This window comes from Massilia alkalitolerans DSM 17462 (genome assembly GCF_000427785.1).
GTDB lineage: Bacteria > Pseudomonadota > Gammaproteobacteria > Burkholderiales > Burkholderiaceae_D > Telluria > Telluria alkalitolerans.
Genome location: NZ_ATYR01000002.1, coordinates 227,737 through 343,079, shown reverse-complemented (window position 1 = coordinate 343,079; position 115,343 = coordinate 227,737). Strand labels below are relative to the sequence as shown.

Here is a 115,343-nt window from a genome sequence, read left to right as displayed (position 1 = left end):
ACCGCGCCGGCCTCGAACATCGTGTTGCCGAGCTTGGCGATGCTGGTGCGCAGTGCGCTTTCCGCCTGCGCCGCCTGCTGGGCCGGCTGCAGCGCGATCACGGCGCTGGTCGCAGTCTCGATGCCGTCCTCGTCGCGCAGGCTCAAGCGCAGGCCATCGGGCTGCTCGGCCAGCAGCAGGTCGACGCGGACCTTGCGCTCGGAGGACTTCTTGGAGAGCGCCGATTCCCAGTGATGGTCGCGGTTGCGGTGCACGATGGTGCCGACCTTCAGGCCGGCCAGGCTCTTGACCACTTCGTTCGGGAACACGCGCCAGTTCTGGCCATCCGCGTCCTCGCCCAGCTTCTGGGCCGTATTGGCCTGGATGCCGACCGTCTCGCGCTTGTTCATGTAGTTCAGGCCGTCGCCGTTGGCCATCGGCGCATTGGTGGCCAGGTCGATGAAATCCGGGCCGATGCGGGTGACCGTGCCCAGTTCCACGCCGATGTACTTGGGCGAATCGAAGGCGCCGATGTCGTCCTGGCGGCCGAGCGCGAAGTAGTCGGTGTGGCCGCGGTGGAAGTTCTTGTCGACGTCCGGGGTGAACAGCACGCGAGTGTTGCCGCTGGAAGCACGCGCGTATTCCGGACGGCGCTCGAGCAGCTCGTCGAGCAGCAGGCGGTAGTGGGCCGTGATGTTCTTCACGTAGCCCATGTCCTTGTAGCGGCCCTCGATCTTGAACGAGCGGATGCCGGCGTCGACCAGGGCTTCCAGGTTGCGGCTCTGGTCGTTGTCCTTCATCGACAGCAGGTGCTTTTCGTAGGCGACCACGCGGCCCTGGCCGTCGCTCAGGGTATACGGCAGGCGGCAGGCCTGCGAGCAGTCGCCGCGGTTGGCGCTGCGGCCGGTGTCGGCGTGCGAGATGTAGCACTGGCCCGAGAAGGCCACGCACAGGGCGCCGTGCACGAAGTATTCGAGCGGGGTATCCACTTGCGCCTTGATCTTGCGGATTTGCTCGACGGTCAGTTCGCGCGCCAGCACCAGCTGCGAAAAGCCGACGTCGCCGAGAAAACGCGCCTTTTCCACGGTACGGATGTCGCACTGGGTCGATGCGTGCAGCTGGATCGGCGGCAGGTCCATCTCCAGCAGGCCCATGTCCTGGATGATCAGGGCGTCGACGCCGGCCTCGTACAACTGCCAGATCTGCTGGCGGGCCAGCTCGAGTTCGCTGTCGTGCATGATCGTGTTCATGGTCACGAAGATGCGCGCGCGGTAGCGGTGGGCGAATTCGACCAGGGCGGCGATGTCCTCCAGCGGATTGCTGGCATTGTGACGCGCGCCGAAGGCGGGGCCGCCAATGTACACCGCGTCGGCGCCGTGGAGAATCGCCTCGCGGCCGATTTCGGCGGTTTTGGCGGGCGACAGCAGTTCAAGCTGGTGATCAAACAGTGACATGGCGGCAATCCTTGAGGCGAAGGGCGAAATTATAGCCAAATCAAGGCGTTAAGTCATTCGCGATCGCAGCTGGGGCGCTACTCAGGCAGGCTCCATGTACTCGATCCCGGGATCCGCGCCCAGCCGGTAGCGGAAACGCAACTGCTGGCCGCCTTCGAAGGCGGGCTTGCCGTCGAGGAAGCGCGGGGTGTTCAGGCTGCAGTCGCCCTGGCGCAGCACGATGTCGTCGAAGACGGTGATTTCGGTCAAGAGGCGCAGCGTGTTGTGCGGGGCCAGTACCGGCGGCAGGGTGATGACCGCTGCCGGCAGGCTGCCGTCGGGGGCGGCGTCCCAGGTCTGCACCGCCGCCGCATTCAGCGCGAACACCTGGCCCAGGGCCGTGGATTCGTGCCATGCGGTGTGCGCGTCGGGCCGCTCGCATAGCACGCCATCGACCCGCACCTCGGCCGGCACCATCAGCGCCCCTGGCGCCTGGCCGAGCAGGTTGCGGGTGATCGCCACCTGCGGTTCGCGCTTGAGCGCCGCGCTCATGGTTTCGCTCACGATCACGTCGGGCAGCGCCTCCGGGTCGAGCCGCCAGGTCGCGGCGTCGGCCTGCACCCAGGCCGCCACGCCCGCTTCCAGGCCCAGGGCCGCCACCAGCCGGCGCGCCGGGGCCAGCGCCTCGGCATGGATGTCGAGCAGGGTGAAGCGGGCCCGGTCGGCCGGCCACAGGGCCAGCAGGGGCAGCAGCAGGAAGGCGAACGGGCCGCAGCCGGCGTACAGCACCCGCACCGGGCGGCCTCCGGCACGCGCCGCGGCCGCGTCCATCGCCCGGGCGGCGCCCTGGATGAAGGCGGCGCTGCGCAGGAATTCGCGCGCGCACAGCGCGGCGGTCACGGGCGAGACCGCCAGACCCGAATCCAGCCAGCTCTGGCCGTCCCCGATGTTCAGGTGCACCGACATGTCCATCCGGGACAGGCGTTCGGCCAGCAGGCGCAGGTCCTGGATCGGGACGATGGCCTCGTGCAGGTCCGGGCCCGCGGCCAGGATGGCGCGGGCGAGCGCGCGCAGCTGCTCCAGGTCGCTCAGCGCAGCCTGGCCTGCGTCGTCGGTGTTGCTGTTGTCGTGCGGTTGTGTCAGATCCATTCGGTGAGCTCGTCGCCGGATTCCGGCAGGTAGGTGAGGTATTGCACCAGCCGCGGCAAGTCGCCGCGGTTGGGCGTGGCGCAGTGCGGCAGGGCCTGGTGCCAGAGGATGAAGTCGCCGGCCCGGCCGGGCACCGGCTCCGGGCGCAGGTCGGTCAAGGCCCAGTCGCGCGGGTGGACGCCGGCCGGCACCGTGGACAGCCATTCCGGCAGTCGCCGGTGAAAGCCGGGGACGCAGTGGAAGGCGCCGTCCTGCGGACCGCAGTCGCCCAGGTAGAGCAGGCCCTGCAGCCGGAACGGCACCGGCAGGCTCAGGCTCGCGTCCCAATGCAGGGGACTGCCCTGGAAGCGCCAGCCGCCAGTTTCCGGCGGATTGAAGCTGACCTTGTCGATGGTCGGGTAGATGTCGGCCGAGCCGTACAAGGCTTCGCAGGCGCGCCGCACGGCCGGCAGGGCGCGGTTGGCCGCCAGCGCCGGATGGTCGGAAAAGTCCAGCATCATGCCGCGCCTGGCAGGGTGTTCCCGGTACCAGCTGGCCGGATTCTCCGGGCTGGCGCCGAGGCATTCCCAGATGGCCCGGCGCGCCGCCTCGCATTGCGCGCTCGATGCGGCGCCGGGCAGCACCAGGTAGCCGTGGCGCTCCCAGAACTCCTGCTGCGCGGCGGACAGCGCGGCTTCGCCCGCGGCAGGCGCCCCTGCCGGCGCGGCCAGCGGCGCACGGGTGCGCTCCAGCAGCCAGGCCTGGAAGGCTTCGCGGCTTGGGCGCTCGCCGTACAGGTAGCGCAGGGCGCTCTCGAGGGAGATGCCGCGCCGGTACAGCGCCCGCAGCTGGCGCTGCCACGGCACCGCCTCGCCGTCCGGATTTCCCCTGCCCTGGCTGGCGCTGCGTTCCCACAACGCGGCCAGCGCCGCTGCGTCCCCTGCGCCGCCGTCCGAGGCTGCGCTCAGACCAGCCACAAGCCCTGGCCGGCGAACTGTGCGCCGGCCATATCGCCGGACTGCAGCCAGCTGCCGATCAACTCGGCGCGGGTGTGCGTGCGCAGGTAGTTTTCCCAGTGCGCGACACCGCCCGCGGCGCCGGCGTCCAGGCCGGAGTTGTCGAACAGCGCCTTGACGAAGGCAGCGTCGCTGGCGCCGTCGTAGCGCGCCTTGAATTCGGTCGTCTGGGTGAAGCCCTGCACCAGCTGGGCGCCGTCCATGCCGGTGGAGAGCCACCACTGGAAGCCGCCGAGGTCGCCCGCACGGTCGAGTACCGCCTGGTACAGCAGGCCCAGCTGGGTCAGCGTGGACAGCTTCCCTTGCAGGAAGCCCAGGTCCACGGTGCCGTCGCTGAACGCGCCTTTCTCGATGCCGAACAGCTGGTCGACGTCGGCGTTGGCCCGGTTGGCCACCTTCAGGTGGCCGGCGCTGTCGATGATGAAGCGGTAATCGAGCATCTTGCCGGCGTACACGGCCGTATCGATGCCGTCGCCGCCCACCAGCACGTTGCTGCCGGCACCGCCCTCGAGACGGTCGTCGCCACTGCCGGCGATCCAATCGTTTTCGCGGGCCACGCTGCCCGCGCCGATCAGGTAGCCATCGACGGTGTTCCAGGCCAGCTTGTGTTCGCTGCTCTGCGAGAGCGCCAGCATCATGTCGACCCGGCTCATGGCCGGCGCACCGGCGGCGCCAGCCAGTTTCCCGAGCCAGAAGGCCAGCCCGCCGCTGTCGGCCTGGCGGCCGAAGGCGTTCTGGTACAGCGCCTGGACGAAGGCGCTGTCGGAGAGCGCGCCGCCGGCGCCGTCCTGCCATTCGGCGGACTGCAGGAACAGCTTGGCCACGGCGCCGATGTCGGTGCCGGCGCGGGCCCAGTATTCCAGTCCGGTCAGGTCCGGCGCGCGGCCGAAAGCGGCATGGTAGAGCAGGGACAGCGAGGACAGCATTGCCTTGTCGGCCGCGAGGAAGGACAGGCCTTCGGCTGCGCCGTTCAGCTCGCCCAGCGCCAGGGTTTCCTTCTGGCCCGGGGCGAACAGCGCGGTCTCGTGCTGTGCCTTGAGGGTGCCGGCGGCGTCCAGGTAGAACTGCCAGCCGCCCTGGCTGCTGCGGCCGCCCTGCAGGACGTCGTCGCCTGCGCCGCCGATCAGGCGGTCGTTGCCGATGCCGCCGACGACGATGTCGGCGCCGTCGCCGCCGTCGAGCAGGTCGTCGCCGCCGGCGCTACCGATGATGTCGTCGCCGCCGCCACCCGCGAGCACGTCGTCGTCCGCGCCCAGGAAAATATTCTGGCGAGCGTCGTCGCCGGTCACGTAGTTGCGGCCGTCGCCGCCGCGCAGGGTGGCCGCGCCGATGATGGCCGCGAAGTCGACGTTGTTCAGTTGCAGTACGCTGCCGCTCGGCAGCGCCGTGGCATCGAGCACCAGGCCGATCGCGGTGGCATTGCTGCCGCCGTTGGCCGGCGTGGTGGAACTGCCGTTGATCAGGATGGTCTGTGGCGTGGCCGACCCCGCCGTGAGCACCACCGTCTTGCTCTCCAACAGGGTGTTCGGCGCGAGGCTGGACAGGAAGCTGCCGCCCTGGCCGGTCATGTCGGCCTGGACGCTCGAGCCGGCCTCGGTCTTGTTCTCGATCCGGCGGATCAGGTCGAGCAGCGCCTGGGCGTTGCTCAGCAGGCTGGCGGGACCTTCGACCTGCATGCCGGTGCCGGTCGGCAGGCTGACCAGCAGTTCGGTGCGCGGGCCGTTCGCCTGGCCCAGGCCCAGCGGGATGTCGGCCAGGTTGCCGTGGGCGGAGTTCGGGTCGTCCGAACGCGTGGCTTCGATCACCGGGATCGTCAAGCTCGCGGTCGCGACACCGGTGGCCGGGTCGACCGGCCCGACTTGGGTGAAGATCGGCACGCCGTCGACCAGGCCGGTCGCCGGCGGCGGCGCCGACGCGGTCCTGACCACATACGACGGCGACACCGCGCTGCCGGTGGCGGGGTTGCCGGCGGCATCGAGGACGCCTGCCAGGTTGACCGAAATGACGTTGGCCATAGCCGACGTCTCGGCGGCCGGGGTGAAGGTCGCGCTCCAGCTACGCCCGCCGTCGGTGCTGGCGAAGTCGCCCAGGCTGCCGTTGGCGGCGCTGACCGCAGCGTCGCTGAAACCGGTGACGGCTTCGCTGAAGCTCACCGTCACCTGCGCGGTCTCGCCGGCGCGCAGGTCGGTGTCGGACATGGTCACCGTTGCCGTCGGCGCGCGCGTGTCGACCGCATAGGAGCCGCTGTCGGCGCTGCCGCTGCCGGCGTTGCCGGCGACGCTGGCGATGCCGCTCAAGTCCAGGGTCAGGAAGTTGGCGGCGCTGCTGGCGTCGGCGGCGGGCAGCAGGGTCGCGGTCCAGGTGCTCCCGCCGTCGCTGCTGGCCAGGTTGGACAGGCTGCCGCTCGGCACGGTGACGTCGTCGACCGTGAAGCCGGTGACGGCTTCGGTGAATACGAAGGTGACGGTGGCGCTGTCGCCGATCTTGAGCGCGCTGTCGGAGATCGTGATGGGCGAGGCCAGCTTCGGCGCCGTCGTCTGGACGGCATAGTTGGTGCTGGCGACGGTGCCGCTGCCGGCATTGCCGGCCAGGTCGGTGACGCCGGCGTAGTCCAGGGTCAGCACGTTGCCGGCGGCGCTGGTTCCGGCCGCGGGCGCCAGGGACGCGGTCCAGGTGATGCCGCCGTCGCTTGACGCCAGGCCCGACAGGGTGCCGTTGGGGACGCTCACGTCGTCCCTGGTGAAACCGCTCACGGCTTCGGTGAAGGTGAAGGTAACGGTGGCGCTGTCGCCGGTCTTCAGGGCGGTGTCGGAGATGAGGATGCCGGAAGCCAGCGTCGGGCGCACCGTATCGACGGCGTAGCTGCCGCTGGCGGCGCTGCCGGTGCCGGCGTTTCCGGCCAGGTCGGCGATGCCGGCGTAGTCCAGGGTCAGCACGTTGGCGGCGGCCGTGGTGTCGGCCGAAGGGGTCAGGGTCGCGGTCCAGGTGATGCCGCCGTCGCTCGAGCTCAGGCCGGACAGGGCGCCGTTGGCGACACTCACGTCGGCGGCGGTGAAGCCGCTCACCGCCTCGGTGAAGGTGAAGGTCACCGTGGCGCTGCCGCCAAGGGCGAGTGCCGCGTTCGAGATCGCGATGCTGGACGCCAGCGTCGGGCGCACGGTGTCGACCGCGTAGTTGGCGCTGTCGGCGCTGCCGCTGCCGGCGTTGCCGGCCAGGTTAGCGATGCCACCGAGGTCCAGGGTCAGGACGTTGCTCGCATCGCTGGCGCCGGCAACCGGACTCAAGGTCGCGGTCCAGGTGGTGCCGCCGTCGCTGGTGGCGAGGTTGGACAGGCTGCCGTTCGGCACGGTGACGTCGGCTGCCGTGAAGCCGGTGACCGCCTGGTTGAACACGAAGGTGACGGTGGCGCTGTCGCCGATCTTGAGCGCGGTGCCGGAAACCGCGATCGGCGCCGCCAGCACCGGCGCCGTCGTGTCGACCGCGTAGTTGCCGCTGCTGACAGTACCGCTGCCGGCATTGCCGGCCAGGTCGGTGATGCCCGCGTAGTTCAGGGTCAGCACGTTGCTGGCGCTGCTTGCGCCGGCTGCAGGCGTCAGGGTTGCAGTCCAGGTGATGCCGCCGTCGTTCGACGCCAGGTTCGACAGGGTGCCGTTGGGGGCGGTGACGTCGCCGGTGGTAAAACCGCTCACGGCTTCGGTGAACGTAAAGGTGACGCTGGTGCTGTCGCCGGTCTTCAGGGCGGTGTCGGAGATGACGATGCTGGAGGCCAGCGTCGGGCGCACGGTATCGACCGCGTAGTTGCCGCTGTCGGCGCTGCCGCTGCCGGCGTTGCCCGCCAGGTCCGCGATGCCCGCATAGTTCAGGGTCAGGACGTTGCTGGTGGCGCTGGCGTTGGCCGCAGGCGTCAGTGTCGCGGTCCAGGTAATGCCGCCGTCGCTCGAGCTCAGGCCGGACAGGCTGCCGTTGGCCACGCTGACGTCGGCGGCGGTGAAGCCGGTCACCGCCTCGGTGAAGGCGAAGCTCACGGTCGCGCTGCCGCCGATGGCGAGTGCCGCGTTCGAGATCGCGATGCTGGACGCCAGCGTCGGGCGCACGGTGTCGACGGCGTAGTTGCCGCTGCCGGCAGTTCCGCTGCCGGCGTTGCCGGCCAGGTTGGCGATGCCGCTGTAGTCCAGGGTCAGCACGTTGCTCGCGTCGCTGGCGTTGGCATCCGGGCTCAAGGTCGCGGTCCAGGTCGTGCCGCCGTCGCTGGTGGCGAGGTTGGACAGGCTACCGTTCGGCACGGCGATGTCCGCGGTGGTGAAGCCGGTCACCGGCGCGTTGAAGACGAAGGTGACGGTGGCGCTGTCGCCGATCTTGAGCGCGCTGTCGGAAATCGTGATCGGCGAAGCCAGCACCGGCGCCGTTGTCTCGACCACATAATTGCCGCTGTTGACAGTGCCGCTGCCGGCATTGCCGGCCAGGTCGGCGATGCCCGCGTAGTTCAGCGTGAGCACGTTGCTGGCGGCGACGACGCCGGTGTCCGGGCTCAGGGTCGCGGTCCAGGTGATGCCGCCGTCGTTTGAGGCCAGGTTCGACAGGGTGCCGTTCGGCACGGTCACGTCGGACGTGGTGAAGCCGGTGACGGCTTCGCTGAAGCTGAAGGTGACGGTGGCCGTGTCGCCGCTCTTGAGCGCGGTATCGGAGATGAGGATGCTCGTCGCCAGGCTCGGGCGGACGGTGTCGACCGTGTAGTTGGCGCTGTCGGCGCTGCCGCTTCCCGCATTGCCGGCCAGGTTGGCGATGCCGGCATAGTTCAGGGTCAGGACATTGCTGGCGTCGGTGCTGCCGGCGGCGGGGGTCAGTGTCGCGGTCCAGGTGACGCCGCCGTCGCTGCTGGACAGGTTGGACAGGCTGCCGTTCGGCACGGTAACGTCGGCGACCGTGAAGCCGGTGACCGCCTCGCTGAAGGCGAAGGTGACGGTGGCGCTGTCGCCGATCGTGAGCGCGGTGTCGGAGATGGCGATGGGCGAAGCCAGTACCGGCACCGTGGTCCGGACGGCGTAGTTGGGGCTGGCGACGGTGCCGCTGCCGGCATTGCCGGCCAGGTCGGTGATGCCGGCATAGTTCAGGGTCAGCAGGTTGCTGGTGTCGTTGACGCCGGCCGCAGGCGTCAGGGTCGCGGTCCAGGTGATGCCGCCGTCGTTTGACGCCAGGTTCGACAGGCTGCCGTTGGGGACCGTGACGTCGTCCGCGGTGAAGCCGGTGACAGCTTCGGTGAACGTGAAGGTGACGGTGGCGTTGTCGCCGGCCGACAAGGCGGTGTCGGAGATCGTGATGCCGGCGGCCAGGCTTGGACGAACGGTGTCGACGCGATAATTGCCGCTGTCGACGGTGCCGCTGCCGGCGTTGCCGGCCAGGTCGGCGATGCCGGGATAGTTCAGGGTCAGGACGTTGGTGGCGTCGCTGGTTCCGGCGGCGGGCATCAGGGTCGCGGTCCAGGTGAGGCCGCCGTCGCTCGAGGCCAGGCTCGAAAGCGTGCCGTTGGCGACGCTGACGTCGGCGGCGGTGAAGCCGGTCACCGCCTCGGTGAAGGTGAAGGTCACGGTGGCGCTGCCGCCGATGGCGAGCACCGTGTCGGAGATCGCGATGCTGGAGGCCAGGCTCGGGCGCACAGTGTCGACGGCGAAGTTGCCGCTCTGGGCCGTGCCGCTGCCGGCGTTGCCGGCCAGGTCGGCGATGCCGCCGTAGTTCAGGGTCAGCACGTTGGCCGCGCTGCTGGCGCCGGCGCTCGGCAGCAGGGTGGCGGTCCAGGTGCGGCCGCCGTCGCCCGAGCTCAGGTTGGTGAGCGTACCTCCCGGCACGGTGACGTCGCCGGCCGTGAAGCCGGTCACGGCCTCGGTGAAGGCGAATGTGACGGTGGCGCTGTCGCCGATCTTGAGGGCCGTGTCGGAGATCGAGATCGCAGCGGCGAGCAGCGGGGCGGTCTGGTCGATCGTGTACGACTGGCCGGCCGTAAAGCCGCCGGACACGCCCTGGCTGCTGGCGTTGGCGATACCGGTGCCGCTGGCATTCAGGTCCAGGCGCAGCGGGCCGTCGCCACTGATGTTGTCGACGGTGACGGTATACGTGCTGCCGCTGCCGCTGACGCCGGCGATCGTGCCGCTCACGCCGCTGCCCGTCAGGGTGAAGTCGCTCGCGTCGACGCCGGTGACGCTTTCCGAGAAGGTGACGGTGTAGTCGACGCTGGTGGCCTTGGTGAGCGCCTGGCCGACCCGCTCGATGGCGCTGACGGTCGGCGCCAGCGCCGCAACCAGCACGCCGGAAGTCGAGCCGACACCGTTGAGTGCCGTTGCGACGTTGTTGCCCACTGCGTCCCTGATGGTGGCGCCGCCCAGCGCGATGCTGGCGCCGAGGGCGACACCGTTGTTGTCCGCCTGGCCGCTCGAGACGGTATAGCGGAAGCTCAGCGCGCTGCTGCCCGAGCCACCCACGTAGAAGGCCTGTACGGTCCCGCCAGTGTCGAGCGTGAGCGCGAGGGACGGCGTCCCGCCAGTCGTGTCGACCACTACGGTCTCGTTGAAGTTGACCGTGAAGTCCAGGTTCTGGCCGGTCCGGTAGGTGGCCGATGCCGGTACCGCCACCGAATTGACCGCCGGGGCAGTATGGTCGAAGGTGTAAACTTGGCCGCCGGTATACCCGCCCGCGGCATTGCCGGCCGTGTCGGCGATGCCGGTGGCGCTGCTCTTCAGGTCGAGCCTCATGGTGCCGTCACCGGTGATCCCGTTGACCGTGACGGTGTAGGTGCTGCCGCTGCCGCTGACCGCGGCGATGCTGCCGGCCGCGTTTCCGGTGGTCGTCAGCTGGAAATCGCCGGCGTCGACGCCGGTAACGGTGCTGTCGAAGGTGACGGTGTACTGCACCGAGGTGGCGCTGCTCGGCGTGGCGTTGGCGCGGACGATCGAGCTGACTGCCGGCGCCAGAGTGTCGAAACTGATCGACGGCGTGTTGCCGGCGCCGCCGCCATTACCGGCCGTGTCGGCGTAACTGCCGGGGGCCACGCTGATGCTGGCCGTGCCGCCGTTGACGCCGTTGGTGGGCGTGAAGGTGGCGGTGCGGGTCAGGCCGCTGCCCGAGATGGCGCCCAGCGTGCCGCCGCTGACGGTCACGTCGCCGCTGCTGCCGTTCCAGGTGAAGGTGGTGCCGGGGTCTTCGTTGAAGGTGAAGGTGATGGTGGTGGTCTCGCCGGCCTTGAGGGTGCTCTTGTTGCTGGTGATTGCCAGCGTGGGTCCGGTACGGTCGATGGTGACCGCCAGCGCGCTGCCGGTGGCGCTGGTCTGGGTGCCGTCGCTTGATGTGACCTGGGCATAGGCATGGTAGGCGCCGTCGGCCAGGCCGGATACGTTGATGCCGTTCACCGTCCAGAGGCCGTTCACGACCGTGCTGGTGCCGGTCAGGTCGGTGCCGACGTCGTAGCTGCCGTTGCCGTTCCTGTCGACGAAGACGCGGACCGTGCTGCTGGAGTCCGCGTTGGCGCTGGTGCCGCTGAAGGACAGGGTAGTGGCGTTGGTGATGTTATCGGTGTCCAGGGTGCCGCTGTCGCTGCCTGGCGCCAGGTCGGGCGCGCCCGGCGCGGCCGGGGCGACGTTGACGGTGATGGTGCGGGTGCTGGTGCCGGTAGCATCGCTGACCTGCACAGTGAAGCTGTCGGTGCCGGCGTAGCCGGCGACCGGCGTGTAGCTCAGGGTGCCGCCCGGTGCGATGCTGGCGCCGCCGCTGGTGGCCGTGGTGCCGATGAAGGACAGGGTGCCGTGGGTGGGTGCGCTCGACTGTGACCAGGTCAGGGGTTGATCCGGATCGGCATCGGTGACGCGCACCAGGCTCTTGACGTCGACCGCGCCGCCATTCTGGGCCGCCGACAGGGTGGTGCCGCCTGCGGCGAACACCGGCGCGTCATTCATCGAGCGCGCTACGACCGTGGTCGTGCTGTTGGTCGCGGTCGGGCCGATGCCGTCGTTGATGCTGACCGTGAAGGTCGTCGTTTCCGTTTGGCCTGGCGTCACGCGGTTCGCGGTCGGCTGGTAGACCAGCGCGCGCACGGCGGCCTGCATGGCCGCCGGGGATGCCGCCGCATGGGTGTAGGTCAGCCCCCCGTCGCTGGTGGAAAAGCCCGAGGCGGCCAGCGAGGCCGCCGTGAACGCGCCCTTGGCGGCGGAATCGAGCCTGATGGTGACGGTTTCCATGGCGCCGGCATCGGGATCGGTGAAGATGATGTTGGCAAACGGCATCAGGGTGGCGTTGTCGTTGACCGCTTGCCCTGCCACCGCGCCGCTGATGGTCGGATCGGTATTCTCGATGACCGGCGAGGTCGATCCGGCAGTGAAGCTGAAGTTCAGGAAGCTGAACCCGGTTGGCTGGTCGTTGTTATCGCCGGTAAAGTAGATCCTGAACGAATCGATCATCTTGCCGGCGTTGGCGCCCAGACTGATGGCGTACTGCGCATCGAAGCCCGGACTACTGGTTGCAGCAGTGGTATAGACTATCTTGCCGTTTGCCCAGCCTTGCACATAGATGTCGCTAAAACTGTTGTACTCGTTGGCGCTGTTGTCGAAGTCACCGGCGTTGATCCCGGTCAGCTTGAAGCTGCCAGGCGGCGTGGCCAGGCTGACCTCGATGTACGAGGTGAAGACGCTGCCTCCTGCAAGAGTGGGGCCCTGGTCGAAATATGCACCCAGCTCGTCGCCCATGATCTGCCAGTTGTGCCCGGTTCCGTCCGACCCCGTTACCCTGAAAAGGCCATCCTGGGTGATCTTGGTGGTATTGTTGAAGCCGGCGAAGGTTTGCGTGCCGGCGGGGAAAGTCGCCAACAGCCCGGCGAAATCGGCCGTCGTGGCCGCGCTGAACAGCGGCGCCGCCTCGATGTCGCCGGAAGCCGCTTCCAGCGTCCAGTTTCCGCCCAGGCTCGCCGCCCCGGTCGCGTCGGTCGATGCGGCGACATCGGCCCCGGTGGCCTGCGCCAGCGCCTCGACGAAGCTGGCGCCGTTGCTGCCGGCGCCGACGTCGCAGCCATACAGCAGGATGTCCGCGTCCGGCGACAGCGCGGCGCCGATGGCCGCCAGCTCGGCGGCGCGCGCCGGCAGCGTGTTGGCACTCAGCTGCAGCGCACCGAGCGATACCGATCCTTCCTTGCCGTGGGAAATGATGTGCAGCGCGTCGATCCCGCTGCGCCCCTCCAATACCTGCGCCATGCGCGCCAGGCCGTCCTGCCCGGCATCGAGGACGTGGACTTCGGTGTCCGGCGGCAGTGTGGCCAGCAGGGTTTGATAGTCGTGAACGTCAGCCTCGACAAATACGACCGCTCGCGGCGCGGTACTCTGCGGCGGAACTTGCGATTCGGCGGGGAGGGTGGTGGGCGAGAGTGGCTCGGTCATGGCGGGGACGGGGAAGAAGGTAGATGAGGATCATCCCCGGCGGCAATGGCGCCGCGGGGAGCTGGTGCGTACGACGCTCAAGGCCTGCTGGGGAACACGCCTTCGAGGGAAATGATGAAGCGCAGCGGCACGTAGGGCTGCATGTTGTTGTGCGGCTGGCCGCTGCCCGCCAGCCCCAGCGCCTGCGCGTTCATGGCCGTGTCGGGCGTCGGATCGAATCCCGCCGTGTCGGCTTTCGTGCGGATGTTCTTCGGCGTCTTGGCCCAGACGGCGGCGGTCGGGTCGGTGGTCGACCCCTGGTTGTCGAGCGCCTGCGGCAGGTGGACGTGGGCAGGCATCTGGGTCTGGTCCAGGGTGACGGCAGCGCTGCCGCCCACCTGGCCGACGACACGCTGCGTCAAGCCGCTGCCGGTTCCCTGGTGCAGCGGCACGCGGCCGTTCAGGTTCGGCAGGGCGAAGGTCGTGCGGCCGTCACCACCGTAGATGGCGCCGATGACCGCGAACAGCGTCGAGTACTGCTGAATGCTCAGCAACTGTCCGTTGCAATCTGCCCAGCCGTTCGGCGCGTACTGGCCCGTGAAAATGCGTACTTCTCCGATGTATGAATCCATGCTCCGGCTCTCCTTCTTATTGTCGTGGCGGGAAAATACCCGAGATGGCAATGCACAGATTGATTGCCAGGTAAGGCTGCATATTGTTGTGCGGCTGGCTGCCGCCCGCGGTGCCTAGTGCCTGCGGGGCCATCTGGACGTTGGTCGTTGCCGCGTATTCGCCGGCCAGCGCGGCCCATGTGTTGCCGGAAGGCGAAGGTTGGGAAGCCGGCTGGGCGGAGGCAAGGGCCTGGTGGGTGTGCGTCGGTATTTCCTTGTCGATCAGCGCGTGCGTGGCGCTGCCGCCGGCCGCGCCCTGCGGATAGCCCGGACCGAAGCACAGGGGCGCCTGGCCGCGCAGGTCAGGAAGATTGAAGGTAGTACGGCCGTCGCCGCCATACATCGTTCCGATGATGGCGAACAGCGCCTGGTTCTGATTGACCTGCAAGGTCTGGCCCTGGCACGGCATCCAGCCGCGCGGGACCTGGCCGAATGCGAATGCGCGGATTTCACCCAAAAAGAAATCGGACATGGATAATTCTCCTCTCGTGCGCTGCTTAATTGAAGGACGGGAAGATCCCGTTCGTCGCGATAATGAAGGTCAGCGCCATGAAGGGCATCATGTTCTCGTGCGGCTGATTGCCGCCGGCAACGCTGATGGCGTTCGGCTTCATTGCCACCAGGGCGGCGGTTCCAGGCTTTTCATAAGCGGTCACGGTCGGTCCGGCCCAGAATCTGTTCTCGGCGTTGGCGTCGGTGCCGGGGGCCGAATTCGCATTCACGGCATGGGTATGGACGCCCATTTCGGCAGTCGTCAGGGTCACGGTTTCGGTGCCGCCGGCCTGGCCGAGGTTGTAGTTGATGCCTTGTTTGCTCACGCCCGTGCTGACGGGTACCCTGCCGCGCAGGTCGGGCAGGCCGAAAGTCGTCTGACCGTCTCCGCCATAGGTGGTGCCGATCAGCGTATACAGCGCCTCGTATCCCGAAATGGGAAGAAGTTGCCCATTACACATCTCCCATCCTTCGGGAGCGTACGTTCCGGCGAACATGCGGATTTCCCCCACATAGCAATCGGCCATTTCTTTTCCTTTTTATGAAAGTAACGAATGCAAGGCTTGTGAATCGATTCAGTCATCAATCGCCTCGGCTGTTGCGAACAAAATTTAAACAGATTTGTATGCAGAATGAAATGCAAATTGGCAATATGTGGCGTCGCTGCACGGAATATTGCAGATATGTGTGAATTACGGAGGGTGCGCATTTTACAAACATCCACTGGCCTCTTCCATTAGACAGAGATCAATGGTGAAACAGCCCGAAACGCGCTATCGGGATTGGCTCAGTCGAGATGTTCGTGGTGGTCGGCCACGCCTTGCTTCCAGTATGCGGAGACGCGCATGGCGTCTTTCGCGATCCCCTTTTCCTCGAGCAGAACGCTGCGAACCTGCCTGGCAGTCGCGGCTTCGCCGGCAAACCAGGCAAAACCGTCGCCCTTGGGCAGGGACAGGGCGCGCAGGGCAGCCACCAGGTCCGCGTCGCTGTCGACCCAGCACACCTCGACCTGCGCCTGCGAGACCGGCGGCATGCGGTCGGCGCCGTCGGCCGCGATCACGGCCAGCACCCGGCTGCCGGCAGGCAGCTCGGCCAGGCGGCGCCGGATCGCGGGCAGGGCGCTGCTGTCGCCCGCCAGCAAGTGCCAGTCGAGGTCTTCCGGGATGATCATCGAGCCTCGAGGTCCCGCAATGACGGCCGGCTGGCCGACGGCGGCGGCGCGTGCCCAGTCGCTCGCCGCGCCGCCGCCATGCAGCGCGAACTCCAGACTGACTTCACGCGCGTCGGCGTCATAGTCCAGCGGAGTAAAGTCGCGCCGGACCTCGGCGCCGTCATCGCCGGCGAAGATGAACTTGACGTGGTCGTCGAACGAGGCCGACACGAACCGGGCAAGACCATCGCCGCGGAAACGGATGCGTATGAAGGAGTCGCCGAGCGCTTCAATGCGGGAAACGGTGACATCACGGATGTGCAGTTCATGGCGCACGCGTCGTACGCCCTTGCGGTTTGGCTGTTCCATGCTGATCCAAATTGGTTGATAATATCATCTATTATCGATAATTTAGTTGATGAGGTCAACCATCGTATGAGCCAGCTTCCCCCTCGCCCCGGCAGCGACGTCTTCGAAGCGATCCACGAGATCATGCATCTCTATCGCGCCCAGCAATACCGTGCGCTGCGCGCCGGTGCCCACGAACTCACCCACATGGAGAACCGGGCGCTCGGCCATATCGCGCGTCATCCGGGAGCGACCGGCCGCGACCTGGTGCAGCGCTCGGGCCGCGACAAGGCGCAGGTGACGCGCCTGGTGCAAGGCTTGCGCGAGAAAGGCTTGGTGGAGGCACGCGCCGACGAGGCCGACCGCCGCAGCACCCGCCTGTACCTGAGCGCCAGCGGCCAGGCCGTGCACGCCGAATTGCGGCAGGCCGGCCTGGTGCTGGCGGCCCAGGCACTTGCCGGGCTGGACGAGGGCGAGTTGGGCCAGCTCGAGACCCTGCTGGACCGGGTGCAGGAAGGGCTGCGCGCTCAGGCCGGGAGCAGCCGGGTGAACAGCGAAGGGTAGTGCCGCACCAGGCCGTCGGCATCCAGTTCCAGTTCGGCCTGGAAGTCGCCGATCGGCCACTCGTACAGGTAGCGGCCATCGGCCAGCCGGGTATACGCCTGCTCCATGCGGCGCGCCGCCAGCGCGGGCACGGGAATGTAGACGACCGCGATCCTGGTGCGCGCTTGCAGGACGGCGCCGAGCCGCCGTACCGGCAGGGTGTTGGTGAAGGGCGTGGCGGCGATGTCGACGTCGGTGCAGCCGCCGAGCTGGGGCTGGACCGCGCCGTCGCCGTCGCGCCAGTGGCCGCTACCGTCGCTGGTAAGCACCAGGGAGGCGCCGCCGGCCGCGTGCACCTCGACCGAGCGTACCCGCCAGGCGGTATCGCAGCAGATCCGGTAGCTGCAGCCGAAGGGGCCGTCGCCGCAATCGCCGACCACGACGCCGTCGGCAACGATCACGTCGTCCCGGTAATCAAGATTCAGGTGTTCCAGCCCGATGCCGTCGAGCGGCTGCCAGCGGTATGGATGTCCCATGATCGGCCCTCCGGATCGCGCTGCCACGGTAGCACGGCGCACGGACGCTTGCAGGGTTCGGGTCGGCGGAAGCTTCAGTCGTTGCGGGGATAGCGGCGCCGTTCGCCCTTGCGGCGGCGCTCGGGCTGGTCGATGGCGCGCAGCAGGATGTCGCGCGGGATATGGCAATTGTCGAGGTAGTCGAGGGCGAAACGCAGGCCCCGGGTTTCCGCCAGAAAGAAGGCGTACTCGGCAGTTACAGCGGTGTTGTCGTCTCGTCTTCGTTGCGGCATGGTGTGCTCTCCGCGGGAACGGCGGCATGCTTGCCGCGCGAACCCGCTTTGTCCTGTCGGCGGAGAAAGTGTTCCCCGCCTGGCCGGTACCCCCGATAAGCTACCGACTTGTTGTCAATAATACATTCTCCGCCGCTGCGCACGATGTCGAATGTGTTAATGTTTGTTACATCACAACGAATGTGATGCGTGTCGGGTTGACTGCCGTGAAAAAAACCTGAGTTGGCGGGACTTACTGGCGCAGGAGGCGCCGGATCGTCGCCGCCAGCTCCTCGGCCGAGAACTTGGCCACGTAGGCGTCGGCCTGCACGTTCTTGACATGCTCTTCGTTCGTGGTGCCGGACAGCGAGGAATGGATGATCACCGGCAGGCTGGCGAAGCGGCCGCTCTTCTTGATGGTCCGGGTGAGCGTGAAGCCGTCCATTTCGGGCATCTCGAGGTCGGTCAGCACCAGGGCGACCTTGTCGTGCACGCTCTTGCCTTCGGCTTCGGCGGCGCTCGCGATGCTGTTGAGCTGCTCCCAGGCTTCCTTGCCGCTCTTGACCATGATGAAGGGCAGGCCCATGGCGTCCAGGCCCTGTTCGATGAGGGCGCGCGCCACCACCGAATCGTCCGCGGCCAGCACGACCGAACCCGGCTTGATCTGGATCCTGGCGCCGACCGTCTGCTGGTTGATCTCGGGACCCGAATCCGGGTTCATGTTGCGCAGGATGGTTTCGACGTCGAGCACCTGCGCCAGGCGGCTCGGCTGGCCATTTTCTTCCGGCAGGCGGGCGATGCTGGTGACCATGCCGCTCCCTGCGGCGTGCTCGGCCGACATCACCTGGTTCCAGTCCAGGCGCACGATTTCCTCGACGCTCTCGACGGCGAAGGCCTGGGTGGTGCGGGCGAATTCCGTCACCAGCATGATGTTCAGGCCGGTCTTCGGCTTGACCCCGGCGATCGCAGGCAGGTCCAGCACCTGGATGATCTGGCCGCGCAGGTTCACCACCCCCAGCACGTGGGGCATCGAGCCGGCCACGGCGGTGATCTCCGGCATCGCGACGATCTCACGGATCTTGAACACGTTGATGCCGAAGAGTTCGCTGCGCTCGCCGTTCTCGTCGCCGCCGAGGCGGAACAGGAGGAGCTCGAATTTATTGGTGCCGGTGAGATTGCTGCGTTCGTCGACTTCTTGTTGAACCGATTTCATATTCCGCCATGAGAAAAATAGTGCCGATAGGCAAGCATTTTACGTGGGAAACATCCCGAGCCGTAAAGACTGCCGCAAATCTCGCCCATTTTTCTGTGTGAGTACGGTCGGAAAACAACAAACTGCGATTCAACGAACGGGTTCGGGCATGGCGCTGCGGGGCGCGGCATTGCGGTCCGGCGCCACGAAGGCCAGCCCCTCCTCGAACGAGCGCAGGATCATGTCGACATATGCTTCGACCAGTGCCCGTTTCGGCAGCTGCTCGTCGTAGGGCAGCAGGACAGTGACCATCAGCGCTTCCGGCAGGTCGCTGCGCAGTTCGGCCACCGCCGCGCGCCAGGCCTCGAAGTTGTCCTGGCGCGGGTAGGTGATGAACACGGTCGACACCAGCTCGGGCGCGCTGCCTTCCGGACGCTCTACCGGCGCGCCGACCACCAGGCTGCGGGCATCGACGTCGCCCTCGCGCAGCGCGCGCACCAGCAGTTCGGTGAGGAACTCGTCGCGTTCCGACGCCAGCCCGGCGCACAGCACGATCGAGCCGGCCGGCACGTCGAGCGAGCCCTGCCAACGGCCGAAACGCGCTTCGCGCATCTGGCGCAGGTGGGCGCCGATGTTCGCATCCAGCAGCGGCACCGGTTTGCGGCGTCCGCGCGCGCCGCTCTCCGACGCCGAGGCCACGGTGTCGGCGATGTTGGCGATGACGGCGCGCATGCGCGTTTCCTGCGCCTTGTCGATGGTGCCGGCGCCGAGGTCGGACACCGCCATGCGCAGGCCGGGCAGCAGCACGTGGTCGCAATAGCGCGCGAAGCTGTAGCGGCGCACGTAGGCGCGTGCATCCTTGGTCAGCTCGTCGGCTTCGCCGGCCAGCACGCGCTGGTGGAAGCGCTCGGCGTCCGACATGTTGGGCGCGTCGCCCAGCAGGATGGTGATCGGCGCCAGCGCCCGCACGTGGCGGCCGGCCACCACCAGGCACAGGGTCAGCGGGGTCGACAGCAGGAGGCCGACCGGCCCCCACAGCGCGCCCCAGAACAGGGCCGAGACGATCACCGCCAGCGGCGACAGGCCGGAACTGTGGCCGTACACCTTCGGCTCGATGAAATTGGCCAGCACCAGCTCGAAGGCCAGGAAGATCGCCATGCAGGTGAGCGCCAGCGACCAGCCCGGGTCGATGGCGGCGACGAACACCGCGATGATCGTCCCCGCCAGCAGCACGCCCAGGTAGGGCACGAAGCGCAGCACCCCGCTCAGCACGCCCCACAGGATCGCGTGCGGGATCCCGGCCAGCCAGAGCGACACGCCGATCACCACGCCGAAGGTGAAGTTCACGATGAATTGCGAGAAGAAGAAGCGCGACACCCCCTGGGCGGCGTCGCCCAGCGTGCGGATGGTACGGCTGACCTCGGCCTGGCCGGCCAGGCGCACCAGCCGGTCGCGCAGCGAGCTTTGCTCGAGCAGGATGAAGACGAGCAGGATCAGCACCACGCCGGCCTCGCCGATCGGGCCCCAGACCAGGTTGATGACCCGCCCCAGCGTGTCCTTCATGGTGCGCGGGGTGCGCACTTCCACCGGCAGCGGCTGGTTGGGGGTGACCACCAGGTTGCCGCGCCGCACCCGCGCGGCCTCGGCGGCGGGCACCGGCGCCACCGCGCTCAGCTCGGCCTCGATGCGGCTGATCGGGCGCTCGACCAGCTCGCGCACATTGGCCACCTTGGTCTTGATCGCCTTGCGGTACTGCGGCAGGTCGCGCGTGATCGTCACCAGCTGGTCGAACAGGACCGCGCCGATGGCGCCCACGCCGGTAGCGACCAGGGCCACCGACAGCAGCACGGCCGGCATGCGCGCCAGCCCGACCCGGGTCATGCTGCGCACCAGCGGCGCCAGCACCAGGCTGAGGATCAGGGCCAGGGCCAGCGGCTCGAGCACTTCACGGCCAAAATACAGGAGGGCGACGACGCAGGTGGCGCTGACGACGGTGCCCGCCGTCAGGCGCAGGGTGGGTGGCAGGACATTCATGCGGGTCGTCGTCGGCTCATGAGAATGGAAACCGGGTATGTATAAAGGAAAATCACGGGTTCGCCAAGTGCCGGGGCGGCGGTTGCGATGCTGAACCGCTTTCGAACGGTATGCGCGGTGTCATTCGCGACGAATCCGCTCGTCCACCGTCGGAAGTTCGATTATCATCGTGGCAACTATTTCCTGTCCAGGGTTTTTCGATGCATGAACGGCGTTTCACATGAGGTCGGCTGCGGATTTCGACTACGAGGCAGCGCTTGCCGCCTGTGCCCGTGGCGAGCAGGCGGCGCTGCGCGGGATCTACGATCGCGACGGCCGCAAGCTGCTCGGAGTCGCCCTGCGCATTGTGCGCCACCGCCAGATCGCCGAGGATGTCCTGCACGACGCCTTCCTGAATATCTGGACCCGGGCCGCCAGCTTCGATCCGGGCCGCGGCGCCGGACGCGGCTGGATCTACAGCGTGGTACGCAACCAGGCCTTGAGCCTGGTGCGCGGCGGCGAGCGCGAGCTGGCGGTCGCCGATGAGGAACTCGACGCCCTTGGCGCCACCACGGCGCAGGAGCACGGGATGATCGACGCCATCGCCCTGCGTCAGGACATCGGGCGCCTGCACGATTGCCTGGTCGGGCTGGACGCCGCAAAGCGCAACAGCATCCTGTACGCGTACATCGACGGCTGCTCGCACAGCGAGATCGCGCAGCGCCTCGGGTCGCCCCTGGGGACGGTCAAGGCATGGATCAAGCGCGGTTTGACAGCGCTGCGGGAGTGCATGGGATGAGCGCCGCGAACAAGGATGATCCGCAGGACCTGGCCGGCCAGTACGTGATCGGCACCCTGCCTGCCGCTGCGCGCCGCGAACTGGAAGCGGCGTTGCCGCACGATCCGGCGCTGCGCGCCGCGCTGGCCGCATGGGAAGCGCGGCTGCTGCCGCTGACTGAGCTGGTCGACCCGGTCGAGCCGTCCGCTCAGCTGTGGCCGCGCATCGCGCGTTCGCTGGCCCGGCAGGACGGCGCACGGCAGGCGCCGCGCGCCGCCTGGTGGGACCGCCTGAACCTGTGGCGCGGCCTGGCCGCTGCCGGCTTCGCGGCCGCCATCGCGATGGCCGTGGTCACGCTGCAGCCGCCGCAACCGGCGGCGCCACGCTATATGGTGGTGCTGGCCGCGCCGCAGGACATGGCGCCGGGCTGGGTGCTGCAGTCCAGCGACGAGGGCAGCCTGCGCCTGGTCCCCTTGCGACCGACCGAGGTGCCGCCGTCGCGTGCGCTGCAGTTATGGACCAAGGCGGACGGCTGGGCCGGGCCAGTTTCGCTGGGCCTGGTCGAGCCAGGCAAGGCGGTCGAGGTCCCGCTCGGCAAGCTGCCGCCCCTGCAGCCGAACCAGCTGTTCGAGATCACCCTCGAACCGCCGGCCGGCTCGCCGATCGGCCGCCCGACCGGGCCGATCCTGTTCATCGGCCGGGCCGTCAGGATGATATGAAGCGTCGCCTTACTTGAGGGAGATCGCGATGTCGCGCAGGCCCAGGCCCTGGCCGGGTCCCGCTACCGACAGCGCCGGGTTCGAGACGCCGGCCGCCGGCGTGGCGGCGCCGGTCGCAAGGTCCACGCGATACAGCGACGACGGACCGCCGGCGACGGTGCGCAGCACAGCCAGCGCGATGCCGTTGGCGCCGCCCGCGATGTCGAAGCCGGCATCTCCGACGGCCGCCACGCCGAGCGGCCCGACGTTGACCAAGGTCCCGTCGTTCGGCGGATTCTGCAGCGCCAGGTTGCCGCTGCCGATGTCGATGTCGAACAACTGGGTCGTCGCCGCATTCGGAATGCTGTTGGTATAGGCCGCTGCCGTGACCATCGGCGTCGCACCCAGTCGGTTGACTGCGCCGTCGGTAGTGGTAGCGCCGGTGTCGACATTGATGCGCAGGCTCTGGCCGCGGTCGCTGATCACGCGCAGGCGGTCGGCCACCGGGTTGAAGTCGACCGCGAACATCGTGCCCACCATGCCGGCATACGGCTGGGTGGTGTCGGCCGGGTCCGCCGCCAGGCTTGCCTTGACCGTGGTCGTGCCGGTAGCGGCGTCGATGGTCACGATGCGCGCCGCCGAGGTGATGCCGTAGAGCAGGCCATCGCGCGGACGGAAGTCGATCCCGACCACGGTCTCGTTCGCATTCAGGCCGGCCAGCCCGACGTCGAGGGTGAGCGTGTTCGGGGTGGCGGGACGGAAGGCCACGATGCGGCCATTATCCGTCAGGCCGAGCACCACCGGCGCCTGCGCCGCCCGCAGCGCCAGGCCGCGCACGTCTTCCGTCAGGGCCAGCGTCCCCACCGGCGCCGCCGCGTTCGCCGTTGCCGACAGGTTGATGGTGTACAGGGTGCGGGTCCCGGCCACCGTCATCACCGCGTAGCCCATGTTGGTGCGGGCGTCGATATCGAAACCGTTGACGGCGCCGCCATCGACGCCGAGCGAGACCGGCGTGGCCAGGGTGCCGTCGTTGGGCGGATTCTGCGCATACAAGGTGTCGGTCGCGCTGTCGAGCGCGTACAGGGTGGTGCTGGCCGTGCCCGCGAACGAATTGGTATAGGCCGAGCCGGTGACCGCCGTGTTCGTGGCCCCGCCGTTGATGTTGCCGTCGGTCGTCGTCGCGCCGGTATCGACGTTGATGCGCAGGCTCTGCCCGGTATTGCCGACCACGCGCAGTCGGTCGGCGACAGGGTTGAAGTCGACGCCGAAATCGGTCCCGGCCAAGGCGGAGAAGGGTGCGCTCGTGTCGGTGCTGTCGGCAGCAAGGGTCGACTTGAGGGTGGCGGCGCCGGTCTCGGGATTGAGCGTATAGATCCGCCCGCTGCTGCCGACCCCGTAGAGCAGGCCGTCGGCTGGGCGGTAATCGATGCCGACCAGGTTTTCGCCTGCCTGCAGGCCGGCAATACTCACGGTGGTGCGCGCCGTGCCCGGGGTGTCGCGGTTGAACGAGACCAGACGGTTGCCGGTCGTCAGGACTACCACGTCGCCCGCGGTGGCGGCGGCCGGCGGTGGCGTGGTGACCGGGGCGCCGGCCATCTTGTTGTCATCGTCGCTGCCGCCGCAGCCGGCCAGCGCTGCGGCGATGCTGGAGGCAAGGATGAGTTTTACAAGGGTATTCTTGTTCATGTCGCGTCCTGTCGTAGAAGTTGGAGAGGTTGATTGCCGGTTTCCACCGTGCCGGCCGAAGGTCGGCGCAATGCGGATACAGGCTCTACGCCGGACGCAGCGATTTGGATGCACTTTCGTCAAAAAATATTTTGCGCACGCGCCTGCTTGACATCCGTGCGGCGATTCATGAATCTAGCTTGATTGCTGCCCCGGCCCGTGGGCACGGACGCCGGGCGGCCACGTTTGTCGACGAACGGGAGCACGATCATGAACATCACACGGGACGCTTCGCGCCGTTTGACGGCTGTCCTGGCGGCGCTGGCCCTGGCCGGCTGCGCCGCATCGCACGGCGGCCCATCCACCGCTGCCACCAGCGCCCCGCCTTCCGGTCCATTCTACGGGCTGGAAACGGCAACGGGCGGGGGCGCGACCGGCAGTGCGACGCAACACTCCAACGACGGAACGATGTGCGCCATGCACCGGGAGATGCAAGCTGCGCCGAACGAGGAAGCGCGGCGGGCGATCGCAGAGCGTCAGATGCAAAGCATGTCGCCCGAGCAGCGCGACCAGCACATGGAAATGATGCGCCAGCATTGCAAGTGAAGGACCGGCGCAGCACGGACTTCGGCGCCGCCATGTCGACGCATGGCGGCGGCTCGCCGCTGTTGCCTCAGGCCCTGGACCGCCCGGCTGTGCGGCGGCGCATTGCCGTCAAGCCGGCCAGCGCCGCGCCCACCAGCCAGATCGACCCGGGTTCCGGCACTTGCGCCGGGGCCGGCAGGCTCACGTTCAGCAGGTCGAAGGCCCAGGAACCGTTGCGCTTGATGTCCATTTCATCGACAAAGCCGTTGCGGAAGTTCCGGTACGCGGCGTCCTGGTAGTAGAAGCCGTCCGCCAGGTTGCTGCTGACGCTGTAATTGTTGTATTGCTGGAGCGATGCGGTATAGGTGCCCGGCGCCAGCTCGATGCTGTAGTTGATGTCCCAGCACTGGCGGGTGAGCGCGTCGGCGGCGACCTTGCGGCAGCCGCCGTCGTCCTGCTCGCCGATCAGCTGGCCAGCCGAGTCGAACAGCGCCACGATCGGGTCGAAGCCGCCACGGGCAATCGTCTCGCCCGCCGCGTTGATGCCGCCGGCATACGACCAGGTGCGCAGACCGACCGTCGACAGGGTCTCGACGGTGAACTGGAACAGCTTGACGTCGTTATCGTAGGCGAACTCTCCGGTGTACGAGATGTTGGCTGCGCTGGCCGACGAGACGCAGGCGCACAGGGCCAGGAGAAGGGCGATCGGTTTGATAGTCAGTTTCATGGGTTCTGCTCGTTCAGGATGGGGTAAAGGGATATCCGCTGCGACGGCCGCCGTGGCCGTCGCAGCGGCAAGCGTGCTTGAAGCGCCTCAGTTCAGGCCACCGCCGACGACCGTGAGCTTGCTGAAGCTCGCGGACTGTCCGACCGTGTTGCTGCCCGAGGAGACGGCCATGCCGACATACAGGGTCGGCGCCGTGACGTTGACGCTGGTCGCCTCGGTCCAGGTGAGGCCGTCGCGCGACGCCGCCGAGTACAAGGCATTGCCGCGGCGTTCGATGCGCACCCACACCGGCAGGGTCGTCGTCGAATAGCCGGACAGGACCGACTTGTTGTCGCCGTTGATGGCGCGCCGGATCTCACCGGTGCTGGCATAGCGCGCCGTCCACGCATAGGTGCCCTGGCCCGTCACCGAGTCGGTCGCCAGCAGGCCGGCACGGGCTCCGCTCGCGCTGCCGCCCTGGGTCAGCATCTTCGCCGTCATCGTGAAGTTGCCGGTCAGGGGCATGTACTTGAAGAAGAAGTTGTAGCTGGTCGAGGTCGAGATGTTGCCGCCGCCGGCGATGGTGTACACGCCATTGAGCAGCGAGCTTCCCACCGGCGCCGTCACTGCGGTATTCATCACGCCTTGTCCGACCCCGGAGCTGCAGTTGAACAGGGCCGTGCAGGTGGGTGCGATGACCGGCGGCTGCGGATCGGTCGGGGTCGGATCGGTCGGGGTCGGATCGGTTGGCGTCGGATCGGTCGGGTTGGTCGGCGGCGTGGTGGTGCTGGCCGCGGTGCAGGTGGCGTCGGTGCCCGGATTGTTGACGCGTCCGGCGCCCGCATTGTTCTTCACGAACACGCAGGCCTGGTCGGCCGGCATGGCGCTGTAGTTGTACGGGGGCGTCCACCTGTCGAGGCGCGGCAGGCCGGTTGCCGCCATCAGGGCGCTCGAGATGTCGATCGCCCCACCGACCCAGGGCTTGGTGTCGTCGCCCTTGTCGTTGATGAACAGTTCGCCCGAGGCGCGGTAGCTGATCGCGTCCTTGCCGCTGGAGACCTTGCCGCCTACCTGGGAAGGCTTCAGGTTCTTGAACAAGTAATAGTTATGTTCGGACAGGACGTCGGACTGGTAGCGCACGTCCAGGCCGCCCGCGAACTTCATGTCCGGATCGGCCGGAGCGGTGTCGCCTTCGAGCAGGTTGTTGAAGGTGTGCAGCTGGCCGAAGCGGATCAGCGGCAAGCGGCTCGCGGTTCCTTGCCAGTGCAGGCCGGTAAAGGTGACGTGCAGGCGTCCGGCGTCGCTCCAGGCGCGGCCGCTGTCGCCGTTGCCGACCAGGGTGGTCTTGCCATGCTTGAAGAACTTGCTGTTCGACAGCGTCACGTAGTCGGAACCGCGCACGATGTCGAGCGCGCCGTCGTGGCGGGTGTCGCTGGCCAGCCGGTCGGGCGTATCGCCGTCGCTGATGGTGACGTGGTCGACCCAGATGTTCTGCGAGCGCGAAATCGTCACCCCGTCCGCATAGGCATTCGCCGAATCCTCCGGGTTGACGTCCCAGGGAGTGTCGAGGGCGATGTTGCGGATGATGACGTTGCGGGTCCAGGTGGGGAACAGGTCGCCGTCCTTGCCGGACGCGATCCAGGACTTGAAGTCGGCTTCCGCATCGCCGCCCTGGCTTGCCGCCAGCTCGCCGCCGACCAGCAGCGTGGTGCCGGTGATGCGGGCGGCGCGGCCCTGGGCGTCGTTGATGCCGACCAGGGTGGTGTTCGACGGGATGCTGATCGAGCCGCCGTATTTCTGGTCGGTGTAGCTTTCGTATTCCTTGAAGACGGTGTTGTTGGCGCTCATCCGCAGGTCGATGTGGCCGACGATCCGGACGATCTTCGGCGCCAGTCCTGCTTCGTTCAGCGCGGCGACCAGCTGCTGGCCGTTGTAAACCGTGTAGATGTGCTGGGGCGCCGCATTGCGCCCGCCGGTGACGACCACTTTCTCGTGCGCGCTGCCGCTGCGCTTGTAGCTGTGCCACCCGGCGTCCGGCGCCGCGTCGCATTCGAAAGTCAGGACGCCACCCGTCGGGTCGGAGGTGGCGAACTGCCAGTTCGGCAGGACTGGCGCAGTGCGGTAGTTGGCGGGGGAGTGCTTGCCGCCCACCAGGACCGGGGCTCCAGGCCTGCGGGTGCCGTAGGTGCCCAGCTGGAGCGGTGTGGAAGCGCCGGTGAGGGTCTGGGCGTCGACACCGTTCAGGGTCAGCGCCGGGCAGCCGGTACTGGCCGTGGCGCTGGACGCGACGAGGGAAGAGGTTCTCGACATCGACATCGCCGTCGCCGTCTCGGGTTCGCCACCGCCACAGGCGCTGAGGAGCACGCCGACGGCGGCCGCAAGGCTGGTACGTTGCAAGCTTTGAATCATGTTTTGGTCTCCAAAGTGTTATTTTTGACTACAAAACTGCTCAGGCCAATTTTGTATTGCACGTACCACTAGAGAGATTGGTCTGACCAATTAATTAAATGGTATAGGCACTTTGCGAGCTCGTCCATAACTTTCGTATTGACGAACAGCCATCGATGAAGGCGCCTTGCGGGGCGTGTGGCGGGGAGGAAGGAGGGACGCGCCGGCGGGATGCGGAGATGGGTGAAGGGGCGCCCGGCGCCGGAAGCGCCGGGGCGGTTGGCTTACTTTGCCTTGCGCGACGACCAGTGCACGTGCACGATCGCCCAGCCGTCACCCTCTTTTTCGAGCACCATCGTGCCGGTGCCGAAAGCATGCACCGGCTTGCCGCGCGCGGTGCCGGTGGTCTCGGTTTCCTCCCAGACAATGGCAGTATTGCCGTCGATGCGCTCGCTCTGCTTGAGCAGCTTGCGGGTCGTGGTTCGCGCAAACTCCATGTCGCCGCCCAGGTGATGCTGGGCGTACTCGTCGCGCGAGCGTTCGACGTAGCCGGCCTCGTAGATGGCGACCGTGGGCGACAGGAAGGCGAGCGCCCGGTCCTTGTCGCCGTTTGTCAGCGCTTCGTGGAACGCCGCGACGGTTTCTTTCGGCGTGGCCGCGAGGGCGGCCGAATGGACGCCTGCGAACGCGAGGGCGAGGATGCATGCTGCGAGTGGCTGCTTGATCATGTGTGCTCCATGGTGTGGGTATTACTGCGCCTTCTGCATCTGGACGATGGTAATGGCGCCGTTCAGGCGCTCGGCCGCGAACTGCACCTTGTCGCCCACCTCCACCTGATCGAGCATCGCCGGGTCCTGCACGCGCAGGACCATCGTCATCGCGGCCATGTTGAGATTCCGGATTTCGCCATGGCGCAGCGTGATCTTGCCCGCCTCCTTGTCGATTTTCCTGACTTCGCCTTCGGTGAGCGTAGCCGCGGCGTTCGGCGCGCTCGCTTCATGGGCGCCGTTGCCGGCGTGCTGGTGGTCCTGGGCCGTTGCCAGCGCGGCCGCGCCGGCCATCAGGATCGCGAGGGAATGCTGCAGGAATGCTTTCATGGTGTGTCTCTCCTTGTTTGTTGATTGCTTATTGCTTGTGTCGGAAAACGCTCAGTGGTGACCCTGGTGCCCCTTGGGCTTGCGCACCGTGACTTCGACCTCGGGCGAGTTACTGGCCGCAGGCATGGCCTGGCCGCCGGCCGACTGGCTGCGTACGGCGGCGGGCGCTTCGCCCTTCCACTCGTAGGCGACGGTGCCGGGCGGATGCCGGTACCAGCCCGGGTCCTTGTAGTCGCCGGCTTTCTGGTCCTTGCGCACCTTCAGCACCGTGAACATGCCGCCCATCTCGACGCCGCCGAAGGGGCCCTGGCCGGTCATCATCGGCAGGGTGTTGTCGGGCAGCGCCATCTCCATGTCACCCATCGAGCCGCCCTTGTCGCCCATCACCATGTAGTCGGGAACCAGCTTGCTGATCTTCTCGGCCACGCCGCGGTGGTCGACGCCGATCAGGGTCGGCACGTCGTGTCCCATGGCGTTCATGGTGTGGTGCGACTTGTGGCAATGGAAGGCCCAGTCGCCCGGCTCGTCGGCGATGAACTCGATGGCGCGCATCTGGCCGACGCCGACGTCGGTCGTCACTTCCGGCCAGCGGGATTCGGGCCGGGTCCAGCCGCCATCGGTGCCCGTCACCTCGAACTCGTGCCCGTGCAGGTGGATCGGGTGGTTGGTCATGGTCAGGTTGCCGACGCGGATGCGTACCCGGTCGTTCAGGCGCACGTTCATTGTGTCGATGCCCGGGAAGGCGCGGCTGTTGAAGGTCCACAGGTTAAAGTCCAGCATCTCGTTGACGCGCGGCGTATAGCTGCCCGGCTCGATGTCGTAGGCGTTCAGCAGGAACACGAAGTCGCGGTCGACCCGGTGCCGGGACGGGTTCTTCGGGTGCGTGACCCAGAAACCCATCATGCCCATCGCCATCTGTACCATCTCGTCCGCATGCGGGTGGTACATGAAGGTGCCCGGGCGCCGTGCCACGAACTCGTACACGAAGGTCTTGCCCGGCTGGATGCCCGGCTGGGTCAGCCCGGTGACGCCGTCCATGCCGTTCGGCAGGCGCTGCCCGTGCCAGTGGATGCTGGTGTGCTCCGGCAGGCGGTTGGTGACGAAGATGCGCACCCGGTCGCCCTCGACCACTTCGATCGTGGGTCCCGGGCTCTGGCCGTTGTAGCCCCAAAGGTTGGCCTTCATGCCGGGCGCGATCTCGCGCACCACCGGCTCGGCGACCAGGTGGAACTCCTTGACGCCGTTGTTCATGCGCCAGGGCAGCGACCAGCCGTTCAGGGTCACCACCGGGTTGTACGGGCGGCCGTTGGGCGGCGGCGGCGGCGGTTGCGTGGCTGCCGTGTTCATCACGGGTGCTTCCGGCAGGGTGGCGGCGCCGGCGCGGCTCACCAGTCCGGCGCCGACCAGGGCCGCGGCGCCGGTGAAAAAATCTCGTCGAGAACTCATGTTGGTTTCCTTGCTTAGTGCGCCGCGGCAGCGGCGTCGGTACCGGCACTTGGGCCAGCCATGTTCACGCTCGCGCCGCCGCTGCCGCTGATGGCGGCCTGCAGATCGGTATCGGCGATCCAGAAATCGCGCTGGGCCTCGATCGCGGCGTTCACGGCGCCGATCGAGGCGCGGGTGTCGGCCAGCAGCTCGAACACGCTCATCAGCATGCCGTTGTAGCGCAGCAGGGTCTCTTCCGAGATCTTCTTGCGCAGCGGGACGATCTCGTCGCGGTAGTGGCGAGCCAGGTCATGGCTGGTGCGGTAGGCGGAATAGGCTTCGCGCACCTGCGAGCGGGCCTGGATGGCGGTATCGGCGGTGCGGTGCACCGTCTGCATGTAGAGCGCCTCGGCTTTTGCCGTGCGCGCACCGCCCCAGTCGAACAGGGGCAGCGCGAGCTCGATCTCGTAGCCGTTTTCGCGCGGCGCGCCGCTCTTGCTGGCATTCGCATAGCCGGCATGCAGCACGTTGACGAAGCCGGTGGCCTTCGACAGCCCGAGTGCGCGCGCAGTCGCCTCGGCCTCCAGCTTCGCCAGGCGCAGGTCGAGACGCTGCTGCATCGCCAGGGTCTCGATGTTGGCGGGCTCGCGCGGCGCTGCCGGCAGCTCGGGTAGCCGGTCCGGTAATTGGAAGGCGGTATGCGCACCCCACACGCCCATCAGCCTGGTAAGCTGCTCGCGGGTGGCGCTGGCATTGTGGCGGGCACGGGCCAGCTGGGCGGCAGCCTCGGCGGAAAAGGCCTGCTCGCGGGCGCTGTCGAGGGCGCTCAGGTTGCCGACCCTGGCCATACGCTGGGCCAGCTCGGCGCCGGCCTGTGCCGCTTCGTGCACCTGTTCGGCGTAGCGCGCCGATTCGTTGGCGGCGACGGCGCGGAACCAGGCCTTGCGGGTGTCAAGCGCGTGGCGCACTGCCGCGCTGGCGGCCACCAGCTTGGCGCTTTCGAAGCGGCGCGCCTCGATGTCGCGGCGCAGCGGCATGGTCAAGAGGCCCACCAGGTCGAACATGACACTGCGTTCGATCTCGGTTTCGCCATGGCCCGACATGCGGCCGAAGCCCAGGCTCGGGTTGGCAAGCCGCCCGGCCTGGACCAGGTCGGCTTCGGCCACGCCCAGCTGGGCCAGCGAGGCGCGCAGGCCGCGGTTGCCCAGCAAGGCCACGCGCACCGCACCGTCGGCTGACAGCGGCTGCTTCAGCAGTGCATCCAGCTCGGCATGGGCGGGGACGTCGCCGGCGCGCGGCAGGCGCAGGTCCTGGCCGGTGCGCTCGGCAGTCATGGCCGAGACGCCCTCGAGGCCGCCATCGCGTGAAAAGCTGGCGCAGCCGCCGAGCGTGAGGGCGATGGCGCCGATCGCCAGCGCGCGCAGCGCCGGGGGAAATTCTCTGTTAGTCATCGGTCGGCTCCGCTCAGTGGTGCTGGTGCTGCTTGTGCTGCGCGTGCGCCGGCGCCGTGCTTCCCGGTCCCGGCTCGGACGGCGCCGATTCCTTGCGCGGTTCCGCAGCCGGCGCATGGTGCCCGGCATGGCCTGGCTGGCCAGCAACTGTCGCGTTGGCGGCGCGCCAGGCCTTGTCCGGCGGCGGCGCTGCCTTGTCGGTCGATGTGTAGCCGGCCAGGGCTGACTGGTAGATGATGGCGGGCACGGCCGCGGCCGGGTCGGCCGGGTCAGGCGTGCGGGATGGCTGTCCAGCATGCGCGTGAAACGCTGCGGCCAGCAGGGTGCCGAAGGCAACCCATCGATGGAGATGCATGGTCAATCCTCGAAATCGGGAACAGCGGTGCGCAGGTGCGCACCAGGGCTCGGCACGCAGCAGCGGCTGATAGCCTCAGGCTGCGCGTGCGCGGTCGATTGCGTGGATCAGCGCCGGGGAGGTCGCTGCAGGCCGTCCGGAATGAAGCCGGTACCGAAGTCGGCGGGAGCGATGACGACGACGTCGGAACCGTCGAAGCTCGGCAGGGGAAGTGAAGCGGAAGGGGGCGCGACTGCGCCGACACAGAAGGCCGAGCATGCGCTGCAGGACGCGTGCGACAACATCGACCCGGACCCGGATCCAGCTGCGTTGTCGGCCGCGGCTGCTTCTGCGGCATGCTCGCCGTGGCCGCCATGGTGGGCGTGTTCGTCGACATCTGCAGCGGCATGGTCCGCATGCGGATGCGCGGCAGCGGCGTGTCGTTGCTGCGAGTGCGCGCACGACAGCTCCATGGTAGCGGCCACCGCATGCAGCGGAAGCGCGGCCATCAGGAGCCAGACCAGCAATGTCGTGAGCAGACGGTTCATAGGTGCGGCGAGTATAGCACGGGCATTTTGGCGCCGGAACAGGCCGGAAGCGGTGGCTGCGAAGCCGCAAGCTCCGCGCGCAAATCGGCTTGACCTTGCCATTGTGGGAAGGACTAGAGTGATCGGAAGCCTGCGGCAGGTCGGCAGGGCCAGGTCTGCCGTCCGCTGCACGAACTTTGTCTGCGAAGGAGCCATGTCATGCATCCCGAACTGAAACGGGCCTATCGGGCCGAAATGATGGCAGCGCGCCGTTCATACCGCAGACGCGAGGATGGAAGTGCGATGCGCCATCTGGAAATCGCCCACGTCATGGCGCAGCAGTACGTCGCGCCGCACGTGGCAACGCATTACTGGATGCTCAAGATCGGCTTGCGGCGCCGTTCGCCGTTGCAGGTGTGGGGGCAGTTGCTGCGGATTGTGCTGGGCGCGATCGGATCGGCCGTGGGCACCGTGCCGGTCGGGAACACCGGCGGGACGAACATCAGCATGTTCCGGCGGCTGCCGGTCGATCCGGCCATCCAGCGCCTGCTCGAGAAATGAAGGCGAAAAGACGACCGTCGATTCGGGTGCGATAGTGATTGGTGACCCGGCAGCGCTCCGGGCCATTGTTTACTTCTCGGGATCCGGTTTGATGCGCGCGTACTGGTAGTCCGCAGCGGAGCGCTCGAGCGCCAGGCCGAGCGTGTCCTTGAGCTCGTCCGGTGTGGCGCCTTCGGCCAGCTTCTGCTGGGCGAAGGTGTTGCGCAAGGTGCGCCCACCCGCCCGGGACAGCTCGATGCCGGCACGCTCGAACGTGGCCCGGACCTGCATGTAGACGGTTTTCTTGATCATCTTCCGCCCCTCGGTATTCGCAGGGAAGACGAAATCGCCCGGAATACCCATCTCGGCGCGTTCCCACAGCCAGGCTTGCAACTCGGCAGCACCTTCCCGTGGAAGGAGCGTGACGTGCTCGTGACTCGTCTCGTGCTTCTGGCTCGGGGTAATGGAGAGTTCGATGGCGCCGTCGATATCAATTTGTTGTGCGACCTCGCCCAGCAGCAGTCCGATCGCCTCGGACACCTTGAGCCCGGCCAGCGCGATGGTCACCTGCATGGCGCGGTCGCGCCGGCGCTTCCAGCCGTCGAAGGGCGTGACGCGGCGCAGCCGTGCCGGCGCCGAGGGGAGGGCGTCGAAAAAGCGGCGCAACTGGTCCTCCGACAGGGCTCGCGTGGGCTCGTCCTTCATGTACTCGGCCTGGCTCGTGGCCAGGATTGCCTCGCGTGCCGGGTTCGGCTCGGCTTCCAGGTACTGATAGCAGCGCTCGAGCAGGCGCAGGTAACGGTGGGCGATCTTGCTGTTGATGGCGCGCCCGTGTTCGTCGGCGCGGTTGATGAAACGCTTCAGGTCGTCCTTGTCGACGGTGGAGAAGCGTTTCCCTTGTTCCGCCATCCAGTTGCAGAAGTTCCCGAACATGTAGGTGTAGATCGCGACGGACTGTTTCGAGACGGTCTTGAACTTGCCGTCGGCCGGGAGGCGCTTGGCGGTCTCGGCGAAATCGAGGCTGATGATGAAGGCAGAGAAGGCCTTGATGGGATTGTCGTCCCAGGATGAAAGCTTGGACATGATGGACACGGAGACGGGATTAAAAAGACTATAGCACTAAAAATGTAACTAACCAACGAGTTATCACATGACCCTAAAAACCCGGCCGCCAGCGGCGCCGGCGGGGAGCGAGTCACATCAGGGGAAGGAGACAGTGGCCACAGAGGCGATCGGACCCTGGTCAGGAGGCGAGAACCACGACAGCCGGGACGCGAGAGTAGGGCAGCAATAGTCATCCCCGGCTGCCGCCAGGCATGCCCGCACGTCTACCCCTCACGCCCTGTCAGACATTCGCAATTACCTGATCGGGACGGGGGACAGAATACTGTCCAGATGTTCACGAACGTCCTTTGACGGCAGAGTCTGCATCCGCGTGGTGTTAGGGCTGGAATGCTCGAGCGTGCGCTTGAGGTCCGTGCAATCTCCTCTTTACTGGCCGACGGCTGGGAACCACTCGGTATTGGGGCGGGGTTGGTAACTGGTCGGTAAGCTTGCCGGGACGATGGCTTTACACTAAACGAGCATGTGGAACATGCCGCCGGCGACCACAACCCTGAAACACTTCGCCAGGAGGGCGGCTTGAGAGAATTCCTGACGTTCGCGGTCATTGGACTGGTCGCCTTCGCGATTATCCTTAGTTTTGCTGCACCGTTTTTCAACCGGTCCGAGGGCGCGCCGTCAAATGCCGTCGACGACGACGATAACGAGCTCAAATTCGTGCAGGTGAATCCTGCTACTTGCTTGCCAATGGACGACGACGGGATCATGGACGTTGGCGGCAACACGTTTGGTTCGGGTTCCTCTTCGGACTCGGACTCGTTCTTCGACTCGACATCGAACTCCGACGACTGAACAACTCGTCTGCTACACCGCTATGCGCATCTACACTTGACCTGATCGGCTAATTTGTAGCCGCGGTGATTGTTAGTCTTCGACTTCAGGCAGCCTGTTCCTGGCGCCGTTCACGGCCAACTGCGGCTGGTGCCCGGTTGCCAAGTGCAGAGTGCGGGCGCTCATTGTTATAGAAGTGACGCCATTTCTCAATGATCAGCTTGGCCTCCTGCCGGCTGACAAACCACTCCCGGTTCAGGCATTCATCGCGCAGCTTGCCGTTGAAGCTCTCGACGAAGCCGTTCTGCCATGGGCTGCCCGGCTTGATGTAAGCCGGCCCGATGTTCTGGTCACGCAGCCATTTCATGACGGCCGTAGCAGTGAATTCGGCACCTTTGTCGGAGCGAATAAAAGCCGGCTTTCCATAGATGCGCATCAGCCTGGACAACGTCAGGATGCCGTCCTGAGTGCGCAGCGACTTGCCCACTTCGATCGCCAGACATTCGCGGGTGCTCTCGTCAAGGACGCAAAGCATCTTGAGCGCCCCCCCGTTGGCCAGCTGGTCGTGCACGAAGTCATATGTCCACACGCCGTTGGGCGCAGTCGAGCCGGGAATACGGATGTCGCCGCCACAGCGACGTTTCCTGGGCCGGGGCTTCGGCAGATTCAATCCCAGCCTGCTCCAAAGGCGCCATACACGGCTCAGCTTCGTGTCCGTCATCCCGGCGATGCGTCGATAGCCAAAACGCGGATAGCGACTTGACGCCTCGATCAGTTGGGCTCCCAGGGCCTGAGCCTTGACTGGCTGTTTGAGCTCGTAATTCGCTATGCGCCGACTTACCCCGGCAAATCGGCAGGCAGCGCGTTCGGATAAGCCTTTACTCTTCAGGATCTCAAGCGCTTGCCTCCTAGCTGCCGGGGTTACCATTTTTCTCCGGCGATCTCCTTCAGTCCTTCGATCGCCAGCAACTGCTCGGCCAGGAGCTTCTTCAACTTGGCGTTCTCGGCTTCCAGGTCCTTAAGCCGACGTGCCTCAGGCACCGTCATCCCGTTGTACTTGTTCCGCCACCGGAAAAAGTCTGTTCGGTGATGTTGTGCTTCCTGCAGAGATCCCGGATGACTACGCCGTCGGCCTCGGCCTGGCGCAGGATCCCAATGATCTGCTCTTCGGTAAAACGTTTCTTCATCTAGCCTCCATGTACAAAAGTAACATGAAGACTAACTCTCCCGCTGGCTACAAGATTCCGATCAGGTCACCCCCTTCAAAGAGGCGATGTCCGTAAATGTGATCGGCAGGGAGACATGGCTGTCCTTCACGGAGTTGTCAAAAACAGCACTATTGACTCAACGTTGAATTGATACTGTTTGCCATGGGCGATGCGAGTCCGATGAGGTAGGCGCGCCAGTTTTAAAACCGCGCTAATCGAAATAGTAGGCGTGTAAGACTTTTACTCAACTTGCTGACTGAAGCACGCTGGCCGCTGCAAATTGCCTGTTCCGTGTACTAATATATTACTTAAGTTGTCCTTTTGACGAGCACAGTCGACCGCTCTCGCACTGCCCACTCTCTCCACCTTACGAGCCTGGCTTCCGGAAGAGGTGCCACATCAACCCTACAGCAGGTGAGCGGTTGCATGGTGCAGTAGGTACGAGCGGCAAGACCATCTTTAGCGGTCTGAAATTTGTACGACACACGAATCTTTAGCATATTTCACTACAATATCCAGGAGACCAGATGAGTTTGTCATCCACGCGATGCCGCCTGCAGCGAACCGCTATCTCTCATGCATCCGCGCTGTTTGCCGCCAGCATGTTTGCAGCCCCGACCATGGCAGAGAACCAACCCCGGGATACCGCTGAAGTGACCGCCTAGGGTCTGCAGGTTGTCACCGTTACTGCACAAAAACGTCCGCAGGCTTTGCAGGACGTGCCAGTCGCGGTCAGCACCGTGGATGAGCGTGCCATTGAGAACCAGCAAATCGTCGGATTTTCAGACCTGACGCGCGTGGCGCCTGCTCTGACTATCAACGAGAATCCGAACAACAACAATATCGCGCTGCGCGGTATCGGCACGTTCGCGTTCAGTATCGGTATCGAATCGGCGGTCTCCGTGATCATCGATGACGTGCCCGTAATCCAGCAACTGCAGGCGTTCTCGAGCCTGAGTGATATCGCGCGCATTGAAGTGCTGCGCGGTCCGCAGGGTACGCTGTTTGGAAAAAACTCGTCGGCCGGCGTCATCAATATTGTCACCAAGGAATCGAGCGAGGAGCGCGAAGGCCATGCCCAGGTGACCGTGACCAGCGACGGTGAGCGACGTCTCGAAACCGGTATTTCCGGCCCTGTCAACGATAAGCTAGGCTATCGCCTGAATGCCTATACCGGCAACCGGGAAGGCGACATCACGAATCTGGAGTCGGGAGCCAGGCTCAATGGTGAGCGCAGCAAGGGCGTGCGCCTGCGCCTGGACGTCAAGCCCACACCCACACTCGATGGTCGCCTAATCGCCGACTACAACAAGCGTCGCATCGAAGGCCCTGTAACGACCTTCCTGGCGGTGCCGCCGGGTGCTCGCTTGCGCGGCGTGGCGCCGATCGGACCGGCCGTGGTCGGCATCACCCCCGGTCCGGACAACCGCGCTGTACGCATGGACAACCCGGGCTTTGCCGAACACGAGTCGCGCAGCCTTTCGGGCGCCGTGAACTGGAGGTTCGACAGCCATACGGTGACCTCTGTCACCACCTGGCAGGACTGGCAGTTCGATTTCCTGAACGATTTCGATGGTACGAATTTGGACCAACTCGGTGCGCAGACCAACGGCGTATTCCGTGGCGGGATTACCGCCGGCGGCCCATATCGCTCGCGCATGTCCACTCAGGAGCTGCGCTTGAGCTCTGCTGGCGACGGTGCGCTGAGCTATCTCGGCGGCCTGTATTACGCGGATTCGCGCACCGAACGCAGCTTTGTGCGCGGACCTGTCTCGAACCTGGCTAACTGGGACGCTCGTTCCGGCAACCAGACCGCCGCAGCTTTTGCCCAGGCCGAATACCGGATCACCCCGGCCACGCGCGTTAGCGCCGGTCTGCGCTTTAACCGCGAGACGATCGAGGTCGATTTCACCAACCGCTTGCCGGCGGTGCCAGTCAGTTTCGACGGACGCAGCCGCGACGATGCAAGCACCGGCAAGCTGGCCCTGCAGCACGACCTGGCCAAAGACGTGATGGTGTACGGCTCGTTTGCCACTGGTTACAAAGGGGCAGGCTATGATATCTCCACCGGCTTCAATTCCGCCCGCGTGCGGCTTCCGGTTGCGCCCGAAACCTCAGAGGCGTGGGAGCTGGGCATGAAGAGCCGTTTCCTGCGGAATCGCCTGCAAGTTAATGCCACGGTGTTCCATACCGATTACAAGGATTTTCAGGCCCAGTCGCGCCGCCTGGATCCGCTCACCCAGACCTACGAAAACGCAGTCACCAACGTCGGCGAACTCCGCACCCGTGGCGTGGAGCTGGAAGTCCAGGGCAAGCCGATTAACACCCTCTTGTTGGAAGCCTCGCTCGCCTGGGTTGATGCGATCATAAAGAAGTTCCCGAATACGACCTGCTACCCGGGCCAGACGCTGGCCGCTGGCTGCGTACCGGTCAATAATGTGCCGTTGCAGGACTTGTCGGGCAAGCGCTTGTCAAACGCGCCGCGTACCAAACTCAATGTCGGCGCGACCTACAATTTCGCGATTGGCGAGTCCGGCTACAGTGGGATCGCCAACCTTAATGCCCAGTACCAGTCTAGCGTGAACTACGATCTCGCTGCCAATCCTTTGGCCGTACAGAAGGGCTACGGTATCGTCAACGGTAGTGTTGCGTTCTTCAATCCGGCGCAGAACGTGAAGCTGACTTTTTACGTCAACAACCTGTTCGACAAGAGTTATGCCAGCTTCGTCGGCGATAACTACAGCGTGTTTGGGAATGTGCCCGTGCTAACGCAGACGCTTCCGCGCAACTCGGACCGTTACTTCGGCGTGCGCTTGAGGTACGAATTCTGATCTTTTCCTGTAACGCACGCGCAGCTTTCGGGCGCGTGCTCAACCAATCTTGCTGCGACTTCATGTATAAACTCTCTATCGCGTTGTGGGCTTTTATCGGGGCGATTCTGTGCCAGGACGTTGTGGCGCACGAAGCCAGGTCCGATTCCCTGCGGCCCGCTTTTCTCCTGGCCGGCGCGCTGCACCGCGACGGCCAGGACCTGTCGGGCCAGTGGACCTATTCGAAGGACCTGTACCGCACCGGCCTCACCGACATCAACGGCTGGGTGGCCAAGTCGCGCATGCAGCGCTACCGCGACATCGACGTCGCCGCCGTCGAGGCCAAGGGTGGCGTCGATTTCTTCGAGTTCGACCTCGACCGCGGCCCGCTCATCAACCTGCCGGGCGCTTGGAACGCCGCCATCCCCGAGCTGCGCTACTACGATGGGCTGATCTGGTTCCAACGCAAGTTCAATGCGCAGCCGGCCGCGGGAAAGCGCGCCTTCCTGCGCTTCGAGGCGGTCAACTACCGCGCCTATGTCTACCTGAACGGCAAGGAGGTGGGACGCCACGAAGGCGGCTTCACGCCCTTCGTGCTGGAAGTGACCGATGCGCTGCGCGCCGGCGACAACCGCTTGGTAGTGGGCGTCGATTCGACCCACGACGCCCAGTCGATCCCGACCTTCATCACCGACTGGGACCTGTACGGCGGCATCACCCGCCCGGTACGCCTGATTACCACCCCGGCCACCTTCATCGACGACGCCATGGTCCAGCTGCGCCCGGACGGGCGCATCGCCGGCGAAGTGCGCCTGCAGGGACCGCAGGCCGCCAACCAGGCCGTGACGGTGGCGATCGGTGCGCTCGCCACCGCCCGCGCCGTCACCGACGCCGGCGGCCGCGCCGTGTTCGACCTGCCGGCCCCGAAAGGCCTCGAACGCTGGTCGCCCGAGAAGCCGATGCTGTACGACGTGCGCTTCAGCGCATCGGGCGACACGGTTCGCGACCGCGTCGGCTTCCGCACCATCGCGGTGAAGGGCAATCAGATCCTCCTGAACGGCAAGCCGGTCTGGCTGCGCGGCATCTCGCTGCACGAAGAAGAGTTCGGCCCCAACCCGGCGCGCAACATGACCGAACAGGCTTCGCGCGCGCTGCTGCACGAGATCAAGCATGGCCTGAACGGGAACTACGTGCGCCTGTCGCACTACCCGCACTCGGAAACCACGGTGCGCCTGGCCGACGAGATGGGCCTCTTGGTGTGGAGCGAGATCCCGGTCTACTGGACGGTCGACTGGGACAACCCGGCCGTGCTGCGCAAGGCCCTGGCGATGCAGGCCGAGACCATCTACCGCGACCGCAACCGCGCTTCGGTGATCATGTGGAGCGTCGGTAACGAAACCCCGGTGGCGGACGCGCGTACGCGCTTCCATGTGGCGATGGCGGACAACGTGCGCCAGCTGGATCCTTCGCGCCTGGTGAGCGCGGCGCTGCTGGTCAAGCACGACGGCAACGCGCTGGCGATCGACGATCCGCTGGCCGACAAGCTCGACGTGCTGGCGGTGAACACCTATGCCGGCTGGTACGGCTCCGACAAGCTCGACGCCGTCGCCAGGCTGAAGTGGAGGGTGCCGGCGGACCGTCCGCTGATCCTGTCCGAGTTCGGCGCCGACGCGCTGGCCGGTTACAAGAACGACGGTATGAAGAAATTCACCGAGGAGTATCAGGCCGAGTACTACCGCCAGACCCTGGCGATGGCCGAGCGTATTCCGACCCTGCGCGGCATGTCGCCGTGGATCCTGAAGGACTTTAAGTCGCCGCGCCGCGAGCACCCGGTGTTCCAGAACGGCTGGAACCGCAAGGGCATCGTGTCTGAAACCGGTGTGCGCAAGCAGGCCTTCGGCGTGCTGGCCGACTATTACCGTAGCAAGCAATAAATAACATTTGAATTCTTTGGAGTCATCGATGAATACCCCCGTCTCAGGCGCCCCCGTCATCACCGCGATGCGGGTCGTCCCCGTCGCCGGCCTGGACAGCATGCTCATGAACCTGAGCGGTGCCCACGGCCCCTGGTTCACCCGCAACGTCGTGGTGCTGACGGACAGCGCCGGCAACATGGGTCTCGGCGAAGTGCCGGGCGGCGAGTCGATCCGCCAGACCCTGGAAGACGCGCGCCCGCTCGTCCTCGGCAAGTCGCTGGGCGAATACAACGCGGTACTGAACGCCATCCGGACCAGCTTCGCCAATCGCGACGCCGGCGGACGCGGCCTGCAGACTTTCGATCTGCGCACCACCATCCACGCGGTCACCGCGGTCGAATCCGCCTTCCTCGACCTGCTCGGCCAGTTCATGAACGTGCCGGTGGCGGCCCTGCTGGGCGAGGGCCAGCAGCGCGCCGCGGTGCCGATGCTGGGTTACCTGTTCTACATCGGCGACCGCGGGCGCACCCGGCTGCCGTACCGCGCCGAAACGGATGTGGGCGACGCCTGGTTCAGGCTGCGCAACGAGGAGGCGATGACTCCTGAAGCGGTGGTGGCCCTGGCCGAAGCCGCGCAGGCGCGCTATGGCTTCCAGGACTTCAAGCTCAAGGGCGGGGTGCTGTCGGGCGACGAGGAAATGGAAGCTGTGATTGCCCTGCACGAGCGCTTTCCCGAGGCGCGCGTCACGCTCGACCCGAACGGCGCCTGGTCACTGGCGGAAGCGGTGCGCCTCTGCCGCGACAAGCACGGCGTGCTGGCCTATGCCGAAGACCCCTGCGGCGCCGAGAACGGCTTCTCGGGCCGCGAAGTGATGGCCGAGTTCCGCCGCGCCACCGGCCTGCTCACCGCCACCAACATGATCGCCACCGACTGGCGCCAGATGGCGCATTCGATCCAGCTGCAGTCGGTCGACATCCCGCTGGCCGACCCGCACTTCTGGAGCATGCAGGGTTCGGTGCGCGTGGCCCAGCTGTGCGACATGTTCGGCCTGACCTGGGGCTCGCACTCGAACAACCACTTCGACATCTCGCTGGCCATGTTCACCCACGTCGGCGCCGCCGCGCCGGGTAGAATCACCGCAATCGACACCCACTGGATCTGGCAGGACGGCCAGCGCCTGACCAGGGAGCCGTTGACGATCGAGGGCGGCCAGGTGAAGGTGCCGGCGCGGCCGGGCCTAGGCATCGAGCTCGATGTCGATGCATTGGAAGCGGCGCACCAGGCGTATAAAAACATGGGCCTGGGCGCGCGCGACGATGCGGTGGCGATGCAGTTCCTGATCCCGAACTGGAAGTTCGATAGCAAGCGGCCGTGCATGGTGCGTTGAGTGTCAACCAGGCGTTGAGCCAAGCGGCTCGTGGCGCGAATGGGATCCATTCGCGCTCCAGGTTCAGTGCCGACTTGCCATCCACCCTCACCATGGAAACTTGGCATTGGCGAGGGGCGCTAACCGGCATGACCCTCCATCGGGAGCGACTGATGGCACAGCCATTTGCGAATGGCGGTGCCGTTCCGATACTTTCCATAGGATGCCACGGAGCGAATACTCGTACGTGGGACGCTTGCTGCCCCGCGTCGGTCACGATGTCCGGAGAGTCCGATGTGCACCGCTGTCACCGCAGAGGCCGCGCCCCTTGTCGTGATGAGCAGCTGGTCGCCAGCGAGATCGACGGTGTCGATTTCGCCACCCCTCAGCGCGATGCCGAGATTGTCCGGCGCGGCAAGGTCCGTCAGATGTTCCACCTGCGCCGCTTCGCTCAATGTGATTGCGATCCGGTTCGAATGCATCCGTCGGGCCGCTGTCGCACGCAGTACGTCCCAGCGCCCCTGGCGCAGCAAGGCCTGAAAGGCTACTGCGTACAACTCGCCGCGCATGTCATGGCCTTGGCTTGAATGGTGCAGATAGTCGCGCGCAAAAGGAAAGTTGTAGCTGGGTCCAAGGCAGAAGAACGCGCCCCCATGTTCAATGGTACGTACATGCTCGTCGAGAATGGAACGCACGCCTTCCGAACTCTCCTGGAAGCTCGACGGCTGTACCGACAACATCCACACAGGATCGCGCTGCCCGGTTATCGCTTGCACGGATGACTCGATCTCGGCACGCACCTGTTCCTGCAAGGCCCCAAGGCGTCCCTCTCCGGCATCACTCTCGCCTTGTGCGGTCAGGATCGCCTTGACAACGTAGCCCTTGCCCTCACGCTTGAGCGCCGCATGCACAGCTGTCGTGGCCCGTTGCAGGTTGCGAAAGCCATGATACTTCGGCGCCGCGTTCAGTCCAAGGTTCCGGATTTTCTGTCCGCCTTCAGCGACGTTAAACAGCACGACCTCCGAAAAAGGCAGGTCCGCCGCCCGCCCCCCATCGTCGACCAGACGTAGCACCATGCTTTCGCCAGCAGTCGAACCATGCGAGCTGCTTCCCATGGCGCCGTGCAGGGGTGCCAGGCCTGTGATTCCATCGGGTGCAAGCTCGAGCGATCGTCCGCCGGTGGTGGCCATGCCCAGCCAGATGTTGTTAGCCGCAGTGCGAGGCATGCGCAACTGCCGCGGATAATCCGTTCGCAGTAGCGCAGCGCGATCTACGGCCTGACCTTCCGAATTGGACTGTCCGTACTCGATTACACCCAGCACCGCAGGCTGCTGCTCGCGCGTGCGAGGGATAAGGCCGCAAGCGGTACAGGTAGAGATGATGGACAGGATGAAAGTGCGTCGGTTTAAAGTGATCGGCATGGCGCAAGCACGTATGTAGTAACAGCGGTGGTGTCCTGAGGGCGAATTCGAAGCGTGTCGAGCAGCATGAAGGCAAATCCTGCACAGCTAGCGCTGTAAAACTGGCAGTGTGATCTCGTGCTCGTCGCGCAATGCTGCGTCCTTTGCCACATCGGCACCCCCCCATACTTGCTGCGCCGTCCAGGGGACGGGAGGAGCGCTCCAGAAGCCGTGAGCCGGCGGAAGTCCGAGCGGTAGTAGTGCGTTCGCAGCGATGTAAAGGCTCCCGGTGGACACGTATTCTTCGCCGAGCCTGGGCTGGTGGCCCGCCAGGCCGATGCGCAGCCAGCCATTGGAATCGAAGGTGCCCGCCGGCTCCATCGTGCGGCCAATGACGGCGCCCAGGGCTTCGCGGACTTGAGCAGCTTGCAGCGGCTTGGGCAGCCTGTCCATGAGCGCCATTTGCGCCAGCGTCTGAAACGCACCGCAACGATAGGGAAGGGAACGCCCCAGGGGAGGAAAGCTGCCGTCAGGCGCTATCATGCGTTCTTGGATGGCCGCGTGGCGGATCGAGCGGGCCAGTACCTTTTCATATGCGGGTACGAAGCGGCGGTCGCGTTGTTGCAGATATTCGAGGCAATCGACCAGCATCGGCTGAATGACGTAGCCGTTGTAGTAGTCCGCGTGATAGCTCTTCCCGTCGCCATACGTGCCGTCTCCAACGTACCAATTGAGCATGACCTGAATATTGTTTTCGAAGCGTTTGAACTCCGTGGAACGTCCGGCCATCATCAGGAAGCATTCGATCGTCGCGGCAAACATGACCCAGTTATTCCGGATCGGATTGGCGAGTTTGCGCGTGGATTCAAGCGCCGCGATCACGTGGCCTTTCTCCTCGCTGGACAGGGGCTCCCACAATGCCCGCGGCGCGCGCAACATCGCAAGTGCCACATACGAGGCATCCACCAATGGCTGGCGCTGGCGGTTGAAGTTCATGAAGTCAGGCGAAGCAGGATTGGTGGCGCGCTCGAGTGATGCCCGGGCCCATCCAATATAGAGGGCCTGCAACGTCTTCTCGTTGCCACTTGCCCCGGTCAGCTCCAGCCAGGGAGCGATGCCGCTCAACAGCCGGCCGAACGCTTCCAGGTGAGAGAAATTCTCACGGCCCTTGCCGGCTTGCTGTTCGACCGGCATGCTGGCCTTCAGCGTTCCCCTTGACAGGTTCTCGAGCACCGGACGGCCCAATTTGTCGGCGATCTTCAGCCAGTAATCGCGTGTTCCGGTAAGTGCGCGGCCTGGTCCTGCCGCGCCGGCCGTCGGCATGGCGAATGCAAGGCCTGTCGCTGCCGAGACGTGCAAGAAACTGCGTCGTGAAGTATTCATTGATTTCCTTGTTTGCGCGTGAGTTCAGCACGCCGTTTGTCAAGCCAGGTGCGGAACTCGGGAAGCGACCTGATGCCTTGAAGGTCCTGGGTCCATGCGATACCGAATGCGTAGTCAATCGCGGCCGCATCCTTGAACGCGACAAACAGGGTGTTACCGTCGTTTGCCGGCGCGCTCGTCACGCTGTCCGGGCGGTAGAAAACGGCGATGCCGAGCTCATCCTTTGCCAGGCTTTGCCGTCCCCAGGTAGCGAAATAAGCCCAACCGCTCTGATCGGCACCGTCGGCGACGACTGTGGTGCCAGGGTGGACGACCATTCCGGTGACAAATGGGTCGCCGCCTGGCGCGCCCGCCCGCGCCGAGACACGCGTCAACGCCGAACCCGAGCGGATCGACAAGCGTGTCGACAGATCAGTCTTGCCTTCGTCGAGGCCGGCGTTATGCACCTCGGCCGACGCCGACCGGGCATCGGTGTTATCCAGCAAGACACTGATGGTGGACTTGCCGAGCGAGACGACCTTGCCGTCGCGCAGGCGGCCTATTCCGCCAATCCCTACGCTTGTGCCTACCTTGAAGATGTCCATACCCCAAGGCGCCATCGCGTAGTAGCTGTCGCCGCCTACGCCTACGGTGTGCAACATGTTGTCAGGCGTCTTCTTCCCAAAAATGTCGACCGCCATGCGCTCATCGAGATATAGCCTGTAGGCGGCAAGGTCAGACTCCCATCCCAGTCCTTCAAACGCGATCAGGTCGTCACCGATGGTGTGATCCGGTGGAAGCGTGTAACGGCTTTTGAGCGCATAATTTTTCCCTTCCGTGCGGACGTTCAACACCATTTGCGGGTACGGCGGGGCGTGAACGGTCGGGTCTTTGCCGGGTGAGAGCTTCAGATCGGCGACTGCCGATGCCGCCAGCAGGAAGGCGCCTCCACCATAAAACTGCGTTTCGCCATAGCTGACGTTGTCCGGCCGGTCCCCCACCGGCTGGACATAGCCAAGAAGACCGTTCGGATGGACCGCACGGACAAGGGCAGCCCACCCTTTGCGTACCGACGGCTCAAACGTCGCTCGATCGAGCAGGCGGGCCTTGATGCCCCAGGCAAGTGCGTAGGTGAAAAACCCGGTGCCGCTGGTCTCCGGACGCGTGCTTGCGGGATCGGCCAGCAATGACGGGGACCAGTATCCGTCCGCTTTCTGCAGCGTGACGAGCCTGGCCGACATCTGTCTGAAGATGGTCTCCATCCGCTGGCGGGCCGGATCGTTGGCTGGAAGCATGGGTATGAGGCGCGCAAGGCCCGCCAGAACCCACCCGTTGCCACGGCTCCAAAATACTTTTTCGCCATTCGGTCCACGCCGATCGAAAAAGCGCGAGTCGCGGTAGAACAGCTGTTCGTTTTGATCGTACAGATAGGCCGTAACAGCGAGGAACTCACGCTTGGCGTACTCCGCGTAGCGCTGATCACCAGTCAGCCTGGAAAGCTCGACCCAGGCCGGTGGCGCCATGAACAGGGCGTCGGACCAGCACCACCGTTTCCTGCAATCGGCGATCGTCGGGTCGCCACGCTCACCGTGCTGAAGTCCGACGCCTACCGGCGGGGCCGCAAGGATCTGGTCAAAACGCGCCCGCAGTGGTGCGATGGCCTCCATTCCTGCACCATTGCTTGCCGCCCAAAGATAGGCTTGGCCGATGACGTGATCGTCCGCATGATATGGGCGGGATGCCAGTTTCCACTGATTGAACTGGCCCCGCGCCAGAATCGCTGCCTTGTATTTCGGGTTATTCGAACGATCGGCGAGCTCGCGCAAGCCCACGAAGAATGCGCCCTGGACCCAACCGGTCTCCTTGAACGATTCCATAGGCAAGCCAGCTTTTGCACGGCCATCGGCGTATCGCTGCAATTGATGGTCCGCGACCCGTTCCGCGAGTCTGAGCGCCTCGGCCGGCGCGTAGGGAATGTGCACTGTACTGGCGGCCGGTGTTGGCGCGGCATTGGCGTCTTGCGCCTCACCTGCAACAATACTGAGTAAGGTGGCAGCCATGATGAAATTCGCTCGAAATGCGAGCGCAGTGATGTTCATAGGAAGGTTCTCCTTTTTCTAGCTTTAACCATGTGCCTGCTATGTAACTGGGGGAATAAAGCACCGGTCAAGCCAAGTCGGGTGGGCATGGCTGAAGGAAAGACCGGCATTGCTGATGTCGATCACCTTGACGAGCAACCGGGACGGAGCTGGGCGGCACAAGTAGGCGATGGGGTCCGAGTCGACAGATTGCCGTGCTCGCTTTCGAGATTGCATGCTCATCAGGAACGCTGCTGGGGAAGATTGAGCGGTGTCATAACGTGCAAAAAAAGCCGAGGGTACCCCTTGTACCCTCGGCAAAGATCCATGGAGGAGACAACACCATGGTCGACAGAAACGGGGCGTGCCGTGGCCGCGCCGCAGCGCGGCCGTGGCCATAAATCGGATCCGCACATCAAATGCTGCAGATCCGTATCGCCTCTGCGTTTCCCTAAATCGACAACAAGCGGAGGCGATATCCCAGATCGAAAAGGTCAGTATTTGTAGCGGAGGCTCACGTAATAGCGACGACCGGACCAGCTATAGTCGATCGGCAAGGACGCATTACCAGCCGTGCTCAGCGTGCGTTCGTCAGTCAGGTTCTTCGCTTCCACGGAGAAGGTGAGCTGCTTGCTGAGGCGGTACTGAATCTTGGCGTCGAGGAAACCGGTCTTTTCGAAGAACACCGGCGTATTGCCCGAAATCGATCCCGAGTAGTAGCCATCCCGGGCGTTGTACGCCACGCGGGCATTGATCGGACCCTGGTCGTACCACAGACCCAGATTGTACGAATTCTTCGACATGCCAGGGAAGGGCAGTTCCGTGCCGTCCAGCGGGTTGACGAGCTCGTCGCCGGGGGCATAGTCATAGCGCATGCGCGTGTAGTTGACGTCGACACCGAACCCGGACAGGAAGCCCGGCAGGAAGGTCAGCGCCGTGCGGCCCGCGATTTCAAACCCTTCTGTCGTCGCGCCTTCATAATTGACGGGCGCGGTCACGTCGAAGAGACGTCCATCGCCGAACAGATCGCGGCGCTCGACGACTCCGTTAATGATCCCGGTATTGATGTCCTTGCGGAAGTAAGCAAGGCTCATCTGACTGCCGCGGTTCGGATACCATTCGAGCGACAGGTCCTTGTTGGTGGCGCGGTAGGGTTTCAGGTTAGGGTTGCCAGCGGAGCAGTTGTCAAAGCCGTCGCCACCGAACTGGACGGCACCGCCATTGATCACGCAATTGAACTTGGGGTTAAGGTGTTCAAGATTCGGTCGCGCCATGACCTTTGCCAGCCCCACGCGCACCACCATCGCATCCGGCATCACCCAGGTGGCAGCGTTGAAACTCGGCAGCCAGTCGTCGTACTTGGTCTCGCGTTCAACGACGGTATCGCTGATGGTCACGTTAGTCCCGGAAGAACTGCCCGGCGAATTCTCGAAGCGCTGCTGCAGGCGCTGGCGGCCTGCAGCAGTGGTCTTGGTACCCGAATAGCGCATGCCAAAATTGCCCTCTACCGTGTAGCCGAGCACCTCCTGGTCGAAGTCCAGGCGCAGGTAGCCGGAGCGGATACGTTCGCGGACGTTATAGCTCGGCGCCTGCGCATACAGCTTGCCGTCGCTGCCCAGCGCCTGGCGCACCCGATCGCGGTTCAGGTAAGTGCTGTCGAAGAACGGCGCTGCCGCGGCAAGGTCCGGCGTAGGCCAGTTGGCAGGGAAACCGCTCAGGTCACCGGGTTTGAAGTTTGGTCCCGCGCGAAGAATCGCTTCGGCCATCTGACGCATCTGTTCAGCAGACACATAGCTTTCGCGATAGGTCGACTCGGTATAGGGTTGCTCTTGCGGGCCACGGATGGGCCGGCTGGTATTCAAGGGGTCGTAGGTAAAGCTCTGCCGCACCTGCGAGGTGAGGAGGGTCACGTCGTCATCTGTGCTGCTCAGGTCGCTGCCGGGATCGACCACGCCGCCGCCTTCGGTAAACCGCAGCGAGCCGTTCTTGCGTCCCTGGAAGCCAACCGAAACCTTGTGAATGAACGGCAGGCCAGTGCGGTAACGCAGGTCGAGCTTGAGCTGGTCCTCGAAACTCTCTTGTTCCACAGGGGTGTAGTTGTACGACGCGCTGGTGAAGGCGGTCGGGTTGGAGAGGCTGACTGCCGTCGACGGGTCGATGAAGCGCGGCAGGCCGTTTTCGTCGAGCGAGACCTTCAGCCCGGGGGCATTTATCGTCATGCCGATGAAATTGGTGTCGTTCTCGTACTTGGCTTTGGAACGGACCACCTGGCCTTCCACGTCGAGCCGGCCCTTGCGGTAATTGAAGCCGGCGGTACGGTATTGCTGTTTGGATTCCTGCCCGAAGTCGCGCAGTTCCGAGCGGAGGGCATTCGCGCCGCCCCTGCCCGACACTGCCAGGCAGTTGCCAACGACGTACTCGGATACGCGATGGTCCGTCACCACGACGCCGGCCGGCTGGGAGGTGGTCGGCGCTGCGGTACAGCTGCCGCCGCTGGGTACGCCTGCCGCATTGTAGGTTGGCAGTCGATTCGGGGATGCCAGTACATTAACGTTGAAGCTCTGGATCACGGTCCGATCAACGAGGCGCGAGTCCTGCCCGGAATCGGTCAAGGAGGCGTATGCGCTCAGTTCCTTGGTGAACTGGTATTGCGCAGTGAGTTCCGCGCTCTTGCGTTTGTGGTCGCGGGTCAGGAGGCTGTGGCGCGGATTGGTCGGGCTGTAGTCGAACCACTGGCGGTCGCAATCGGTCCGCTCGGCGCCGGTCAAGGCCGTGCAGCCGGTTTTGGCGCCGATCGCGGCAGCGGCCGGATTGAGCGAGGTCACTGTTTTTTCAGGGGAGAAATCCCAATCTCGCAGGAGGCTCCAACCGGAGTTACGCACGCGGTCGGCCCTGGTCAACACCTTGTCATACACGATGTTGGCCATCAGGCCCAGTTTGCCGTCCAACATCCGGTCCGCGATCAACAGGCTGGCGCGCGGCTGGGTACCGCCGCGCAGGCTGTTTCGTTCGGCAGAGACGGTAGAGGCGAACGTGAATTTCTTGAAATCGAGCGGCTTGTTGGTCTTGACGCTCACCGTGCCACCGAGACCGCCTTCGGTCAGGTCGGCGGTCACGCCCTTATACACGTCGATCGATTTGATCAGTTCGGATGGAAGTTCGCGAAGTTCGGGTGCGCGGTCACCGTTCGGCGACTCGCTGGTCGACAACACCGACATGCCGTTGATCTCGATCCGGTTCAGTTCTGGCGCGACACCGCGGATCGACACCTGGTTGCCCTCTCCGAAGTCGCTCTGGATCTGCACGCCGGTGATACGCGACAGCGCCTCGCCGACGTTCTTGTCGGGGAACTGGCCGATGTCTTCCGCCACGATGGAATCGACGATGGTGGAGGCGTTCTTCTTGTTCTCGATCGCCGAGATCACGGATTGACGAGTGCCGCTGATCACCACGACATTTTCTGGCTGCGCTGCAGGTTCCGGCGCCGGCGCCTGCTGGGCCCATGCGCCTGGCGTACTCAGGGCCGATACAACGGCAGCGACAGCCGCAGCGCAGCGCGTGCGTCGAAGAGTGTAATAACGCGAATTGCTTTGATTCATAACTAAGTCTCCAAAGGGGCACATTCGGACCGGCCCTCTATTTAACGGGATATTGCAAATTCCGGGTAATTCACTACTTGGTAAATATTATCCGGCGCAGTTACTCGATATCAGTATTGCCGCGTTATTCAAGTAAGACAAGGCAAACTCCGCCCGTCTCGAAAACTGCTCAGTTTATTGATTAAACCCGAGATTTTGTGTAACTTTGCCGAGCAATTCAAGGCGATTTGACGCCAGCAATCACTGCGCTTTTCGGATTAAAGAAAGTGGGCGTGCACGGGGAATCCGGCAGCCGCTCCGGTTTCCTCTCTTCGGATTGCAAAATATGAATCTCCACCAATTGCAGAGATGTCAATCACGATATTTACCTTATCGCAGAGGGCAGTAAATCCATTCAAGGCAAATATGGATCTCCGATAGGATTATTATTATTCGATCAAATCGCCGTACTGTCGCTAGGTTATCCGCTGCCCAAGCCAAAATACCCCGATAGTCGCCACCATCAGCGATAGGGCTGGCTGGCCATAGCGTAAAAAGCCTGTATGACGCCGCGCCAGTTGCAGTACAGCGATAACTGGTAACGCAACAAGCAACTGACCCGCTTCAACTCCCATGTTGAACATCACCAGGGGAACGAAGAATGTCCTGTCTCCGTTCCCAAGTTCATCTTGCAAGGCCCCCGCAAAACCAAAGCCATGGATGAGGCCAAATCCGGCGGCCATCCAATACCGCGATGCGGCGCCGTCGTCATCGCGCAGGTTCTGTATGCATGCAAGGACGATTGACAGAGCGATCAACGGTTCGATGATGGCGCTTGCCGGCCTGACCACGCCGAGCGCGGCCAGTGCCAGGGTCAGTGAATGTGCCAGCGTAAAGGACGTCAATACATACAGGATCGGACGCAGGCGTCGCAGTCCGAGCAGCAGGGCACCCAGGAATAACAGATGGTCGAAGCCTTCGAGGATGTGCTGGACGCCCAGCCTGAACATGTCGGCCCCGCCGCTTGCCGGCGTGCTTGAGCTGTCGGCAGCCAGATTCAGCTTGGCCATCGGGGCGTGAACGGAGAGGACCGCGCGCGACAGTACTCTTCCATTGGCGCCCGCGCTCACGATCGTCATCGGGCGCATGGCCTCGATGTAGCCGAATGTCGCGGCAGTTACGTGTACTGAATCGGTGGATGGACGTGGATAGATCAGGAGATAAGTCGTTTCCATATCGCCGAACGCGACGTGCGCAGCGCTCGGCGTCATTGCCACTCCGCCCGCGGCGGACACGTCGAGGATCGCCGCAGCAGCGGTCAGCGGCAAGCGTGCGCTTCCCGTCTCCGATCGCGCCGCTTCGCTCTTCAGGGTAGAAACTGCTCCCGGCGTCATGCCTGCACGGACCAGACTGGCGCGCGCCGCGTCGAATCCCAAGGTCATCTTGATCTCAAGTTTGCGGTCGAATACCAGCAGCTCGACGTTGCCTTCGAACGGATCGTGGGCATGCGCCGGCATCAGTACCGCCAGCCAAAGCAGGCACATGCAGGTAAAGCGGCGCAAGCATTGTAGCGAAAGAATGTTGTCGAATGGCATGAGACGATCTTGAACCTTGCGTACCGGCCACTGCGCGGAGCAGCCGGTACGCGGCAGGAGAGTCAACGAGAATTACTGGACCGTGATTTCATCGATGATGCCAAGGCTTTGACCGGTAGACTCGAAGCGCACGACGTTTGCAAAGCCGGGCTGCAGCACGACCGGAACCTGGATCGTGGCCCATGCGCTGAAACTGCCGGTAGGCTTGAAGATGATCGACCGGGCTACACCGTTGATCTTCAGGATGCCCGTACGAGGAGTCGGGTTGCCATTGGCATAGCGAACGGTCAGCAGCTTGCTTTCGCCGGCGCCGCCGTGGATGTTGCTCAGCTCCGCACTGCCGCCGGTTGCCGGAAAACTCAGGAAGCCGGTGCCGCGATATCCGCTGCGATCCGTATTCACCGTGGTTCCGCCGGCCAGTCGCGCCGACTCTGCCTGGAAGGTGCCGGTGCCGACGTAGCGGATATTCGGTTGCGGCGGTGCTTCCATGTCGGCTCCAATGTAGTAGTCCGGCAGGTGAGCCTGCATGTAGCCCTTGATGGTCATGCCGTTACGGTAGGCTGGGTTGTGCGCCATCGTGTACAACCTGGTCGAGGTCGGCACGTTGGTCGTGAAGATGACCAACTCGTTCTCTGCCTGGTTCATCAGGACGATTTCAGAGCGCCAATCCCCCATGATGTCGCCGAAGAAGTAGGGATTCTTGTTGGCCAGTTTCGGGGTGCCGTAAGCGCTGCTGTTCACCGAAACCAAGCGCTTCAGGCCCGTCGAGACGGTCGGCGCCAAATGATTCCATTTTTCCAGCTTGTGGTCGTTCAGGCTTTCGGCCAGCAGATCGCCGTCCCACCAGATCGTATGCGACGGCCATGGGCGCAGGTTGGTATTGGGTTCGGTAAGGGTATTGGTCAGGCCGTTGAATACCCCATAGAAGGACCAGACTTCGAGACCACTGACCCGTGGATCGATGTCGCCCACCTGGCCTCGTCCGACGTCGACCAGTTCGCCGGCGGTGCTATGTCCCCATTCGACGACACCCGTACTGGCATCGTAGAAGTACTCCAGCAATCCGCTCGGGTTGTGTTGCTGCACGCCATAGCCCTTCAGAGCGGTCTGGGTGGGGCCGAAACGGGTAATGTGGAAGCGATCGCCGTGGGACACGCCGTCCAGCACATAGCGTTGGCTTCCATTGCTGTTGATCATGAAATTACCTGTGGCAACTTCGTCCTTGCCATCGCCATCGATGTCGATAATCCGCATCTGGTGCGATGGCCGGTGCGGATTGCCAACTTCGGTGAACGGGAATACCCAGTTCTGGGTGATCGTCGAGCCTCCGTTCCAGGTCCAGGAAGCGAACACATTATTGAAGGTGCCGCCCTTGTCGGTGTTGCGATTGCGGCCCCAGTAATAAATCGATGGATTGACGCCATCCGCGTAGCCGATGCCCAACTGGGTTCCGAATGGCCCTGCCTGGGTGTAGAAGTCGCTCGGGAACGGATGGGTCGCCAAGGGTACGCCAGTCTGGCCGTCAATGACCGCGACGAACTGCTTGCTCGGGTCGGCGTTGGTGAAGGTGGTGCCGTTGCCGAACGTCACGCCATTGGCAATCTTGAGGATCACTTCGGCCTTGCCATCGCCGTTCAGGTCATAGACGGTGACGCCATCGTACATCCCGACACTGAGTGTCGCCGGACCAGGCTTGACGTTATAGGTATTGAGACTGCCGGGACCCATGCCGATGCGCCACAAGCGGGTACCATCACGCTTGAATGCCTCCAGGAACTGCTGGCCGACACCCAAGTCTTCGTTACTACCTTCCACGTAGGGCGCCAAACGGTCCAGCACGTAGTCATATTCGCCGTCTCCGTCCAGGTCGCCGACCCAGACGAACTTGCTCGCGTAGCCGGCCTCAGGTCCGTTCGCGAGGGGGATGCGTACGATCGGTTCAACCGGGCCGTTTGCTTTCAGCGCGAAGGCAGCACTAGCGGGTTGTTCCACACCCGCAATTACCGGTCGAACTGAATAACTGTAGGAGGAAGCAGTTGCAGCGGCACCATCAACGTAGTTGGTGCCCTGCGTCAGCGGGGTGGCATTGAGCTTGATGGCAGGGCCGCCGTTGGTGGAACGGTAGACGTTGAACGCAACACCTTCAGGATCCAGCCCCAGCAGGCGCCAGCTGACAAACACGGCGTTTGCGCTGGTGCGCACGGCGACGACGCCACGCCCGAGGTTTTCCATCAACCGGGCATCCACAGCAGCGGATGAAACGACCGTCGACAGTTGTCGCGCAGCGTGCGCGCTGCTTTGTGTCATTGTGCCGGTCTCTGGCACGGTACCTGCGCCGCAAGCGCTCAGCAGCGCTGCAACAGGAAGGAGTATGCCGAGCTGTTGCAGGCGTGTCCGTACATGGCGGGTGTAGTTTATGTCTTGCATAAGGTCTCCGGTATTTTCCAGTTATGCGTCCAATGTCGTACTCACAATCACTAAAACTTTAGAGTAGTAGTGTTCGGATAGTAGTTCTGGGCGACCAGTACGTGTCACTGGAGCATGAAACGCGCGAGAGATTGAGTAAAACTGGAATTCGTGTGTCGTTTATACGCACGCGATGCGCCGCCTGCCCGCCACAATCGCGAAGTCAGTCACCGATCAGTCGACGGCGTGAGCGCCTCATAGAACTCGGCTTCCACGATCGACAGAACATCCTTGCCAGCGCGTCCGACGCCTGTGTCCACGTTCTTCTGGTTGGCGACTTCAGTAAGGACGTTCATATTCGCTTCGTCGGCACTTCCAGCCAGTTCGATGCGGACCAGGCTCCCGTGACGCGCCTGAAGTGGGAGCGTGACGTACCCCAGGCTCTTGGGTGTCTTGCCCTCATACACAGCTTCGCCGTCGACCAGAATGCGCAAAGGGTAGCTGCGTTCGCGCCAGCCGGTCAGCCGGAGCGTGATCTCACTGAGAGTGGCCGCGCGTGCAAGCCGATAAGTGATCGCAGCCCGTCCCGCGCCGGACTCGCTCGTCCAGGAAGTGGTCTCGTCGTCGTCGGTCGACGCTCCGGCAGCGAGCGCGTTGCTCCCAGCCTCGACACTGGCCACCGGTACTGCGATACGGGTACGCGTGTAGGATGACCCGGCCGGGGTCGGGCCGCGGCCCAGGTAGGAGCCCAGACCGGCGCCAGGGAGCACCTTTCCCAGTCCACCGATGACCTCATATGCTTCCGACCGCAGCGTACGCGTCGTACCAGCAAGTCCGTCCGCGCTGGCCTTGAGAACAATCCTGCCGGCCTGCGTCGAACTCCTGATAAGGACGCGGTTGATGCCACCTTCGACCGGCAATTCCTTGTTCAGGATATGGTTGTTCGGTCCCTGGGCAATACCGCCGCGCCACTCGGCAGGGCCCGCCAGCTCGAAGCGTACGGTGTTCAGTGCGACAGGATTGCGGCGGCCCTGCTTGTCCACGACTTCCACCTGGACCAGGGCCAGGTCGTGTCCATCGGCCTGCAGACCATTGGGAGAAATGATCGGCGTTAGCTTCAGCGCCGCCGGCTCTCCCGCAGTGACCAGGCTTGCTTCGCAAATGCGCTTCCCGGTGCGGTCATAGCCAATCGCTTTGAGCGTACCAGGCCGGAATGCGACCTGGTCGAAGGTGAAGATGAAGCCATCGCTCTTGAGCCCGTACCCCAAGGATTTTCCATTAAGGAACAATTCGACCATATCGGCGCTCGACACGACGACGACGGGTTTGACTGTGTCCGGCGCATGGTTCCAATGACCGATAATGTGTGCGCGGGGACGTTCGATGTCCACCCAACCGTCCCAGATCACCTGGTGCGCGAAGAAGCCATCCTTGGGAATCCGCATGGCATCCACTTCGCCGCTGCGGCGGAAATTTTCGGCGCCGCGGTGATGCGTGTTGCTATCCGAAAAGATGATGTTGACGCCACCGGATGATACCCGGGTTCCTGTGCCTGGCCGTTCACGGTAGTAGTCGAACCAACGTTTGACGTTCTCGATGGCGTGAGAATCCATGTTGCGGTTGTACGCCGCGGCGCTCTGGCCTCGGTGCAGGGGGCCGTCCCCGTCCCGATGGAACGGTGGCGAATTCTCGCCCCAGAACTTGCGCGCGCCTTCGTCACGGGCGTACTCCATGGCCCAGACAGGCATGTCGGCGCTCTTATTTATATAGAGCATCTCGCCGCCATATTCGGATATTTCCTTCAGGCGGCTCGAGAGCATCTCGCGGCTGCCGGCCGCTCGTCCTCCGTGAGGATCGTATTTGTCGCGCAGCGCTTTCATCTCGCGCATGTGGATGTCGCTGATCCCGGCGTTGCCAGCCTCGTAAAACAGGATGCTAGGGCTATTGCGGTTATAGATGATGGCATCGCGCATCGCCTCGACACGCTGGCCCCACCATCGACCGACTGCGTCTTTTTCGGCGTCGCCGGCGGGCATCGCCTGGATCAGGCCGATGCGATCGAAGGATTCGACATCCTGCTTCCAGGGTGCGACATGCATCCAGCGCACCACGTTCGCGTTCGAGGCCAGCATCTGGCCGTTGCTGTAGTCGGACAGCCAGGGCGGCACGCTGATGCCGATGGCCGGCCACTCGTTCGACGTCCGTTGGGCGTACCCTTTCAGTTGCAGCGCACGGCCGTTCAAGCGTACCTCGCCGCCCACAAACGCGGTCTGCCTGAATCCGGTACGCGTGACGACGCTGTCGACAGGCTTGCCATCGATCTTCAGTGTGGTGACGACGTCGTACAGGTAACCATAGCCCCAGCTCCAGAAGTTGAGCCTGGAGATGCGGGCGCTGGCCCTGACCACGCGGGTCTCGCCTGGTCCAATGGTCTGACCGGGCGTGCCGAAACTCGCCACCCGACGCCCATCCTTGTCCTTGACGGTGACTTCATAGCTGAATGTGCGTGGCTCGAGGTACTCATTGCGCACTTCGGATTCGGCGTGCACCGTCGCGCGGCGGCCAGCCAGATCGAACTCGCGCGCATACACATAGACGCCCGTGGTGGCAAGGTTGCTGTACAGGGGGAGGGTCTGGTACAGCTTGTCCGTGACATGCAGGCGTACATTCTTCGGCAGGCCGCCGTAGTTCGCATTGAAGTTCTTGTCGGCCCACTGATAACGGCTGCCGGTGGATTTTTCCTTGTAGTCCCAGCGGTTATCGGTGCGAACCGCTATCACGTTCTCTCCGCGATGAAGATGCGGCGTGAGATCGAAGCCGAATGCGGTGACGCCGTTCTCGTGCAGGCCGACCGCCGTGCCGTTGACATACACCTCCGCTGCCTGGCGTGCTCCTTCGAATTCGATGAATACCTTCTGACCGACAGGCGATCCCGGCAGCGTGAAACGCTTGCGATACCACGCGATCCCGGTCGCATGGTCGACGATGTCACGGGAGAATGCGTCATCCTCGTTCCAGGCGCGCGGAAGGGTAACGGCCTTCCAGGACGCGTCGTCGAAGCCGGGAGCGGATGCGCTCTCGGGATCGCCCACGGTCAGCTTCCAGCCAGGGTTGAAGTTATATACCGCACGCTGTGCTTGGGCCGGGACACAGGCCGGGGCAAGCACCAATAGCGCGAAGGAAAGCAGAAATCGGTTCAACACGGCTCCCGGATGAATAGCGCGATGCGATGATGCGGAACCTCGGACAGCGCTTGCTCTGGGCCGAATCCAGTAAAACCAGTTGCAATGTAGTTCGCCGAAGGTCGCGGGAGTGCGGTTACCGCATCACCAAGGATCTAAAAGTCTAGCATCCGCATTTAATGCGTGCTACGGCGGATTTATTTCATTTTTCCTCATCCCGACACACTTCGACATAAAGATTGTTCTGTCGAACAGTCCGCACCGAATGGTGCACGCCGGCTGTACCACCCTCGAATATTTCACAATATGTCAAATCATTTTTAAATATTTCGCTGCATGTATCGATGAAAAACTTCTACATAAACGGACTTTAAAAACTACAAAATTCCAGGGGTTTCCAGCGCGTCTTGATCGCATAATTGCTTTGCTAAATTCGTCAAGCCAAAAGCGGGCAACACAGGATTTAGTCGCCGATCGGATCTATCCGGTTCATGTACTTAGATAATTATTAACGCTGGAGCTTTCAATGTTTCCACCCTCTCTAAGAAATGAGCTGATCAATTCGCTCTCTGGTGAGCCGATAGGTCGCCACTGTGCATTATGCGGGACCCACTTGACGTCATACCTCGACGAGGTGCCTTGCCCGCACTGGTTCATTACTACCGGACATCGGGCTTTCAATGAGCGGCACTTGCGGAGCATTTTCGATGTCTATCGTGTGCCGTTCGTGATCGAGTATCTCAAGCTGGTCTGCAAATACGACCGGGTAGGGCAGAGGGAAGTAGCCGCTACTCCATCCGGCTGGTCACTCGGATGGCGCGGCCGGCGCTGGATCTTCGAGGAGTTGAGTGGACGAAACTCCGGATTTCAGCTGTCGCTGTTCAATGAAGGTCGCAGTGCCGGCTCCTTGACGATTGCCGAACGAGTGGATTGAACGACACACTCGCCTCGAAGGAAATCATGCAGTTCATTCGATACGCACTGGGAGCGTGCGTGCTGGTGGCGTCCGGCACGAACGCATCGCAGCCGGCCCCCCTGGTCGGAAAACAGATCGAACGCCTGGACCGCGGCGCCGTTGCGATGAAAACCCCGGCCGGAGCGCAGTTTATCGGATGGCGCGCGCTGGCCACGGATCCGGCTGGCACTAGATTCAATGTCTACCGTAACAACAAAAAGCTCAATGCCGCGCCCCTCGATGTGACCAACTTCACCGATAGCACAGGCACGGGCCAGGACCGTTACTACGTGCGCGCTGTCGTCAATGGACGCGAGCAAAAAGCAGAAGGCGGGATATCGCCGGCAGCCGTCCAGTGGAAGCTCATACCGCTGCAGAAGCCTGAAGGCGGCACCACATCGGCAGGCTTGGAATTCACGTATGAAGTCGGCGACGGCGCACCAGTAGACCTGGATGGCGATGGCAGCTACGAAATCGTGTTCCGCTGGCAGCCGACCAACTGGAAGGATCCCTCGCAGTCAGGCTACACCGGGAATACCTACCTCGATGCCTATCGGCTCGACGGGACGCGTCTCTGGCGCATCGATCTGGGCAAGAACATCCGTTCCAACTCCCACTACGTCCCGTTCGTCGCCTACGACCTGGATGGCGACGGGCGCGGCGAGGTCATGATGCGCACAGCCGATGGAACCCGGGATGGCCTGGGCCGGGTCATCGGCTCGGAGACGGCTGACCATCGCAACGCAGACGGCCGCATCCTGGCCGGGCCGGAATACCTGACGGTTTTCGATGGCCTTACCGGCGCGGCGATGCAGAGCGTGGACTTCATTCCCGTGCGCGGGGATGTTTCTTCCTGGGGCGACAGCTATGGAAACCGGGTCGATCGCTTCCTGGCTGGCGTGGCCAACCTTGATGGACACCGCCCCAGCGCCGTATTTTCGCGCGGCTACTACACACGCGCCGTCATTGCAGCCTGGGACTGGCGCGAAGGCCGCCTGACCCGGCGCTGGGTATTCGACACGCAGGTCGCCGGCAAGGCGGCCGAACACCAGGGCGCACACTCGTTTGCCGTCGCCGACGTGGACAACGACGGGAAAGACGACATCGTGTACGGGGCTGCCACGATCGCCAGCGACGGCACCCTGATGTACAGCACAGGCCTGTGCCACGGCGACGCACTTCACGTCGGCAGGTTCGATCCAGGCCGGCGGGGGCAACAGGTGTATATGGTGCACGAAACGCCCGCATGTTACGGCAACAAGGGAGCCGAGATGCACGATGCCGCTACCGGTGCCATCTTTTGGAGCGTGGATGGCATGGGCAAGGACGTCGGGCGCGGCACTTGCATGGATGTCGATCCTTCTCACGCCGGGGCTGAATGCTGGGCCACCGCAGGGGGCCTGCGCAGCGCAACCGGCATGCAGATCTCGGCCATCAGGCCGCAGCGAGTGAATTTCGGCGTGTGGTGGGATGGCGATCTTCTGCGCGAATCCCTCGATGCTGACAAGGTTGAAAAATGGAGCCCAGCCAGGAATGCGCTTGACCGGCTATTGACCGGCGCGACGTATGGCGCTTATGGCATCAATGGCACCAAGGCCACCCCGGTCGTCTCGGCCGACCTGTACGGGGACTGGCGCGAAGAGATCGTCTGGCGCAGCCTGAATCACGACGCGCTGATGATCTTCAGCACGACTGATCCGACCGATGTACGCATGCCGACCCTGATGCACGACCCCCAATATCGTGCCCAAGTGGCCGGTCAGAACATGGGCTACAACCAGCCGCCGCACCCGAGCTTCTATCTTGGATATGGCATGTCGCCGGTCGTGCAGGCGCCGGTGCACGTGCCCGCCCGCGCGGCAACTCGGGACTAGGTTTTACAACGAGAGAGGAGCAAATGCAATGAAGAGATGTTTACTGATGCTTGGACTGGTGATCGGTATGCTGGGGAACTCCGTGTTCGCCGCGCCGATCGGTTGGTATGAACTGAACGCGGCGTGGAGGGATGGCAATTTCGAGGGCAAGTTTTTTTACGATAGCAGCGCAGCGACACCCATTATCCAAATTGAAGGCCTGCTGACGGATATCGCTCAGACTACCGCGATCACAACGGTCTGGACCGGGGGAGTCGAGCCACCTCAAACCGGCATCTTTGTGAGCAATACTCCCGGCGCCGATGGCATGCATGACGCGGGTTTCTATTTGAATCTGCTGGATCTTGACGCAACGCTTTCACTGGATCTCAGCGCCGACAACGGTCTGTACGATTTCTCACAGGATTACGCGTACTATACGCCGGAGCAGTTGGCGGGCTCGCCGCTGCTTGCATTCACTATCACGGCCGTGCAAGACGTACCGGAACCGGGCGTGCTGTCGCTGATGGCGATCGGCGCATGCGCACTGGTTAGGCGGCGGCGTTCGTCATAACGACGACAGGGTAGTGCCGGTCGAGAGGGTTTTCCGACCGGTACTTTTATATTATTCTGCGAGCGACGAGCCCAGCAGGGTTCTATTTCGATCCGTCACCTCGAAGGGGTGACGTAGTGCATTCCAAGACAAGGCTTTGCCGCTACTAATTGATAATGGATTCCGTTCCCACCATTCTTGTCGTTGATGACGACCCAGATATCTGCAAGTTGCTGGTCGACTACCTGAACGACAATGGCTACCACACCCTGCACGCGGAGGATGGGCGCGCGATGTGGCGTGTGCTTGATCAGAACCACATCGACCTGGTGGTGCTGGACCTGAATCTGCCGGGCGAGGATGGCCTCAGCCTGTGTCGAAAACTGCGCAGTCAATCCGTCATTCCGGTCGTGATGCTGACCGCGAAGGGCGAGGCGCTCGACCGCATCCTGGGCTTGGAAATGGGCGCGGACGACTATTTGCCCAAGCCGTGCGAACCGCGCGAACTGCTGGCGCGAATCCGCAGTGTGTTGCGCAGGAGTTCGTTGCAGACCGAGCGCAGTCCAATCGAAAAGGCCCAGCGCATACTTTTTCTAGGCTGGACCTTCGACCTGATTGCTCGCCACCTCGTTCGACCGGACGGGATGCTGGTAATGCTGTCGGCCGCGGAATTCCGCTTGCTACGGGTCTTCCTCGAGCATGCGAACGAGGTGCTCAACCGCGACCAGCTGATCAACCTTGCGCACGGACGCGGCGCCGACACGCTCGACCGTTCGGTTGACCTCCAGATCAGCCGCCTGCGCACCAAGCTGGGCGAAGAAACCCGCGCGCCGAAGATCATTAAGACGGTACGCAACGGCGGGTATGTGCTCGCCGCGAACGTGCAGATCGAAGTTGGCTGATGGGATTCACGTTCGATACGATGGTCGGCCGCGTCACGGCTTTGCTGGTGGCCGGCGTCGTCGCCTCAGCAACCGTGACTCAGGTGATCGCCGAGGCCGAACGGCTCCGCGCCGCTGAGGAAGCCCGCAACGTACTGGTGCTTAATCGCTCGGTCCAGGTGCTGAACGAGGTGAAGGATATCCCGCCGGATCAGCGCGAGGCCTTCCTTGCCGCGACCAACAAGCAGGGCGCCAGGCTCAGCCTCGAGAAAGTCAGCGAACCGCCAGTCGAGCCGACAGCTTACGCGCGCACGTTGCAGGCGCGCATGGGGGAGGGCTTCAAGGTACGTGCGCTGGCGTCGCGGGCGCCGGAGTGTGACCGGAAGTTGCTGCAGCCGACCATCTTCGGCCGCTACAACTTGCGCTGGGAGGGCATATGCGAAAACCTCAGTGTCATCATGCCGGATGGAGACCGCATCCGCATATCCGTCGTGCCGCCGGGGATGCCGCGCCCAGAGAACGCCAACTACCTGCTTGGAATCCTGCTGTTCCTGATATCCACCGTGGTGCTCGCGTACTGGATCGCCAGAATGACCGTGCGTCCGCTCGACGATCTCGCCAATGCGGCGCTACGGCTCGGGAAGGATATCAACCAGGCACCGCTGCCGCTCAACGGTGCGGCCGAGATACGCAAGGCCAGCGGTGCTTTGAATACCATGCAGGCCATGATTCGTGAGTACATCCGCCAGCGCACGGTCATGCTAGCGGCGATCACCCACGACCTGCAGACACCGTTGACGCGCATGCGCTTCCGCCTGGAGAAGGTCGAGAACGAAGAGCTGAAGGAACAGCTGCTCGGTGACCTCGCGGCTGTCTTGAGCATGGTGCGTGAAGGACTCGACCTGGCACGAAGCACAGATTCCGTCGAGCCCACACAGGCGATGGATCTCGATTCGCTGTTGCACAGCGTTTGCCACGATGCCAGCGAGTCTGGGCAGCCAGTGACAGTTCAGGGGCATTCTTACAGTGCCTTGATCGGTCGTCCGCAGGCTTTGCGGCGCTGCTTGAACAACTTGATCGATAACGCCGTCAAATACGGGCAAGAAGCCGTAGTATCGATTGAGCGTAGCGGTAATCAAGTGTTCGTGCGCATTCGTGATTGTGGGCCAGGAATCGATGAGGCCGAACTGGAGCGCGTATTCGATCCGTTCTATCGGGTCGAGTCTTCCCGCTCGCGTAAATCGGGCGGCACCGGCCTAGGACTTACCATCGCCCGAAACATAGCCGCCCAGCATAACGGCAACGTCACGCTGGCGAACCTGCCAGGCGGCGGAATGGAAGCAACCCTGATACTTCCAGCCAGTGGCAGCAGCGGCTGGCAGTAGTACCTTGCCGCGCAACGCACGCTATTACTGATCGACTCCAGGTGTGGCTTGCGCTGCGTGCGGAGGCCGCATATTCACGCGTGTAATCACTTGTCTCCGGCCCTGCCGATTACCGCTTTTTTTTCATGCGCGCCAATGCATTCACGCCCAGACCAGTCAAGAGGAACACATTTATCCACGTCGCGGCGGTGTCTTGCGCTACCGAGAACCCGGCTATACGCACGATGTTGATCGTTGGGGGCTGCTACCTATCGCACTGCGAACTCATCTTGTAATGTGGTTGGTGCATGTGATGCAGGTCGTATCGGGGCGCACGCCACCACCTTGTGCGCATGCGAATCGTTCGTCCCCGCCGGGGGCGACCTCGTCTTTTGGGAATATCACGGTATATGGTCAAGCAATTATTCTCCCATTCGGTCGGCGCGATGTTGGCGATGCAGTTGTGCGTCGCTTGCTCAAGCCTGCTGTTCTCTGGTACAGCCTCGGCACTGAACGCATCGGTCAGCACAAGCACGCAAGCGAACGTGGTGTCGCTCAATGGCACCTGGCAGTTTGCTCACGCGCCGACCGAAGCGGCCGCGCAGGCGCTCGCCGATTTTCACCAGCCCGGCTTTGATGCCAAAGCTTTTCAGCCACTGCCGGTTCCGTCCAATTGGGCGCTGCATGGTTTCGAGCAGCCGACATACAAGAAATTCGCCGGCAAGCAGGGCGCGCAAGGTTTCTACCTGAAGCGGTTCAGGATGCCGGCGGGATGGAACGATGCCCGCGTTCTGTTGCGCTTCGGGGGTGTGTGGGCAGCGGCCGAAGTCTGGCTGAACGGGAAGCATGTCGGCAATCACGACAGCGGATTTACTGAATTCGCATTCGACATTACCCCGCACATCAAGAAGGGAGCTGAAAACGTGCTGGCGGTAAGGGTACGTCAGGTGTATGCCGATTATGAGTTCGATACCAACGACGACTGGTCGCTCGGGGGAATATATCGTGACGTAACGCTGGAATCCAGTCCCAAGCAGCGCTGGCTCGATAGTATTGGCGTGCAAACGGTGTTTGACGCCCAGTTTCGTGATGCTGAACTGAAGGTCCGCGTGATGGTGCCCGATGTGCGTAAGACCACTGTGCCAGGCAATTACGTTGGCCCTGGCAACCCGTACAGTGTGCGTCTGACGCTCCTCGATCAGGCGGGCCGTACTGTGCTAAGTCATGAGGTCGAGCACCAGGGGCATGCCGGCACCAGTCGCGAGACAAGCGCGACGCTCCACGTGCAGCGGCCGCTGCACTGGACCGCCGAGACCCCTAATCTTTATAATCTTCGGGTGCAGCTGATCGAGGGGGGCAAGGTCACCCATGAAAAGCATGAGAGGGTCGGTTTCCGTCAAATTTCATGGGAGGGCGGCGTATTCCGCATCAACGGGCAAGCCGTCAAACTGCGCGGGGTGAACCGCCACGAAGAGCATCCCGACGTCGGCCGCGCCACCACCCGCGAACACTGGATCGAAGACATCCGGCTGATGAAGGAAGCTAACATCAACTTCATCCGCCTGGCCCACTATCCGTCTGCAAAGGGATTTATCGAGCTGTGCGACGAGATGGGGATGTATGTCGGTAATGAGATCGCCATGGGCTACGGGGGAGGGGCGGCGCACAATCCGGCCTACACGTCCGCCGTACTGTTGCGCAGCTACGCGACGGTGGCACGCGACGTCAACCGTCCATCCGTGATTTTCTGGGCGGTGGGGAACGAAGATCCGCTGACGTCACTGCATATGGGTTCGGTACAGGCGGTCAAGGGCTGGGACCCGACGCGCCCGGTCCTGCTGCCTTGGCGCGCGGAATCGTGGCTGCCGGCAGAGATCGACATCATGGCGCCTCATTACTGGACTGCCAGCGAATACGATGAGTTCGCCGCCCGCTCGACCCGTCCGGTGATCACCACGGAGTTCACCCATGCCTACGCCAATGATGGCTTCGGCGGCCTCGCGGAGCGTTGGCGAGCGCTGACGCGCCACCCGGCCGGCGCCGGGGGGGCAATCTGGATGTGGGCCGACCAGGGACTTCGCTTCCAGGACCGCAAGGCCGATGGCTCACTGGAGAAAACGCTGAAGGTCTTGCCCGATGGGTGGGATGGGATTGTCGATTCGTATCGCAAGCCCACCCGTGACTACTGGGAGACCAAGGCGGTCTACGCGCCGGTTTATCCGACCATCTCTCAGGCAGGCTTCACGCCGGGGCAGGACAGCGTGGTGCTGCCGATCCAGAACGATTTCGACTTTACCGACCTTAAGAATATCAAGATCGAGTGGAGCGTGATGGAGGATGCGCGCAGCCTGGCTGCTGGCAACGCCACGCTCGCTGGAGAACCGCATGCCACTGCATCACTCGCGCTGCCGCTGCGCGCGATCACATCGGTTCGACCGGGCGCTACGTACTCCGTCCAGCTGCGCTTCGTGCGCGCCGATGGCAGCGAGCTCACACGCCGTAGCGTCGAATTGCTGCCTGCAACCGCACCGGTTTCCGTCAAGCGCCCCCCGGTGGCGCTAAGGGTCGAGCAAGGCACTGAGGTCCGTGTGCATGCGGGACCAACCAGCTTCGTATTCGACCCGAAGTCGGGGCACCTGGCCTCCATCACGCATGCCGGAAAAAGGGTGCTGAGCGACTTCAGGCCGACCCTGTGGCGCAAACTGAACGATAACGAGACCATGCTGGCAAAGCCGGGCGTGCTGGCGGCCTTGCCAGACCTGAATACGTGGCGCGCCGTAGCAAAGACATGGAGTGTGACGTCTGGCGAGGACGGCGTGCTGCTGCGTGCCAAAGTCGACTACCTAGTTGACGCGGCCAACCGCTTCGCCGCGGAGTACACGTACCGGATAGCACCCGACGGCGTCCTGCAGGTGCGTTATGTCATTGCGCCAGCAGTTGCAGCCCCCTGGCTGCCGCATGTCGGCATCGATATGGCTCCTGCTCCGGGACTAGACCGGCTGCGCTGGCTCGGACTAGGACCTCTCGATGCTTATCCGAACGAGTCCACCGCCGCGATCCTTGGCGTATGGGAGGGGGCATTGGGTACGTCGCAGACCACTGGCGTAAAGAGCACGAGATGGGTGGAGCTGGCCGGCGCGCCCGGCATGGTCAGAATTGCCCACCATGGATACCTCGATACAGCCAGCGGTACCGCGGGCACCGTGCGGCTGCTCTCGAACGTGGCCGGACGCGGTACCAAGCATTGGGCGCCTGAGGCACCGGCGCCGATGCTTCCTACCGTAGCAGGAAAGACGTATGTCGGAGAGTTCAGCGTGACGGTTGCGCCATAACCGCATTGATGCGCCGAAGCCATGCAGCTGCTCGTGCCCGATGGCGCGAGCAGCAAATCCTGATGTCATCATATTTGATAGTTCATCCACATGCTCCATGTGGATTCTTATAGAAGCATACTCATGTCCATTTCCTCGCCTACCCGCCGCCGGCTCATTCAGGGCGCGTTTGCCTTGACCACGCTGCCGGCAATGCCCTTCCTCGCACAGGCGGCTACCGCCAATCGCGGCGGCCGCGCCATTCCGGTGTCCGAAACCGCTCTGCAGTGGCTGGACGGTGCGCCGCCCGCCCGTTTTGAAGGTGCGACCGTCGGGGTGCCATGGCCGCGTGGGACCGTCAAGGCCGATACGGCGTTTCAACTACTGGACGGCGAACGAGCAGTGCCGGTACAGTCCTGGCCTACTGCCTACTGGCCCGATGGCTCGCTGAAGTGGAGCGCCCATGCGGTGCCGGCAGGGGTGAGCGCAAAAATGCTGCGTCTGCGCCCAGGGCGACCGGCGACGCCTGCCCATCCGGTCGTACTTCAGGAGACGACTGAGCGCATCATTATCCGATCAGGCGACCTCGAATGGATCGTGCCCCGTACTGGTTCCAACCTCATCGAGTCGGCGGCACGCACAGGACGCGTCACAATGCGTGAACTGCGCTTGGCAGGGGAGACACAGGACCAGCCGGATTTGGACGCTACCGGAGGGCTGCGCCGCCAGCGCTTCACCAGCAAGCTCAATAAGGTCACTGTAGAGCAACGTGGTCCAGTGCGTGCCGTCCTCAAGCTGGAAGGGATGCACAGCGGGGAGGGGCGCGAGTGGCTGCCGTTCAGCGTGCGCCTGTATTTCCATACTGGTGCAGAAAGCGTGCGCATCGTGCATAGTTTCGTGTTCGACGGTGATCCAAGCAAGGATTTCATCCGCGCACTGGGAGTAACGGCGAAGGTGCCACTCACCGACGCTGCCTATGACCGCCATGTCCGGCTGTCGGGAGAAGATGTCGGTGTCTGGGCCGAGGCGGTGCTTCCGGTGACAGGACTACGGCGTGACCCTGGCAAACCCTATCGGGAAGCACAGATTGCGGGTCGCGCCTTGCCGCCGCTGGAAGGCATGGCCAAAGCGGTACGTGAGGGACTGAAGTGGGTGCCGCAATGGGGCGATGTCTCGCTTTCGCAAGCTAATGCCGACGGCTTCACGATCCGGAAGCGCGTGGGTGCCGGTCATCCATGGATTGATTCGAATTCGGGTCACCGTACCAAAGGACTCGCCTACGTTGGCGGCGCAGCGGGTGGCGTCGCGGTAGGCCTGAAGGACTTCTGGCAGCGCACGCCCACTGGGCTTGACATTCGCGGTGCGCACACGGCCGAGGCCGAGCTCACGGCTTGGCTATGGTCGCCCGCCGGCGGCCCCATGGACCTGCGTCCCTACCGGGACGCCACGGGCCTGGAAACGGTCGAGCACCAGATGGAAAACCTCAACATCACCTATGAGGACTATGAGCCCGGATGGGATACTCCGGTCGGTATCGCCAGCACCTCCGAGCTTACGCTATGGGTGCTCGGCAGCACACCAACCAATCAGGTGTTCTCGGACATGGCGACCCAGGTTGCCGCACCTGCGCGGCCGGTTCTGGCGCCGGAACGGATCCACCAGGCTGGCGTGTTCGGTGACTGGGACGTGGCTGATTCGTCGACGCCAGGGCGCAAGCTGCTTGAGACCCGCCTCACTTATCAGCTCGAGCAGTACATGCGTGAAGTAGAGCAGCGGCGCTGGTACGGTTTCTGGAACTTCGGCGACATCATGCATGACTACGATGCCGACCGACACATGTGGCGCTACGATATCGGCGGATTCGCGTGGGACAATTCAGAACTGGCGACTGACCTGTGGCTGTGGTATTCCTACCTCCGTACCGGCCGCGCAGATGTGTTCCGCTTTGCCGAGGCAATGACGCGCCACACCGGCGAGGTCGACGTCTATCACCTTGGCCGCTTCAAGGGATTTGGCACGCGCCATGGAGTGACGCACTGGTCCGACTCGTCCAAGCAGCCGCGTGTATCGAACGCCGCCTATCGCCGGATCTATTACTTCCTGACAGCCGATGAACGGGCAGGCGATTTGATGCGCGACTTGCTGCATGTGGACCATGACCTGGCCCGCATCAATATTTCCCGCAAGTTAAAGAAGGATCCCGACGGGAACACGCCGGCCGGCATGGTCGACACCGAGTTTGGCATGGTATGGGGTTCGATCGCCCCTGCCTGGCTGACCGAATGGGAGCGCACCGGCGACCGTCGCTGGCGGGACCGCTTATTGGCCGGGATGGACAGTATCGCCGCGTTACCGCACCGCTGGTTTGCCGCCTCGGCGCCCTACGATCCGAAGACCGGCCGGTTCACAGATGGCGGACGCGGCATGCGCTTCTCCTCGCTGAACGGCGCGTTCGGCATCGGTGAGCTCAATTCCGAACTGCTGACGCTGATCGATGCGCCCAAATACCGGAAGGCGTGGCTGGAGTACAGTCGCTACTACAATGCGCCCGCAGCCGAGCTGGTGAAACATCTAGGAACGGAGCCCAAAGGGCGCTCGTTGGTGGGCTCACACTCTAGGATTACCGCATATGCGGCGTACCATGAGGCCGACCGCAAGCTTGCCCTGCGCGCGTGGTCAGAGTTCTTTAGTGAACAGCGCTACGGAGGCGTGATGCGGACCCCAACCCATATCGCTGGGCCGTCGGTACTGCGGCCGATCATCGAGGAAACTGGTTACTCGACCAATGGCGCAGTAACGTGGGGCCTGGCGGCGATACAGAATATGGCTTTGATTGGGGACACCTTGGACGAGGCTGCACGTACCGCTGGCCTCCTGCGTTAAACAGTACCGCGCGTCCCGCGCGGTACTGTTCAGACGAAATCAAACAGACAGGTTTGCCGACAGTGGAATTGACGTCGCTGGCTTTGCATCTCACTTCACCAAAACGGCCAGTTTGTTTCTGGCCTAATGGATCATCTGGCGGTTCTTGCGAGTACAGAAGAAGGGAATCGCGGATGCACCTCATCTTTCGCGTCGCTGTGGCGGCGCCATAGCATCTGAAAAGGTGCGCGGTGCCCGTGCGAGGCTTCAACGGTTCATGCATTACGAACGACTGCCTACCGTACGTCTCCCGGCACTGGTCACTTTACCGGCTTCATGAGGTTAGCCAGCACGGCTTCGCACATTTCCAATTGCGCGCGCAACGATGGCGGAAGAATAGCGAGCGTGAGATGTACCTGTGGTAACAGCAGCGCTAACGCCGTTCCCCCAACGCAGCCAAGTCTAGCAAAGTTGATACCGCGTTCTCGCTGAGCCGATCAGGTCAGCGATGGGCGCTAGCTTTCTCGTGCTGATCGAGTGCAAGCACGAGCAACGCAAAGTGAAGCGTCAGGCTGTGCAGGTGCAGCATGCAAAAATGATGTCGACCGGCGCACAAAAGGGAATGCTGTTTTCCGGTGCATGTTTTCAGTCGGGTGCTGTCGATTACGCGACAGTGCACGGCATTGCATTGATTCAAATGGCCGATGGGAACTCCACGTGGTTCACCAGGCGCTTTGGACCCTCTACGCCGCCGCCAGTTTCGATCGACTATCCGCGATACGTCGGGTGGTGGTGCCGCGGTAACGAATTCAGTGTCGTGTCCGCCGATGAAGGAAGGTATACCTGTCGTGCGCTTGGCATTTGCAATGATCCAACCTGAAGTGGTTTCAGGATCGTGATTGCTTCGTCGGGCCAGATCGACTTCACCATCGACGGTTGAAAACTGCGTAGCTTGAACGGCGCAGGACCATGGCATACAGGCCTGCCTGCGATAGAAGTAAATGTGTCAGATTGATGCAGTTGGCGCATCTGAGAAATTTACTTCCGAAGATCTGAGCGTTTTACTTCCAAGAGCTGGCTTCTACGTGCGCTATGATGAAGTTTCAGGCAATGTGCTTTGTCAGTCCCGTACTACGCATAATCTATATTATGTTAAATGCGCTTTGTGCACGAGGATCTGTGTGTCCTTTAGCAGAGCCATCCACGGCCGAAAGCGCTCTCACCCACTGAAGGCCGCCACCAGCGCATTGACGAAAAAAAGCCGCGGACTCGCGCCCGCGGCTTTCATCACACAAGCGATCTGGAACTTAGAACTTGTGGTTGTACTCGACCGTGAAGCGCGCATAACGCGGCGTCTGGGTCGACAGGACGCGGCCGTAGCTGTCCAGCAGCGTCTGGGTCGAGCCGTTGTTCAGCATTTCCGAGACCGACTGCACGGTCTGGCGGTTGGCGACGTTGAACACGTCGACCTTTGCCGTCAGGCCCGGCAGGAAGGCCGGCATGTAGGCCAGGTTCACGTCCAGGCGCGTGGTCCATGGCAGACGGCCTTCCGAGCCGCGCGGCGCCGGGCGGCCGAAGCACGTCGCGTAGTATGAGCCGTAGCTGTGGGCGGCCGGCACGCTCGGGTCGGCGCCCAGGCAGTTCTTCGGACGGCCCGACTGCGCCAGCAGGTTGCCGCCGACCATCCACTCAGGCGTGACCTGGTAGAAGCCGAAGGCCTTCAGCTGGTGCCGGCGGTCGTTCGGCAGCGGGCCGTACTTGCCGCGCATCAGCTCAGGCTTGTCCCAGCTGATGGTATGCGACACGTCCAGCTGGCCGATGTCCGACTGGGTCTGGCCTTCGGTATTGCCCTCGTTCTTCGACCAGGTGTAGTTCACGCGGCCGTACCAGCCATTGCGGAACGGATGCTCGAGGAACAGGTCGATCGCCTTGTAGGTGCGCTTGGCGTCGTCGAAGCCCAGGTCCGCCTTGCTCAGCTTCACCTCGGTCAGGTTGGTGCCCGTATTGGCGAAGTCGACCAGGAAGGTGTTGTCCTCGCCCGGGTTGAAGGCTGCGCAGCCGAAACCGGTCCACTTGCTGGTGTTGACGGACGGGTTGCGCGCCAGCCAGGCCTTGAACGGACGGTCGTCGCACATGTCGTCGATGGTCGAGCGCAGCGTGCGGTAGGTCGCGCGGGCGCCGAAGGTCATGTCACGCGACAGCGCGCGCTCGAAACCGAGCGTGATCTCGTCCTGGTAGGTCGGCTCCAGGCTGGTGGCGGCAACGGTATTCGGGTGCTTGAACTGGAAGTACTCGTTGTTGGTCGAGAACGGCGCCGGCGCCAGCGGCACCAGGCCCTGCGGAGCGCCGGTGACCGGGTCGACACCGGTGTAGGTGAAGGACTGCGTGGTGAACAGCGAACGCGAGGCGCCGCGCACCGAGATGTTGGTCGGCACCTGCACGAAGTAGCGGCCAGCGGTACCGAACACCTTGAACGAGGAGTCGCCGTTCACGTCCCAGGACGCAGCGAAGCGCGGCGCGATCTGGTCCTTGATGTCCATGAACTTCTGCTTGTCGCCGTTGCGGTTCTCGAACTGCTCGTTACGCACGCCGACGGTCACCAGCAGGTCCTTGGTGACCTGCCAGCGGTCCTCGAGGTACTGGGCCGACTGGTCCGAGTAGGCGTCGGTGATCGAGGTGAACTTGGTCTCGGTCACGTAGTAGCCCTGCAGGCCGTAACCTCCCCCGCTGGCCGGCGCCACCGTCACGTTCTGCAGCGTGATCGGGGTGGTCGGCGACTGCGCGCTGCGCGAGTAGGTCCACAAGCCGCCGCCGGCGCGGAACACACCGGCGTCTTCGGAGCTCAGCCTGTTTTCGTCGATACCCGCGCGCAGCGTGTGGTTGCCGAGACGGTACTCGATGTCCAGGCGTGCGGATTCGACCGTGTCGCGGCCGCCGGTGACCGGCACGTTGCCGCTGACCGGGTTCGGGTTCGGATACGACAAGCCAGGCACGCGGGCCGCCGGCGTGGACGACACCTGGTAAACATTCGGATTAACGCCCGGATAGGTGCCGTAGGTGTTCTCGTGCTTGGTGGTCGACTTGCCGTACAGGGCCAGCACCGTCAGGTTGTCGGTGATGTTGCCGGTGTACTTGGCGATGTTGACGATACCGCCGACCGGGGTTTCGCCCGAGAAGTTCTTGTAGTGTTCGCTCGCACCGATGACGCCGTTGCGTGCGCCGCTGGCGTAATCGTAGCCGGACAGGTACTTGTCCTTCTTCGAGGTGTCGCCGAAGCCGGTGTACTCGAGGCGGTGGTTGTCGTTGATGTTCCAGTCGAGCTTGACCAGGTAACGGGTGGTCTTGGTTTCCGACTCTTCCCAGCCGCGGCCGGCGGCCGAGGTACTGGTGCGCAAGCCGGTAACGGCATTGGTACCCGAAAAATCGGTACGGGACTGCTCCAGCGAGCCGAAGAAGAACAGCTTGTCCTGGATCAGCGGACCACCGACGTTCACGCCCACCAGCTTGCGGTCAGTCTCGTTGGTCGAGCGGCGGCGGTACAGGGTGCCGTCCGTGGCGGCGGTATTGCTCGCACCGAGGACCGGGTAGTAAATATCGTCCTGGCTGGCGGACAGGTTCTTCGGATCCCACTGGACGATGCCGCCCACTTCCCAGCGGTTGGTACCGCTCTTGGTAGTGATGTTGGCGACGCCGCCGACCGAGCGGCCGAATTCCGCGCCGAAGCCGCCGGTGAGGATCTGCGCCTGGCCGATTGCGCCGTACGGCAGTTCCATGTAGCCCAGCTGGGTCAGCGGGTTGGTGACCGGGAAGCCGTTGACGTAGTACGAGTTTTCCGACACCGCGCCGCCGCCGAAGCTGTTGGCGCCGTTCGGATAGCGGCTGTCGCCCTGGGTAGTGTTCGGCGCGATCAGGATGATCGACTCGACGTTACGCGCGATAGGCAGCTTTTCCAGCTGGCTGGCAGTAAAGATAGCGCCGTTGTTGGTATTGGTCACGTCGATCGCGCGGCGGCGGCCGACGATCTGCACCTGCTGGGTCGAGAACACGGCTTCGGCGCCCTGGCCGATCAGCACTTCGACTTCGCGGCTTTCGACCACGCTACCGTTGCGCACCAGCTGGACCGAGTAGCGGCCCGGCGGCAGCGAGGTCGCCAGGAAGCGGCCATTGCCTTCGACCGAGACGCTACGGCGCAGCTTGGTGTCGAGGTTCTCCACTACGACGGTCGCGCCGGCCGGGCTTTCCACCGCGCCGTACACATTACCGGTCGTGTTCGATTGGGCCAGTACCGTCGAACTCATGCCCAGCGTCAGTGCGGTCGCTCCGAATGCGAGAGCGAGCGAACGAGCCAGTTTCGTTTTTACTGCCATGAACTTTCTCCTATCGTTTGTGAACCTGCCGCCGAGTCAGAGACAGGCTGGACTCCTCCTTCAGCCAGTCGCAGCCGGTAGGTCTGCTTGGACTAAGAAAGATTTAACGATTGTATTTAGTAAATACTTGACGGCGACGTATGTCCTTGGAAAATAGATTTTCCAATTCATGCATACCTGGAAGGACGATTCAGGCAAGGTTTGGCAGATGGATGGAAGATATGCGCGCGTTCGATGCTTTTCCGTACACGTTGAGCAATGGTGTTCTTATTAACTTTTTGGTCAGATATGTAAAGATGTTGTATGGCCACAACTAAACTGGCTCCCGCGAGCGGAGCGGGTGCGCCGCCTCTTACCAATGGCAGAGGCGCGGAAGCTGCCCAGGCCGGTCAAGCAGCCGACAAGGCTGCAGCGCAGGCCCGGATGCGGCGTGCTCAAGCGCGCGGACGATCGCTGCGCCAGAGGATCGCGGATGCATCGTCCGCCTGTTTCACCACCGCCGGCCCCGTCGCCCGCGTGGCGGCTTCGTGGTCGCGCAATTGCGCGAGCGCGGCCTGCAAGCCGTGCTCCATGCACAGGCGGAACAGGCTTTCCGGCGTGTGCAGCGCGTAGGTGTCCACCAGGCGGTAGAGGCCGTCGGTCATGACCAGGATGGCCGACCCGGCCGGCACGTCGTACGTGGAGGTGCGTGCGCCGAAGGCGCCGTTTGGCCGCAGGCACAGCGAATTGGTGTTGGCCAAGGAATTCTGGAACGCGCGCCGGGCGCGCAGCATTGGTGTCAAGCGGGCCTGCCTGGCCGCGACGTCATGCACGCCTTCGCGCCTGAGTTTCTCGATCTCGGCGCGCAGGATGGCTTCCTGTGGATTGACGAAGGGATCCAGGTCCAGCACCTCGCCACCAGGCCGGCGCAGCAAGATCTTGCAGTCGCCCAGGCAGAACAGCTCCAGCCGGTGGCGATCGCGATGTTCGTGTGCGCGCACCCAGCTCAGCGCCGCGATCGGCCAGGCGTACAGCGGCACTTCCTTGCCGGCGCAGCGTGCAAGGAACTCCCGGTAGACCTGCTCGACGGCGGCGTGCGCGGCTTCATGCTGCCCGAGCCCGGCATCGATGGCCGGACCGAGCGCCGCCGCGAACCGGGTGACGAACCAGACCACGTCGCCTTCGCCCGGCGCGACGTAGTCGCGGTCGGCGACCGAGGTGCCGCCGTCGATGACGACGAGTTCGGTCCTTGCCGGCGTACGAAAGCTGCCGGCCCAGTCCTCGTTGTGGTCTGGCTTTGCGCCGTCGGAGATCGAATCGATGTGCATGAACATGGTGTGAAACTGCTTGAAGTGGCCATTCGGACCGAACTCGACATTATATATGCTAATGTCGAGTGAGATTTGGCATGAACATTCCACATGTATGGCTTGCATGAGATGGTTTTGCTATGCGTCAAGCTACTTGCAGTCTGCAGGCAATGGCCCGGCCTGCGCACGACTGGCGTGTGGCCGTTTGCACCCCTGCCCCACGTGGGTAAAAATGCAGTTATGCGAACTGATCACTCGAAAGGACGGGCATGGGCATCACCGTGAAGAATACGACGCCGGATACGGCCAAGGTCACCCTGGTCGGCGAAATGATGGATGGGAGCTTCGACGCCAAGGTCATGGCGGAGACCGATGTGCCCTACACCAAGTACTGGGATAACGAGCTCGAGCAGCGTATCGTCTACCTGCACCCCGACCCGGAGCAGCTGAAGGCGATCGTCGCCGCCCTGAACGAGGGCCGCCTGTCGCTTGACGCCCTGCAGGATTTCGGCAGCTCCGCCGGCGGAGAATCCGAACTGCCGATCTAAGGCCGCCCTCCCCGGCCGCGGCTCAGGGGACCAGCTTGGCGCCCGAACCGATGATCTCGTCGTGGCGTTCGTGGTCGCGCTTGTGCAGGTAGGCGGCGGTGGTCGCGATGTTGGCATGGCCGGCCGTGTCCTGCAGCGTCTTGAGCTGCACGCCGCTGTTGGCGTGGTTGGTCAGCATGCTGTGGCGCAGCCAGTGGGTCGAGGCCTGGCGCAGCGTGGCCGCGCTGTCGGCGTCGCCCTGCGCCAGGGCGCGGTCGGCGGCTGCCGCGAACACGGCTTTCAGTGCTTCGGAGGCCGCTTCGTCGGTGATGCGCACCGCTTCTTCCCTGCGGCTGGACAGCACCAGCGGCGTGCGGTCGGCGCGACTCGCCTGCGGCAGCAGGCCAAAGGCCTGGCGGTAGTCGCGGTAGGCGGCCAGCATTGCCGGCGGCACCGGCAGGCGGCGCGGCTTGGCGCCCTTCCCCATCACGTCCAGCCACCAGCGCCCGTCGCCCTCGCTGTAGATGGCGCCCATGTGGGCGCCGACGATCTCGTTCAGGCGCGCCCCGGTCTGGGCAAAGGCGACCAGCAGGAAGCGGTCGCGTTCGCGCTGACGCAGGCTGGCCGGCGTGTCGGCCACGCGCGCTGCGACGGCATCCAGCGCATGCGCGATCGCCTGCGGCGTCAGGTAGCGGGTGATGCGGCTGCCGTGGGCGGCGCGCACGTTGCGCACCAGCCGGGCCGGATTGCGCCGCAGGTAGCCGGTCTGCTCGGCATAGCCCAGCAGGCCTTTCACGGCGATCATGGCCTGGCGACGGCTGGCATCCGACAGCGGGCCGGAGAACGGCCGGTAGCGCGGATCGTTGCGCGGCCACTTGGTAGTGGAGATCCATTCCGGCGGCGGGTTGCGGATGAATTCCTTGTAGGCGTTCAGGTCGGCCACCGTCAGCTGCCGGAAGGTCTTGCGCGCCTCTTCCCTGCACCAGGTGAGGAAGCGGTACAGCTCCTTCTGGGTGTTGGCGATGGATTTCGGGCTCAGCTCTCCCTGGCCGATGTATTCGCGCGCCAGCTCGGCATCGCTGCGCGCATCCGTCACCGGCTCGTCGCCGACGCCGCGGAACACGGCGCCACGCGCGCTGGCCGCCAGCCGCAGGGGCGAGTCTTCGGGAAGCGGGTCGAGGTCGATCGGGAGGAAGCTGGGCATGTTGAATTGATACTGTGTTTTTATACAGTATAGCATCCGGCGGCCGGGCCACCAAGCGTGCGGCTGGGGCATAATGCGGGTTTGTTCCCCTCGATCCTGGAGTCACCATGTTCCTGCGTTTCATTCGCCAAACCGGCGCCGCCACCCTCCTCGCCCTGCCGCTCGTCGCCAGTGCCGCGCAACCCGTGATCGAGGTGTACAAGACCGAGTACTGCGGCTGCTGCAAGGAGTGGATCAAGCACCTCGAAGCGAACGGCTTCCAGGTCAAGGCCCAGAACGTCGCCAATCCGTCCGACTACCGCGAGAAGTTCGGCATCCCGGCCGAATACGGCTCCTGCCACACCGGCCGCGTGGGCGGCTATGCGGTGGAGGGCCACGTGCCGGCGGCCGACATCAAGCGCATGCTGGCGGAAAAGCCCAAGGCGCGCGGCCTGGCGGTGCCAGGCATGCCGATGGGGTCACCTGGCATGGAAGGCGCGCGCAAGGATCCCTACGAGGTGCTGCTGGTGAAGGATGGCGGCAAGACCAGCGTCTACAAGCGCTACGAGTAACGTAGCCCGCGCCGGCCCTGCGGCGTCATTGGCATAATGGGTTTCCAGCATCGAGGAGCCCGATATGAGCAAGCAACCGCAGAACGACCCGTCGACGACACTCGGCGTCGGCGGCACGACCAGCGGCCAGCAAGGCGCGACGCCCAGCCACGAGACCCAGCAGGAAACCGGCGGCAGCGGCGGCGACGGCTTGAGCCGCAACCAGTCCGGCGAGACCGCCAATGCGCCGGGCGGCGCCCCGGCCGCAAGCCGGCACGCCGAGGCCGAAGGCAGTGCCATGACCAACATCGGCCGGGGTCCGCAGGACACCCGCCCGAACCAGGCCAGCCCCACCGGCACCGGCCTCGGGACGCCGGAAACCGGCGGCAACCAGAGCGAGGCCGACCTGCCGCCCGCGCGCTAGGCTGTTTCCCTTGCCAGCACCATCGCCGCCGCCGCATCGCGCGCGGCGAGCTTGCGCCACCAGATCCAGGACACGATCGCATTGACCCAGAAACCGGCGTACAGCAGCGCCGTCAGGTGCAATCCCCGGGTGGCGTAGAGCGGCACGGCGATGGTGTTCACCAGCAGCCAGACCGGCCAGTTCTCGATGCGCCGCCCCATCATGAGGAGCTGCGCGATGACGCTGAACACCAGCACGGCGGAATCGACGAAAGGCGCATAGGCGTTCGTATAGTGGTGCAGCAGCGCGCCGTAGGCGACGGTGGCGGCGACACCCGTCGGCGCCATCCACAGCAGCGTGCGGATGCCCGCATGGGTCACCGGCAGTGGCGCCCCCTGGCGGCCGCGCAGCCAGCGCCACCAGCCGAGCAGGCTGGTCCCCACAAAAAACACCTGCAGCACCACGTCGGCGTACAGCCTGTGCTGCGCAAACAGGACACCGAACAGCGTGCAGCCGATGATCCCGGTCCACCAGGTATGCACGCTGTTGCGTCCGGCGAGCACGATCGCCAGCGCGGTGAAGGCATTTGCCCCTATCTCGAGCGGGCTCAACGCCCCGCCCCATACTGCGCCTGTCTCTGCATGCTCGGCTCCCGGGAAATGCAGAGCACTGTAAGCGAGCCGGCCGCGGCCGGCAAGGGTCCTTACATCCGGATGGTCCCGTGGTCGGCGTCGACGTCCGGCGTAGTGCCGGTCACGGCCGCCTTGGCCATGGCGAACATGCGCACCATCTTGCTGTCGTTCGCATCCCAGTATTCGGCGGCGTGCGGCAGCACCCGCACCAGCACGACGTGCTCGTCCTCGGGTCCGGCCGGAAACCAGGCCTGCACCATGGCATTCCACAGGGCGTGGATCTGCGTGCGGTCGACCACGCGCTCGGCGTGGCCGCTGACCGAGACCCAGGTGCTGTTGTCGGGATCGGCGAAGCTGACGTTCACCTCCGGCTCGTGGGCGATGTTGTCCCACAGCTCGGTCGTAGTGCGGGTGTAGAACCACAGGGCGCCTTCGCCGTCGACCTGCTGGTTGGTCATCGGCTGGCTGACCAGGTGGCCGTTCTGGTCACGGGTCGTGAACATGGCAAAGCGCATCGAGCCGATCTTCTCGGACAGCGCGGCCGCGCGCGCCTGGGCGTGTTGAGCTGACATGGCAATCCTTTCAGTAGGTGGAATGGCGATCCTAACGCCGCTTCAAAGGCCCATCCGTGCGTGCGCGTACAGTGTCCCGCCCTTGACCCAGCGGTCCCACCCTGACGCGAGCTGGCCAAATCGACTATAGTGATGCCTCTGTACAAACCTGACATCACCATGAAATTTGACGTCGCTATTGTCGGCAGCGGTCTGGCCGGCCTGTCGGTGGCCCTGCACCTGGCGCAAACGCGCAAGGTTGCGATCATCTCCAAACGCGCCCTCCTCGACGGCGCCAGCAACTGGGCCCAGGGCGGCATCGCCGCGGTGCTCGATTCCAGCGACAGCCACGACCAGCACATCGCCGATACCCTGATCGCAGGCGCCGGCCTGTGCGAGGAAGCGGCGACCCGCTACATCGTCGAGAACGGCCGCGCGGCGATCGAATGGCTGATCGAGCAAGGCGTGCCCTTCACCCGCGACGAATCGGCGGAACTCGGTTTCCACCTGACCCGCGAGGGCGGGCACAGCCAGCGCCGCATCATCCATGCGGCCGACGCCACCGGCCATGCGGTGCAGGTGACGCTGGAGCAGAAAGTGCGCGCGCATCCGAACATCGCCTTGTTCGAGCACCACTGCGCAATCGACGTCATCACCTCGGACAAGCTGACCGGCAAGGGCGTTCACGGGGGCGCCCCGCACCTGGTGGGCCAGCCGCGCTGCTACGGCCTGTACGTGCAGGACGAGCAAAGCGGCAAGGTGCTCACCTTCGAAGCCGAGCACACGGTGCTGGCCACCGGCGGCGCCGGCAAGGTCTACCTGTACACGACGAATCCCGACACCGCCACCGGCGACGGCATCGCCATGGCCTGGCGCGCCGGCTGCCGGGTGTCGAACATGGAATTCATCCAGTTCCACCCGACCTGCCTGTACCACCCGTATGCGAAATCCTTCCTGATCACGGAAGCGATCCGCGGCGAAGGCGGCCTGCTCAAGCTGCCGCCCGAAGCCGGCGCCGCGGCCGGGACCCGCTTCATGCCGGCCCACGACGAGCGCGGCGAGCTGGCCCCGCGCGACGTGGTGGCGCGCGCGATCGACTTCGAAATGAAAAAGCGCGGCCTGGACTACGTCCACCTCGACATCAGCCACCAGGACCCGGAGTTCCTGAAGGAGCACTTCCCGACCATTTACGCGCGCTGCCTGGAGCTGGGCATCGACATCACCAAGGAGCCGATCCCGGTGGTGCCGGCGGTGCACTTCACCTGCGGCGGCATCGTCACCGACCTGGCCGGCCGCACCGACATCCCCGGCCTGTACGCGGTGGGCGAGACCGCCTGCACCGGCCTGCACGGCGCGAACCGCCTGGCCAGCAACTCGCTGCTGGAGTGCGTGGTGGTCGGGCGCGCCTGCGCGCACCAGATCGCGGCGGCGCCGAAGATCGAGAACCCGGTGCTACCGCCCTGGGACGAGTCGCGCGTGACCAACGCCGACGAAGAGGTGGTGATCGCCCACAACTGGGACGAGCTGCGCCGCTTCATGTGGAACTACGTCGGTATCGTGCGCACCACCAAGCGCCTCGAGCGCGCCCAGCACCGCATCAAGCTGCTCAAGGAAGAGATCGACGAGTACTACCGCAACTTCCGCATCACGCACGACCTGCTGGAGCTGCGCAACCTGGTCGAGGTGGCCTCGCTGATCGTCAACAGCGCACTGTCGCGTCACGAAAGCCGCGGCCTGCATTATTCGCGCGACTTCCCGGACACCCTGCCGAAGGCCCTGCCGAGCGTGCTGACGCCGGAACGCCGCTGATTTCCCCGGCCGGCCACGGATTTCCCATGTCCCGCCCCGCCCTCACGCCCTCCACCATCCTGCTCCTGACCGTGCCCCCGGTGCTGTGGGCGGGTAATGCCATCGTCGGCCGCCTGGTGCGCGACGCGGTGCCGCCGATGTCGCTCAACCTGATCCGCTGGACGATCGCGCTGGTGGTGCTGGTGCCGCTCGGACGGGCGGCGCTCAGGCACGGGAGCGGCCTGCTGGCCAACTGGCGCCGCTACGCCATGCTCGGCCTGCTGGGCGTGGGCCTGTACAACTCGCTGCAATACCTGGCCCTGCAGAGTTCCACGCCGATCAACGTGACCCTGGTGGCGTCCGGCGTGCCGGTCTGGATGCTGCTGGTCGGTCGCCTGTTCTACGGTGTGCCGGTCAAGCGCAAGCAGATCGTCGGCGCGATCCTGTCGATCGCAGGCGTGCTGGTAGTGCTGTGCCGCGGCGACATCCACGGCCTGCTGCAGCTGCGGCTCGTGATCGGCGACCTGTACATGATCCTGGCCACCATCGCCTGGTCCTTCTACAGCTGGATGCTGATGCAGCAGAAGGACGTGCCCGGCCTGCGCGCCGACTGGGCGGCATTTCTTCTTGCCCAGGTCGGCTACGGCGTGCTGTGGTCGGCCGCCCTGGCCGGCGGCGAATGGGCGCTGCGCGACGTCGCCATTAGTTGGAGCTGGTCCTTGGGGGCGGCCCTGCTGTACGTGGCGATCGGCCCGGCGATCCTGGCGATGCGCTGCTGGGGTGCAGGCGTGCAGCGTGCCGGGCCGAGTATCGGCGCATTCTTCATCAACCTGACGCCGCTGTTCACGGCCCTGCTGTCCTCGGCATTTCTCGGCGAGCCGCCGCACCTCTACCACGTGCTGGCTTTCGGCATGATCGTGGGCGGCATCGCGGTCTCCGCACGCTAGGCTGCGCTATTGCGAAACCGGGGTGGCGCATCCATCTCGGCTTCATTGTTTAGCCAGGGTATCGTGTTTCTGTTCGCGCAAGCCGGATGCTACGATCCCAGCCAATGGAGGATCACGCAACATGGCAGCAGTTTTTACCGTTCAAGACCAGGCTGAGGCGCTGGCGGAATTCCTGGAACGGTATCCGCGCGCGCTGGTGCTGACCGGCGCCGGCCTGTCCACCGCCTCGGGCATTCCCGATTACCGCGACCGCGACGGCACCCGCCGCGGCCGCCAACCGATCCAGGGACCGGAATTCCGGCGTTCGGTCGATATCCAGCGCCGCTACTGGGCGCGCAGCATGGTCGGCTGGCCGATCATGTCGAAAGCCCGGCCGAACGAGGGGCATCGCGCGCTGTCGCGCCTGGAAAAGCACGGAAGCTTCGGCTACCTGCTGACGCAGAACGTCGACGGCCTGCACCAGCAGGCGGGCAGCCACGCCGTGCTCGAACTGCACGGCAATGTGCACAGCGTGGTGTGCATGCATTGCAAGGCGCAGTTCCCGCGCGCCTTCGTGCAGACCCTGCTGAACGAGGCCAATCCCGAGCTGGCGAACGTGCTCGCCACGCCCCTGCCGGACGGCGACGCCGCGATCGAGCCGGACGCCCTCGAGGACTTCCACTTGCCCTTCTGCCTCCATTGTGGCGGCGCGCTGGCGCCGGATGTCGTATTCTTTGGCGACGGCATCCCGCCACCGCGTACCGCCTGCGCCCTGGCGCAGATGGAGGCTGCCGACGCCTTGCTGGTGGTCGGCTCGTCGCTGATGGTGTATTCGGGTTTCCGCTTCTGCCGCATGGCCCAGGAGAGCGGCAAGCCGATCGCGGCGGTGAACCTGGGGCGTACCCGGGCGGACCACCTGATCGCACTCAAAATAGAAGAGTCGGCCGAGCGGCTGTTGCCGCGCGTCGCCGACCTGCTCCACGCGGAGGAGCCGGAGGAGTCACATTCACTAGTCGACCACAGGGGGATTTTGTGACCAAGAGCTACCGCACGACAACAACGAGCACCACGGCTTCGAGTGGCCTGCGCACGGGCGCCTTCCTGGCCACCATCGGCCTGGCCGCCTCCTTCTTCTATGTCCGCGCCAAGACCAGCCAGGCCGAGCGCGACAATCCACCGCAAGGCAAGTTCGTCGAGGTCGACGGGGTGCGCCTGCATTACGTGGAACGCGGTTCCGGGCCTACCCTCGTGCTGCTACACGGAAACGGCGTCTATTCGAAAGATTTCGAAATGAGCGGCCTGCTCCGGCGGGCAGCCGAGCATTACCGTGTGATCGCCATCGACCGGCCCGGTTTCGGCTACAGCGAGCGTCCGCGCAGCACGCTATGGACCCCCGACAAGCAGGCGACCCTGCTGCACCGGGCGCTCGAGCAGATCGGCGTGGAATCGGCCATCGTGCTCGGCCACTCCTGGGGCACGATGGTGGCGCTGGCGATGGGCTTGCAGCAGCCCGACTTCGTGCGCGGGCTGGTGCTGCTGTCGGGCTACTACTACCCGAGCATACGCCTGGACGTGGCCACGCTGACCCAGCCGGCCATACCGGTCATCGGTGACGTCTTGCGCTATACGGTGTTGCCGCTGGTCGCGCGGGCAATGTGGCCCGGCATGGCCAAGCGTACCTTCTCGCCCAAGTCGGTCGATGCGCGCTTCGACGCCTTCCCGGTCTGGATGGCCCTGCGGCCGAAGCAGCTGCGCGCCGCCGCGGCCGAGACCGCGGTCATGATCCCCGCGGCGGCCTCGTTGTCGAAGCGCTATGCCGAACTGAAGGTCCCATCGGTGATCGTGGCCGGCACCCAGGACAAGATCGTCGATGCGGGTCACAATTCCGAGCGCCTGAGCGAGCGCCTGGCCCTGAGCCGGCTCGAGCTGGAGCCTGGCGTGGGGCACATGACGCACTATGCGAACCTTGACAAGGTGATGGCGGCGATCGACACGATCGCGACGCAGGTGGGCGAAGCGCCGCACCTGCGCTCGCCCGAGGCGGAAGCCCTGGCGCGGGCGAGCGAGAGTGGGGTTTAAGGAGCAGTTCTCCCGCCAGGCAAACGGGTTTTTAGCCTGCGGCCTTCAATCCGTCATTCCCGCGTAGGCGGGAATCCAAGTTTTCTCGCGGACCGGCTACGCGTGATTTGACGCGTGGTTAGCGAAAACTGGATCCCGGCCTGCGCCGGGATGACGAATCATAGTGTGGTGGTCGAAAGCGGTTACGCTTTGAGCACGTACTTGATGATAATCCCGGCCATGAGCGCGGCGAAGATCACCAGCGAGAGGCCGCCGTGCAGCGCCGGCGAGCCGATCGATAGCTGCGAGGTGCGCGGGTCCATCTCCATGCGCACGGCCTTGCCGAACATGACCGGGCGCAGGAAGCCGCGCACGCCCACCAGCACCATGCCGATGCCGAAGCACAGGTCGGCGGTGCTATTGGCGTTCAGGCCATTGGACAGCGTCGGCAAGCCCAGCACCAGGCCGAAGACCAACCACAGGATGCGCGCACCCGTCGAGATGCGCAGACGGCTCCAGTCCATCATGCCGCCACCTCCTTGATTGCGCCGACGATCCGCAGCGAATAGTCGGTCGCGCGCACGTCCTTGGTCAGGCTGCCGACCGAGATGCGGTCGACGCCGGTGTCGGCGATCGCCCGTACGGTGTCCATGTTGATGCCGCCGGAGGCTTCCAGCAGCGCACGGCCGGCGTTCACCCGCACCGCTTCCCGCATCATGTCGAGGTCGAAGTTGTCCAGCAGGACCGACTTGACGCCGGTAGCCAGCGCTTCTTCCAGCTGGGCGATGGTCTCGACCTCGATCTGCACGGGCGCGCCCGAGTTCAGCGCCTCGGCCGCCTGCAGGGCGCGGGTTACGCCGCCCGCCGCAGCGATGTGGTTTTCCTTGATCAGGATGCCGTCGTACAGCGCCATGCGCTGGTTCTTGCCGCCGCCGACACGCACCGCGTACTTCTGCGCCAGGCGCAGGCCCGGCAAGGTCTTGCGGGTGTCGAGGATGGCCGCTTTGGTGCCGGCAATTACGTCGACATACTTGCGGGTGGCGCTCGCCACGCCCGAGAGCAGCTGCATGAAGTTCAGCGCCGCACGCTCGGCGGTGAGCAGCGAGCGCGGGCAGCCTTCGATGGTGCAGACGACCGAGTCCTTGGCCATCAGGTCGCCCTCGGCATATTTCCAGTCGATGTCGATGTCCTGGTCGACGGCCAGCATCACGCCCTCGAACCAGGGCGCACCGCACAGCACGGCCGCTTCGCGCACGATCACGCGTGCCTGCACGCGCGGCTCGCTGGGCACCAGCATGCCGGTCAGGTCGCCGGTGCCGACGTCTTCCAGCAGGGCTGCCAGGATGTTGGCTTCGAAGCTGGACTGCAGCTTCTCGTCGAATTGGGCGTCAGGAATATAAGGATTACGCAGGGTCGTCATGCGGGGCCGACTCCGTTGAACAGTTTGGTGTTCTGCTCGAGCGCACCGCTCGGCAGGGCCTGTGCCTTCTTGGCGGCGGCGAAATCGAGCATGCGGTCGATCGCGCGCTTGGCCTGGCGCCCGATTTCCGGGTCGACGTGGACTTCGTTGGCGCCGGTTTCCAGTGCGTCCGCCAGGTTTTTCAGGCCGTTCATGGCCATCCACGGGCAGTGGGCGCAGCTCTTGCAGGTGGCGCTGTTGCCGGCGGTGGGCGCTTCGATGAAGTGCTTGCCCGGGGCCGCGGCGCGCATCTTGTGCAGGATGCCGTTGTCGGTGGCGACGATGAAGGTCGTCGCCGGCAGGTTCACGGCGGCGTTGATCAGCTGGGTGGTCGAGCCGACCACGTCGGCCTGGGCCACCACCGAGGCGGGCGACTCCGGGTGCACCAGCACTTTCGCATCCGGGTATTCAAGCTTGAGCAGATCGAGTTCGACACCCTTGAACTCGTCGTGCACCAGGCAGGAGCCCTGCCACAGCAGCATGTCGGCGCCGGTCTGCTTCTGGATATACGAGCCCAGGTGACGGTCGGGCGCCCACAGGATCTTCTTGCCCTGCTCGTGCAGGTGCTTGACGATGTCCAGGCCGATCGACGAGGTCACCATCCAGTCGGCGCGCGCCTTCACGGCGGCGCTGGTGTTGGCGTACACCACCACGGTGCGGTCCGGATGCTGGTCGCAGAAGGCCGCGAATTCGTCGGCCGGGCAGCCCAGGTCGAGCGAGCAAGTCGCGTCCAGGTCCGGCATCAGGATGGTCTTTTCCGGGCTCAGGATCTTGGCCGACTCGCCCATGAAGCGCACGCCGGCCACGACCAGGGTCTGGGCCGGGTGGTCACGACCGAAGCGCGCCATTTCCAGCGAATCCGAGACGCAGCCGCCGGTTTCCTCGGCCAGGTCCTGCAGCTCGGCGTCCACATAGTAGTGGGCCACCAGCACGGCATTGCGTTCCTTGAGGAGGCGCTTGATGCGTTCCTTCAGCTCCACCTTCTCGGCGGCGCTCGGCACGGCGGGCACGCGCGCCCAGGCTTCGGCCGTCGCCGGGTTGATGCTGCAGGCCTCGCCGACCTGCGGCCGGTCGTATTCGTAGGTCTTGATCGGTGCGGTGATCATGCGGTCGGGTCTCCTATCAGGCGATGCCCTGGCTCGTCAGGTACTCTTCGTAGTTGCCGCGGAAGTCGATGATCTCGTTCTCGCGGATCTCAAGGACGCGGGTGGCCAGCGAGGACACGAACTCGCGGTCGTGCGAGACGAAGATCATGGTGCCGGCGTACTTGTCGAGGGCGATGTTGAGCGACTCGATCGACTCCATGTCCATGTGGTTGGTCGGTTCGTCGAGCAGCAGCACGTTGTGGCGGCCCAGCATCAGCTTGCCGTACATCATGCGGCCCTTCTCGCCGCCGGAGAGCACCTTGACCGACTTCTTGACTTCGTCGCCGCCGAACAGCAGGCGGCCCAGGATCGAGCGCACCGCCTGGTCGTCGTCGCCTTCCTGGGTCCACTGGCCCATCCAGTCGGTGAGGTTCTCGCCGCCGGCGAATTCCTCGGTCGGATCCTGCGGCATGTAGCCGACGTCGGCGTTCTCGGCCCACTTCACGCGGCCCTGGTCGGCCGACAGGCCGGTGATGTCCTGGCCGCCGATGCAGCGCAACAAGGTGGTCTTGCCGGCGCCGTTGGCGCCGATGATCGCGATGCGCTCGCCTGCCTCGACCATGATCGAGAAGTTCTTGAACAGCTGGCGGTCATAGGCTTTCGACAGGCCTTCGGTCTCCACCGCCAGGCGGTGCAGCTTCTTCTCGCCTTCGAAGCGGACGAAGGGATAGGCGCGCGAGGACGGCTTGAATTCCTCGATCTTGATCTTGTCGATCATCTTGGCGCGCGAGGTCGCCTGGCGCGCCTTGGACTTGTTGGCCGAGAAGCGGCGCACGAAGTCCTGCAGTTCGGCGACCTTTTCCTTGGCCTTGGCATTGTTGGCCAGCTGCTGGTTGCGCGCCTGGGTCGAGGCCAGCATGTAGTCGTCGTAGTTGCCCGGGTAGATCTTCAGCGTGCCGTAGTCCATGTCGGCCACGTGGGTGCAGACCTGGTTCAGGAAGTGGCGATCGTGCGAGATGATGATCATCGTCGAGTTGCGCTGGTTGAGGATGTCTTCCAGCCAGCGGATCGTGTTGATGTCCAGGTTGTTGGTCGGTTCGTCCAGCAGCAGGATGTCCGGATTCGAGAACAGGGCCTGGGCCAGCAGCACGCGCAGCTTCCAGCCCGGCGCCACGGCGCTCATCGGACCCTGGTGCAGGTCGCTGGCGATGTCCAGGCCGAGCAGCAGCTCGCCGGCGCGCGCTTCGGCCGAGTAGCCGTCGTATTCGGCGACCTTGCCTTCGAGCTCGGCGGCTTTCATGTAGTCTTCGTCGGTCGCTTCCGGGTTCGCGTAGATCGCGTCGCGCTCGGAGATGGCGTTCCACAGTTCGGTGTGGCCCATCATGACGACGTCCAGCACGCGCACGTCTTCGTACGCGAACTGGTCCTGGCGGAGTTTACCGAGGCGCTCGCCCGGGTCGAGGCTGACGTTGCCGGCCGAGGGCTCCAGGTCGCCGCCGAGGATCTTCATGAACGTCGACTTGCCGCAACCGTTCGCACCGATCAGGCCGTAACGGTTGCCTTCGCCGAACTTGACGGAGATGTTCTCGAACAGCGGCTTGGCGCCGAATTGCATCGTGATATTGGCAGTGGATAGCACTAGGAAACCTTTAGAAGCGGAGTTAGCAACGGTGTTGCCGGATAACCCGCGATTCTACCATCGCGGGGCCTGGAGGGCGAATCGCTGCGGCCGACAAGGCAAAACGGCGCACTCGCGTGCGCCGTCGAGGACAGGTGCGCGCGGACCGCTCAGCCGCAGTGGCCGACCTGGCGTAGCGTCGGATAATCCGACAGGGACAGTGTGAATCCATCGTCGTGCGACACCAGGCGTCCCTGGGCGCCGAAAGGAATCGTCACCCGGCGCGGGATGTGCCCGAAGCTCAGGCCCTGGATGAGCGGGACCGGCAGCGTGGCGCGCAGGTGGGCCAGCATGGTGTCGAAATCGTAGCCGTTGTCGTTCGGCGCCAGCTTGTAGCCGGAAAAGTCGCCCAGCACGACCGCGCGCTGGCGTTCCAGTATGCCTGCCTGGTGCAGCTGGAGCAGCATGCGTTCGACCCGGTACGGGTGTTCTCCGATATCTTCCAGGTACAGGATGCCGCCGTCGATGCGCGGGAAGTAAGGCGTGCCCAGCAGGGAGACGATCATCGCCAGGTTGCCGCCCCAGACGGTTCCCGCTTCGTCGATGCATGGATTGCCTGCCACACATTCGGTAATGGTGTGGGCCGGGCCCGCCAGGCATTGCCAGAAATTGTCGAGCGTGAACTGCACCGCTTCCCTGGCGCCGAAGTCGCCCGCGATCATCGGGCCGGTATAGCTGAGCGCCCCGGTGCGCGCCATCAGGCCCATGTGGATGGCCGTGACGTCGGAAAAGCCGACCACCAGTTTGCCGCTGGCGGCGATCGCCTCGAAATCGATGTGCGGCAGCAGGCGGGTCGTCCCATAGCCGCCGCGCAGGGCCATGATGATCTGCACATCCGGGTCGGCAATGGCGGCCGCAAGCTGGTCCAGGCGGCCCTGATCGGTGCCGCCGAAGCGTTCGTGGATGCCGGTGTGGTCGTAATAGTTATGGACGAGGCAGCCGTGCTGCTCGAGGCGGGCGATGCCGCGGTCGACCGCGCACGGGTCCAGCGCCTGGCCGGCCGGTGCCACGATGGCGATGCCGATTTGTTGGGTGATCACTGTTTGACAAATAGCCGAGGTGTTGAGTCCGGCAACATCTTACCCCTGGCGTGGGCGTCGATCAAGGCCAGGAGCCGCTCGACCAGCTGCGGCGGGAGGTCGTGGCCCATGCCCTGGATGACTTCAAGCCGGGCTCCGGGGATGCGGCTGGCCGTGTCTTCGCCGCAGGCGAGCGGCACCAGCGGGTCGTTGGCGCCATGGATCACGAGCGTGGGTGCGGTGATCGCGCGCAGGAGCGCGCAGCGGTCGCCCGAGGCGGCGATCGCCATCATCTGGCGCGCCACGCCGCCGGGGCAGTAGCTGCGGCGCACCGAGCGGGCGACGCGCTTGCGCAAGACCTTGTCCGGGGTCGGGTAGGACGGGCTGCCGATGGCGCGCATGATGCTGACGCCGTGGTCGATGATGCTCTCGATGTCGCCGGGAGCGGCCGGACGCCGGGCAAGCAGGCTGCTGACCTTTTTCTCGGGGCCGGGCAAGCCGCGGCGGCAGCTGCTCGACATGATCGAGGTCAGGCTCAGGATGCGCTGCGGGTAACGCCCCGCCAGGATCTGCGCAATCATGCCGCCCATCGAGATCCCGACCACGTGGGCGCGCGCCACGCCGAGGGCCGACAGCACCCCGATCGCATCTTCGGCCATGTCCTCCAGGCGGTAGGCGGCGCGCAGCGGCCAGCCGAGCTTCGATTTGATCGAGGCCAGCATCAGGTTGGGGACGCCGGCCTGCTCGAACTTGGTGGACAGGCCGCAATCGCGGTTATCGAAGCGGATCACGTAGAAGCCGAGCTCGACCAGGCCTTCGACGAACTCGTCGGGCCAGGCGGTCAGCTGCATGCCGAGCCCATGCACCAGCAGCAGCGGTGGGGCCTTGGGGTCGCCTGCGGTGTCGAAGGCGATGCGGATTCCGTTGGCGTTCAGCGTGGGCATGGCGGCATGCCGGCGCCGCGCAAGGCGGCATCGGCTCTTCTAGCGACGGGGTTGGCTCGCCGCATGGAGGAAAAACCCCGGACGGCTTGCAAACAGCATATCACTTTCAACGGGGGCCAGGCGCTCGTGCGGGCGTACGACTTGTCTTACGCCCAACAGCAAAGCGGCCCTTGCCTAGCTGGACGCGGGAAGCTTGCGCGCCGCGGCCCGGCGCTCGGCGAAGAAGGCCCGCAACAGGCTGCTCGCCTCGTCGGCCATCACGCCCCCCTGCACCTCGGTATGGTGGTTGAGACGCTCTTGGTCGAACAGGTTGAGCACGGAGCCGCAGGCGCCGGTCTTCGGATCCACCGCGGCGTAGATCACGCGCGCCAGGCGCGCATGCATCATCGCACCCGAGCACATGATACAGGGCTCGAGCGTAACGTAGAGTTCGCAGCCCGGCAGCCGGTAGTTGCCAAGCTTGTCGGCGGCGGCGCGCAGCGCGACGATCTCGGCGTGGGCAGTGGGATCGTGGCGGCCGATCGGCTGGTTGTAGCCGGTGGCGATCACTTCACCGTCCTTGACCACCACCGCTCCTACCGGCACCTCGCCCTCGGCCCAGGCCAGCCTGGCCTGCTCCAGGGCCAGCCCCATGTAGCGGTCAGACATCGGTCACTTCGGCCCAGCAGTTCGGGGTTTCGTGCAGCACCAGTTTGTGCAGGCGCAGGCCGGTGCCGTAACGGTCGGTGAACACCGTCTTGAGGATGTTGAAGGCGACGCGCGCCAGGTTCTCCACGGTCGGGATGCAGTCGATCACCACGGTCTTGTGACCGGGCAGCGAGGCCAGGAACTCGCGCACCAGATCGTCCTTTTCGTACACCAGGAAGGCATGGTCCCACACGTCGACGAGGTGTTGCTTCGCCAGGGTCTTGACGTCGGAGAAGTCCATGATCATGCCGTTGTCGGAATTTCCTTCAACATCGATGACGTCGCCGGTCAGGGTGATCTCGAGGGTATAGCGGTGGCCGTGCAGGTTGCGGCACTGGCTCTTGTGGTCGGGAATACGATGGCCGGCATCGAATTCCAGCTTGCGGGTGATAGTTAACATCGGGTCAGCAATGATTCAGGGGATCTGGAGGAGTTTGTGGGTCTGCAGGCTCAGCTTCCACTTGGGGTTGCGGCGGCAGGTCTCGATCGCCAGGCGCGTATTCTGCGCGGCGAGCGGGCCGTCCATCGGCTGCACGTAGAAGTTCTCGAAGTCGAGCCCCTCGTAGGCGGACAGGTCCTGGCCCGCCTGGGGAATCACCACCTTGATCTCGTTGCCCTTCGCGACCACCAGTTCGGCGCCCATCTTGGGGCTGACGCAGATCCAGTCCACGCCTTCCGGGACCGGCAGCGTGCCGTTGGTCTCGATGGCGATCGTGAAGCCGCGCGCGTGCATGGCGTCGATCAGCGCCCGGTCCAGCTGCAGCAGCGGTTCGCCGCCGGTGAAGACCACGTACTTGCTGGCGGCGTGGGCGGCCGGCCACAGGCCGTCGATCTCTGCCGCGAGCAGCTCGGGCGCGCGGAACTTGCCGCCGCGCTCGCCGTCGGTGCCGACGAAGTCGGTGTCGCAGAAGGTGCAGACGGCCGCGGCGCGGTCGGCCTCGCGGCCGGTCCACAGGTTGCAGCCCGAAAAGCGGCAGAATACGGCCGGGCGCCCCGCATGGGCGCCTTCGCCCTGCAGGGTGTAGAAGATCTCTTTGATGCTGTAAGTCACGGTAAGCCTCTCGTCAACCCTCCATTATAACGCGCGGCCGGCGGCCCGTGGGCCAGGCATCCATGCATTGAGGATGAGCAATATTGCCTGACGGACTCAGGTGTACCTTCATACGGAATCTTCCGAATGCTAGTCAGAAGGATGCTATGAACAAGTCCACCTCATTCCTAGTCCGATATTCAGCCTTTGCCTCAGCGCTCGGCGCCATGGCGTTCAGCGCCCCGGCCAATGCCGCCATGCCGCTGCCGCTGCGCGGCGCGCCGCCGGAGATGATGGCCGCCGCCATGGTGACGCTGGCCGCCATCGCCCTGGCCGTGCTGCTGGAGCGGCGCAGCCACGCTACCCAGGAACGAATCCGCGCGCTGGAACAGCAGCTGGAGGCCGAGCGCGGCGCCCACGCCGACGTCGAAGACGCCCTCGCCGGCACCCACGAAGTGCTGTGCCGCCTGGTGCGCCAGCACGAAAGCGTGCGCGAAGCCGAGCGTGCCCGTATCGCGCGCGACCTGCACGACGAGCTCGGGCACCGCCTGCTGTCGCTGCGGGTGGAGCTGGCGCTGCAGCAGGCCGCGGTACGCGGCACTTCTGCCGCCGTGCACGACAAGCTGACGGCCGCCATCGGCAACCTCGATACCGCCATCCGTTCGGTGCGCGCGATCGTGACCGGCCTGCGCCCGATCGCCAAGGGCCTGAGCCTGCGCCAGGCAGCCGAGCGTCACCTGACCGACTTTGCACGCCTGCATGGACTGGACTACCGCTTCGATGCGGGGCGGGATGGGTCCGAGGAAGACGAGCGGCGCGACCAGGAACAGGACGGGGTGCTGTTCCGCGTGCTGCAGGAATCGCTGTCGAACGTCGCGCGCCATGCCCAGGCCACCATGGTCTGCGTCACCCTGGTCGAATCGGCCGGCGAGGCAGTGCTGAAGATCGAGGACGACGGCATCGGCCCGAGCGCCCTCGGCCATCTCGATGGACGCGGCTGCGGCATCGACGGGATGCGCGAGCGCACCGAGGCCTTCGGCGGCACCCTGACGGTGCTACCAGGCCGGCGCGGCGGAACGGTTGTTTGCGCAACACTGCCGCTGACGCGGGTGCCCACCCCAGTGTGAGGCCCGATGCGAGGTCGAGCAGGAAGGGTTCTTGCTGAAAATCAATAAGTTCGTCCCTGCGCAGTAGCAGAATCGTTTCCTGTTGGCAGTCAATTCGGCTGCCGGACCGGAACCGTAGAGGACGACCATGATCAGCCCACACAGCTCCAGCATCAGCATCAGCGCGCCCGCCCCGACAGCTCTCGTGAAAGATGGTGCGTTCGTCGGCCAGCTGGTGGCGTCCCTGTCGATTCCGGTCTTCGTCCTCGACACCCAGGCGCGGGTCATGATCTGGAACCGCGCCTGCGAGCAGCTCACCGGCGTGCCGGCCCACGAAGTGCTGGGCACGGGCGACCATTGGCGCAGCTTCTACGAACACCGCCGCCCTACCCTGGCCGACCTCGTGCTGCAGAACCGCAGCGAGGACGTGCGCAAGATCCTGCCGCGCTCCGCCTCCGACAATTCGCCCGCCGGCCTGTGCATCGAAAGCTGGTTCGACATGCCGCGCGCCGGTCGCCGGCGCTACCTGGCGGCCGACGCCAGCCCGATCTTCGGCTCCGACGGCGAACTGGCGGCCGTGGTCGAGACCCTGCGCGACCTGACCGACGAAAAGATGGCCCAGGTGGCGCTGGAACAGCTGGCCACCCGCGACGGACTGACCGGCCTGGCAAACCGCCGTTGCTTCGACGATACCCTGCACGCCGAATGGGCGCGCGCCCTGCGCCAGCAGCAGCCGCTGTCGCTCCTGATGGTCGATGTCGACAACTTCAAGGCCTACAACGATGCCAATGGCCACCTCGGCGGGGACGAATGCCTGAAGCGCATTGCCCGCGCGGTGGCCAGCGAGATGCGCGCCAACGACCTGGTGGCCCGCTATGGCGGCGAGGAATTCGCGGTGATCCTGCCCAACCAGTCGCTCAAGGGCGCCGCCATCGTGGCCGAACGGATCCGTTGCCGGGTCGAGCAGCTGCAGCTACCGTGCACCGCGCCGACCCGCCACGTGACGGTGTCGATCGGCGCCGCCACCGCCCTGGCCAGCCCGGACAACACCGCCAGCCAGCTGGTCGCCACCGCCGACGCCGCCCTGTACCGGGCCAAGCACCTGGGCCGCAACCGCATCAGCCTGCCGCTGAGCGAGGCCGCCTAGCCGCCCGTCCGGGACGTATGCATACCTGAATCCACTGTTCTTTCCTTGTCGAATAATCTATCCTTTGCGGATAGCAATATTCCCAAAAGGAGAGAACGTGTCGAAAACCACCCTGTCGCGCAGCGTCCTGGCGACCCTCGTGCCGGTCGCGTTGCTGGCATTCGCGCCCGCAAGCGGCGCCGCACCAAAGGCGCAAACGCCCGCAGCCACAGCAGCCGGTGGCGATGTCCTGCCGTTCAAGGCAACAGAGAAAACCCTGCCCAACGGCTTGAAAGTCATCGTGGTGCCGACCGGCTTCCCGAACCTGGTCTCGGTCCACATCCCGGTGCAGACCGGCTCGCGCAACGAGGTCGAGCCGGGCAAGTCGGGCTTCGCCCACTTCTTCGAGCACATGATGTTCCGCGGTACGCCAACGTATCCGCCGGAAAAGTACCAGCAGATCATCACCAAGGCCGGCGCGCGCCAGAACGCGTACACCAGCGACGACCTCACGAATTACTACACCACCTTCGCCAAGGAAGACCTGGACACCGTGCTCAAGGTCGAAGCCGACCGCTTCCAGCACCTGTCCTACCCGGTCGAGGCCTTCAAGACCGAATCGCGCGCCGTGCTGGGCGAATACAACAAGAACAGCGCGAACCCGATGCAGAAGCTGTTCGAGACCCAGCGCGAAGCCGCGTTCTCGACCCACACCTACCGCCACACCACGATGGGCTTCCTGAAGGACATCGAGGACATGCCCAACCAGTACGAGTATTCGAAGGTCTTCTTCGACCGCTGGTATCGTCCGGAGCGCACCACCGTGATCATCGCCGGCGACGTCGAGCCGGCCAAGGCGGTGGCGATGGTCGAAAAATACTGGGGCGGGTGGAAACGCGGCAGCTTCAAGTCGAACGTGCCGGTCGAGCCGGCCCCGCAAGGCGCGCAATACCGCCACGTGGCCTGGCAGACCCCGACCCTGCCGCTGGTGACGGTCGCCTTCCGCGCGCCCGCCTTTTCCGATACCCAGAAGGACCAGGCGGCGCTGTCGATGCTGCTGTCGCTGTCCTTCGGCCGTACCTCGCCGCTGTACAAGCGCCTGGTGCAGGATGAGCAGAAGGTCGACCAGCTGTTCGACTTCGTGCCGAACCGGGTCGACCCGACCCTGGCCACCATCGGCGCGCGTGTGAAGAAGCCGGCCGATGCGCTGTATGTGCGCGACGCCATCCTGCAGACCGTGGCGAAGCTGCGCAACGAGCCGGTCACCGCGGCCGCGCTGGCGGATGCGAAATCCGCCAATAAATACGGACTGATCCGCACGCTCGACAACACCGAGGCGATCGCCTCCACCCTCGCCTCCTACGTGCACTTCAACCGTTCCTACGACACCCTGAACCGCTACTACCGGGTGGTCGACAGCCTCACGCCGGCCGACCTGCAGGCGGCCGCGCGCAAGTACCTGGTGGACGAGTCGATGGTGGTGACGACCCTGTCGCACGACGCGCTGCCGGCGGAGATCAAGAACCTGCCCAAGCTGGCCGACTTCGCACCGAAGGCGAGCGAGGCCAAATTCGACGTGCTGGTCCAGAAGTCGGCCCTGCCGCAGATCCGCTTCAAGCTGCTGTTCGCGGCCGGCTCGGCGCATGATCCCAAGGGCAAGGAAGGCCTGGCGGCGCTGACCGCGGCCATGGTCGCGTCGAGCGGCTCGCGCGAGCGCAAGATCGACGAAGTGACCAAGGCCCTGTTCCCGCTGGCCGGCAGCTTCAGCGAGCAGACCGACAAGGAAATGACCACCTTCAGCGGCTCGACCCACAAGGACAACTGGGACCAGTACCTCGGCATCGCCCTGCCGCTGCTGGTGGACCCGGGCTTCCGCGAGGAAGACTTCCGCCGCCTGAAGGACGCGCAGAAGAATGCCCTGGTGCTGGACCTGAAGGACAACAACGAAGAGGAATTCGGCAAGGAGCGCCTGCAGGCCAATGTCTTCGCCGGCACGTCCTACGGCCATCCAGTGCTGGGCACGGTCAAGGGCATCGAAGCGATCACGCTGGACGACGTCAAGGACTTCTACCGCCAGGCGTACACGCAGGGCGCGGTGCGGGTCGGCATCTCGGGTGATGTCTCCGATGCGATGGTCGCCTCCCTGAAGGGCGCGCTGGCGCGCCTGCCGGCAGCCGGCGGCCTGGCCCCGACCCCGGCCATCCGCGGCCGCATGCCGAACGGCCTGGACGTCGAGATCATCGAGAAGAACACCCGCGCCACCGCGATCTCCTTCGGCCTGCCGATCGAGGTGACCCGTTCGCATCCGGACTTCCCGGCCCTGTGGCTGGCCAAGACCTGGCTGGGCGAGCACCGCGCCTCGAGCGCCCGCCTGTACCAGCGCATCCGCGAAGAGCGCGGCATGAACTACGGCGACTACGCCTACATCGAAGCCTTCCCGCGCGGGATGTTCCAGTTCTTCCCGAACCCGAACCTGGGCCGCAAGGCGCAGCTGTTCGAAGTCTGGATCCGCCCGGTGGCGCCGCAGAACGGCCACTTCGCCCTGCGCGCCGCGCTGTTCGAGCTGGATAAGATGATCCAGAACGGCCTGTCGCAGCAGGACTTCGAGACCACCCGCGGCTATCTTCAAAAGAACGTGTTCGTGATGACGGCCACCCAGGACCAGCAGCTGGGCTATGCGCTCGACGCCCAGTGGTACCGCACGCCCGAGTTCACCCGCATGATGCGCGACGGCCTGGCCAGGCTCACCGTGGCCGACGTGAATGCGGCGATCAGGAAGCATTTGTCGGCCAGGAACCTGTCGGTGGTGATCATCACCAAGGACGCGGCCGCCCTGAAAGACAAGCTGGTGACGGATGCGTTCTCGCCGATCAGCTACGATGCGAAGAAGCCCCAGGCGCTGCTCGATGAAGACCAGCAGATCGGGTCGATGAAGCTGGGGATCAGGCCGGAAGCGGTGCGGATCACGCCGGCGGCGCAGGCGTTTTCGCAATGATGCGGCTGTTCTCCCAACTGTGACAATGAAATCGGCGCCCCGTTGGGCGCCGATTTGTTTCGCCCAGTGCCGCGCGGTGCAGCCACGGCCTGGCGCGGATCATGACTTGATCCGCTCCCACCCATGCCGCACCGCCGCCTTGATGCGATCCCAGGCACTTCCCTTGCCGGCGCTGGTGCCGCGACGCTCACCCCAGGCGCGCGCCAGGTCGCCCTCGACGTCGTCCCACGGGCGGTTGCGGTACAGCTCGCTCCTGCGCATCTCGGCGCCGAACGAATACGCTGGCTTAACGCTGTCGTACTCCATCCCCGAGCCGCCCAGGTGGGTGTCGTAGTGGCTGCGGTAGTAGCTGTCGGCGTCGCGGTGCACCGTCATCCGGTCCCAGCCGCGGCGTACGGCGGCCTTCATCCTTTCCCAGGTCAAACCGGCCACCCCTGCATTGAGGACCTCCCACTCCCGGCGCAGCTCGCTCTCGACCTCATGCCAAGCGCGGCCGTGATACTTGTCGTGGCGTGCCATGTCGGCGCCGTAGGCATAGGCCGGCTTGACTCGGTCGTAGTCCTCGCCGCTGTAGTTGGACAGGAAATGGTTGCGGTAGTAATCGTCATCATCGCCGAAAAAATTGCTGCCGATGTCCAGGCCGCTGCCCCCACCTGCGGGCGACTCGGGTTCCGCCGAATAGATGCGTGACCGGCCGCGCTGGGTCTCGGCAAGGCGCGGGCTCGCCACGGGCACGCCGCCCGGGCCCGATTCGCGCTGCATTGATTCGCCGCCGCCCGTCTCGATGTCCTCGAACGTGGGGACGTGGGCTGCATTCTCGCGCAAGGTCGAGCCGTGCAGCGAGGTGCTGCCGGTCGCGCCGAGGCCGCTCGATCTGAGGGGCTCCTGGTAGGTCCCGCCCGTCGGCTTGGACTGGTACAGCGAATGCTGCTGGAAGATCATGCCGTCGCCCGGGTTGTCGAGATGCGGCCTGCTCCCTGCGCGCGGCTGCGCCGGCGCCGGCGAAGCCTGCTGCATGCTGCCGGCTTCGCCCATGCGCATCGATTCGGGCGGTCTGCCAGGCATTGCCTCCTCGTCGACGTCCGAGGGGCCGAAGCGCTCGACGATGTCGGCGGCGCGCTCGGCTTCCGGCAGCGAATCGACGCGCACCACCAGCACGTGGTGGCCCCGGGTGACTGCGCCCGCGTACCGGCTGGCGCGCGGGCTGTTGTCGGCGCCGAACAGGTCGGTAAACACGCGCCTCAGGTTGGCGCCATTCCCGGCGTCGGTGCCGCCTCCCGGGGTGGCGCTGCCGCCGGCGCCGCTTGCGCTGTCGGTCATGCCGGTCGGATCGGCGCTGGAGAGCGTGAGGTCCTCGCGCGGGAAACCCGAGGAAATCAGCTCGGTCATCGCATTCTGTGCGTCGGTCCGGTTACCGAACACAGCTACAAGAGTATGTTGCATGGTCGTTCCTCCCAATCGGTGAGTCCCGGGGCGCGCCAATCCCGGCTGCCGAACCGACCGGCCCGTCCCGCTCCGGCGCTTGGCCGTTGCACCATCCAGCCTACTCCAATACCAGCTCACCGAAAAGAAAAAGCCCCCCAGGTTCGACCCTGGGGGGCTTTGGATGGTCAGCGGCGTTCCTGGCTATTTACCAGGCCGCCCTAGCATGGCGCTCGATCAGGAGGTCATCCGATCCCAGCCATGGCGCACAGCCGACTTCATTTTCTCCCAGGTCGACTGGCCACCGCTGCCGTAGCGGGTATCCCAGTCGGTGCGCAGGTCGTTCTCGACTTCGCCCCACTGGCGACCGCGGTATTTCGGATCCTGGGCCATCGACGAACCATAGGCGTAGGCCGGCTTGTAGTCGTCATAGCTGCCGGCGTCGCTGGAGGTGCTGTAGGTGGCGTTCCAGTGACTGCGGTATTCGCGGTCGTTGTCGTCGTCGTCCGTCATGCGGTCCCAGCCATGACGTACGGCAGACTTCATCCTGTCCCAGGCGCCGCCCACGCCGGTACCCGTGCCGGCCGTGGTGGCCGAGCCGGTGCCGCCCGAGATCCGCGAATCCCAGCCGCGCGCCAGGTCGCCCTCGATGTCGTCCCACGGACGATTACGGTAGAGCTCGCTCTTGCGCATCTCGGATCCGTAGGCATAGGCCGGCTTGACGCTGTCGTAATCCATGCCCGAGCTTCCCAGCGTGCTGTCGTAGTGGCTGCGGTAATAGCTGTCGTCGTCCTTGTCGAGGGTCATGCGGTCCCAGCCACGGCGCACGGCCGACTTCATCTTTTCCCAGGTAGAACCGGCAGTGCTGCCGCTACGGGTGTCCCAGTCGCTGTGCAGGTCGTTCTCGACCTCGTCCCACCGGCGGCCGCGGTACCTGTCGCTGCGTGCGCTGTCGGCGCCGTAGCTGTAGGCCGGCGCGTAGTCGTCGTACGATCCACCCGCCGTTCCATAGGTGCTGCTGAAGTGGCTGCGGTAGATGGTGTCGTCATCGTCGCTGGTCATGCGATCCCAGCCGCGGCGCACGGCGGCCTTCATGCGGTCCCAGGTGTCGCCGGCGGTATCGCCGCTGCGGGTACTCCAGTCGCTGCGCAGGTCGTTCTCGACCTCGTCCCACTTGCGGCCGCGGTACTTGTCGTTGCGCGCCATCTCGGAGCCGTAGGCGTAGGCTGGCTTCATGCGGTCGTAGTCCTCGCCGCTGTAGTTGGCCAGGAAGTGGTTGCGGTAGTAATCGTCATCATCGCGGAAGAAATTGCTGCCGATATCCAGCCCGCTGCCGGTCCCTGCCGTGGTAGCTCCCGGCGAGTAGATGCGCGACTTGCCGCGCTGGGTCTCGGTGAAGCGGCTGCTGCCCGGCGAAGAGCCCATCGCGGTATCGCGCTGCATCGAGCCGGCGCCTCCCTGCATCGCCGACCCTTCCAGCGAGGAGCCCTGCAGGGTGCCGCCCTGGCCGCCCGAACTGCGGATCGACATGTCGTTCTGCGTGCCTTCGAGCGACGAGGCCTGCACCGAGTTTTCCTGCAGGGTCGAACCCTGGAGCGAGGTGCCGCCAGTCGCGCTCAGGCCGCTCTGGCCCATCGGTTCCTGGTAGGTGGTTCCCATCGGTTCGGCCTGGTGCAGCGACTGCTGCTGGAAGATCTTGCGGTCGCCGGGGTTGTCGAGCTGCTGGCTGGCGCCCGTGGCTGCGCCGGTGCCCGCCGCCGTTCCGAGGCTGCCGCTGCCGGCCGTCGTGCTGCCGCTCATGCGCATCGACTCCGACAGACCGCTGCCGGCGCCCATCGCGCCGACGCCCGATGCCTGCTCGTCGATATCGGTGGGACCATAGCGTTCGATGATGTCGGCGGCGCGTTCGACTTCCGGCAGGGATTGGGCGCGCACGGTGAGCACGTGGTGGCCGCGGGTGACCGCGCCCTCGTACCTGCTGGCATGCTCGCTGTTGTCAGCGCCGAACAGGTCGGTGAAGAAGTGCTTGATGGAAGCGCCGATGCCGATCCCGGTGCCGTCGGCCAGGGTGTCGCTGCGGCCGGTGTCCCCGGTGCTGCCGGTGACGCTGTCGGTCATGCCGGTCGGGTCGGCATTGCTCAACTTGACCTCGTCACGCGAGAAGCCCGAGGACATGAGCTCGTTCATCGCATTCTGTGCGTCGGTCCGGTTGTCGAACACGGCTACAAGAGTATGTTGCATGGTCATTCCTCCCTTAAAGTGAGTGACGGGGGTGGCTGCCGAACAATCCGGCCCCGGACCGCTCGCGTGAGTAGGACGAGGTCGAGACAGCTCGCGCGCCAGCCCGCCGCGCGCAAATGCACGGGACCAGATTACTCCAAACCCGGCTGTACGCGCGCGCGCCTGACGGGACAGTAGGAAGGATGGAAAACGGCGCCCGCAGGCGCCGTCGGTACTGCGGATAAGCGGGCTCAGTAGGTCCGGTTGGTGCCGGTGTCGCCGGTCATGCGGTCCCAGCCGTGCCGCACCGCGGCCTTCATCTTTTCCCAGGTCGAGGGGCCGCCGCTGTAGCGCGATTCCCAGTCGGTACGCAGGTCGGATTCGACGTCGTCCCACTGGCGTCCGGTATAGCGGCCGCTGCTGGCCATCTGCGAACCGTAGCTGTAGGCCGGCGCATAATCGTCATACGATGCACCGGTGGCCCCGTAGGTGCTGGTGAAGTGGTTGCGGAAATAGCTGTCGTCGTCGCGCAGGTCGGAGCGCGCCGTGCTGCCGTCCAGGCGCTGCACGTCCACCTCGGTATGGCGCACGGTGTCGTGGATCTGCTCCTGGCGTTCATTGACCTGCTTGCCGACCGTGACTTCCTCGACGATCCGGGCCGATTTCTCGACCACCGCTTCTTCAGCGGTCTCGCGCATTTCGATGGTCTGTTCCTTGAACGCGGTCGCGTCGGCCGGGCTGATCGGCTGGTCGACGGCGCGGCGCTGGACGTCGACGTGTTCTTCGCGCAGGCCGACGGTCTCGTCGACCGGGGTCTCGACCACGCGCGAGTAGATGCGCACGCCGCCACGCTGGACTTCGCGCTTGCCGACCTTCAGCTGTTCTTCGACGACGGGAATGGACTGGGTGCTGCCGGTGCGGCCGGCTTCCATCGCGGTGTCGCGCTGCAGCGAGGCGCCGGACAGGGCGCCCTGCTGCTGGGCCGAGGCCGACTGGGTGGACGTCGAGTACGACTGCATGCCGCTCTGGCTGCCCTGCAGCATGGCCCCGCTGGACGCCATCTTGCCGACGTTGTCCGAGTGCTCGTCGATGTCGATCGGACCGAAGCGCTCGACGATGTCGGCGGCGCGCTCGACCTCCGGCAGCGAATCGGCGGTCAGGGTGATCACGCACTTGCCGCCGGAGACGGCGCCTTCGTAGCGGCTGAGGCGGCGGCTGTCGTCCTCGTCACTGCCGAACAGGTCGCTGAAGAAATTCTTGATGCTGCTGCCGATGCCCGTGTCGGTGTCGGTGGACGTGGCCGTGGTGGTCGTGGTGGTGGTGCTGGAGCTGCCGGTGATGCCGGCGCCGGTGTCGCCGGACATGCGCACGTCCTGGCGCGAGAAGCCCGAGGCGAGCAGTTCGTCCATCGCGCTGCGCGCGTCGGCGTTGTTATCGAATACGGCTACCAAAGTATGTTGCATGGTCGTTCCTCCATCATTGGTGGGTATCGGATGCGGGCGGCGGTCCGGCGTCGTCGAAGCGCTCCACCTCGACCCGTTCCGCCTTGAGCGGAACGGTCTCTCGGTAAGGCTCCTCGTGCCGGACCCGGGTGATGTGCAGTTCTTCCTTGATGCGCAGGCGGCGTTCGACCACCAACACTTCTTCGAGAACCGGCACCACCAGCGTGTCGCCTTCGTAGCGGCTTGCAGGTGCTTCTTCCGGCGCGACGATCCTGTCCACGGGAACGTGCCGGACATCCACCTCTTCGCGCATGAGGCGCTCGTCGATGGTGACCGGTTGTTCGCTGACCGTCTTGTGGACACGTACGCCGCGGCCGGTCTCGACGACGCGAGTACCGACGGCCAGCTGCTCCTCGATCACGGGTATGCGCAGGCCTTCCTGCTGCTTGTTCTCGGGGATATTGCTCGACATCGGGAAAGCTCCTCGCATCGCCGGTTGGGGAGCGAACGAGATTACGCCTTTTCCGTGGGCCCCTGCGCACCTTTGACGTGCGGAACGGTACGGCCCGGTTGCGCCCTCATGTGCTATGCGAACCGGCGACCCGGACAGGACCTGGGGGAGTCAGGCGAAGGGATTGTCGACGGTATCGACGTCGGGCGGCGGCAGGCGGTCGGGCAGCTCGCGCGCCTTGAGTGCCTCGACCACCGCGCCCAGTTGCGCGTGCAGGCGGCGCGCCAGCGCGAGCCCGGCCTTGTCGGCGGTCAGGTCGACGTCGCCGGAGATGGTGATGCGGTCGAGCCGGTTCTCCAGCATCAAGTTGCCGATCTCGAGGACGTCGGCTTCATTGGCAAAGGGCTTGAACGGTTTCTTCGGCATGGGTTTTCCTTCCTGGGCGGTGCGGTCAGTTGCGTTGCTTCTTCTGGCGGATCTTCGGCAGCGCCAGCATGCGCTCCTTCTGCTGGCGGCTCAGGGAGGGCAGCAGTTCGATGCCGACGATACGCTCCAGCTCGGCGACCGGGATCACCTGGATCGGCGCATCGGCGCGGTTCTCGACGAACCAGGCGGCGGCAGCCTTCTGGCGCGGACTGTACACCACCTTGTACAGGTGGCTCGGCACGATCACGTTACCGACCTTGCGCAGGTTGCTGCCGAGGAAGGCCGGGCCCGTGATCACGTACAGGGAACCTTCGCGCTTGGCCATCTTGCGCACCGCGCCTTCGATCGGCGCCCAGATGTGGCGGTTGTGCTCGCGGTCCTGGGGGACCATGTTCGCCAGCGAGAAGCTTTCGCGCTGGGCGCGGCGGTCGGGCATGTCGCCGTTCGGCGCCAGGTGGCCGCGGTCGAAGCCGCTGCGCGCATAGTCGGACAGCTCGGCGCGCTGGCCGCGCGGCAGGCGCGGCTCGGGATGGAATTTGTTGTTGCGGTCCAGGCCCTCGGCGGCTTCGAGCTGGCTGGGCGCCAGGTGCTCGGCCGACCACAGCGCGGTGCGGGTGACGCCCGAATGCATCACGCCGAATTCGCTGTAGCACAGCTCACGGGTGGCGGCAGCCAGCTTGGGGTTGCGGATCTCGGGCGCACGGCCGTCGAGGTAATGGTCGGGGCAGCTTGCGGCCTGGGCCGCGCCGGCGGCCAGCAGGCCGCCGAGGAAGAAGGCGCGGGCAAGCCGGGCCAGGGTGGAGCGAAACATGAGGATGTGCGGGACGAACCAGAAAATCGTTAGCCCGTATTGTAGCCGAGCGCAGTTGAGGGAGGTCAAACAAACCATACGCCAGCATGCGCACGATTGGAAATGCCTTTCCATCGAGAATGAGATAAACTTGCGCCTTTCTTAACAAAAGATTCCTTTTGGGAAAGTATACCCGAAGCGAATGAACCGTCCGCCAATCCCAGAGGACTTGCGCCGTTTTGTCCTGACGAGCATTCCCTCCGTGCCCTTCCTCGAGGCGCTGCTGCTGCTGCGCGCGAATTCCGGCCAGCAATGGAGCGGAGAGACGCTGGCGCGCCGCTTGTATACCAGTGAGCGTACCGCCCAGGCACTCCTCGACGAGCTGTGCCGATCCGGCATGGCCGCGCCCTGCCCTGCGCCGAACGAGCATTCCTATTGCTATTCCCCTGCGTCCGAAGCGCTGCGCGAGCGGATCGACGGCCTGGCCGAGCTCTACGCGCGTCACCTGGTGGACGTCACCAACCTCATCCATTCCACTCTCGACCGCAAGGCGCAGCAGTTCGCCGACGCCTTCCGCCTGCGAAAGGATACCTAATGGGCGAACTCATCTACACCTTGTGCATGTTGACCTCGCTGGCCTGTACCTGGCTCCTGTTCGCCAGCTACCGGCGCACGCGTTACCGGCTCCTGTTCTGGAGCGGTCTGTGCTTTGCGGTGATGACTTTCAATAACCTGTTCCTGATTTTCGACAAGATCGTGTTTCCGAATGTCGATTTCATGCCGCTGCGGGTCATCAGCGCCCTGGTGGCATGCCTGCTGTTGTTGTACGGCCTGATCTACGAGAAGGAGTGAGCCGATGGTCCAGATGATGTACGGCGCGATCTCGATGGCTTCGCTCACCATCGCCCTGTTCTTCCTGCGCTTCTGGCGCAATACCGGCGACCGCTTCTTCCTCTGGTTCGCCCTGTCCTTCTTCATCGAAGGCGTGCACCGCATCTATTCCGCGGTGCTGAACGAGGCCGGCGAGGATTCACCGCTGCACTACCTGATCCGGGTACTGGCCTACGGGATGATCGTGTGGGCGATCGTGGAAAAGAACCTGCCGCGCAAGGAGCGGCGCGACTAGCGTGCGCCCGGCCGGCGGGCGCGGCGCGATAATGGGTCATGAAAAACCGTCAACAGGAGGACAGCATGGCCCCAGCACCCCAGCCAGAAAACGAGCAGGCCCGGCCGCAGGCGAACCCCGTCGCCGGCGGCGGCCAGGACCAGCGTTCCGACAATCTGCTTCCCGGTGAGGAAGGCGCCGAGGACGGCCGCTTCGACGTCGCCGAGGAAGTCAGCCTCGACCAGCATTCCGACGAGGCGCGCCGGGTCGGCCAGATGCCCGAGAACGGCATCGCCGACGCGCTGCCCGACGCACTGAAGACACCGGTGCCCTCGCAGGGCGTCCCGGAAAAAGAGTAAGTCTTTCGGGGCCGCTGCGCGCGGCCCCTCCTCTCTCCCTCACCCGCCCATCGTCACGCCCATCTTCAGGCCCTCGATCGTGTGCGCCTGCCGGATCGGCACAAGCTGCTCGACGACGCGGCAGTTCAGGTGCCTGCGCACCCCTTCCGGCAAGCTGTCATGGTAGGCGCGCGACAGCTGCAGGTCGTGCTTGATCGCGTTGGTCGCATCCGGCGCATCGGCGCCCACCACCAGCACCGGACGCGAGACCTGCGAGCGGTTGGCGGTGCCGCGGTGGATGGTCAGGGCCGAACGGGCCGAGATGTCGCCCACCTGCGGCAGCTTGCGCTGGGCCAGGGCCTCGTAGCGCGGATACAGCGACTTGTCGGGGAACATCGGGTCGCCGTCGTACAGGTCCCACTGGGTGCCCGGGGCGATCTCGAAGGGGCCCATGTCCTCGGTGACGTCGACCGTGGTGAGGTTGAAGGCCAGCGAACTGAGGCGCCGGCCCTGGACCGTTTCCGGCGGCGAGGCGAAGTCGCGGTGCCAGGGCTGGTGCATGGCGCCCGGTCCCGGCACGTCGAAGCCCACTTCGACGATGCGCCATTCCGGCCCCAGCACCGCGCTGCAGACCGCGGCCACCCAGGGATGGCTGGCGATGGTCACGAAGGAGCGCAGGCGCTCCGGATGCACCTCGACGTAATAACGGTTCGGGCCGCGGTTCAGGGCCCCGCCCTCGCGCGCCAGCGCTTCGTCGAACAGCATGTCGATGTCGGCGCGCAGTTCCCCGATCAGCTCGCGGCTGAAGGCCCCGCGGCAGGCGATGATGCCGTCCCCATAAATGCCGCGCATGATGTCGGCCACTTCGTATCGTGCGGTGCTAGCTCCGCTTTCCATGCTCCATTCCTCCCTTGTGCGTGCGGACGGCCATGCGGCCGACATGTGGTCCATCGTTGGGAAATACTACTGGCAATTGCCAAGCCGCGGCGCAAGCCCGGCGTGGCGGCCTCCGGACGTTGACAGGGAGGCATCCTGACCGTAGATTGTCGCCACCACCACAACAGGATCCGACCATGAGACACCTACCGGCCCACAGGGGCAGGCCTTGACCCCTGGCCCCGCCAGCGTGCTGTTCATCTGCGAGCGCCCGGTTCCCGACCCGGTGCTGGGACGCGTCGCGGACGAGCTGGGCGAGACGGTCCTGCATGCCCGTTCGGTGGCGGCGGGCCTGGAGCAGGCGCGCCACCATGACTTCGCGCTGGTGCTGGTCGGCTATGCGGGCGATGCCGGCGCGCTGGCCGCCACCATCCGCCAGGTCCGGGCCACGCGCCGCTCGGTCCACACGCCGGTGGTCGCACTGGGCGTGCCGGCCGGCGCCGGCTTCCCGGTCGAACCCCTGTATGAAGCCGGTGCGGTAGCGGTGCTGAGCGAGCCGCTGTCCCCGGTGATCCTGCGCGCCAAGCTGCGCTTCTACATCGACGCCTTCCAGGCCACCGCCGAGCGGCGGCGCGCCGAGGCGGACCTCATCGATGCCAGTGCCCGGCTCGAATCCATCATCGCCGCCGCCGAGCTGGGGGTGTGGACCTGGGACATCGGTCCCGACCGCGTCGCCGGCGACGCCCGCATGGCCGCCCTGTTCGACATCCCCGAGGCGATGCGAGACAGTGCGCCGGTGGCGCGCTACTTCGAAGCGCTCCACCCGGATGACGTGGCGGCCGTGCAGGCCCTGCTGTCGGACGCGGTGGCGCGCTGCGCGCCCTACGACGCGACCTTCCGCATCCGGCGCGCCGGCGGCGGCTGGCGCTGGGTCATCGCACGCGGCAGCGTGGCGCCGGCGGCGGACGGCAGAGCGCGCATGCGCGGCGTGGTGATCGATGCCTCGCGCCAGTTCGAGCCCGAACAGCAGCTGCGCCTGAGCGAGGAACGCTACCGCACCCTGTTCGATTCGATCGACGAGGGCGTGTGCGTGATCGAAATCTTGTACGACGGTGCCGGACAGCCCTGCGACTACCTGTTCCTGGAGACCAATCCGGCCTTCGTCAAGCATACCGGCCTGGCCAATGCGATCGGCCGCAGCATCCGCCAGTTCGCGCCACAGCATGAGCGTTCTTGGTTCGAGACGTATGGAAGGGTTGCCGCGACCGGCGAGGCGGTGCGCTTCGTGAGCGAAGCGCGCGACCTGGGCCGCTGGTTCGACGTCTATGCTGCCCGTATCGGGCCGCCGGAGCAGCACCGGATCGCGGTGGTGTTCAACGACATCACCGAACGGCGCAAGGGCGAGGACGCGCTGCGCCAGATGGCGGCCGACCTGGAAGAAGCGAACCGCATCAAGACCGAATTCCTGGCCACCCTCGCCCACGAGCTGCGCAACCCGCTGGCGCCGCTGCGCAGCGGCCTGCAGTTCATCCGCCGCGCGCCCGAGGACCCCGCGGCGGTGGCGCGCATCCACGAGATCATGGAACGCCAGCTCGGGCAGCTGGTCCACCTGGTCGACGACCTGCTCGACGTGGCGCGCATCACGCGCGGCCAGGTCGCGCTCAAGTGCGAACGCATCGACCTGGCCGGCGTGCTGTCGGCGGCGGTCGAGACCAGCATGCCGCTGATCGAGGCGGCGCGCCACCACCTCGACCTGCGCCTGCCGCAGGAAACCCTGGTGGTGGACGCCGACCCGACCCGCCTGACCCAGGTGATTTCCAACCTGCTCAACAACGCGGCGCGCTACACGCCGCGCGGGGGCAGCATCGTGCTGGCGGCCGAACGCGACGGCAATGATGCGGTCATCGCCGTCTCCGACAACGGCATCGGCATCGACCCGGGGCGCCTGGAAGACGTGTTCAAGATGTTCACCCAGATCGGCGAAGGCCGCCGCCATGCGGCGGGCGGGCTGGGCATCGGCCTGTCGTTGGTGCGCAGCCTGGTGGAGCTGCATGGCGGCAGCGTGCAGGCGAGCAGCGCCGGCACCAATGCCGGCAGCGTGTTTACCGTGCGCCTGCCGCTGGCGCCCGAGGAGCTGCCGGCGCCGGGGGCCGGACCGGCGGATGCAGCCGCGGCGCCGCGCATGGCCCGGCGCGTGCTGGTGGTGGACGACAACCGCGACGCGGCCGAAACGCTGTCGGCCGTGCTGGGCCAGCTCGGCCACCAGGCGCTGGTGGCGAACGACGGCCACCAGGCGCTGCGCATGATGGCGGGATTCGAACCCGACGTCGTGTTCCTCGACCTCGGCATGCCGGGCATGTCGGGCTTCGAGGTGGCCGAAGCGATCCGGCGCGAACCGCGCCATGCCGGCGTGCGGCTGGTGGCCCTGACCGGCTGGGGCGGCGAGGCCGACCGCGAACGAAGCGCCCGCGCCGGCTTCGACCGGCACCTCACCAAGCCGGCCACCACCGCCGCCATCGAGCAAGCGCTGGCCTGAACTTCCAGGTAGCGGCGGCGCGCCGGACTACCAGGGGATCGACAGCAGGACCTCGGCCATGCGCGGCCAGCGTCAATTGTGCGCGCCGCAGGCCTGCTGGCCCCCACACTACTCCCTTTGCGGTGACGATGGGATGGGGTCAGGGATGGAATATTTGTTGAGTAATAACGACCTGGAAAACTGGATGATGGCGGTCGGCGTCTTCATCGGCGCGACCGCCCTGATGGTGGTGCTGCGCATGTTCTTCCTGCGCCGGCTGAGCAATATGGCGAACCGCACCGTGACGCGGGTGGACGACCTGGTGGTCAAGATGCTGAACCGGAGCTACCTCGTGTTCAAGCTGGCCATCGCAGCCTACCTCGCCAGCATTTTCCTCGTGATGCCGGAAAGCTGGCGCCTGGTGGTGTCGCGGATCGCCGTGGCCTCGCTGATCCTGCAGCTGGGCATCTGGGGCGATACCGCGCTGCGCGGCTGGCGCAGCCAGCTGCTCGCCACGCCCGGCGACGGCGCGCGCAAGGCCTCGAGCACCATCCTGTTCTTCATGATGCGCCTGGTGGTCTGGACCGTGGCGTTCCTGATGACACTGGATAACTTCGGCTTCAACATCACCACCCTGGTCGCAAGCCTCGGTATCGGCGGCATCGCCGTGGCCCTGGCTACCCAGAACATCCTCGGCGACCTGTTCGCCTCGCTCTCGATCATGCTCGACAAGCCCTTCGAGGTGGGCGACTTCATCATCGTCGGCGACGCCCTCGGCGCCGTCGAATACATCGGCCTGAAGACCACGCGCCTGCGCGGCCTCGGCGGCGAGCAGATCGTGTTCTCGAACGGCGAGCTGCTCAGGAGCCGGATCCACAACCACAAGCGCATGGAGTCGCGCCGCGTCGCCTTCCTCCTGCGGGTGGCCTACGGCACCAGCGAAGCCCAGGTGACCGCGATCCCGGCCATGATCCGCGACATCATCTCGTCACGGGCCGACGTCAATTTCGAACGGGCCCACTTCTTCCGCTACGGCGACTGGTCGCTCGACTACGAGGTGGTGTACCACTTCAAGAGCCCCGACTACATCCTGCACATGGACACCCAGGAGCAGATCCTGCTGCAGATCTACCGCGCCTTCCAGCGCGAAGGCATCCAGTTCGCCCACCCGCTGTCGGTGGTACGGGTAGCTGGCGCCCACGATCCGGTCGGGGGCTGGCCGCCCGCTGCTCCGACTCCCGGCGGCGCGCTTCCCCACTAAGCATCGGGTGCGCGACGGTATGCGCCGGAACGGTCCTACAGCGCTGGGCCGGGCAGTCCTATTCCGCGGCCCAGGCCGGTGGCCTAAGATGGACTCACCTCTTCCGGAAACGGACACCTCCGCAGGACGCGGCGGCAGCGGCCGGAAGAGAACCGACCAACCCTGTCATCGATAAAGGAGACCATCATGGCATCGAACAACCAGGGCAACAGCAAGCGCAGCAATTCGCAGAGCGGACGCGGCGGGAACTCGCAAAGCGGCGGCGGCGGCAATGGCGGCGGTGGCCGCGGCTTCGCCTCGATGGACCCGCAGCGCCAGCGCGAAATCGCTTCGCAGGGCGGCCGTGCGGCCCACGCATCCGGCAACGCCCACGAGTTCACCTCGGAAGAGGCGCGCGAGGCCGGACGCATGAGCCACAAGAACGACGGCAACCAGCAGAGCGGCAACCGCGGTAATTCGCAAAGCGGCAATGGCGGCGGACGTGGCGGCAACCGCTAAGCGGGTCGCCTGACCCTCGCAAAATGGCCGAAAACGGCGCGGTGTCCCAGGACACCGCGCCGTTCTTGTTCGTTCGACGCCCGCAAACGGAGCGTCTATCTATCACCGCGTGGGCGGCCCATACGGCGATGAGGGGCACAGTGCCGGGTAGAGCCGCCCACTCGACGAAGCCGGCCACCCACGCAAAAAAACACGGCGGCGGTACCCGCGAGGGTCCGCCGCCGTGCCGTCGCCAGCCAGCGCTGGCGGTTTGCCCGCCGCGCTGGCCGCTTACCCTGTCAGGCGCTCTTCGCCACCGGCAGCTTGGCTGCCTTCACGGGCAGCACGTCGGCCTTGGCGACATCCGGATTGGCCGGCAGGCGCGCATGGCGGCCCGGCACGGCGCTTTCGATCAGCTCGTGCATGCGGCTGGCGGTCAGGTCCCAGGAGGTGTTCGCCACCACTTCGCGCATGCGCTTGGCCATGGCCAGGCGCTCGCCTTCGCTCAGGGCCAGCTGGCGTTCGCAGGCGGCGATGAACTCTTCCGCGGTGGCGGCAACCGCCACCACGTCGCCATACGGCACCTTGACGTCGGTGATCGGGGTCGACACCGCCGGCAGCTCCGCCGCCATGTACTCGAGCACCTTGGTCGGCGAGATGAACTTGGTCGAATCGTTCATCGCGAACGGCAGCAGGCATACGTCCCAGCCCGCCAGGAACTTCGGCAGCTGGTCGTAGCTGCGCTGGCCCATATAGTGGACGTTGGGCTGCTTCGGCAGCGTGGCCGGGTCGATCTTGACGACCGGGCCCACCATCACGATCTGCCATTCCGGATGGGCATCGGCCATTTTGGAGACCAGTTCGACGTCGAGGCGTTCGTCGATCACGCCGTAGAAGCCCAGGCGCGGGTGCGCGATATGGGCCTGGTCCGGATGCGAGATCGCGCGGTCCTGGGCCTGGCGGAAGTGCTTGGCGTCGACGCTGCTCGAGAAGCAGTGCGCGTTCGCGTGGCGGTCACGCTTGGACTGGTACAGGCTCGGGCCGCCGGTAAAGACGACGTCGGCCATGTTCAGCAACGCGCTTTCGCGCTGCAGCAACTGTTTCGGCGCGTTCTTGAACATTGCCAGCTCGTCCATGCAATCGTAGACGATCTTGGACGGGTTCAGGCCCTGCAGCAGCGGCAGCGCCATCGGGGTATAGAACCAGACGACCGGCTGCTCGCCTTCCGGCACGAGGTCGGCCAACAGGGTGTGCAGGGTCGGAAGCTGGTCATCGTGGAAGCCTGGTGCATGGATGGCGGTATGCGGCTGGCACACCGTGATATTCGGCGCGACGGCCGTCTTCTTCAGGTATGCCTGCCCTTCGCTATAGACCGGTTCCTCGACAAACAGGATATCGTAGTGTTCCGCCAGACGGGTCATCAGGTGCTGGGGACGCTGGAAGACGAAGTCCCAGCGCAGGTGGCAAAACACGATCAAGGTCGGCATATTTATTTCCTTTCGCCTTCGTGGCGCTATTTTGTTGGCAAAGCCTGGCGTTTTCTCTCTGTTGGCCAGTTCCCCGGGTGTGGACAATTGCGGTTCAATCCCACACCGGACCCGCTAATCGTAACATGCAAAATTGCCATTATTTTCATTTATGCATTGCAATATTGCTAACTAGAAATGTTGCAACGAGATGTTACAAAGACCTCTCATAGGAGAGAGTTGCCGGCTGAGCGCACTCATGTAGGGCTGCTCCTACAGCCATACAAGAAAATCCACTACGAAAAGTCACCGCACTTTTTACCGTGCCCGGGCGTGCACGGGCGCCGCCGGGACGACCGGCGGCGATGTTTGTTTGGGAAAAACGAAGAATGAGGGCTTCATGCGGCCGCCGGAAGGGCCGCAGGGGTAGCGAGAGCGCGGTCGGAAGGCCTTACCGCCGTCAACCCGGCTGGTAGGGTTCCGCGCCTTCGGGGTGCCCGTCCTCGCTGAAACCGGTGGCGACCGACACGCCCTCCAGGCCGAGCGACAGCAGCGCATCGCACAGGTTGTCGATCTCGGCGCCGAGGTCGGCGGCCAGGTCGACCGGGGTCTCGACGCTGCCCCAGGGCGTGCCGCCGTCGAGCGCATACAGGTTGATGCGCAGGACGATGTGCTCGCCCGCGTCGAGCGGCGCGACGGCGGCATGGACCTGGTCCGGCGCCAGGTCCTTGTCGGACAGCGTGCGTGCGATCTCGGACAGGATGCCGAGGGTGGTGAGCTCGCTCACGCCCTGCTCCTTGGCGCCGTAGAACAGATCCTGGTAGAGGAAGTCGACATGGATGCCGTCGGGCTCGCGCCCCAGCAGGCGCCGCACCAGCGGGGCGGCCTGCGCGGTCCAGGCGCGGAAGCGCTCCTCGCGCGCCGCGTACCAGGCGTCGGCGCCCGCTTCGTCGCGCGGCACCGCATAGAACGGATCGTCGGTACGCTTGAGCGAAAAGCCCAGCAGGAAGCGCAGCTCCAGGGCCGACTCGTCGGGCGCGAAGCGCTCGCCGGTCCAGCCGCGGATGCTCGCTTCGATGGTCGGCGCCGGCTGCAGTTTCTTTTCCAGCAGCGTGCCGGCAGCCTCGCGCAGCATCTCCTGCAGGCTCGAATAGGACACGTGGTCGATCTCGGCCAGGTCGTAGGCATGCTGGACCAGCACCAGCTTGCCGCCGGCGCTCTCCAGCCCGGCCGGGTGGAAACTGTTGGCCAGCGCCTCGAAGGCCTCCTCGTCCTGGAAGGTGTCGGCCGCCTGCAGGCCCCCGGTGCTGCGCACGAACAGCGGGATCAGGAAGGCGTCGATCTCGTATTCCACGCCCTTGCCGTTGCCGTCCTCGCGCCGCAGGCGCAGGTTGGCGGCTTCCTCCTCGATGCGGCCGCGCAGCAGGCGGCAGGCCTCGGGATCGGTGTAGCGCGCCGTTTCGATCGCCTCATACAGCGCCTCGTCGCGCTTCTTGCGCAGCAGCTTGCGCACCGCGGCCAGGAGTTCCTCCTCGCGTTCGTCGGCACTGCCGAAGCCGGGCGCCTCCTCCCTTTCGGCGATCGCCAGGGCCAGGTCGGCCAGCTCCTGCGCCACGGAGGCGTTGTCGGGCTCGCGCGGATTATTCGAGGTACGGGGCAACGGACGCTTATTCTTCGGCATGACATGTGGTGGTAATGATGGAGATGCCATGTTAGCGCATTGGCACCGATGCGCGGGGCCACGCTGCATGTCGGAGCAGCCAATACTCGCTCGGCAGTACCGCGGAGTGTTATGCTTCAGCCAAAACACGCCTGGAGTCCAATAATAATGCTCGACCGATTCTTCAAACTCACCCAAAGCGGCACCACCGTCCGCACCGAACTGCTGGCCGGCCTCACGACTTTCCTGACGATGGTGTACATCATCTTCGTCAATCCTTCGATCCTGGGCGACGCCGGCATGCCGAAGGAATCGGTATTCGTCGCCACCTGCCTGGTGGCGGCGCTCGGCACCGCCGTGATGGGCCTGTACGCGAACTACCCGATCGCGATGGCCCCGGGGATGGGCCTGAACGCCTATTTCGCCTATGCGGTGGTGCTCGGCATGGGCATCCCGTGGCCGGCGGCGCTGGGCGCGGTGTTCATGTCCGGCTGCCTGTTCATCCTGGTTTCCCTGCTGGGCCTGCGCGGCATGATCGTGAACGGCATCCCCAAGTCGATGCGGGTCGCGATCACGGTCGGCCTGGGCATGTTCCTGGCGCTGATCGCCCTGAAGAACGCCGGGATCGTGGTGGCCAGTCCGGCGACCCTGGTCAAGGCCGGCGACCTGCACAAGCCGGAAGCCATCATGGCCATCGTCGGCTTCTTCGCCATCGTCGCGCTCGACCGCCTGCGCGTGAAGGGCGCGATCCTGATCGGCATCGTGCTGGTGACCGTGCTGTCCTTTTTCTTCGGCGGGAACACCTATAACGGGATCTTCTCGGCCCCGCCCTCGATCGAGCCGACCCTGTTCAAGCTCGACATCGCCGGCGCCCTGTCGGTCGGCATCATGAACGTGGTGCTGGTGTTCTTCCTGGTCGAGCTGTTCGACGCCACCGGCACCCTGATGGGCGTGGCGCGCCGCGCCGGCCTGCTGGTCGAGGGCAAGATGGACCGCCTCAACAAGGCCCTGCTGGCCGACAGTGGCGCGATCGTGGCCGGCAGCGTGCTCGGCACCTCGAGCACCACCGCCTACCTGGAAAGCGCCTCGGGCGTGCAGGCGGGCGGCCGCACCGGCCTCACGGCGCTGACCGTGGCGGTGCTGTTCCTGGCCTGCCTGTTCATCGCGCCGCTGGCCGGCGTGGTCCCGGCCTACGCCACCGCGCCGGCCCTGCTGTTCGTCGCCTGCCTGATGCTGTCCGACCTGGGCGAGGTCGAATGGGGCGATTCCACCGAGAGCATCCCGGCCGCGGTCACCGCCCTGGTCATGCCCTTCACTTTCTCGATCGCGGAAGGCATCGCCTTCGGCTTCATCAGCTACGCGGTGCTCAAGCTGCTGACCGGCCGGGCCCGCGAGGTGGCGCCGGTGGTGTGGGTAATTGCCGCCCTGTTCACGTTCAAGATCGTCGTGATCGGAACCTAATACGGCTCTGATGCCAGACATCCAAGGGAGCCGATTAAAACGCGCCATATGTGTCTCAAAGCACCGTTTTGCGCGTTCTTTGGGATACAATGTCGCGCATCTTGCTGGCAATACAGTGCTTATGAAACACTTCAAATTCCCTGCATCTCTTCTTGCACTCGGCCTGTGCGCCTTCCATGGCGCCGCACAGGCGGACTTCGATCTTCCTGCGGTCGGCAACGTCCACGGACCGATCTCCGTGGCCAAGCCCGAGATCCCCGAAGGCGGCTGGTTCACCTCGGCCGAGCTGGGCGCGATCACCACCTCGGGCAACACCACCGGCACCTCGGTCACGGGCAAGATCGACGCCCGTCACGAGACCGCCAACTGGAGCCATGAATTCATCGTCAGCGGCTTCTTCAAGGAAGACGAATACGAGAACGACGACGGCAACATCGAGCGCAGCAAGTCGGCGGAACGCTTCGCCGCCTCGGCCAAGGCCTCGCTCAAGCTGCTCGGCGAAAACAAGCGTGCCTTCGTGATCGGTTCGCACGTCACCGACCGCTTCGGCGCCTACAACCGCTATTCCTCGATCGCAATCGGTCACGGCTCGCGCTGGCTGAACACCCCAGACACCTCGCTCGACGTCGAGATCGGCCCGGGTTATTTTGCCGGCGAGCGCGCCACCGGCGAGGACGAGAGCGGCCTGACCGTGCGCGGCGCGGCCCAGCTGCGCTGGCGCGTCAGCCCTTCGGCCTTCTTCGCCCAGACGGTCAGCGTCGAGAAGGGCACCTCGAACACCCGTTCGGTGGCCGAGACCTCGCTCAGCACCAAGATCAACTCGACCATGCAGATGAAGGCCGGCTTCAGCGCGCGCAACGACTCCAGCGTCCCGGACGGCAAGAAGAATACCGATACCCAGACTTCGCTGACGATGGTCTATTCGTTCTGAGGCCGGCGGCCGGGACGAGCGTCAACAGGGCCCCGTTCGGGGCCCTTCCTCATTCAGCGGGACGCCGGCTGCGGCGCAGGCTTGGCGTGCCCGTCGCCGACCGCCAGCAGGGCAAACAGGCTCAGCAGTGCCGCAGCCGTCAGGTAGTAGCCGACCCAGGCCAGCCCGTAGTTGGTGGCCAGCCAGGTGG

89 protein-coding genes and 1 pseudogene (2 of these 90 only partly in view) are annotated in these 115,343 nt (G+C 64.9%); 36 read left to right on the top strand and 54 right to left on the bottom strand.

Features of this window, described 5'->3' with window-relative positions:
- The 8 genes from YWC_RS0103440 to YWC_RS0103405 all read right to left on the bottom strand — a co-directional run.
- Positions 1 to 1,433: the 5' portion of a peptidase U32 family protein gene (locus YWC_RS0103440; protein WP_027864119.1), read on the bottom strand. 538 nt of this gene lie to the left of the window's left edge; only the first 1,433 of its 1,971 coding nucleotides appear in the window; the start codon lies at positions 1,431 to 1,433; its stop codon lies off the left edge, out of view.
- An 81-nt stretch (positions 1,434 to 1,514) separates the two neighbouring features.
- On the bottom strand, positions 1,515 to 2,561 hold the full coding sequence (locus YWC_RS0103435; protein ID WP_027864118.1) for an SAM-dependent methyltransferase: 1,047 nt from the start codon (positions 2,559 to 2,561) through the stop codon (positions 1,515 to 1,517).
- Positions 2,552 to 3,517: a phytanoyl-CoA dioxygenase family protein gene (locus tag YWC_RS33285; RefSeq protein ID WP_051306179.1), complete on the bottom strand. Its 966-nt coding sequence runs from the start codon at positions 3,515 to 3,517 to the stop codon at positions 2,552 to 2,554. The genes YWC_RS0103435 and YWC_RS33285 overlap by 10 nt, the downstream gene beginning before the upstream one ends.
- Positions 3,505 to 12,966 carry an Ig-like domain-containing protein gene (locus YWC_RS28125; protein ID WP_051306178.1) on the bottom strand — a complete coding sequence of 3,154 codons (9,462 nt, stop codon included), beginning with the start codon at positions 12,964 to 12,966 and terminating at the stop codon, positions 3,505 to 3,507. The genes YWC_RS33285 and YWC_RS28125 overlap by 13 nt, the downstream gene beginning before the upstream one ends.
- A 77-nt stretch (positions 12,967 to 13,043) precedes the next feature.
- A complete protein-coding gene (locus YWC_RS0103420) occupies positions 13,044 to 13,577 on the bottom strand; it encodes a phage tail protein (RefSeq protein ID WP_027864117.1) in 534 nt (177 codons plus the stop codon).
- Between the two features lie 16 nt (positions 13,578 to 13,593).
- Positions 13,594 to 14,088 (bottom strand): phage tail protein, encoded by a 495-nt coding sequence (locus YWC_RS0103415; RefSeq protein WP_027864116.1) that lies wholly within the window; start codon positions 14,086 to 14,088, stop codon positions 13,594 to 13,596.
- Between the two features lie 25 nt (positions 14,089 to 14,113).
- Positions 14,114 to 14,635, bottom strand: a complete 522-nt coding sequence (locus YWC_RS0103410) for a phage tail protein (protein ID WP_027864115.1) — start codon at positions 14,633 to 14,635, stop codon at positions 14,114 to 14,116.
- 260 nt (positions 14,636 to 14,895) lie between these two features.
- Entirely contained in the window at positions 14,896 to 15,627 is a 732-nt protein-coding gene (locus YWC_RS0103405) for a siderophore-interacting protein (protein WP_027864114.1), read from the bottom strand.
- A 66-nt stretch (positions 15,628 to 15,693) separates the two neighbouring features.
- Here YWC_RS0103405 and YWC_RS0103400 point away from each other — a divergent pair, with 66 nt between their 5' ends.
- On the top strand, positions 15,694 to 16,170 hold the full coding sequence (locus YWC_RS0103400) for a MarR family winged helix-turn-helix transcriptional regulator (RefSeq protein WP_156923460.1): 477 nt from the start codon (positions 15,694 to 15,696) through the stop codon (positions 16,168 to 16,170).
- Here the strand turns inward: YWC_RS0103400 and YWC_RS32625 are convergent.
- The 4 genes from YWC_RS32625 to YWC_RS0103380 all read right to left on the bottom strand — a co-directional run bounded on the left by YWC_RS32625 (position 16,134) and on the right by YWC_RS0103380 (position 20,162).
- Positions 16,134 to 16,685: a putative glycolipid-binding domain-containing protein gene (locus YWC_RS32625; protein ID WP_027864112.1), complete on the bottom strand. Its 552-nt coding sequence runs from the start codon at positions 16,683 to 16,685 to the stop codon at positions 16,134 to 16,136. The genes YWC_RS0103400 and YWC_RS32625 overlap by 37 nt on opposite strands.
- Before the next feature lie 74 nt (positions 16,686 to 16,759).
- A complete protein-coding gene (locus YWC_RS32620) occupies positions 16,760 to 16,957 on the bottom strand; it encodes a hypothetical protein (protein WP_027864111.1) in 198 nt (65 codons plus the stop codon).
- Positions 16,958 to 17,189: 232 nt separating this feature from the next.
- Positions 17,190 to 18,149 (bottom strand): chemotaxis protein, encoded by a 960-nt coding sequence (locus YWC_RS0103385; protein ID WP_027864110.1) that lies wholly within the window; start codon positions 18,147 to 18,149, stop codon positions 17,190 to 17,192.
- Between the two features lie 129 nt (positions 18,150 to 18,278).
- The gene (locus YWC_RS0103380) at positions 18,279 to 20,162 is read right to left on the bottom strand and encodes an AI-2E family transporter (RefSeq protein ID WP_027864109.1); all 1,884 of its coding nucleotides are present in this window, start codon (positions 20,160 to 20,162) and stop codon (positions 18,279 to 18,281) included.
- A 220-nt stretch (positions 20,163 to 20,382) separates the two neighbouring features.
- Here YWC_RS0103380 and YWC_RS0103375 point away from each other — a divergent pair, with 220 nt between their 5' ends.
- On the top strand, positions 20,383 to 20,940 hold the full coding sequence (locus YWC_RS0103375) for a sigma-70 family RNA polymerase sigma factor (RefSeq protein ID WP_027864108.1): 558 nt from the start codon (positions 20,383 to 20,385) through the stop codon (positions 20,938 to 20,940).
- The gene (locus tag YWC_RS0103370; protein ID WP_027864107.1) at positions 20,937 to 21,638 is read left to right on the top strand and encodes an anti-sigma factor; all 702 of its coding nucleotides are present in this window, start codon (positions 20,937 to 20,939) and stop codon (positions 21,636 to 21,638) included. The genes YWC_RS0103375 and YWC_RS0103370 overlap by 4 nt, the downstream gene beginning before the upstream one ends.
- Before the next feature lie 9 nt (positions 21,639 to 21,647).
- On the opposite strand, the gene YWC_RS0103365 is transcribed toward YWC_RS0103370, so the two are convergent.
- Positions 21,648 to 23,303, bottom strand: a complete 1,656-nt coding sequence (locus YWC_RS0103365) for a DUF4394 domain-containing protein (RefSeq protein ID WP_027864106.1) — start codon at positions 23,301 to 23,303, stop codon at positions 21,648 to 21,650.
- A gap of 249 nt (positions 23,304 to 23,552) precedes the next feature.
- On the opposite strand from YWC_RS0103365, the gene YWC_RS0103360 reads away from it, so the two are divergent.
- Entirely contained in the window at positions 23,553 to 23,888 is a 336-nt protein-coding gene (locus YWC_RS0103360; protein WP_156923459.1) for a hypothetical protein, read from the top strand.
- 67 nt (positions 23,889 to 23,955) lie between these two features.
- On the opposite strand, the gene YWC_RS31405 is transcribed toward YWC_RS0103360, so the two are convergent.
- From YWC_RS31405 to YWC_RS32615, 8 genes are all read right to left on the bottom strand, one after another.
- Complete coding sequence (locus tag YWC_RS31405) at positions 23,956 to 24,594, bottom strand: DVUA0089 family protein (RefSeq protein WP_027864104.1); 639 nt, start codon at positions 24,592 to 24,594, stop codon at positions 23,956 to 23,958.
- An 87-nt stretch (positions 24,595 to 24,681) separates the two neighbouring features.
- Positions 24,682 to 26,982, bottom strand: coding sequence for a pectate lyase family protein (locus YWC_RS28115; protein ID WP_229412999.1), 2,301 nt, complete (start codon positions 26,980 to 26,982; stop codon positions 24,682 to 24,684).
- A 263-nt stretch (positions 26,983 to 27,245) separates the two neighbouring features.
- The gene (locus YWC_RS0103345) at positions 27,246 to 27,689 is read right to left on the bottom strand and encodes a YybH family protein (protein ID WP_027864103.1); all 444 of its coding nucleotides are present in this window, start codon (positions 27,687 to 27,689) and stop codon (positions 27,246 to 27,248) included.
- A 21-nt stretch (positions 27,690 to 27,710) separates the two neighbouring features.
- Positions 27,711 to 28,058, bottom strand: a complete 348-nt coding sequence (locus tag YWC_RS0103340; protein WP_027864102.1) for a copper-binding protein — start codon at positions 28,056 to 28,058, stop codon at positions 27,711 to 27,713.
- A gap of 51 nt (positions 28,059 to 28,109) precedes the next feature.
- Positions 28,110 to 29,504, bottom strand: a complete 1,395-nt coding sequence (locus YWC_RS0103335) for a multicopper oxidase family protein (RefSeq protein ID WP_027864101.1) — start codon at positions 29,502 to 29,504, stop codon at positions 28,110 to 28,112.
- A gap of 14 nt (positions 29,505 to 29,518) precedes the next feature.
- Positions 29,519 to 30,934: a TolC family protein gene (locus YWC_RS0103330; RefSeq protein ID WP_051306177.1), complete on the bottom strand. Its 1,416-nt coding sequence runs from the start codon at positions 30,932 to 30,934 to the stop codon at positions 29,519 to 29,521.
- Positions 30,935 to 30,947: 13 nt separating this feature from the next.
- Positions 30,948 to 31,289: a hypothetical protein gene (locus YWC_RS28110; RefSeq protein WP_051995998.1), complete on the bottom strand. Its 342-nt coding sequence runs from the start codon at positions 31,287 to 31,289 to the stop codon at positions 30,948 to 30,950.
- A 107-nt stretch (positions 31,290 to 31,396) separates the two neighbouring features.
- Complete coding sequence (locus tag YWC_RS32615) at positions 31,397 to 31,816, bottom strand: hypothetical protein (protein WP_156923458.1); 420 nt, start codon at positions 31,814 to 31,816, stop codon at positions 31,397 to 31,399.
- 198 nt (positions 31,817 to 32,014) lie between these two features.
- Here YWC_RS32615 and YWC_RS0103315 point away from each other — a divergent pair, with 198 nt between their 5' ends.
- Positions 32,015 to 32,356 (top strand): DUF3703 domain-containing protein, encoded by a 342-nt coding sequence (locus YWC_RS0103315; RefSeq protein WP_027864099.1) that lies wholly within the window; start codon positions 32,015 to 32,017, stop codon positions 32,354 to 32,356.
- Positions 32,357 to 32,425: 69 nt separating this feature from the next.
- On the opposite strand, the gene YWC_RS0103310 is transcribed toward YWC_RS0103315, so the two are convergent.
- Complete coding sequence (locus YWC_RS0103310) at positions 32,426 to 33,418, bottom strand: tyrosine-type recombinase/integrase (RefSeq protein WP_027864098.1); 993 nt, start codon at positions 33,416 to 33,418, stop codon at positions 32,426 to 32,428.
- Between the two features lie 504 nt (positions 33,419 to 33,922).
- Here YWC_RS0103310 and YWC_RS0103305 point away from each other — a divergent pair.
- Complete coding sequence (locus tag YWC_RS0103305; protein WP_036212816.1) at positions 33,923 to 34,249, top strand: hypothetical protein; 327 nt, start codon at positions 33,923 to 33,925, stop codon at positions 34,247 to 34,249.
- An 85-nt stretch (positions 34,250 to 34,334) separates the two neighbouring features.
- On the opposite strand, the pseudogene YWC_RS0103300 reads toward YWC_RS0103305, so the two are convergent.
- Positions 34,335 to 35,415 (bottom strand): annotated as a pseudogene (locus YWC_RS0103300) (IS3 family transposase).
- A 740-nt stretch (positions 35,416 to 36,155) separates the two neighbouring features.
- On the opposite strand from YWC_RS0103300, the gene YWC_RS28095 reads away from it, so the two are divergent.
- From YWC_RS28095 to gudD, 3 genes are all read left to right on the top strand, one after another.
- A complete protein-coding gene (locus tag YWC_RS28095) occupies positions 36,156 to 38,267 on the top strand; it encodes a TonB-dependent receptor (RefSeq protein ID WP_267872153.1) in 2,112 nt (703 codons plus the stop codon).
- 62 nt (positions 38,268 to 38,329) lie between these two features.
- A complete protein-coding gene (locus YWC_RS0103285) occupies positions 38,330 to 40,180 on the top strand; it encodes a glycoside hydrolase family 2 protein (RefSeq protein ID WP_027864095.1) in 1,851 nt (616 codons plus the stop codon).
- A 28-nt stretch (positions 40,181 to 40,208) separates the two neighbouring features.
- A complete protein-coding gene (gene gudD, locus YWC_RS0103280; RefSeq protein WP_027864094.1) occupies positions 40,209 to 41,549 on the top strand; it encodes a glucarate dehydratase in 1,341 nt (446 codons plus the stop codon).
- A 119-nt stretch (positions 41,550 to 41,668) separates the two neighbouring features.
- On the opposite strand, the gene YWC_RS0103275 is transcribed toward gudD, so the two are convergent.
- The 7 genes from YWC_RS0103275 to YWC_RS0103245 all read right to left on the bottom strand — a co-directional run bounded on the left by YWC_RS0103275 (position 41,669) and on the right by YWC_RS0103245 (position 57,147).
- Positions 41,669 to 42,949, bottom strand: a complete 1,281-nt coding sequence (locus YWC_RS0103275; protein ID WP_027864093.1) for a hypothetical protein — start codon at positions 42,947 to 42,949, stop codon at positions 41,669 to 41,671.
- 87 nt (positions 42,950 to 43,036) lie between these two features.
- Complete coding sequence (locus YWC_RS28090; RefSeq protein ID WP_084416278.1) at positions 43,037 to 44,311, bottom strand: DUF2264 domain-containing protein; 1,275 nt, start codon at positions 44,309 to 44,311, stop codon at positions 43,037 to 43,039.
- Positions 44,308 to 46,389: a glycoside hydrolase family 88 protein gene (locus YWC_RS0103265; protein WP_051306175.1), complete on the bottom strand. Its 2,082-nt coding sequence runs from the start codon at positions 46,387 to 46,389 to the stop codon at positions 44,308 to 44,310. Before YWC_RS0103265 ends, YWC_RS28090 begins: the two co-directional genes overlap by 4 nt.
- Before the next feature lie 473 nt (positions 46,390 to 46,862).
- The gene (locus YWC_RS0103260; protein WP_027864091.1) at positions 46,863 to 49,967 is read right to left on the bottom strand and encodes a TonB-dependent receptor; all 3,105 of its coding nucleotides are present in this window, start codon (positions 49,965 to 49,967) and stop codon (positions 46,863 to 46,865) included.
- Positions 49,968 to 50,422: 455 nt separating this feature from the next.
- Positions 50,423 to 51,541, bottom strand: coding sequence for a HupE/UreJ family protein (locus tag YWC_RS31400; protein ID WP_084416277.1), 1,119 nt, complete (start codon positions 51,539 to 51,541; stop codon positions 50,423 to 50,425).
- A gap of 72 nt (positions 51,542 to 51,613) precedes the next feature.
- Positions 51,614 to 53,968 carry a rhamnogalacturonan lyase family protein gene (locus tag YWC_RS28080; protein WP_211238936.1) on the bottom strand — a complete coding sequence of 785 codons (2,355 nt, stop codon included), beginning with the start codon at positions 53,966 to 53,968 and terminating at the stop codon, positions 51,614 to 51,616.
- 206 nt (positions 53,969 to 54,174) lie between these two features.
- The gene (locus YWC_RS0103245; protein ID WP_036212813.1) at positions 54,175 to 57,147 is read right to left on the bottom strand and encodes a glycoside hydrolase family 2 protein; all 2,973 of its coding nucleotides are present in this window, start codon (positions 57,145 to 57,147) and stop codon (positions 54,175 to 54,177) included.
- A gap of 673 nt (positions 57,148 to 57,820) precedes the next feature.
- Here YWC_RS0103245 and YWC_RS32605 point away from each other — a divergent pair.
- The 8 genes from YWC_RS32605 to YWC_RS31890 all read left to right on the top strand — a co-directional run bounded on the left by YWC_RS32605 (position 57,821) and on the right by YWC_RS31890 (position 69,788).
- Positions 57,821 to 58,063: a hypothetical protein gene (locus YWC_RS32605; protein ID WP_152570806.1), complete on the top strand. Its 243-nt coding sequence runs from the start codon at positions 57,821 to 57,823 to the stop codon at positions 58,061 to 58,063.
- On the top strand, positions 58,060 to 59,958 hold the full coding sequence (locus tag YWC_RS0103240) for a rhamnogalacturonan lyase (protein WP_229412997.1): 1,899 nt from the start codon (positions 58,060 to 58,062) through the stop codon (positions 59,956 to 59,958). The genes YWC_RS32605 and YWC_RS0103240 overlap by 4 nt, the downstream gene beginning before the upstream one ends.
- 46 nt (positions 59,959 to 60,004) lie before the next feature.
- Positions 60,005 to 60,511, top strand: a complete 507-nt coding sequence (locus YWC_RS0103235; RefSeq protein WP_169728080.1) for a PEP-CTERM sorting domain-containing protein — start codon at positions 60,005 to 60,007, stop codon at positions 60,509 to 60,511.
- A 155-nt stretch (positions 60,512 to 60,666) separates the two neighbouring features.
- A complete protein-coding gene (locus YWC_RS0103230; RefSeq protein WP_027864087.1) occupies positions 60,667 to 61,392 on the top strand; it encodes a response regulator in 726 nt (241 codons plus the stop codon).
- On the top strand, positions 61,392 to 62,756 hold the full coding sequence (locus YWC_RS0103225; RefSeq protein WP_027864086.1) for an ATP-binding protein: 1,365 nt from the start codon (positions 61,392 to 61,394) through the stop codon (positions 62,754 to 62,756). The genes YWC_RS0103230 and YWC_RS0103225 overlap by 1 nt, the downstream gene beginning before the upstream one ends.
- Before the next feature lie 389 nt (positions 62,757 to 63,145).
- Positions 63,146 to 66,067, top strand: a complete 2,922-nt coding sequence (locus tag YWC_RS0103220) for a glycoside hydrolase family 2 TIM barrel-domain containing protein (RefSeq protein ID WP_169728079.1) — start codon at positions 63,146 to 63,148, stop codon at positions 66,065 to 66,067.
- Positions 66,068 to 66,190: 123 nt separating this feature from the next.
- Entirely contained in the window at positions 66,191 to 68,929 is a 2,739-nt protein-coding gene (locus tag YWC_RS0103215) for an exo-rhamnogalacturonan lyase family protein (RefSeq protein ID WP_027864084.1), read from the top strand.
- Between the two features lie 487 nt (positions 68,930 to 69,416).
- The gene (locus YWC_RS31890) at positions 69,417 to 69,788 is read left to right on the top strand and encodes a restriction endonuclease (RefSeq protein WP_084416276.1); all 372 of its coding nucleotides are present in this window, start codon (positions 69,417 to 69,419) and stop codon (positions 69,786 to 69,788) included.
- A gap of 427 nt (positions 69,789 to 70,215) precedes the next feature.
- On the opposite strand, the gene YWC_RS0103210 is transcribed toward YWC_RS31890, so the two are convergent.
- A complete protein-coding gene (locus YWC_RS0103210; protein WP_051306173.1) occupies positions 70,216 to 73,206 on the bottom strand; it encodes a TonB-dependent receptor in 2,991 nt (996 codons plus the stop codon).
- A gap of 503 nt (positions 73,207 to 73,709) precedes the next feature.
- Complete coding sequence (locus YWC_RS0103205) at positions 73,710 to 74,588, bottom strand: protein phosphatase 2C domain-containing protein (RefSeq protein WP_027864082.1); 879 nt, start codon at positions 74,586 to 74,588, stop codon at positions 73,710 to 73,712.
- A gap of 245 nt (positions 74,589 to 74,833) precedes the next feature.
- Between YWC_RS0103205 and YWC_RS0103200 the strand changes: the two genes are divergently transcribed.
- Positions 74,834 to 75,112 carry a hypothetical protein gene (locus YWC_RS0103200; RefSeq protein ID WP_027864081.1) on the top strand — a complete coding sequence of 93 codons (279 nt, stop codon included), beginning with the start codon at positions 74,834 to 74,836 and terminating at the stop codon, positions 75,110 to 75,112.
- A gap of 22 nt (positions 75,113 to 75,134) precedes the next feature.
- Here the strand turns inward: YWC_RS0103200 and YWC_RS0103195 are convergent, their stop codons facing one another.
- Positions 75,135 to 76,295, bottom strand: coding sequence for a tyrosine-type recombinase/integrase (locus YWC_RS0103195; protein ID WP_027864080.1), 1,161 nt, complete (start codon positions 76,293 to 76,295; stop codon positions 75,135 to 75,137).
- A 107-nt stretch (positions 76,296 to 76,402) separates the two neighbouring features.
- Between YWC_RS0103195 and YWC_RS0103190 the strand changes: the two genes are divergently transcribed.
- The gene (locus tag YWC_RS0103190) at positions 76,403 to 76,846 is read left to right on the top strand and encodes a DUF411 domain-containing protein (protein ID WP_027864079.1); all 444 of its coding nucleotides are present in this window, start codon (positions 76,403 to 76,405) and stop codon (positions 76,844 to 76,846) included.
- 64 nt (positions 76,847 to 76,910) lie between these two features.
- The gene (locus tag YWC_RS0103185; RefSeq protein WP_027864078.1) at positions 76,911 to 77,249 is read left to right on the top strand and encodes a hypothetical protein; all 339 of its coding nucleotides are present in this window, start codon (positions 76,911 to 76,913) and stop codon (positions 77,247 to 77,249) included.
- Here YWC_RS0103185 and pnuC read toward each other — a convergent pair.
- On the bottom strand, positions 77,246 to 77,839 hold the full coding sequence (gene pnuC / locus YWC_RS0103180; RefSeq protein WP_027864077.1) for a nicotinamide riboside transporter PnuC: 594 nt from the start codon (positions 77,837 to 77,839) through the stop codon (positions 77,246 to 77,248). The two genes, YWC_RS0103185 and pnuC, sit on opposite strands and share 4 nt — an antisense overlap.
- A gap of 92 nt (positions 77,840 to 77,931) precedes the next feature.
- Positions 77,932 to 78,432 carry a pyridoxamine 5'-phosphate oxidase family protein gene (locus YWC_RS0103175; RefSeq protein ID WP_027864076.1) on the bottom strand — a complete coding sequence of 167 codons (501 nt, stop codon included), beginning with the start codon at positions 78,430 to 78,432 and terminating at the stop codon, positions 77,932 to 77,934.
- Positions 78,433 to 78,591: 159 nt separating this feature from the next.
- Between YWC_RS0103175 and nadB the strand changes: the two genes are divergently transcribed.
- The 4 genes from nadB to YWC_RS0103155 all read left to right on the top strand — a co-directional run bounded on the left by nadB (position 78,592) and on the right by YWC_RS0103155 (position 83,204).
- A complete protein-coding gene (nadB, locus tag YWC_RS0103170; RefSeq protein ID WP_027864075.1) occupies positions 78,592 to 80,220 on the top strand; it encodes an L-aspartate oxidase in 1,629 nt (542 codons plus the stop codon).
- Positions 80,221 to 80,246: 26 nt separating this feature from the next.
- Positions 80,247 to 81,146, top strand: coding sequence for a DMT family transporter (locus YWC_RS0103165; RefSeq protein WP_027864074.1), 900 nt, complete (start codon positions 80,247 to 80,249; stop codon positions 81,144 to 81,146).
- A gap of 121 nt (positions 81,147 to 81,267) precedes the next feature.
- Positions 81,268 to 82,161, top strand: a complete 894-nt coding sequence (locus tag YWC_RS0103160) for an NAD-dependent protein deacetylase (protein WP_027864073.1) — start codon at positions 81,268 to 81,270, stop codon at positions 82,159 to 82,161.
- Positions 82,158 to 83,204, top strand: a complete 1,047-nt coding sequence (locus tag YWC_RS0103155) for an alpha/beta fold hydrolase (RefSeq protein WP_229412996.1) — start codon at positions 82,158 to 82,160, stop codon at positions 83,202 to 83,204. The genes YWC_RS0103160 and YWC_RS0103155 overlap by 4 nt, the downstream gene beginning before the upstream one ends.
- Positions 83,205 to 83,386: 182 nt before the next feature.
- Here YWC_RS0103155 and YWC_RS0103150 read toward each other — a convergent pair whose 3' ends face one another.
- From YWC_RS0103150 to queE, 9 genes are all read right to left on the bottom strand, one after another.
- Positions 83,387 to 83,710 (bottom strand): hypothetical protein, encoded by a 324-nt coding sequence (locus YWC_RS0103150; protein ID WP_156923453.1) that lies wholly within the window; start codon positions 83,708 to 83,710, stop codon positions 83,387 to 83,389.
- Positions 83,707 to 84,603, bottom strand: coding sequence for a carboxylating nicotinate-nucleotide diphosphorylase (gene nadC, locus YWC_RS0103145; RefSeq protein ID WP_027864070.1), 897 nt, complete (start codon positions 84,601 to 84,603; stop codon positions 83,707 to 83,709). Before nadC ends, YWC_RS0103150 begins: the two co-directional genes overlap by 4 nt.
- Positions 84,600 to 85,748, bottom strand: coding sequence for a quinolinate synthase NadA (nadA, locus tag YWC_RS0103140; RefSeq protein ID WP_027864069.1), 1,149 nt, complete (start codon positions 85,746 to 85,748; stop codon positions 84,600 to 84,602). The genes nadC and nadA overlap by 4 nt, the downstream gene beginning before the upstream one ends.
- 16 nt (positions 85,749 to 85,764) lie before the next feature.
- Entirely contained in the window at positions 85,765 to 87,366 is a 1,602-nt protein-coding gene (locus YWC_RS0103135) for an ABC-F family ATPase (protein WP_027864068.1), read from the bottom strand.
- 149 nt (positions 87,367 to 87,515) lie between these two features.
- Positions 87,516 to 88,445, bottom strand: coding sequence for a muramoyltetrapeptide carboxypeptidase (gene ldcA, locus YWC_RS0103130; protein WP_027864067.1), 930 nt, complete (start codon positions 88,443 to 88,445; stop codon positions 87,516 to 87,518).
- Positions 88,442 to 89,368, bottom strand: coding sequence for an alpha/beta fold hydrolase (locus tag YWC_RS0103125; protein WP_027864066.1), 927 nt, complete (start codon positions 89,366 to 89,368; stop codon positions 88,442 to 88,444). Before YWC_RS0103125 ends, ldcA begins: the two co-directional genes overlap by 4 nt.
- Before the next feature lie 174 nt (positions 89,369 to 89,542).
- Positions 89,543 to 90,016 (bottom strand): tRNA adenosine(34) deaminase TadA, encoded by a 474-nt coding sequence (gene tadA, locus YWC_RS0103120; protein WP_027864065.1) that lies wholly within the window; start codon positions 90,014 to 90,016, stop codon positions 89,543 to 89,545.
- Positions 90,009 to 90,455 carry a 6-carboxytetrahydropterin synthase QueD gene (gene queD, locus YWC_RS0103115; RefSeq protein WP_027864064.1) on the bottom strand — a complete coding sequence of 149 codons (447 nt, stop codon included), beginning with the start codon at positions 90,453 to 90,455 and terminating at the stop codon, positions 90,009 to 90,011. Before queD ends, tadA begins: the two co-directional genes overlap by 8 nt.
- A 15-nt stretch (positions 90,456 to 90,470) precedes the next feature.
- Positions 90,471 to 91,106: a 7-carboxy-7-deazaguanine synthase gene (queE, locus tag YWC_RS0103110; protein ID WP_027864063.1), complete on the bottom strand. Its 636-nt coding sequence runs from the start codon at positions 91,104 to 91,106 to the stop codon at positions 90,471 to 90,473.
- Positions 91,107 to 91,312: 206 nt separating this feature from the next.
- On the opposite strand from queE, the gene YWC_RS0103105 reads away from it, so the two are divergent.
- The 3 genes from YWC_RS0103105 (at position 91,313) to YWC_RS0103095 (ending at position 96,312) form a co-directional block, all read left to right on the top strand.
- Positions 91,313 to 92,212 (top strand): sensor histidine kinase, encoded by a 900-nt coding sequence (locus YWC_RS0103105; RefSeq protein ID WP_027864062.1) that lies wholly within the window; start codon positions 91,313 to 91,315, stop codon positions 92,210 to 92,212.
- A 127-nt stretch (positions 92,213 to 92,339) separates the two neighbouring features.
- A complete protein-coding gene (locus YWC_RS0103100) occupies positions 92,340 to 93,338 on the top strand; it encodes a sensor domain-containing diguanylate cyclase (protein WP_084416273.1) in 999 nt (332 codons plus the stop codon).
- Positions 93,339 to 93,435: 97 nt separating this feature from the next.
- Complete coding sequence (locus YWC_RS0103095) at positions 93,436 to 96,312, top strand: M16 family metallopeptidase (RefSeq protein WP_027864060.1); 2,877 nt, start codon at positions 93,436 to 93,438, stop codon at positions 96,310 to 96,312.
- Between the two features lie 99 nt (positions 96,313 to 96,411).
- Here YWC_RS0103095 and YWC_RS0103090 read toward each other — a convergent pair whose 3' ends face one another.
- The 6 genes from YWC_RS0103090 to YWC_RS0103065 all read right to left on the bottom strand — a co-directional run bounded on the left by YWC_RS0103090 (position 96,412) and on the right by YWC_RS0103065 (position 103,084).
- A complete protein-coding gene (locus YWC_RS0103090; protein WP_156923452.1) occupies positions 96,412 to 97,755 on the bottom strand; it encodes a hypothetical protein in 1,344 nt (447 codons plus the stop codon).
- Between the two features lie 216 nt (positions 97,756 to 97,971).
- The gene (locus YWC_RS28075; RefSeq protein WP_156923451.1) at positions 97,972 to 99,975 is read right to left on the bottom strand and encodes a hypothetical protein; all 2,004 of its coding nucleotides are present in this window, start codon (positions 99,973 to 99,975) and stop codon (positions 97,972 to 97,974) included.
- A 230-nt stretch (positions 99,976 to 100,205) separates the two neighbouring features.
- Complete coding sequence (locus tag YWC_RS0103080; RefSeq protein ID WP_027864058.1) at positions 100,206 to 101,417, bottom strand: YsnF/AvaK domain-containing protein; 1,212 nt, start codon at positions 101,415 to 101,417, stop codon at positions 100,206 to 100,208.
- A 13-nt stretch (positions 101,418 to 101,430) separates the two neighbouring features.
- Positions 101,431 to 101,868, bottom strand: coding sequence for a DUF2382 domain-containing protein (locus YWC_RS0103075; RefSeq protein ID WP_027864057.1), 438 nt, complete (start codon positions 101,866 to 101,868; stop codon positions 101,431 to 101,433).
- A 150-nt stretch (positions 101,869 to 102,018) separates the two neighbouring features.
- Entirely contained in the window at positions 102,019 to 102,273 is a 255-nt protein-coding gene (locus YWC_RS0103070; RefSeq protein ID WP_027864056.1) for a hypothetical protein, read from the bottom strand.
- Between the two features lie 25 nt (positions 102,274 to 102,298).
- The gene (locus YWC_RS0103065) at positions 102,299 to 103,084 is read right to left on the bottom strand and encodes a DNA/RNA non-specific endonuclease (RefSeq protein WP_036212794.1); all 786 of its coding nucleotides are present in this window, start codon (positions 103,082 to 103,084) and stop codon (positions 102,299 to 102,301) included.
- A 181-nt stretch (positions 103,085 to 103,265) separates the two neighbouring features.
- Here YWC_RS0103065 and YWC_RS0103060 point away from each other — a divergent pair, with 181 nt between their 5' ends.
- From YWC_RS0103060 to YWC_RS0103045, 4 genes are all read left to right on the top strand, one after another.
- Entirely contained in the window at positions 103,266 to 103,658 is a 393-nt protein-coding gene (locus tag YWC_RS0103060; protein WP_027864054.1) for a hypothetical protein, read from the top strand.
- Complete coding sequence (locus YWC_RS0103055) at positions 103,658 to 103,915, top strand: DUF5985 family protein (protein WP_027864053.1); 258 nt, start codon at positions 103,658 to 103,660, stop codon at positions 103,913 to 103,915. Before YWC_RS0103060 ends, YWC_RS0103055 begins: the two co-directional genes overlap by 1 nt.
- A 4-nt stretch (positions 103,916 to 103,919) precedes the next feature.
- Positions 103,920 to 104,189 carry a DUF5985 family protein gene (locus YWC_RS0103050; protein WP_027864052.1) on the top strand — a complete coding sequence of 90 codons (270 nt, stop codon included), beginning with the start codon at positions 103,920 to 103,922 and terminating at the stop codon, positions 104,187 to 104,189.
- Positions 104,190 to 104,254: 65 nt separating this feature from the next.
- On the top strand, positions 104,255 to 104,527 hold the full coding sequence (locus tag YWC_RS0103045; protein ID WP_027864051.1) for a hypothetical protein: 273 nt from the start codon (positions 104,255 to 104,257) through the stop codon (positions 104,525 to 104,527).
- 39 nt (positions 104,528 to 104,566) lie between these two features.
- Here YWC_RS0103045 and YWC_RS0103040 read toward each other — a convergent pair whose 3' ends face one another.
- A complete protein-coding gene (locus tag YWC_RS0103040; protein ID WP_027864050.1) occupies positions 104,567 to 105,403 on the bottom strand; it encodes a phytanoyl-CoA dioxygenase family protein in 837 nt (278 codons plus the stop codon).
- 208 nt (positions 105,404 to 105,611) lie between these two features.
- Here YWC_RS0103040 and YWC_RS0103035 point away from each other — a divergent pair, with 208 nt between their 5' ends.
- The 3 genes from YWC_RS0103035 (at position 105,612) to YWC_RS28055 (ending at position 109,656) form a co-directional block, all read left to right on the top strand.
- Positions 105,612 to 107,918, top strand: a complete 2,307-nt coding sequence (locus tag YWC_RS0103035) for a hybrid sensor histidine kinase/response regulator (protein WP_027864049.1) — start codon at positions 105,612 to 105,614, stop codon at positions 107,916 to 107,918.
- 157 nt (positions 107,919 to 108,075) lie between these two features.
- The gene (locus YWC_RS28060; RefSeq protein WP_169728078.1) at positions 108,076 to 109,158 is read left to right on the top strand and encodes a mechanosensitive ion channel family protein; all 1,083 of its coding nucleotides are present in this window, start codon (positions 108,076 to 108,078) and stop codon (positions 109,156 to 109,158) included.
- Positions 109,159 to 109,344: 186 nt separating this feature from the next.
- Complete coding sequence (locus tag YWC_RS28055; RefSeq protein ID WP_036212791.1) at positions 109,345 to 109,656, top strand: KGG domain-containing protein; 312 nt, start codon at positions 109,345 to 109,347, stop codon at positions 109,654 to 109,656.
- 278 nt (positions 109,657 to 109,934) lie between these two features.
- Here the strand turns inward: YWC_RS28055 and YWC_RS28050 are convergent, their stop codons facing one another.
- Positions 109,935 to 111,122, bottom strand: coding sequence for a glycosyltransferase (locus YWC_RS28050; RefSeq protein WP_084416271.1), 1,188 nt, complete (start codon positions 111,120 to 111,122; stop codon positions 109,935 to 109,937).
- Between the two features lie 439 nt (positions 111,123 to 111,561).
- Positions 111,562 to 112,782, bottom strand: a complete 1,221-nt coding sequence (locus YWC_RS0103015) for a hypothetical protein (protein ID WP_027864048.1) — start codon at positions 112,780 to 112,782, stop codon at positions 111,562 to 111,564.
- A gap of 147 nt (positions 112,783 to 112,929) precedes the next feature.
- Here YWC_RS0103015 and YWC_RS0103010 point away from each other — a divergent pair, with 147 nt between their 5' ends.
- Both YWC_RS0103010 and YWC_RS0103005 read left to right on the top strand, forming a co-directional pair.
- Complete coding sequence (locus YWC_RS0103010; RefSeq protein ID WP_027864047.1) at positions 112,930 to 114,222, top strand: NCS2 family permease; 1,293 nt, start codon at positions 112,930 to 112,932, stop codon at positions 114,220 to 114,222.
- A gap of 121 nt (positions 114,223 to 114,343) precedes the next feature.
- Entirely contained in the window at positions 114,344 to 115,153 is an 810-nt protein-coding gene (locus tag YWC_RS0103005; RefSeq protein ID WP_027864046.1) for a DUF481 domain-containing protein, read from the top strand.
- Between the two features lie 53 nt (positions 115,154 to 115,206).
- On the opposite strand, the gene YWC_RS28045 is transcribed toward YWC_RS0103005, so the two are convergent.
- Positions 115,207 to 115,343, bottom strand: the final stretch of a protein-coding gene (locus tag YWC_RS28045; RefSeq protein WP_036212788.1) for an MFS transporter. It continues 1,168 nt past the right edge of the window; only the last 137 of its 1,305 coding nucleotides appear in the window; its start codon lies off the right edge, out of view — the gene reads right to left on this strand; its stop codon occupies positions 115,207 to 115,209.

Coding starts and splice junctions, on each gene's coding strand:
- YWC_RS0103435 (WP_027864118.1), bottom strand. CDS start 2,561: ATGGATCTGACACAACCGCACGACAACAGCAACACCGACGACGCAGGC.
- YWC_RS28125 (WP_051306178.1), bottom strand. CDS start 12,966: ATGACCGAGCCACTCTCGCCCACCACCCTCCCCGCCGAATCGCAAGTT.
- YWC_RS0103420 (WP_027864117.1), bottom strand. CDS start 13,577: ATGGATTCATACATCGGAGAAGTACGCATTTTCACGGGCCAGTACGCG.
- YWC_RS0103415 (WP_027864116.1), bottom strand. CDS start 14,088: ATGTCCGATTTCTTTTTGGGTGAAATCCGCGCATTCGCATTCGGCCAG.
- YWC_RS0103410 (WP_027864115.1), bottom strand. CDS start 14,635: ATGGCCGATTGCTATGTGGGGGAAATCCGCATGTTCGCCGGAACGTAC.
- YWC_RS0103405 (WP_027864114.1), bottom strand. CDS start 15,627: ATGGAACAGCCAAACCGCAAGGGCGTACGACGCGTGCGCCATGAACTG.
- YWC_RS0103400 (WP_156923460.1), top strand. CDS start 15,694: ATGAGCCAGCTTCCCCCTCGCCCCGGCAGCGACGTCTTCGAAGCGATC.
- YWC_RS32625 (WP_027864112.1), bottom strand. CDS start 16,685: ATGGGACATCCATACCGCTGGCAGCCGCTCGACGGCATCGGGCTGGAA.
- YWC_RS32620 (WP_027864111.1), bottom strand. CDS start 16,957: ATGCCGCAACGAAGACGAGACGACAACACCGCTGTAACTGCCGAGTAC.
- YWC_RS0103385 (WP_027864110.1), bottom strand. CDS start 18,149: ATGAAATCGGTTCAACAAGAAGTCGACGAACGCAGCAATCTCACCGGC.
- YWC_RS0103380 (WP_027864109.1), bottom strand. CDS start 20,162: ATGAATGTCCTGCCACCCACCCTGCGCCTGACGGCGGGCACCGTCGTC.
- YWC_RS0103375 (WP_027864108.1), top strand. CDS start 20,383: ATGAGGTCGGCTGCGGATTTCGACTACGAGGCAGCGCTTGCCGCCTGT.
- YWC_RS0103370 (WP_027864107.1), top strand. CDS start 20,937: ATGAGCGCCGCGAACAAGGATGATCCGCAGGACCTGGCCGGCCAGTAC.
- YWC_RS0103365 (WP_027864106.1), bottom strand. CDS start 23,303: ATGAACAAGAATACCCTTGTAAAACTCATCCTTGCCTCCAGCATCGCC.
- YWC_RS0103360 (WP_156923459.1), top strand. CDS start 23,553: ATGAACATCACACGGGACGCTTCGCGCCGTTTGACGGCTGTCCTGGCG.
- YWC_RS31405 (WP_027864104.1), bottom strand. CDS start 24,594: ATGAAACTGACTATCAAACCGATCGCCCTTCTCCTGGCCCTGTGCGCC.
- YWC_RS28115 (WP_229412999.1), bottom strand. CDS start 26,982: ATGATTCAAAGCTTGCAACGTACCAGCCTTGCGGCCGCCGTCGGCGTG.
- YWC_RS0103345 (WP_027864103.1), bottom strand. CDS start 27,689: ATGATCAAGCAGCCACTCGCAGCATGCATCCTCGCCCTCGCGTTCGCA.
- YWC_RS0103340 (WP_027864102.1), bottom strand. CDS start 28,058: ATGAAAGCATTCCTGCAGCATTCCCTCGCGATCCTGATGGCCGGCGCG.
- YWC_RS0103335 (WP_027864101.1), bottom strand. CDS start 29,504: ATGAGTTCTCGACGAGATTTTTTCACCGGCGCCGCGGCCCTGGTCGGC.
- YWC_RS0103330 (WP_051306177.1), bottom strand. CDS start 30,934: ATGACTAACAGAGAATTTCCCCCGGCGCTGCGCGCGCTGGCGATCGGC.
- YWC_RS28110 (WP_051995998.1), bottom strand. CDS start 31,289: ATGCATCTCCATCGATGGGTTGCCTTCGGCACCCTGCTGGCCGCAGCG.
- YWC_RS32615 (WP_156923458.1), bottom strand. CDS start 31,816: ATGAACCGTCTGCTCACGACATTGCTGGTCTGGCTCCTGATGGCCGCG.
- YWC_RS0103315 (WP_027864099.1), top strand. CDS start 32,015: ATGCATCCCGAACTGAAACGGGCCTATCGGGCCGAAATGATGGCAGCG.
- YWC_RS0103310 (WP_027864098.1), bottom strand. CDS start 33,418: ATGTCCAAGCTTTCATCCTGGGACGACAATCCCATCAAGGCCTTCTCT.
- YWC_RS0103285 (WP_027864095.1), top strand. CDS start 38,330: ATGTATAAACTCTCTATCGCGTTGTGGGCTTTTATCGGGGCGATTCTG.
- gudD (WP_027864094.1), top strand. CDS start 40,209: ATGAATACCCCCGTCTCAGGCGCCCCCGTCATCACCGCGATGCGGGTC.
- YWC_RS0103275 (WP_027864093.1), bottom strand. CDS start 42,949: ATGCCGATCACTTTAAACCGACGCACTTTCATCCTGTCCATCATCTCT.
- YWC_RS28090 (WP_084416278.1), bottom strand. CDS start 44,311: ATGAATACTTCACGACGCAGTTTCTTGCACGTCTCGGCAGCGACAGGC.
- YWC_RS0103265 (WP_051306175.1), bottom strand. CDS start 46,389: ATGAACATCACTGCGCTCGCATTTCGAGCGAATTTCATCATGGCTGCC.
- YWC_RS0103260 (WP_027864091.1), bottom strand. CDS start 49,967: ATGAATCAAAGCAATTCGCGTTATTACACTCTTCGACGCACGCGCTGC.
- YWC_RS31400 (WP_084416277.1), bottom strand. CDS start 51,541: ATGCCATTCGACAACATTCTTTCGCTACAATGCTTGCGCCGCTTTACC.
- YWC_RS28080 (WP_211238936.1), bottom strand. CDS start 53,968: ATGCAAGACATAAACTACACCCGCCATGTACGGACACGCCTGCAACAG.
- YWC_RS0103235 (WP_169728080.1), top strand. CDS start 60,005: ATGCTTGGACTGGTGATCGGTATGCTGGGGAACTCCGTGTTCGCCGCG.
- YWC_RS0103230 (WP_027864087.1), top strand. CDS start 60,667: ATGGATTCCGTTCCCACCATTCTTGTCGTTGATGACGACCCAGATATC.
- YWC_RS0103225 (WP_027864086.1), top strand. CDS start 61,392: ATGGGATTCACGTTCGATACGATGGTCGGCCGCGTCACGGCTTTGCTG.
- YWC_RS0103220 (WP_169728079.1), top strand. CDS start 63,146: ATGGTCAAGCAATTATTCTCCCATTCGGTCGGCGCGATGTTGGCGATG.
- YWC_RS0103215 (WP_027864084.1), top strand. CDS start 66,191: ATGTCCATTTCCTCGCCTACCCGCCGCCGGCTCATTCAGGGCGCGTTT.
- YWC_RS31890 (WP_084416276.1), top strand. CDS start 69,417: ATGGGCGCTAGCTTTCTCGTGCTGATCGAGTGCAAGCACGAGCAACGC.
- YWC_RS0103210 (WP_051306173.1), bottom strand. CDS start 73,206: ATGAGTTCGACGGTACTGGCCCAATCGAACACGACCGGTAATGTGTAC.
- YWC_RS0103205 (WP_027864082.1), bottom strand. CDS start 74,588: ATGTTCATGCACATCGATTCGATCTCCGACGGCGCAAAGCCAGACCAC.
- YWC_RS0103200 (WP_027864081.1), top strand. CDS start 74,834: ATGGGCATCACCGTGAAGAATACGACGCCGGATACGGCCAAGGTCACC.
- YWC_RS0103195 (WP_027864080.1), bottom strand. CDS start 76,295: ATGCCCAGCTTCCTCCCGATCGACCTCGACCCGCTTCCCGAAGACTCG.
- YWC_RS0103190 (WP_027864079.1), top strand. CDS start 76,403: ATGTTCCTGCGTTTCATTCGCCAAACCGGCGCCGCCACCCTCCTCGCC.
- YWC_RS0103185 (WP_027864078.1), top strand. CDS start 76,911: ATGAGCAAGCAACCGCAGAACGACCCGTCGACGACACTCGGCGTCGGC.
- YWC_RS0103175 (WP_027864076.1), bottom strand. CDS start 78,432: ATGTCAGCTCAACACGCCCAGGCGCGCGCGGCCGCGCTGTCCGAGAAG.
- nadB (WP_027864075.1), top strand. CDS start 78,592: ATGAAATTTGACGTCGCTATTGTCGGCAGCGGTCTGGCCGGCCTGTCG.
- YWC_RS0103165 (WP_027864074.1), top strand. CDS start 80,247: ATGTCCCGCCCCGCCCTCACGCCCTCCACCATCCTGCTCCTGACCGTG.
- YWC_RS0103160 (WP_027864073.1), top strand. CDS start 81,268: ATGGCAGCAGTTTTTACCGTTCAAGACCAGGCTGAGGCGCTGGCGGAA.
- YWC_RS0103150 (WP_156923453.1), bottom strand. CDS start 83,710: ATGATGGACTGGAGCCGTCTGCGCATCTCGACGGGTGCGCGCATCCTG.
- nadC (WP_027864070.1), bottom strand. CDS start 84,603: ATGACGACCCTGCGTAATCCTTATATTCCTGACGCCCAATTCGACGAG.
- nadA (WP_027864069.1), bottom strand. CDS start 85,748: ATGATCACCGCACCGATCAAGACCTACGAATACGACCGGCCGCAGGTC.
- YWC_RS0103125 (WP_027864066.1), bottom strand. CDS start 89,368: ATGCCCACGCTGAACGCCAACGGAATCCGCATCGCCTTCGACACCGCA.
- tadA (WP_027864065.1), bottom strand. CDS start 90,016: ATGTCTGACCGCTACATGGGGCTGGCCCTGGAGCAGGCCAGGCTGGCC.
- queD (WP_027864064.1), bottom strand. CDS start 90,455: ATGTTAACTATCACCCGCAAGCTGGAATTCGATGCCGGCCATCGTATT.
- YWC_RS0103105 (WP_027864062.1), top strand. CDS start 91,313: ATGGCGTTCAGCGCCCCGGCCAATGCCGCCATGCCGCTGCCGCTGCGC.
- YWC_RS0103100 (WP_084416273.1), top strand. CDS start 92,340: ATGATCAGCCCACACAGCTCCAGCATCAGCATCAGCGCGCCCGCCCCG.
- YWC_RS0103090 (WP_156923452.1), bottom strand. CDS start 97,755: ATGCAACATACTCTTGTAGCTGTGTTCGGTAACCGGACCGACGCACAG.
- YWC_RS28075 (WP_156923451.1), bottom strand. CDS start 99,975: ATGCAACATACTCTTGTAGCCGTGTTCGACAACCGGACCGACGCACAG.
- YWC_RS0103080 (WP_027864058.1), bottom strand. CDS start 101,417: ATGCAACATACTTTGGTAGCCGTATTCGATAACAACGCCGACGCGCGC.
- YWC_RS0103075 (WP_027864057.1), bottom strand. CDS start 101,868: ATGTCGAGCAATATCCCCGAGAACAAGCAGCAGGAAGGCCTGCGCATA.
- YWC_RS0103070 (WP_027864056.1), bottom strand. CDS start 102,273: ATGCCGAAGAAACCGTTCAAGCCCTTTGCCAATGAAGCCGACGTCCTC.
- YWC_RS0103065 (WP_036212794.1), bottom strand. CDS start 103,084: ATGTTTCGCTCCACCCTGGCCCGGCTTGCCCGCGCCTTCTTCCTCGGC.
- YWC_RS0103060 (WP_027864054.1), top strand. CDS start 103,266: ATGAACCGTCCGCCAATCCCAGAGGACTTGCGCCGTTTTGTCCTGACG.
- YWC_RS0103055 (WP_027864053.1), top strand. CDS start 103,658: ATGGGCGAACTCATCTACACCTTGTGCATGTTGACCTCGCTGGCCTGT.
- YWC_RS0103050 (WP_027864052.1), top strand. CDS start 103,920: ATGGTCCAGATGATGTACGGCGCGATCTCGATGGCTTCGCTCACCATC.
- YWC_RS0103045 (WP_027864051.1), top strand. CDS start 104,255: ATGGCCCCAGCACCCCAGCCAGAAAACGAGCAGGCCCGGCCGCAGGCG.
- YWC_RS0103040 (WP_027864050.1), bottom strand. CDS start 105,403: ATGGAAAGCGGAGCTAGCACCGCACGATACGAAGTGGCCGACATCATG.
- YWC_RS28055 (WP_036212791.1), top strand. CDS start 109,345: ATGGCATCGAACAACCAGGGCAACAGCAAGCGCAGCAATTCGCAGAGC.
- YWC_RS28050 (WP_084416271.1), bottom strand. CDS start 111,122: ATGCCGACCTTGATCGTGTTTTGCCACCTGCGCTGGGACTTCGTCTTC.
- YWC_RS0103015 (WP_027864048.1), bottom strand. CDS start 112,782: ATGCCGAAGAATAAGCGTCCGTTGCCCCGTACCTCGAATAATCCGCGC.
- YWC_RS0103010 (WP_027864047.1), top strand. CDS start 112,930: ATGCTCGACCGATTCTTCAAACTCACCCAAAGCGGCACCACCGTCCGC.
- YWC_RS0103005 (WP_027864046.1), top strand. CDS start 114,344: ATGAAACACTTCAAATTCCCTGCATCTCTTCTTGCACTCGGCCTGTGC.